General features: G+C 70.4%; 94 protein-coding genes and 1 riboswitch (2 of these 95 only partly in view). Of the genes, 48 read left to right on the plus strand and 46 right to left on the minus strand.

All coding sequences use genetic code 11. The annotated features are described in order from the left end of the window. Positions 1 to 58 carry the 3' end of a hypothetical protein gene (locus ABZ664_RS09435; protein WP_362505541.1) on the plus strand. It extends 920 nt beyond the left edge of the window, so only the last 58 of its 978 coding nucleotides appear in the window; the start codon falls outside the window, past its left edge; it ends in the stop codon at positions 56 to 58. Between the two features lie 140 nt (positions 59 to 198). On the opposite strand, the gene ABZ664_RS09440 is transcribed toward ABZ664_RS09435, so the two are convergent. Both ABZ664_RS09440 and ABZ664_RS09445 read right to left on the minus strand, forming a co-directional pair. Next, positions 199 to 486, minus strand: coding sequence for a zf-TFIIB domain-containing protein (locus ABZ664_RS09440; protein WP_362505544.1), 288 nt, complete (start codon positions 484 to 486; stop codon positions 199 to 201). Positions 487 to 530: 44 nt separating this feature from the next. Continuing rightward, positions 531 to 1445, minus strand: coding sequence for an aminoglycoside phosphotransferase family protein (locus ABZ664_RS09445; RefSeq protein ID WP_362505547.1), 915 nt, complete (start codon positions 1443 to 1445; stop codon positions 531 to 533). 57 nt (positions 1446 to 1502) lie between these two features. Here ABZ664_RS09445 and ABZ664_RS09450 point away from each other — a divergent pair, with 57 nt between their 5' ends. The 3 genes from ABZ664_RS09450 (at position 1503) to ABZ664_RS09460 (ending at position 5072) form a co-directional block, all read left to right on the plus strand. After that, on the plus strand, positions 1503 to 2402 hold the full coding sequence (locus tag ABZ664_RS09450; protein ID WP_362505550.1) for a TIGR03619 family F420-dependent LLM class oxidoreductase: 900 nt from the start codon (positions 1503 to 1505) through the stop codon (positions 2400 to 2402). A 271-nt stretch (positions 2403 to 2673) separates the two neighbouring features. Further along, positions 2674 to 3417, plus strand: a complete 744-nt coding sequence (locus ABZ664_RS09455; RefSeq protein ID WP_362506315.1) for an HAD-IIA family hydrolase — start codon at positions 2674 to 2676, stop codon at positions 3415 to 3417. A gap of 167 nt (positions 3418 to 3584) precedes the next feature. Further along, the gene (locus ABZ664_RS09460) at positions 3585 to 5072 is read left to right on the plus strand and encodes a glycosyltransferase family 39 protein (RefSeq protein ID WP_362505553.1); all 1488 of its coding nucleotides are present in this window, start codon (positions 3585 to 3587) and stop codon (positions 5070 to 5072) included. A gap of 45 nt (positions 5073 to 5117) precedes the next feature. On the opposite strand, the gene ABZ664_RS09465 is transcribed toward ABZ664_RS09460, so the two are convergent. The 3 genes from ABZ664_RS09465 to ABZ664_RS09475 form a co-directional block, all read right to left on the minus strand. Then, positions 5118 to 5561 (minus strand): NUDIX hydrolase, encoded by a 444-nt coding sequence (locus ABZ664_RS09465; RefSeq protein ID WP_362505556.1) that lies wholly within the window; start codon positions 5559 to 5561, stop codon positions 5118 to 5120. A 204-nt stretch (positions 5562 to 5765) separates the two neighbouring features. Next, a complete protein-coding gene (gene arfB, locus ABZ664_RS09470; RefSeq protein WP_362505559.1) occupies positions 5766 to 6242 on the minus strand; it encodes an alternative ribosome rescue aminoacyl-tRNA hydrolase ArfB in 477 nt (158 codons plus the stop codon). 272 nt (positions 6243 to 6514) lie between these two features. Further along, positions 6515 to 7759: a mannosyltransferase family protein gene (locus tag ABZ664_RS09475; protein WP_362505562.1), complete on the minus strand. Its 1245-nt coding sequence runs from the start codon at positions 7757 to 7759 to the stop codon at positions 6515 to 6517. Between the two features lie 371 nt (positions 7760 to 8130). Here ABZ664_RS09475 and ABZ664_RS09480 point away from each other — a divergent pair, with 371 nt between their 5' ends. The 3 genes from ABZ664_RS09480 (at position 8131) to ABZ664_RS09490 (ending at position 11322) form a co-directional block, all read left to right on the plus strand. Next, complete coding sequence (locus tag ABZ664_RS09480; RefSeq protein WP_362505565.1) at positions 8131 to 8964, plus strand: hypothetical protein; 834 nt, start codon at positions 8131 to 8133, stop codon at positions 8962 to 8964. 218 nt (positions 8965 to 9182) lie between these two features. After that, positions 9183 to 10733 (plus strand): alkaline phosphatase D family protein, encoded by a 1551-nt coding sequence (locus ABZ664_RS09485; protein WP_362505568.1) that lies wholly within the window; start codon positions 9183 to 9185, stop codon positions 10731 to 10733. A gap of 151 nt (positions 10734 to 10884) precedes the next feature. Continuing rightward, positions 10885 to 11322, plus strand: coding sequence for a hypothetical protein (locus ABZ664_RS09490; RefSeq protein WP_362505570.1), 438 nt, complete (start codon positions 10885 to 10887; stop codon positions 11320 to 11322). Positions 11323 to 11498: 176 nt separating this feature from the next. Here ABZ664_RS09490 and ABZ664_RS09495 read toward each other — a convergent pair whose 3' ends face one another. Beyond that, a complete protein-coding gene (locus tag ABZ664_RS09495; RefSeq protein ID WP_362505573.1) occupies positions 11499 to 12920 on the minus strand; it encodes an FG-GAP repeat protein in 1422 nt (473 codons plus the stop codon). Positions 12921 to 13015: 95 nt separating this feature from the next. Here ABZ664_RS09495 and ABZ664_RS09500 point away from each other — a divergent pair, with 95 nt between their 5' ends. Continuing rightward, on the plus strand, positions 13016 to 14245 hold the full coding sequence (locus ABZ664_RS09500; RefSeq protein WP_362505576.1) for a cytochrome P450: 1230 nt from the start codon (positions 13016 to 13018) through the stop codon (positions 14243 to 14245). Between the two features lie 31 nt (positions 14246 to 14276). Here ABZ664_RS09500 and ABZ664_RS09505 read toward each other — a convergent pair whose 3' ends face one another. Then, positions 14277 to 15704, minus strand: a complete 1428-nt coding sequence (locus ABZ664_RS09505; RefSeq protein WP_362505579.1) for an MFS transporter — start codon at positions 15702 to 15704, stop codon at positions 14277 to 14279. 128 nt (positions 15705 to 15832) lie between these two features. On the opposite strand from ABZ664_RS09505, the gene ABZ664_RS09510 reads away from it, so the two are divergent. The 5 genes from ABZ664_RS09510 (at position 15833) to ABZ664_RS09530 (ending at position 21108) form a co-directional block, all read left to right on the plus strand. Then, entirely contained in the window at positions 15833 to 16783 is a 951-nt protein-coding gene (locus tag ABZ664_RS09510; protein WP_362505581.1) for an STM4015 family protein, read from the plus strand. Beyond that, positions 16780 to 17910, plus strand: a complete 1131-nt coding sequence (locus tag ABZ664_RS09515) for an STM4014 family protein (RefSeq protein ID WP_362505583.1) — start codon at positions 16780 to 16782, stop codon at positions 17908 to 17910. Before ABZ664_RS09510 ends, ABZ664_RS09515 begins: the two co-directional genes overlap by 4 nt. Before the next feature lies 1 nt (position 17911). Next, on the plus strand, positions 17912 to 18718 hold the full coding sequence (locus ABZ664_RS09520) for an STM4013/SEN3800 family hydrolase (RefSeq protein ID WP_362506318.1): 807 nt from the start codon (positions 17912 to 17914) through the stop codon (positions 18716 to 18718). Next, positions 18709 to 20118: an STM4012 family radical SAM protein gene (locus ABZ664_RS09525; RefSeq protein ID WP_362505586.1), complete on the plus strand. Its 1410-nt coding sequence runs from the start codon at positions 18709 to 18711 to the stop codon at positions 20116 to 20118. The genes ABZ664_RS09520 and ABZ664_RS09525 overlap by 10 nt, the downstream gene beginning before the upstream one ends. A gap of 126 nt (positions 20119 to 20244) precedes the next feature. Further along, positions 20245 to 21108: an STM4011 family radical SAM protein gene (locus ABZ664_RS09530; protein WP_362505588.1), complete on the plus strand. Its 864-nt coding sequence runs from the start codon at positions 20245 to 20247 to the stop codon at positions 21106 to 21108. Positions 21109 to 21228: 120 nt separating this feature from the next. Here ABZ664_RS09530 and ABZ664_RS09535 read toward each other — a convergent pair whose 3' ends face one another. After that, the gene (locus ABZ664_RS09535) at positions 21229 to 21858 is read right to left on the minus strand and encodes a TetR/AcrR family transcriptional regulator (RefSeq protein WP_362505591.1); all 630 of its coding nucleotides are present in this window, start codon (positions 21856 to 21858) and stop codon (positions 21229 to 21231) included. Between the two features lie 293 nt (positions 21859 to 22151). Between ABZ664_RS09535 and ABZ664_RS09540 the strand changes: the two genes are divergently transcribed. Next, positions 22152 to 22526, plus strand: coding sequence for a DoxX family protein (locus ABZ664_RS09540; protein ID WP_362505599.1), 375 nt, complete (start codon positions 22152 to 22154; stop codon positions 22524 to 22526). A gap of 185 nt (positions 22527 to 22711) precedes the next feature. Here ABZ664_RS09540 and ABZ664_RS09545 read toward each other — a convergent pair whose 3' ends face one another. From ABZ664_RS09545 to ABZ664_RS09565, 5 genes are all read right to left on the minus strand, one after another. Then, complete coding sequence (locus tag ABZ664_RS09545) at positions 22712 to 23365, minus strand: biliverdin-producing heme oxygenase (RefSeq protein ID WP_362505602.1); 654 nt, start codon at positions 23363 to 23365, stop codon at positions 22712 to 22714. A gap of 60 nt (positions 23366 to 23425) precedes the next feature. Further along, entirely contained in the window at positions 23426 to 24673 is a 1248-nt protein-coding gene (locus ABZ664_RS09550; protein WP_362505605.1) for an acyltransferase, read from the minus strand. Beyond that, positions 24666 to 25406 carry an alpha/beta hydrolase gene (locus ABZ664_RS09555; protein ID WP_362505608.1) on the minus strand — a complete coding sequence of 247 codons (741 nt, stop codon included), beginning with the start codon at positions 25404 to 25406 and terminating at the stop codon, positions 24666 to 24668. The genes ABZ664_RS09550 and ABZ664_RS09555 overlap by 8 nt, the downstream gene beginning before the upstream one ends. Before the next feature lie 123 nt (positions 25407 to 25529). After that, a complete protein-coding gene (locus ABZ664_RS09560) occupies positions 25530 to 26306 on the minus strand; it encodes a response regulator transcription factor (RefSeq protein ID WP_362505611.1) in 777 nt (258 codons plus the stop codon). Positions 26307 to 26343: 37 nt separating this feature from the next. Next, positions 26344 to 27666, minus strand: coding sequence for a histidine kinase (locus ABZ664_RS09565; RefSeq protein ID WP_362505614.1), 1323 nt, complete (start codon positions 27664 to 27666; stop codon positions 26344 to 26346). 514 nt (positions 27667 to 28180) lie between these two features. Here ABZ664_RS09565 and ABZ664_RS09570 point away from each other — a divergent pair. Then, positions 28181 to 28855 carry a cellulose binding domain-containing protein gene (locus ABZ664_RS09570; protein ID WP_362505617.1) on the plus strand — a complete coding sequence of 225 codons (675 nt, stop codon included), beginning with the start codon at positions 28181 to 28183 and terminating at the stop codon, positions 28853 to 28855. 164 nt (positions 28856 to 29019) lie between these two features. On the opposite strand, the gene ABZ664_RS09575 is transcribed toward ABZ664_RS09570, so the two are convergent. The 4 genes from ABZ664_RS09575 to ABZ664_RS09590 form a co-directional block, all read right to left on the minus strand. Next, positions 29020 to 31512 carry an ATP-binding cassette domain-containing protein gene (locus tag ABZ664_RS09575; RefSeq protein WP_362505620.1) on the minus strand — a complete coding sequence of 831 codons (2493 nt, stop codon included), beginning with the start codon at positions 31510 to 31512 and terminating at the stop codon, positions 29020 to 29022. A gap of 71 nt (positions 31513 to 31583) precedes the next feature. Then, positions 31584 to 32750 carry a substrate-binding domain-containing protein gene (locus tag ABZ664_RS09580; protein WP_362505623.1) on the minus strand — a complete coding sequence of 389 codons (1167 nt, stop codon included), beginning with the start codon at positions 32748 to 32750 and terminating at the stop codon, positions 31584 to 31586. A 53-nt stretch (positions 32751 to 32803) separates the two neighbouring features. After that, positions 32804 to 33850 carry an ABC transporter permease gene (locus ABZ664_RS09585; RefSeq protein ID WP_362505625.1) on the minus strand — a complete coding sequence of 349 codons (1047 nt, stop codon included), beginning with the start codon at positions 33848 to 33850 and terminating at the stop codon, positions 32804 to 32806. Between the two features lie 62 nt (positions 33851 to 33912). Next, a complete protein-coding gene (locus ABZ664_RS09590; RefSeq protein WP_362505628.1) occupies positions 33913 to 34668 on the minus strand; it encodes an SDR family oxidoreductase in 756 nt (251 codons plus the stop codon). A 70-nt stretch (positions 34669 to 34738) separates the two neighbouring features. Between ABZ664_RS09590 and ABZ664_RS09595 the strand changes: the two genes are divergently transcribed. The 9 genes from ABZ664_RS09595 to ABZ664_RS09635 all read left to right on the plus strand — a co-directional run bounded on the left by ABZ664_RS09595 (position 34739) and on the right by ABZ664_RS09635 (position 45849). Next, a complete protein-coding gene (locus ABZ664_RS09595) occupies positions 34739 to 35686 on the plus strand; it encodes a carbon-nitrogen hydrolase family protein (RefSeq protein WP_362505630.1) in 948 nt (315 codons plus the stop codon). A 29-nt stretch (positions 35687 to 35715) separates the two neighbouring features. Next, entirely contained in the window at positions 35716 to 36690 is a 975-nt protein-coding gene (locus ABZ664_RS09600; protein WP_362505633.1) for a cyclase family protein, read from the plus strand. Between the two features lie 57 nt (positions 36691 to 36747). Continuing rightward, the gene (locus ABZ664_RS09605; RefSeq protein WP_362505636.1) at positions 36748 to 38445 is read left to right on the plus strand and encodes a dihydroxy-acid dehydratase; all 1698 of its coding nucleotides are present in this window, start codon (positions 36748 to 36750) and stop codon (positions 38443 to 38445) included. 146 nt (positions 38446 to 38591) lie between these two features. Continuing rightward, positions 38592 to 39287 carry a GntR family transcriptional regulator gene (locus tag ABZ664_RS09610; protein WP_362505639.1) on the plus strand — a complete coding sequence of 232 codons (696 nt, stop codon included), beginning with the start codon at positions 38592 to 38594 and terminating at the stop codon, positions 39285 to 39287. A 330-nt stretch (positions 39288 to 39617) separates the two neighbouring features. Next, positions 39618 to 41987, plus strand: a complete 2370-nt coding sequence (gene lon / locus ABZ664_RS09615; RefSeq protein ID WP_362505642.1) for an endopeptidase La — start codon at positions 39618 to 39620, stop codon at positions 41985 to 41987. 136 nt (positions 41988 to 42123) lie between these two features. Beyond that, positions 42124 to 43266: a Fic family protein gene (locus tag ABZ664_RS09620; protein WP_362505645.1), complete on the plus strand. Its 1143-nt coding sequence runs from the start codon at positions 42124 to 42126 to the stop codon at positions 43264 to 43266. Between the two features lie 193 nt (positions 43267 to 43459). Further along, a complete protein-coding gene (locus ABZ664_RS09625; protein ID WP_362505648.1) occupies positions 43460 to 44422 on the plus strand; it encodes an ATP-binding cassette domain-containing protein in 963 nt (320 codons plus the stop codon). Further along, positions 44419 to 45075, plus strand: coding sequence for a methionine ABC transporter permease (locus ABZ664_RS09630; RefSeq protein ID WP_350943662.1), 657 nt, complete (start codon positions 44419 to 44421; stop codon positions 45073 to 45075). Before ABZ664_RS09625 ends, ABZ664_RS09630 begins: the two co-directional genes overlap by 4 nt. A gap of 168 nt (positions 45076 to 45243) precedes the next feature. Continuing rightward, positions 45244 to 45849, plus strand: a complete 606-nt coding sequence (locus ABZ664_RS09635) for a hypothetical protein (RefSeq protein ID WP_362505652.1) — start codon at positions 45244 to 45246, stop codon at positions 45847 to 45849. A gap of 120 nt (positions 45850 to 45969) precedes the next feature. Here ABZ664_RS09635 and ABZ664_RS09640 read toward each other — a convergent pair whose 3' ends face one another. Beyond that, positions 45970 to 46776, minus strand: coding sequence for an SGNH/GDSL hydrolase family protein (locus ABZ664_RS09640; RefSeq protein WP_362505655.1), 807 nt, complete (start codon positions 46774 to 46776; stop codon positions 45970 to 45972). Continuing rightward, positions 46773 to 47348, minus strand: coding sequence for a PadR family transcriptional regulator (locus ABZ664_RS09645; protein ID WP_362505658.1), 576 nt, complete (start codon positions 47346 to 47348; stop codon positions 46773 to 46775). Before ABZ664_RS09645 ends, ABZ664_RS09640 begins: the two co-directional genes overlap by 4 nt. Positions 47349 to 47709: 361 nt before the next feature. Between ABZ664_RS09645 and ABZ664_RS09650 the strand changes: the two genes are divergently transcribed. Both ABZ664_RS09650 and ABZ664_RS09655 read left to right on the plus strand, forming a co-directional pair. After that, the gene (locus tag ABZ664_RS09650; RefSeq protein ID WP_362505661.1) at positions 47710 to 49071 is read left to right on the plus strand and encodes a trypsin-like peptidase domain-containing protein; all 1362 of its coding nucleotides are present in this window, start codon (positions 47710 to 47712) and stop codon (positions 49069 to 49071) included. A gap of 371 nt (positions 49072 to 49442) precedes the next feature. Beyond that, complete coding sequence (locus tag ABZ664_RS09655; RefSeq protein WP_362505664.1) at positions 49443 to 50768, plus strand: serine hydrolase; 1326 nt, start codon at positions 49443 to 49445, stop codon at positions 50766 to 50768. Between the two features lie 260 nt (positions 50769 to 51028). Here the strand turns inward: ABZ664_RS09655 and menC are convergent, their stop codons facing one another. From menC to ABZ664_RS09695, 8 genes are all read right to left on the minus strand, one after another. Next, a complete protein-coding gene (menC, locus tag ABZ664_RS09660) occupies positions 51029 to 52129 on the minus strand; it encodes an o-succinylbenzoate synthase (protein WP_362505667.1) in 1101 nt (366 codons plus the stop codon). Between the two features lie 199 nt (positions 52130 to 52328). Further along, the gene (locus ABZ664_RS09665) at positions 52329 to 53108 is read right to left on the minus strand and encodes a GNAT family N-acetyltransferase (protein ID WP_362505670.1); all 780 of its coding nucleotides are present in this window, start codon (positions 53106 to 53108) and stop codon (positions 52329 to 52331) included. After that, entirely contained in the window at positions 53105 to 54319 is a 1215-nt protein-coding gene (locus ABZ664_RS09670; RefSeq protein ID WP_362505673.1) for a M20 family metallopeptidase, read from the minus strand. Before ABZ664_RS09670 ends, ABZ664_RS09665 begins: the two co-directional genes overlap by 4 nt. Next, positions 54316 to 54447: a hypothetical protein gene (locus ABZ664_RS09675; protein WP_362505676.1), complete on the minus strand. Its 132-nt coding sequence runs from the start codon at positions 54445 to 54447 to the stop codon at positions 54316 to 54318. Before ABZ664_RS09675 ends, ABZ664_RS09670 begins: the two co-directional genes overlap by 4 nt. A 162-nt stretch (positions 54448 to 54609) precedes the next feature. Further along, on the minus strand, positions 54610 to 56364 hold the full coding sequence (cydC, locus tag ABZ664_RS09680; protein ID WP_362505679.1) for a thiol reductant ABC exporter subunit CydC: 1755 nt from the start codon (positions 56362 to 56364) through the stop codon (positions 54610 to 54612). Then, positions 56361 to 58139 carry a thiol reductant ABC exporter subunit CydD gene (gene cydD, locus ABZ664_RS09685; RefSeq protein WP_362505682.1) on the minus strand — a complete coding sequence of 593 codons (1779 nt, stop codon included), beginning with the start codon at positions 58137 to 58139 and terminating at the stop codon, positions 56361 to 56363. The genes cydC and cydD overlap by 4 nt, the downstream gene beginning before the upstream one ends. Positions 58140 to 58155: 16 nt before the next feature. Next, on the minus strand, positions 58156 to 58926 hold the full coding sequence (locus ABZ664_RS09690; protein ID WP_362505685.1) for a cytochrome d ubiquinol oxidase subunit II: 771 nt from the start codon (positions 58924 to 58926) through the stop codon (positions 58156 to 58158). 11 nt (positions 58927 to 58937) lie between these two features. Next, a complete protein-coding gene (locus ABZ664_RS09695) occupies positions 58938 to 60122 on the minus strand; it encodes a cytochrome ubiquinol oxidase subunit I (protein WP_362505688.1) in 1185 nt (394 codons plus the stop codon). A gap of 166 nt (positions 60123 to 60288) precedes the next feature. Between ABZ664_RS09695 and ABZ664_RS09700 the strand changes: the two genes are divergently transcribed. Further along, positions 60289 to 60618: a helix-turn-helix transcriptional regulator gene (locus ABZ664_RS09700; protein ID WP_362505691.1), complete on the plus strand. Its 330-nt coding sequence runs from the start codon at positions 60289 to 60291 to the stop codon at positions 60616 to 60618. 18 nt (positions 60619 to 60636) lie between these two features. Here the strand turns inward: ABZ664_RS09700 and ABZ664_RS09705 are convergent, their stop codons facing one another. After that, positions 60637 to 61323 (minus strand): permease prefix domain 1-containing protein, encoded by a 687-nt coding sequence (locus ABZ664_RS09705; protein ID WP_362505694.1) that lies wholly within the window; start codon positions 61321 to 61323, stop codon positions 60637 to 60639. Positions 61324 to 61489: 166 nt separating this feature from the next. Between ABZ664_RS09705 and ABZ664_RS09710 the strand changes: the two genes are divergently transcribed. Next, positions 61490 to 62326 (plus strand): alpha/beta hydrolase, encoded by an 837-nt coding sequence (locus ABZ664_RS09710; protein WP_362505697.1) that lies wholly within the window; start codon positions 61490 to 61492, stop codon positions 62324 to 62326. Between the two features lie 81 nt (positions 62327 to 62407). Here the strand turns inward: ABZ664_RS09710 and ABZ664_RS09715 are convergent, their stop codons facing one another. Beyond that, positions 62408 to 63457 (minus strand): pentapeptide repeat-containing protein, encoded by a 1050-nt coding sequence (locus ABZ664_RS09715; protein WP_362505700.1) that lies wholly within the window; start codon positions 63455 to 63457, stop codon positions 62408 to 62410. 163 nt (positions 63458 to 63620) lie between these two features. Between ABZ664_RS09715 and ABZ664_RS09720 the strand changes: the two genes are divergently transcribed. Together ABZ664_RS09720 and trxA are read left to right on the plus strand one after the other, a co-directional pair. Further along, on the plus strand, positions 63621 to 66002 hold the full coding sequence (locus ABZ664_RS09720) for an ExeM/NucH family extracellular endonuclease (protein WP_362505703.1): 2382 nt from the start codon (positions 63621 to 63623) through the stop codon (positions 66000 to 66002). A 302-nt stretch (positions 66003 to 66304) separates the two neighbouring features. Beyond that, positions 66305 to 66676 carry a thioredoxin gene (trxA, locus tag ABZ664_RS09725; RefSeq protein ID WP_344748620.1) on the plus strand — a complete coding sequence of 124 codons (372 nt, stop codon included), beginning with the start codon at positions 66305 to 66307 and terminating at the stop codon, positions 66674 to 66676. A gap of 92 nt (positions 66677 to 66768) precedes the next feature. Here trxA and ABZ664_RS09730 read toward each other — a convergent pair whose 3' ends face one another. After that, positions 66769 to 68100, minus strand: coding sequence for a class II 3-deoxy-7-phosphoheptulonate synthase (locus ABZ664_RS09730; RefSeq protein ID WP_362505707.1), 1332 nt, complete (start codon positions 68098 to 68100; stop codon positions 66769 to 66771). Positions 68101 to 68165: 65 nt separating this feature from the next. Further along, positions 68166 to 69383, minus strand: coding sequence for an FAD-dependent oxidoreductase (locus tag ABZ664_RS09735; protein ID WP_362505710.1), 1218 nt, complete (start codon positions 69381 to 69383; stop codon positions 68166 to 68168). A gap of 219 nt (positions 69384 to 69602) precedes the next feature. Between ABZ664_RS09735 and ABZ664_RS09740 the strand changes: the two genes are divergently transcribed. After that, positions 69603 to 70010: a YkvA family protein gene (locus ABZ664_RS09740; protein WP_362505716.1), complete on the plus strand. Its 408-nt coding sequence runs from the start codon at positions 69603 to 69605 to the stop codon at positions 70008 to 70010. Positions 70011 to 70076: 66 nt separating this feature from the next. On the opposite strand, the gene ABZ664_RS09745 is transcribed toward ABZ664_RS09740, so the two are convergent. The 7 genes from ABZ664_RS09745 to ABZ664_RS09775 all read right to left on the minus strand — a co-directional run bounded on the left by ABZ664_RS09745 (position 70077) and on the right by ABZ664_RS09775 (position 78069). Further along, entirely contained in the window at positions 70077 to 71066 is a 990-nt protein-coding gene (locus tag ABZ664_RS09745) for a phosphotransferase (protein ID WP_362505719.1), read from the minus strand. 103 nt (positions 71067 to 71169) lie between these two features. Beyond that, on the minus strand, positions 71170 to 72177 hold the full coding sequence (locus ABZ664_RS09750; protein ID WP_362505722.1) for a LacI family DNA-binding transcriptional regulator: 1008 nt from the start codon (positions 72175 to 72177) through the stop codon (positions 71170 to 71172). A 34-nt stretch (positions 72178 to 72211) separates the two neighbouring features. Then, positions 72212 to 73597, minus strand: a complete 1386-nt coding sequence (locus ABZ664_RS09755; RefSeq protein ID WP_362506321.1) for a GH1 family beta-glucosidase — start codon at positions 73595 to 73597, stop codon at positions 72212 to 72214. A 35-nt stretch (positions 73598 to 73632) separates the two neighbouring features. Next, positions 73633 to 74439: a carbohydrate ABC transporter permease gene (locus ABZ664_RS09760; RefSeq protein ID WP_362505725.1), complete on the minus strand. Its 807-nt coding sequence runs from the start codon at positions 74437 to 74439 to the stop codon at positions 73633 to 73635. Between the two features lie 92 nt (positions 74440 to 74531). Then, entirely contained in the window at positions 74532 to 75509 is a 978-nt protein-coding gene (locus ABZ664_RS09765) for a sugar ABC transporter permease (RefSeq protein ID WP_362505728.1), read from the minus strand. Between the two features lie 83 nt (positions 75510 to 75592). After that, a complete protein-coding gene (locus ABZ664_RS09770) occupies positions 75593 to 76942 on the minus strand; it encodes an extracellular solute-binding protein (RefSeq protein ID WP_362505731.1) in 1350 nt (449 codons plus the stop codon). Between the two features lie 431 nt (positions 76943 to 77373). Further along, positions 77374 to 78069, minus strand: coding sequence for a CHAP domain-containing protein (locus ABZ664_RS09775; protein ID WP_362505733.1), 696 nt, complete (start codon positions 78067 to 78069; stop codon positions 77374 to 77376). An 18-nt stretch (positions 78070 to 78087) separates the two neighbouring features. Then, positions 78088 to 78226: riboswitch (cyclic di-AMP (ydaO/yuaA leader) on the minus strand. Between the two features lie 698 nt (positions 78227 to 78924). Here ABZ664_RS09775 and ABZ664_RS09780 point away from each other — a divergent pair. Together ABZ664_RS09780 and ABZ664_RS09785 are read left to right on the plus strand one after the other, a co-directional pair. Further along, a complete protein-coding gene (locus ABZ664_RS09780) occupies positions 78925 to 79965 on the plus strand; it encodes a hypothetical protein (RefSeq protein ID WP_362505736.1) in 1041 nt (346 codons plus the stop codon). Between the two features lie 91 nt (positions 79966 to 80056). Then, complete coding sequence (locus ABZ664_RS09785) at positions 80057 to 81265, plus strand: DUF6716 putative glycosyltransferase (RefSeq protein WP_362505739.1); 1209 nt, start codon at positions 80057 to 80059, stop codon at positions 81263 to 81265. 121 nt (positions 81266 to 81386) lie between these two features. Here ABZ664_RS09785 and ABZ664_RS09790 read toward each other — a convergent pair whose 3' ends face one another. From ABZ664_RS09790 to ABZ664_RS09805, 4 genes are all read right to left on the minus strand, one after another. Next, positions 81387 to 82676: a polysialyltransferase family glycosyltransferase gene (locus ABZ664_RS09790; RefSeq protein WP_362505742.1), complete on the minus strand. Its 1290-nt coding sequence runs from the start codon at positions 82674 to 82676 to the stop codon at positions 81387 to 81389. Continuing rightward, the gene (locus tag ABZ664_RS09795) at positions 82676 to 83602 is read right to left on the minus strand and encodes a glycosyltransferase family 2 protein (protein WP_362505745.1); all 927 of its coding nucleotides are present in this window, start codon (positions 83600 to 83602) and stop codon (positions 82676 to 82678) included. The genes ABZ664_RS09790 and ABZ664_RS09795 overlap by 1 nt, the downstream gene beginning before the upstream one ends. Before the next feature lie 224 nt (positions 83603 to 83826). After that, positions 83827 to 85884, minus strand: coding sequence for an N-acetylneuraminate synthase family protein (locus ABZ664_RS09800; RefSeq protein ID WP_362505748.1), 2058 nt, complete (start codon positions 85882 to 85884; stop codon positions 83827 to 83829). 170 nt (positions 85885 to 86054) lie between these two features. After that, a complete protein-coding gene (locus ABZ664_RS09805; protein WP_362505751.1) occupies positions 86055 to 87017 on the minus strand; it encodes an alpha/beta hydrolase family protein in 963 nt (320 codons plus the stop codon). A gap of 271 nt (positions 87018 to 87288) precedes the next feature. Here ABZ664_RS09805 and ABZ664_RS09810 point away from each other — a divergent pair, with 271 nt between their 5' ends. The 3 genes from ABZ664_RS09810 to ABZ664_RS09820 all read left to right on the plus strand — a co-directional run bounded on the left by ABZ664_RS09810 (position 87289) and on the right by ABZ664_RS09820 (position 89286). Further along, a complete protein-coding gene (locus tag ABZ664_RS09810; RefSeq protein ID WP_362505754.1) occupies positions 87289 to 87561 on the plus strand; it encodes a hypothetical protein in 273 nt (90 codons plus the stop codon). Positions 87562 to 87609: 48 nt separating this feature from the next. Further along, positions 87610 to 88326, plus strand: a complete 717-nt coding sequence (locus ABZ664_RS09815; protein WP_362505757.1) for an MgtC/SapB family protein — start codon at positions 87610 to 87612, stop codon at positions 88324 to 88326. 162 nt (positions 88327 to 88488) lie between these two features. Further along, a complete protein-coding gene (locus ABZ664_RS09820; RefSeq protein ID WP_362505760.1) occupies positions 88489 to 89286 on the plus strand; it encodes a metalloregulator ArsR/SmtB family transcription factor in 798 nt (265 codons plus the stop codon). Between the two features lie 138 nt (positions 89287 to 89424). On the opposite strand, the gene ABZ664_RS09825 is transcribed toward ABZ664_RS09820, so the two are convergent. Continuing rightward, positions 89425 to 90189 (minus strand): ABC transporter permease, encoded by a 765-nt coding sequence (locus tag ABZ664_RS09825; protein ID WP_362505762.1) that lies wholly within the window; start codon positions 90187 to 90189, stop codon positions 89425 to 89427. Then, complete coding sequence (locus ABZ664_RS09830; protein WP_362505764.1) at positions 90186 to 91181, minus strand: ABC transporter ATP-binding protein; 996 nt, start codon at positions 91179 to 91181, stop codon at positions 90186 to 90188. The genes ABZ664_RS09825 and ABZ664_RS09830 overlap by 4 nt, the downstream gene beginning before the upstream one ends. Positions 91182 to 91292: 111 nt before the next feature. Between ABZ664_RS09830 and ABZ664_RS09835 the strand changes: the two genes are divergently transcribed. From ABZ664_RS09835 to ABZ664_RS09845, 3 genes are all read left to right on the plus strand, one after another. Then, positions 91293 to 92402 (plus strand): histidine kinase, encoded by a 1110-nt coding sequence (locus tag ABZ664_RS09835; RefSeq protein WP_362505767.1) that lies wholly within the window; start codon positions 91293 to 91295, stop codon positions 92400 to 92402. Continuing rightward, the gene (locus ABZ664_RS09840) at positions 92399 to 93049 is read left to right on the plus strand and encodes a response regulator transcription factor (protein ID WP_362505770.1); all 651 of its coding nucleotides are present in this window, start codon (positions 92399 to 92401) and stop codon (positions 93047 to 93049) included. Before ABZ664_RS09835 ends, ABZ664_RS09840 begins: the two co-directional genes overlap by 4 nt. A 135-nt stretch (positions 93050 to 93184) precedes the next feature. Beyond that, positions 93185 to 95629 (plus strand): serine/threonine-protein kinase, encoded by a 2445-nt coding sequence (locus ABZ664_RS09845; protein ID WP_362505773.1) that lies wholly within the window; start codon positions 93185 to 93187, stop codon positions 95627 to 95629. A gap of 161 nt (positions 95630 to 95790) precedes the next feature. On the opposite strand, the gene ABZ664_RS09850 is transcribed toward ABZ664_RS09845, so the two are convergent. Both ABZ664_RS09850 and pulA read right to left on the minus strand, forming a co-directional pair. Beyond that, positions 95791 to 97515 carry a carbohydrate-binding module family 20 domain-containing protein gene (locus ABZ664_RS09850; protein WP_362505776.1) on the minus strand — a complete coding sequence of 575 codons (1725 nt, stop codon included), beginning with the start codon at positions 97513 to 97515 and terminating at the stop codon, positions 95791 to 95793. 129 nt (positions 97516 to 97644) lie between these two features. Beyond that, on the minus strand, positions 97645 to 103509 hold the full coding sequence (pulA, locus tag ABZ664_RS09855) for a pullulanase-type alpha-1,6-glucosidase (RefSeq protein WP_362505779.1): 5865 nt from the start codon (positions 103507 to 103509) through the stop codon (positions 97645 to 97647). A gap of 366 nt (positions 103510 to 103875) precedes the next feature. Here pulA and ABZ664_RS09860 point away from each other — a divergent pair, with 366 nt between their 5' ends. The 9 genes from ABZ664_RS09860 to ABZ664_RS09900 all read left to right on the plus strand — a co-directional run. Next, positions 103876 to 105168 (plus strand): extracellular solute-binding protein, encoded by a 1293-nt coding sequence (locus ABZ664_RS09860; RefSeq protein WP_362505782.1) that lies wholly within the window; start codon positions 103876 to 103878, stop codon positions 105166 to 105168. 24 nt (positions 105169 to 105192) lie between these two features. Beyond that, positions 105193 to 106179 carry a sugar ABC transporter permease gene (locus ABZ664_RS09865; RefSeq protein ID WP_362505785.1) on the plus strand — a complete coding sequence of 329 codons (987 nt, stop codon included), beginning with the start codon at positions 105193 to 105195 and terminating at the stop codon, positions 106177 to 106179. Continuing rightward, positions 106176 to 107051 carry a sugar ABC transporter permease gene (locus ABZ664_RS09870; RefSeq protein ID WP_362505788.1) on the plus strand — a complete coding sequence of 292 codons (876 nt, stop codon included), beginning with the start codon at positions 106176 to 106178 and terminating at the stop codon, positions 107049 to 107051. The genes ABZ664_RS09865 and ABZ664_RS09870 overlap by 4 nt, the downstream gene beginning before the upstream one ends. 50 nt (positions 107052 to 107101) lie before the next feature. Then, positions 107102 to 108718, plus strand: a complete 1617-nt coding sequence (locus ABZ664_RS09875; protein ID WP_362505791.1) for a glycoside hydrolase family 13 protein — start codon at positions 107102 to 107104, stop codon at positions 108716 to 108718. After that, on the plus strand, positions 108708 to 109760 hold the full coding sequence (locus ABZ664_RS09880; protein WP_362505794.1) for a LacI family DNA-binding transcriptional regulator: 1053 nt from the start codon (positions 108708 to 108710) through the stop codon (positions 109758 to 109760). Before ABZ664_RS09875 ends, ABZ664_RS09880 begins: the two co-directional genes overlap by 11 nt. 430 nt (positions 109761 to 110190) lie before the next feature. After that, positions 110191 to 110316, plus strand: a complete 126-nt coding sequence (locus ABZ664_RS09885) for a hypothetical protein (protein WP_362505797.1) — start codon at positions 110191 to 110193, stop codon at positions 110314 to 110316. Next, entirely contained in the window at positions 110313 to 111794 is a 1482-nt protein-coding gene (locus ABZ664_RS09890) for an NAD(P)/FAD-dependent oxidoreductase (protein ID WP_362505800.1), read from the plus strand. Before ABZ664_RS09885 ends, ABZ664_RS09890 begins: the two co-directional genes overlap by 4 nt. Continuing rightward, the gene (locus tag ABZ664_RS09895; protein WP_362505803.1) at positions 111791 to 112465 is read left to right on the plus strand and encodes a DUF6875 domain-containing protein; all 675 of its coding nucleotides are present in this window, start codon (positions 111791 to 111793) and stop codon (positions 112463 to 112465) included. The genes ABZ664_RS09890 and ABZ664_RS09895 overlap by 4 nt, the downstream gene beginning before the upstream one ends. Continuing rightward, positions 112465 to 115343, plus strand: the 5' portion of a protein-coding gene (locus tag ABZ664_RS09900) for an amino acid adenylation domain-containing protein (protein WP_362505805.1). Its footprint extends 1732 nt past the window's final position; 2879 of the gene's 4611 nt are visible here — the first part of the coding sequence; its start codon is at positions 112465 to 112467; its stop codon lies off the right edge, out of view. The genes ABZ664_RS09895 and ABZ664_RS09900 overlap by 1 nt, the downstream gene beginning before the upstream one ends.

Below are 115343 nucleotides of genomic sequence, written 5' to 3' on the forward strand. Positions count from 1 at the left end.
CGTGACCGGGGGCACCGTGAAGCCCAAGAAGGTCAAGCCGGGCGACTTCCCCGCCTGAGGTTTTCTCCTGCGCCGCCCTGACGCCTCTCCTCTTGGGCGGCCGAGGGCACGGGGGCGTACTTCTCTCGGGACGCGAGGGCGCCGAGGCCGTGAAAACCGCGACCTCATGACGAGGTCGCGGTGTCGCCTCAGCGGATATCAGGTCGAGAAGAGCATCCCGACCCAGCTGCGCTGGCGGTGGTGGCCGTAGTGGCCGTGACGCTGTGCACCCCAGGCGGGAGCGCCGTAGCCGGGAGCACCATGCATGGGAGGCGGCGGGGGCGGCGGCGGAGCTGCGTGGGACTGCGACCACTGGCTTTCCATGCGGGTCAGCGTCTCGAGCTCGCCGTAGTCCAGGAAGATTCCGCGACAGCTCTCACACTGGTCGATGTGGACGCCGTTGCGCTCATAGGTGCGCATGGCGCCCCGACACTTGGGGCACTGCATCTGGCTGGTCTCCTTGTTCTGGCGTGGTAACGAGTAACCACAACCTACTGCGGCACACTATTGCAGGCGCTTCGATGCCGGACAATCCTCAGGCAGGACTCGACGAGCACCTCCTCCACCTCGTCCAGCGGACGCCCCGCCCGCCCCGCGGCTGCCACCGCGGTGGCAGCGAGTTGCACGGTCATCGCCTGCGCCGGTGTCTCCAGCCGTTCCCACGGGTCGCCGTCCGGTCCGGCGGCGACCCCGCCCGCGGCGCGGTAGGCCCCGAGGAAGCGGTACCACACGTCGGGCTCCAGCAGTCCGGCCGCGAACCAGGCGGCGGGCCTGGACAGGTCCCATGCCTGGTCACCGATGCCGAGGTCGTCGATGTCGATGAGGATCCACTCGTCCGGCGCGCGGACCATCTGGCCCATGTGCCAGTCGCCGTGGGTCAGACCGGGAGCCGTCGTATCGGGGAGGTGCGCGCCGGGTGAGGGGAGAAAGGGCAGGCAGGTGAAGGCACGGCGCACCGCCAGTTCGGCGGCGGAGCGGTCGCCCAGGCGGGCGACGGTCGAGGCCACCCGCGCCGGTCCGCCCGCGGCCCGCAGCGGAGGCAGCGCCCGCGCCGGTACGGCGTGCAGCCGCGCCAGCAGCCGGGCGGCGGCCTCCCAGGGGGCCGCGTCCGGATCCGCGTGGTCCACCGGTGTACCGGCCGGCCAGACGGTGACCAGCCGGTCCCCGGCGGTCATGACCTCCTCGGTCACCGGTTGGAGGATGATCCCTCGCAGTGCCGGGTGCGCGGTGGCCCGCATCCGCTCCACCAGCGGTTCCCGCTCCGCGCCCGGCGCGTGCGCCTTGACCACGACGGAACCGGCCCGCACGATGATCACGTCCGGTCTGGTCGGCAGGACCGTGCCGGGCACACCGCCGTATCCGGCGGCGATCCCGAGTAGTTCGTCGATCGGATCCTCGCTGTCCACCCGGCAAGTGAACCACCGGTCAAAGGCTCCGCGCACCGGCGCAATAAAGTGCGAGGTATGAGGATTGGTTTCGCGGTGCCGGTCTCGGGGTCCTGGGCGACGCCGGACAACATGGCGCGGGTCGCCAAGGAGGCCGAAGGGCTCGGCTATCACGAGCTGTGGACCTTCCAGCGCCTTCTCTACCCGCGGGGTCACACCATGGGCCCGACCTATCGCAGCGTGCACGACCCGGTGGTCACGCTCGCCTACCTGGCGGGCCTGACGAGCCGCGTCCGGCTGGGGGTGGCGGTGCTCAACCTGCCGTTCGCCTCGCCCGCGCTGATGGCGAAGCAGTTGGCGAGCCTGCAGGCGGTCTCCGGTGGGCGACTGGACGCGGGGTTCGGCCTGGGGTGGCTGCCCGAGGAGTTCGCCGCCTCAGGAGGGGCGATGGAGCGGCGCGGTCGGCGCGCGGAGGAGTACGTCCCGCTGCTGCGGCGCCTGTGGACGGAGGAGACCGTGGAGCACAGGGGCGAGTTCTACGAGGTGCCCCCGGCGCACCAGGATCCGAAACCGCCCGTCGTGCCGCCGATCCTGCTGGGCGGTTCCGCGGAGGTGGCGCTGAGGCGTGCGGGGCGGCTGGCGGACGGCTGGATCAGTTCGAGCCGGGAGGACCTCGGCGGCATCGGGGAGAGGATCGCCGTCGTCAAGGAGGCGGCGCGTGCCGCAGGGCGCGATCCCGAGGCGCTGCGCTTCGTCACCCGGGGCGTCACCCGGGTCCGTCCCGCGGGAGCGTCCGGCCGCGAGCCGCTGACCGGCTCGTTCGAGGAGATCAGGCGGGACGTCGAGGAACTCGAGGCCAAGGGGGTCACCGAGGTCTTCCACGACCTCAACTTCGACCCGGAGATCGGATCGCCCGACGCCGACCCCGAGGTGTCGATGCGCAGGGCGCTGGAGGCGCTGGAGGCACTCGCGCCCTGAGCGGGAGTTCGGTCCCGCGTACGGGGAGCCGGGCGGCGAACGGAGCCGGTGGGCCGGGTGGCGGCCTCCCAGGGGCCGCGGCGGGCCGCGTGGCGGCCGGAGGTCTCGCGTGGCCGGTCTTTTCACCTTCGAGATGCCCGGATGTACGGGTCTGGTGACGCGGGATCGGCCCGGTCCTGTCATCCTTGGTTCCGATACGTACCCGGCGGGAACACGGGAACAGAGGAGAACGGTGGACGAGCGCAAGCAGATCGAGTGCTGGCTGTCGGACATGGACGGGGTCCTTGTCCACGAGGGACATCCGGTGCCCGGCGCCGACGAGTTCATCCGACGCCTGCGCGAGTCGGGCAAGCGGTTTCTCGTGCTGACCAACAACTCGATATACACCCCGCGCGACCTGGCCGTACGGCTGCGCGCGGCCGGTCTGGAGATCCCGCCGGAGTCGATCTGGACCTCCGCGCTGGCCACGGCGAAGTTCCTGGACGGCCAGCGCCCCGGCGGCTCGGCGTACGTGGTGGGGGAGGCGGGGCTGACCACCGCCCTGCACGAGGTCGGCTACGTCCTGACCGACATCGCCCCCGACTACGTGGTCCTCGGCGAGACCCGCACGTACAGCTTCACCCAGATCACCCGGGCGATCCGCCTCATCGAGGGTGGTGCCCGGTTCATCGCCACCAACCCCGACCCGGTCGGTCCCTCGAACGAGGGGTCGCTGCCCGCCTGCGGCGCGGTCGCCGCGATGATCACCAAGGCGACGGGGGTGGAGCCCTACTTCGTGGGCAAGCCCAACCCGATGATGATGCGCAGCGCGCTGCGGGCCATCGACGGCCACAGCGAGACCACCGCCATGATCGGCGATCGGATGGACACCGACATCGTCTCCGGCATGGAGGCGGGGCTGCACACGATCCTGGTGCTCAGCGGGGTCGTCAGCAAGGACCAGATCGATCGTTACCCGTTCCGTCCGTCCATGGTGGTCGACTCGGTCGCCGACCTGATCGACCTGATCGACTAGGGATCGACCGGGAGCCGCCGGGCCGACACGGCGGTGCCCACACCATCCGCAATACCGGAAATATCGGTATAAGGGTGATCGTCGTTAGGCTCGGCGCCCCCACTCACGGCCGGGTTCGGCCGTACCGTCGCGTTGATCGCCTTCATGGTGTGAAATAGCGCGATGTGATGGATGTTGCGGAGAAGGGCAGGGCCCGGTGTCGTCTGCCGGAGGCGATCCCCGCGGTGGCGGCGATGCTGATCGGGCTCTGGGGCATCACCACGCCCTCGTTCTGGCGCGACGAGTCGGTCAGCGCCCTGGCCGCCTCGATGCCCATCGACGACCTGTGGCACCTGCTCGGCAGCATCGACCGGGTGCACGCGCTCTACTATCTCCTGCTCCGGCCGTTCGCCGCGTTCTCGACCGGCGAGCTGGCCATGCGCCTGCCCTCGGCCATCGCCACGGCCGCCGCCGCGTACGGCATCGCGGTCCTGGGCAGGAGGCTCGCCACCCCGGGGGCCGGTCTTCTCGCGGGATCGCTCTACGCCGTGCTGCCGATGGTGAGCCGGTACGCCCAGGAGGCGCGCAGCTACGCGATCGTGACGGCGGTCGCCGTCCTGGCCACCTGGGTGCTCATCGAGGCGGCGAGGCGGTCGAGCCGCCGATGGTACGCGGCCTACGGGGCCTGCCTGGTGTTGCTCGGCTGGTTTCACGTCTACGCCCTCCTCCTGGTCGTCGCGCACGCGGTGACGGTGCTGTGGTGGCGCCAAGCGCCCCGGTCGGTGCCCGCCTCTCCGTCCTTGCCTGCGTCGGTGCCACCGTCCCGGCCCTCGCCCGCGTCGGTGTCGGCGTCCCGGTCCGGGATCGCACGGTTCGCCGGTGCGCTCGTCGTGGCCGCGGCCGGGATCGTCCCGCTCGCGCTCCTGGCGGCGGGCCAGCGCGAGGCTCAGCTGTCGTGGCTGAAGCCGTCGAAGCTCACCGACGTCGTCTGGTTCGGGGAGGAGGTGGCGGGCACCGGGTGGGTCGCGCTGCTCCTGGTCGCCCTCATGCTCATCGGCGCGTTCTCCGGTGGGCGGCTGACGGCGGTCGCGCTGCCCTGGGCGCTGCTGCCGTTCGTGTCCATGGCGATCTCGGTGGTCCACCCCGTCTTCCAGCCCAGATACGTGCTCTTCGCCGTCCCCGCGATGGCGCTGCTCGCCGGGGCCGGCCTGAACGCCATGCGGCCCCGGGCGCTGGGCTGGATCGGAGTACTCCTCGTCGCGGCGCTGACCGTCCCGGCGCACCTCACGATCCGCGAGCCGGACACGCGGCCCGACAACCTGCGTGACATGGCGGCCACGCTGCTGGCCAGGCAGCGTCCCGGCGACGCCGTACTCTACGTGACGAAGAACAGGCGCCTGTTCGTCGCCGTCTACGAGGACGCCTACCGCGGCCTGCGCGACCTCACCTACGCTCCCGGCCGGCGCGAGCCCAGGACCGCCGCGCAGTTCGCGGCCGCGCTGGAGGGGGTCGAGCGTGTCTGGCTGGTCAGCGGCGGCAGGAAGCACAAGGACAGGTCCTTCGTGGAGGACGACGAGCGCTATCTGGCCCTCATGGCCGACCGCGACTTCACCCTCACGTCCACCGACGACTTCGGGTATTCCTGGTTCGCCCTGTACGTCCGCGAACGGCGCTGACCACGCGAGCCCGGCAGAGGTGCGCGGGCTCTCGCGTGCGGAAGGTCAGGCGATCAGAGCGGGCAGGCGGGTGACGGTGCCGGTGAGGTAGGCGCCGAGCTCCGGGGGGACGAGGTTGATGGCGGAGATCTCGGCGGGGTCGAGCGGGAGCCGCACCACCTCGTACTCGCCGCGGGCGGGGTCGTCGAACTCCGGGCCGCAGCGCAGTGCGGGGTCCATGGAGACGAGGCGGCAGCCGTAGACGTGCTGGGTCTTGATCCCCCCGTCGCGAAGGCACTGCAGGGTCGTGAGCGGGGTGACAGCGGAGACCACGGCGCCCAGTTCCTCCATGACCTCGCGGTGCAGGGTGTGCTCCAGGGAGGCGTCCTCGGGCTCGACGTGGCCGCCGGGAACGGACCAGTACGGCTCCCTGCCGGGAACCGTGCGCCGGAACACCACCAGACGGTCCTCGTCGAGAAGTACGGCGCGGACGCTCGGCACGACGGACATGGAGCCATTCTGTCACCGCCCCGGTCGCGCGATCCGCATCCGAGCCCGGGGATCCGGGATTTCTTCACGGCCCGGGTGGCCGACCACCTCCTGAAACGGGAGGCCGGCCGATCCTGTGTTCCGCACCTGCCCCCGACCGGCCCGGGGTGATCGCTCACCGCGTCGGATCGGACATGGCCGCCTGCGGCGTGTGCGAAGAGCGGGTCAGTGGTGGTCCCTGCGCAGGCGCTTGAGGTCGGAGCGTTGCTTCTTGGCGGTGATCCGCCGTTCGATCGCGCCCCTGCTCGGCTTGGTCGGGCGGCGCTTCTTGGGCGGCGGGGCGATCGCCTCGCGCAGGATCTGGGCCAGGCGCATCTCGGCGGCCTCGCGGTTGCGCAGCTGGGAGCGGAACTCCGAGGCGGCGATGGTGATCACCCCGTTCACCAGGCGGGGAGCGAGGCGTTCGAGGGCGCGGGCCTTGAAGACGGGACCCAGCGCCTCGGTGGCGGCGAGGTCGAAGCTGAGCTCGACCCGGCTGTCGGTGGTGTTCACCCCCTGGCCTCCGGGGCCGGAGGAGCGGGAGAACCGCCAGCCGAGCTCGGCCTCGGGGACCGAGACCGAGCCGCTGATCTGGAGCGGACCGGGCATGGCGGTGACTTCCTTCTCACGGGGGTGTGCTTCCAGCGTACCGAGGGGTGACAAGCATGGAGCAAATAGTTTTATGCCCCGTTTCTCATCCGCCCTGGCCCTGGGAGCAGGCTGACGCCCCAGGCAAGGCAGCTACGCGAGGACGCTGAGGAGCTTACGCGTTGTGTGAAGCGCTCCGGGATCAGTGGAGACTCTGGTCTGCTGTCCGACAGTGGCGACCCCGAGCAGGACTCCTCCTGACCCTGACGGCACCCGCCGCCCCGCGCCCGCCCTGACGCCCGCCGGTGGACCGCCGGGCGCGGGCGTCAGGGCGGGCGCGGGCGGTGTCAGCCGATCCACGCGCCGGTGGTGAAGTTCCCGGTGTTGATCGCCATGACCGGGATCATGATGGCCATGCTCACCAGCCACACCCAGGGTCTTCGCACCCCCGCGACGCCGATGGCGATCCACAGGGGGAACCAGGTCAGCGACCCCCGGCCGATCGACATGTAGAACGACGACAGGGTGAGGAAGGACAGCACCTGGGGGAGGATGTACGCGAACTCCGGCCACTTGCGCCGCACCGCGAGGCAGACGGCCAGCACCAGCAGCACCGCGGCCGAGATGATCTCCTCGTAGTAGGACGTGGTGAGCGAGGCGACGTCGTCGGACATGCTCCAGGTGTTGGCGAGCGCCTCCCACGGCCAGACGGCGTGCCGGCCCCAGAACCGGTCCTGCACCGAGTTGTAGGCCAGCCAGTCGCCGGTGCGGGTCCACTGGTAGAAGCTGTACAGCACGAGCGGCACGCCGGGGAGCGCGAGCCAGGGCAGCAGGCGCCACCCGCCCGGGCGTTTGCGGCCGTTCTCCGCCACCAGAAACATGACGAGCAGTCCGAAGGCCAGGAACAGGCCGGAGATGCGCACCGTGGCGGCTCCGGTGGCGATCAGCGCGGAGTCCTCCCAGCGGCCGTTCCTGGCGAGCAGCCACGCCGAGACGGCCAGGGCGAGGAACAGCGCCTCCGAGTAGCCGGAGTACAGGAACACGGCGAACGGGCTGAGGAACAGCGCCGCCACCGCGTACCGGCCGCTGCCTGCCGCGTACGTCTCGGCGAGCCGCGACAGCGCCACCGCGAGCACCGCGCTGGCCACCAGCGAGATGATCATCGTGGCCAGCCGGCCGTCTTCGACGACCGGCCGCATCATCCTGACCAGTATCGCCATGCCGGGGAAGAACGCCGGCAGCTTCTCGGCGTCCTGCATGCCCGGGGGGCCGTCGTAGCCGAACTGGGCGATGGCGATGAAGTTCTCGGCGTCCCAGCGGGTGAACCGGTTGAGGAAGGGATCGGTGGTCCGGCCAGGGCCGGCCAGGTAGGCGTAGATCAGCACACCGACGTGCGACAGCGCCCAGAGGAGCAGGGCCAGCCGGTCGCCGGGGTCGGTCAGGAACCTGGGCACCCGCCGCCGCCCGACCACCTCACCGGTTGACTCGCCGGTCGTCTCGCTGGAAGTCTCGCCGGGACGTGCGCCGGGTTCCGCGTCGGCCGGTTCCGGCTCCGTGATCTCCACCGGCCCGGCGGGCGCGCGATCAGTCATGCGAGAATCCTTATATAGCCGCAAAATCCGGGCAACCGGTTGCCCACGGCATGATCCTTCCGTGCCGGCCCGTCCTCGCTCGTCTCCTGCGAAGACCACTCCCGCCCGGTGGCGGGACGCCCCGCTCCGCCATGAAACTTCCACGCGGTGCTAGCCGCCGTGCCCGCCGTGGAAGGGGGATGTCAGACCAGGCATCGGTGAGTCCGGCCAACCGTGGCCGGGTACCGGCGACACTTGCGGACAGTCAGACGGGGCCGGCCGGGTCGTCGCCGCGGTCTTGTGGCGTGGGGTTCGCTTCCGCCAGAGTTGCTCGGGGCGTATGTCATCAACACCCGTGAAAGCCAGGCATCCAACACAGAAGGCGAGGAAGTGTGGACACGATCGTCGGGGTGCACGGTATCGGCAAGTACCGGTACTACCGCGACGCGGGTAACTCGGTCAGCGGCGCGGCCGTCGCGATGCGCGACAAGTGGGACCGCTACCTGCACAAGGGCCTCACCGGCGGCAAGCCGCACGCCAAGGAGCGCTACGTCACCGAGATCGCCTACTACGCCCACCTGCTGGGCGAGAGCAAGGACGAGTCCGTACGCGCGGTGCGGACCATGGACGTCGGCGCCCAGGAGGTCTTCGTCGCCTGGGCCAGGCAGATCGACGCGGTGGGGGAGGGGCTGACCGGTGCTCTGTACCGGATGACCGGCTGGCTGCTGGACCGGCTGGAGGTCAACGCCGCCGAGTTCGCCAGGCTGTTCTGTCCCGAGGTCGCCGCCTACATGGCCGCCGGGGGCGAGGCCCGGGCGAAGGCCCGGGCGGCCGTGGCCGAGGTGATCAGGCGCAACCGCCCCAAGGTGGTGATCGCCCACTCGCTGGGCAGTGTGGTGACGTACGAGACACTCTGGGCCAACCCCGACTTGGAGGTCGATCTGCTCGTCACCCTCGGCAGCCCGCTCGGCATGCGCAACGTGATCTTCGAGCGCCTGGTGCCCGCCCCGGTCAACAACTGGGGCGAGCGCCCCCGCAAGGTCAAGCGGTGGGTCAACATCGCCGACAAGGACGACATCGCGGCGATCCCTCCGGCGCTGAGGACCTGCTTCACCGGGGTCGACCAGGAGGTCATCGTCAACCTCGACTGGATCGACTTCCACACCGTGGAGAAATACCTGGGCTGCGGCGCCCTCACCCCCCACCTCAAGCCCTACCTGCGCTGACCTCGCTCGCGTGGTTCGGTGCGGCTCTCGGTGCGGGCCGTCGCCGCCGACAATGCCGCGCGGCCACCGGCGGGAGGCCGATCCTTCGCCGCGATGTCGCCTTGAGGTCGGCCGTCGTTCAATCACGGTGGGTAAGGCGTCTGTCTGTGCGACGGCTGTTCATCTCGCCTTGATTCGCAGGTCACGGCGGGGAAAGCTGTAACGGCTGCACTGGTGGGGTGGAGCAGAAGCCGTCACGCAGAGTGTTCCTTTCCTTCGCCGCCGCGGGTGCGGGCGGCCTGTTGCTGACCGGGGCGGGGCTGGGCCCCTCCCGGACCCTCGCCCGTGATCCCTTCACCCTCGGCATCGCCTCCGGCGACCCGTCGAAGGACGGGATCGTGCTGTGGACCAGGCTCGCCCTCGACCCGCTCGGCCTGAACGGCCGGGGTGGCATGCCGGTGAGGGACGTGGACGTCGAATGGCAGCTCGCCACCGACGAGCGGTTCTCCAAGGTGGTCCGCGAGGGCACCGAGACCGCGCGCTGGAAGCAGGCGCACAGCGTCCACGTCGAGGTCGACGGCCTGGAGCCGGGGCGGGAGTATTTCTACCGCTTCCGCGCCGAGGGCCACCTGTCGCCGACCGGCCGCACCCGTACGGCACCGTCCGCCGTGTCCTCGTCGTCCCCGCTCACCTTCGCCGTCGCCGCCTGTGCCCACTACGAGCACGGCTTCTACACGGCGTACAGAAGACTGGCCGAGCAGGACCCCGAACTGGTCGTGCACCTGGGCGACTACATGTACGAGTACGCCCCTCGGGGATACACGGCGCTGGGCGGGAGTGTCCGGCAGCACACCTGGGGCAAGTGCGCCACGCTGGCCGACTACCGGATGCGCCACGCGCAGTACAAGAGCGATCCCGACCTGCAGGCGGCGCACGCGGTCGCGCCCTGGCTGGTCGCCTTCGACGACCACGAGATCGAGAACAACTGGGCAGGGGACGTCTCCAGCACCGGCGCCCCGGCCTTCGCCCGGCGCAGGGCGAACGCCTTCCAGGCGTACTACGAGAACATGCCGCTGCGCAGGACGAGCGTGCCGGGAGGCGCGTCGATGCGGGTCCACCGCCGGGTGGACTGGGGGCCGCTCGCCCGTTTCCACCTGCTCGACACCCGGCAGTTCCGCGACGACCAGGCGTGCGAGGACGGGCTCAGGTCCGGTTGCGACGAGCGGCTCGCGACCGGCCGCACCCTGCTCGGCGAGGACCAGCGGCGCTGGCTGCTGGACGGTCTCGCGAGTTCCGGCGCCCGCTGGAACCTGGTCGGCCAGCAGATCCTGATGGCCCAGCGCGACTCCAAGGTCGGGCCGGGAGTCGAGGTCAACATGGACTCCTGGGACGGCTACGCCGCCGAGCGCACCCGTCTGCTCACCGGTTTCCGCGACTCGGGCGCGTCAAACCCGGTCGTGCTGACCGGCGACGCGCACATGCACCACGCGGCGGACCTGAAGCTCGACTTCGACGACCCCGACTCTCCCCGCGTGGCGGTGGAACTCGTCACCTCCTCGATCGCGAGTGACGGCGACGGCTACCGCGACGAGGGCAGGATCGCCGGGACGATCGCGGAGAATCCGCATATCTCCTACCTTGACCAGCGGCGCGGCTACATCGTCTGTCGGGTCACCCCGGAGGAACTGCGGGCGGACTTCCGCACGCTCGACTACATCAGCAGGCGCGGCGCCCCCGCGAAGACCGGCGCACGGTTCACCGTGCCGTCAGGACAGTCGGCACTTACCTGAAACGTGAGAGGAATTCAGACTGATTTGTTGGATGATGCCGCTTATGAGTCCCCTCACCACGAGGCTCACCGCCGCGGCTCTCGCCGCAGCGGTGGGCGGCGCCCTCCTCTCTCCGTCCTCCGCCGCAGCCGCCGGATCAGCCTCCTCAGCCTTGTCCGCGTTACCCGCATTACCGGCCGCGTCCGCCGCCGCGGCGCCCTCCGCCTTCGGGTACGTGATCACCTTCCCCAAGCACGTCAAACGGGGCGGATCCCTCGTCTACTCCGTCAAGGTCCGCAACAGGAAGGCCAAGGGCCAGCACTACGTGGCGCTCGTCGGAGACTTCTCCAAACGCTTCCGCAAGATCCGGGTGGCCTCCAAACCGCGCAGCGTCAAATGCTCCGTCAAGGGCCGTAGCCTGTCGTGCTGGATCACCTCCCTGGACAAGGGCGACTCGACGACCGTGCGGATCCGCGCCTGGGCCGGCTCGCGCCGGGGCGTCGCCACCGCCACCTTCGGCGTGATCGCCACATCCAACGCGGACGCCGACATCCGCAAGCTCCGCAAGGAGATCGGCCGCAAGATCAAGGCCAGCACGCGCATCCGCTGAACCCGAGCCCTCTTTCCGGCGCCGGGCGCGGGGATCGGCCCCCGGCCCGGCGCAGAAGACGCGCGAAGACTCCGTTCGACCTCACGATCGGTCTCGGCCGTCAGGCCGACCGGCCAGGCACCCGGGTAGGTGACGGTCTCGTCGACGACCGGTGCAGCCCGCACTCTCGCAGGCCCCTACCGCGGGGAGGACGGGCTCGCGAAGGTGTAGCCGAACAGGGTGTCCTTGGGAGCGCCGACAAGAGGTTTCGCCGTCGACGGGCGGATGCCCGGGTAGGAGCCCTTGCGCACGCTTCCGCGCAGCAGGGTGAGCCTGCCGCTGCCCGGGGCCGCGACGACGAGGCGGCGGCCGGCGACCGTGGCCAGGGCCGCGCCGAAGTCGCCGCCCGCACCGGTGACCAGCAGGTTGTGGTTCCTGGTGAGGCCGCCTGAACGGGTTCCCGCGAGCACGTGGACGGCGTTCTCACCCGGCGCCCCGATCACCAGCTCGTCGTCGCCGTCGCCGTTGAGGTCCCCGGCGGCGAGGGCGGCGCCGAAGCGGTCGAAGTAGCGCGGCTCGCCCTTCAGGGAGCGCTGCGACCAGGTCTCGGAGACCGCCGTCCGCAGTCCTGAGCGGGAGCCGTAGACGACGTGCACGGTGCCGTCGCCGTAGTCCATCGCCCGCTGGTTCTCGCTCAGTCCCTCGCCGGGCACCCCGATCGCCAGGTCGTCGCGTCCGTCGGCGTCGAAGTCACCGGTGGCGAGGGCGCTGCCGAAGAAGTCCCAGGCCTCGGCGAGGCCGCTGATCCAGGGGCTGTCCTGGGTGAGTATGGTCGCCTTTCGGCGCCGGACGTCGAGGACGGTGACCGAGCCCTGGCCGTTCTTCAGCACCGTGTCCGCGGGTGCGCCCACGGCGATCTCGGCCCGGCCGTCGCCGTCGAAGTCACCGGTGGCGAGCGCCGCGCCGAACTGGTCGGTCTCCCGCTCGCGCTGCCCCACCCAGCCGGTCTCCTGCGTGATCATGTACGGTTTGCGGCCCTTGAGGCCGTACACCCCGACCGCGCCACCGCCCAGCCCGGGGGCGCCGATCGCCAGTTCGTCGTCGCCGTCGCCGTCCAGGTCCCCCGCCGCGAGCGCGGCACCGAACCGGCCGGGATCACCTTCGCGGCCTAGGTCCCCGGCGTCGATCGTCCTGCCGGGCCGCAGGCCGTCAGGCGAGCCGTGGAACAGTTGCACGACACCGTGACCGTCCTCTCCCGGCCGGGAGCGGTTCTTCTCGGAGACGCCCACGGCGAGGTCGGCGCAGCCGTCGCCGTCGAGGTCACCGGTCGCGAGCGCCGAGCCGAACGAGTCCCCGGTCTCGCTCTCGCCGGGCACCCCGGGCGTGTCCTGGGTGAGTTCCACGGGGTCGCGCAGGTCGTACAGGACGGTGACCGATCCCGCGCGGGCGTGGTGGCCGGAGCGGGTGTAGGGCGCGGCGACCGCGAGATCGGCCCGCCCGTCGCCGTCGAAGTCGGAGGGTACGCCGGAGCAGGCGGCGGCCGAGGCGTGGGCGGGGACAGGGGAGGCGGAGACCAGCAGGGAGGTGAGGACTGCGGAGGTGAGGAGCGCGGCTCTCATACCCGAGATGGTTTCCGGTGATTCGGACACGCGGCCCACCGGGACATGAAATTCACGTGGCCGGTACGCGTAAAGAACATGCCAGGATTGACGCCATGGAAATCGACCTGGCCGACCTGGGATTCTGGCGGCGGCCGCTCAAGGAGCGGCATGAGGCGTTCGCGCGGCTTCGGGATCTCGACAAGCCGGTGTTCTTCGAGGAGAAGCGGGTCCCGCTGCTCCGCTCGGGCAAGGGTTTCTACGCACTGGTCCGCCACGCCGACGTGGTGGAGGCGAGCCGCAACGCCAAGGTGTTCTCCAGCGAGCCCGGAGTGACCAGCCCCGAGCCGCCCGGATGGGTCAAGCACGTGTTCGGCGAGTCCATGGTCAACATGGACGACCCCCGGCACGCCAGGCTCCGTCGCATCGTCTCCCGCGCGTTCAGTCCGAAGATGCTGGCAGGCCTGCAGGGTGACATCGACGCCGCGTGCGCGCGCATCGTCGACGACGTGGCGGCCTCCGGGCCTGGTGACTTCGTCGGCCAGGTGGCCGCCAAGCTTCCCATCCACGTCATCTGCGACATGATGGGCGTCCCCGACGACGTGCGGGCCAAGGTCCACCAGCACGTCGACATCTCCACCGCCTACTCCGGCGTGCGGCCCAGCCTGGCGCACACCGTCAGGATGGCCGCCCAGAACACGCTCGCGCTGCTCGCCCTGCAGCGGCTGGTGATCAACCTGGGCAAGGAACGCGCCCAGGCGCCGCGCGGCGACCTCGTCTCGGCGCTCGTCACCGCGAACGTCGACGGCGAGAGGCTGACCGACCGCGAGCTGGGATCGTTCTTCACGCTGCTGCTCGTGGCGGGCAACGAGACGGCCCGCAACACCATGGCGCACGGCATCAAACTGCTGACCGACAACCCCGAGCAGCGGCGCCTGCTGGCGGACGACTTCGACGCCCACATCGGCGGCGCGATCGAGGAGATGGTCCGTTACGTCTCACCCATCATGCAGTTCCGCCGCACCGTCACCGAGGACTACGACCTGCGCGGCCTGCACCTGAAGGCGGGTGACAAGGTCGTGCTCTTCTACGGCTCGGCGAACCGCGACGAGACGGTCTTCCCCGACGCCGACCGATTCGACATCACCCGTGACACCAAGCCCCACGTGGGCTTCGGCGGTCCGGGGCCGCACTTCTGCCTGGGCGCGAACCTCGCCAGGCAGGAGATCAGGGCGATGTTCCGCGAGCTGTTCACCCGGCTGCCGGAGATCCGCTCGGTCGGCGAGCCCGAGCTGCTGGTGTCCAACTTCGACAACAGCGTCCGCAGCCAGGCGTTCACCTTCTGAGGTCGTCCTGAGCCCCTTCTGAGGCCCGCGTTCACTTACCGGGCTGGGGGGCCGTCACCGGGCAGCCCAGCTTCGGCTCGGCCTGGACGAGGACGTTCTCCCTGATGGTGAGGAAGGTGATCAGCGCCGCGAACCCCATCATCGCCGCGCTCACCAGCATCGTCGTGTGGAATCCCGCGGTGAAGGTCACCGGGGAGGCGAAGGCGTCGCCGGTCAGCCCGGCGAGCGGGGGGATCGCGGCGACCGCGAGCAGCCCGCCGGTCCTGGCGACGGCGTTGTTCACCCCGCTCGCCACCCCCGCGTGGCGTTCGGCGGCGGTGGCGAGCACCGTCGCGGTGAGCGGCGCGACCGCCGCCGACAGGCCGAGCCCGAACAGGGTCGCGGGAAGCAGCACGTCCACCACGTACGACGAGCCGGGGCCGATCCGTGACATCAGCAGCAGGGCGCCGGCGCAGACCAGGATGCCGGCCGTCATCGGCAGCCGGGGCCCCAGGCGCCTGGCCAGCTCACCCGCCCGCGCCGACAGCAGCAGCATCAGGATCGTCACCGGGATCATCGAGGTCCCGGCCACCAGCGGGGAGAAGCCCGCAGAGACCTGCAACTGGACGACGAGGAGGAAGAACACCACGCCCATCGCGGCGTACATGATGAAGGTGACGACGTTGACCGCGCTGAACACCCTTGAGGAGAAGACCTCGACCGGTACGAGCGCCTCGGGTGAGCGCCTGATCTCCAGCCAGACGAACGCCGCGCCCAGCAGCACGCCCACCGTGATCGGGACGATCGCGAGGTCGATCAGGCCGTAGGTGATCCCGGCGAGCGCGAGCGCCGCGAGCGCCGCGCCCAGGACGTCGAACCTTCCGGTAGCAGAGGGGTTCCTGCTCTCGGGGACGTGTCGTAGGGCGACCGCCACGACGAGGACCGCGAGCGGCAGGTTGATCAGGAACACCCAGCGCCACCCGGCCGTCTCCACCAGCCAGCCGCCCAGCAGCGGGCCGATGGCCGCGGCCACCCCGCCCAGGCCCGACCACGCCCCGATCGCCCTGGGCCGGTCGTCGCGGTCGAAGGACGCCTGGATGATGGCGAGGGATCCCGGGGTGAGCAGCGCCCCGCCTGCGCCCTGCAGGGCACGGGCGGCGATCAGCGTCTCCACGTTGGGCGCCAGGCCGCACAGGGCGGAGGCGAGGGCGAACCAGACGACGCCGACCAGAAAGACCTTGCGCCTGCCGTACCGGTCGCCGAGCGATCCGCCCAGCAGGATCAGGCCCGCCAGCGTGAGGGTGTAGGCGTTGACCGTCCACTGCAGGCCCGCCATGTCGGCGCCGAGGGCGGCGCCGAGGGCGGGCAGGGCCACGTTGACGACCGTGCCGTCCAGCATGGCCATGCCGGAGCCGAGCACGGTGGTCAGGAGGACCCAGCGACCCGTCGCGGAGGTGAAGCGAATGTGACCGTTGTCCATGCCGCTCATCATCGCCGACCTCTCGCACCTGTCCGACCGCGTCCGCGACCCCGGGAGCGAGGTCCGAAGTGTCGCGCGCCTCTGATAGGACGGTCCTTGTCACAGCCGAGCCTGACGGGGAGCCTCCGATGGACTACAGCGAGTTCAACGACGACGTCGACGGTCTTTACCGAGGAGACTACGCGGGCCTGCCCATCGTGGGTCTGCGCCCCCCGGGCGCGCCCATGCCCGGTGCGGGGGAGGCCGCGTGGCGTGTCTCGGTCCGCGTCTACGACGCCAAGGAGACCTTCGAGGAGCACTTCACGCGCTTCATCGAGACCGTCGACACCACCGGGGTGAGGGCGCTCATCATCGGCGGCTGGGCCGACGCCTACGAAAAGGACGCCTCGGAGCCCATCCGGCTGCTGGCGGAGAACGCGGAGCGTTTCCCCGCCCTGCGCTCGCTCTTCTTCGCCGCGATGCCGCAGGAGGAGTGCGAGATCTCCTGGATCCAGCAGAGCGACGTCACCCCGCTGCTGGAGTCCTTCCCGCTGCTGGAGCGGCTGGAGGTCCGGGGCGGGACGGGGCTGGAGCTGCGGCCGGTCAGGCACGAGCACCTCAAGATACTGCGCTTCGAGGCGGGCGGGCTGCCCGCCTCCGTGGTCAGGACGGTCGGCATGAGCGAGTTCCCCGCGCTCGAATACCTGGAGCTCTGGCTTGGCACGAGCGACTACGGTGGCGAGACCACCGGGGCCGACCTGGAGAACATCCTGTCCGGTGAGCGGCTGCCCGCCCTCAGGCACCTGGGGCTGCAGGACAGCGAGATCCAGGACGAGGTCGCGGCTCTCGTCGCCTCCGCCCCCGTCGTGGCCCGGCTGGAGTCGCTCTCCCTGTCGATGGGGGTGCTCACCGACGAGGGCGCCGAGGCCCTGCTCTCCGGGGTCTCCCTCACCCATCTCAAGCGCCTGGACCTGCACCACCACTACCTCACCGACGCCATGGTCGAGCGCCTCACCGCGACGTTCTCCGGCATCCTGCTCGACGTGTCCGACCAGCGGGAGCCCGACGACGAGTGGCGCTACGTCGCGGTCGCCGAGTGAGGGCGCTCGCCGTCGTCGGCACGCCGGGCGACCGGCGGGTGACCATGTTCGCCGACGCCTGCGTCCGGCAGGGGCTGGACGAGCCCGTCGTCGTGCCGTGGACGTCCGTGCTGCGCGGCGAGGAGATCCGGATCGCGCCGGAGACGCTCGTGAGGATCGACTCGCCGGGGGAGGACGCCGAGGCGGACGCGCTGCTGCGCGGCCCCGGCGAGCCGTCCAGGGTCGATGGAGGCGCCCGCTGGTACGCCGGGTTCGTCGCCGGGATCACCGGGGTCCTTCGGGCGGTGACCGCGACGCCGGGGGCCGTGCTGCTCGCCGACGTCGAGGACGTCTCGGTGATGTTCGACAAGCGGCGCTGCCACGCCAGGCTGTCGGCGGCCGGGGTGCCGGTGCCTCCGGCACTCGCCGGGCCGGTCGGCGGCTACGCCGAGTTGCGCGAGCGGATGGGCGAGGCCCGCTGGGGCCGGGTGTTCGTCAAACCGGCCCACGGCTCGTCGGCCTCCGGCGTCGTCGCCCTGCACGCGTCGGGGCGCCGGGTGAGGGCGGTGACCTCGGCGGAGACGGTCTCCGGCGGGCTGCGCAACTCCCTGCGAGTCAGGTGTTACGAGGACGAGACCGAGGTCGCGGCGATCGTCGACCTGCTGGCCACCGACGGCCTGCACGTCGAGCGCTGGTTTCCCAAGGCGAGCCTCGAAGGGCGCGCGATCGACCTGAGGGTGGTCGTCGTGGACGGCACGCCCACCCACGCGGTCGTCCGCGCGAGCCGCAGCCCGATGACGAACCTCCACCTCGGTGGCGTACGAGGTGATCTGGGTGCCGTCGAGGCCGCTCTCGGCCCCCGGGGATGGGAGTCGGCCCTGGAGGTCTGCGCGCGGACGGCGGCCCGCTTCCCCGGGAGCCTCGCCGTCGGGGTCGATCTGATGATCGGGGTCGACTGGCGGGAGTTCGCGGTGGCCGAGGTGAACGCGTTCGGAGACCTGCTTCCCGGGTTGGAAGGGCTGCCGGGTGGCGGAGCCGAGGGGCTCGACACCTACGGCGCCCAGGTCCGCGCGATCCTCGCCAGGCACGCCCCGATCGGGAGAGCGAGGGTCCCGGTGCGGAACGGGGGGAGAGGGCCCCGTGCGTGACATGAACGAGATCGTGGGCAGCCACGACCTGCTGCTGGTCACGCTCGACACCCTCCGCTACGACGTGGCGGAGGAGTCGATGGCGGCCGGGCGGCTGCCCAACCTGGCGCGGGCGCTCCCCGGCGGGCGCTGGGAGCGCCGGCACAGCCCCGGCAGCTTCACCTACGCCGCGCACGCCGCGATCCTCGCCGGCTTCCTGCCGACCCCCGCCGTGCCGGGACCGCACCCGCGCCCGTTCGCCGCCGCGTTCCCCGGCAGCGAGACCACGGCCCCCGGCACCTGGGTGTTCGACGCCCCCGACCTGCCCTCGGGGCTGGCGAGGGCGGGTTACCACACGGTCTGCGTCGGGGGAGTCGGGTTCTTCAACAAGCTGACCCCGCTCGGGTCCGCGCTGCCGGGGATGTTCGCCGAGAGCCACTGGGAGCCGGGGTTCGGGGTCACCGCGCCCACCTCGTTCGAGGCGCAGATCGACCGCGCGGAGCGGGCGGTGGCGGGAGCCGACCGGCCGGTCTTCCTGTTCGTCAACGTCTCGGCGCTGCACCAGCCCAACTGGTTCCACCTGCCGGGGGGCACTCGCGAGCACGGCGACAGCCGCGAAAGCCACGCCGCCGCCCTCGAATACGTCGACCGGCACATCGGCAGGCTGTTCGCGCTGATGAGCGAGCGGCGGCCGGGGTTCGCGATCGTCTGTTCCGATCACGGCACCGCTTACGGTGAAGACGGATATATCGGGCACAGGATCGGCCACGAGGTCGTCTGGACCGTGCCCTACGGGGAGTTCACGATGGAGCGGGGGCGATGGCGGTGACTCCGGATTCCGGCCGGGTGCCGAAGACGGCGGGCGGCGGACGGGCTGTGCTCCCCGTGCTTTCCTCGTCGTCCCCGCCCACCGACGCGGGGCCTTACCAGGGCTACGTCTACGCGTACCCGCACAAGACGGCCTACCGGCCGCTGGACCCGCGGCCGTCGCTGGCGGAGGTGTGGGCGGGTGAGCCCACCGGGCGCCTCTTCCTCTACCTGCACATCCCGTTCTGCGAGATGCGTTGCGGATTCTGCAACCTGTTCACCAGGACCGGCGCCCCCGAGGAGCTTGTCGCCGCCTACCTCGACGCGCTGGAACGCCAGGCCGGCGCCGTACGGGACGCGCTGGACGATCCCCGCTTCACGGCGGCCGCCGTCGGCGGCGGCACGCCGACCTACCTGAGCGCCGCCGAGCTCACCCGGATGTTCGACCTCACCGAGCGGATCACGGGCGCCGACCTGCGGGCCGTCCCGATGTCGGTGGAGACCTCCCCGGCGACCGCGACGGCCGAGCGGCTCGCCGTCCTCGCCGAGCGGGGTGCGACCCGCGTCTCGATCGGCGTGCAGAGCTTCGTCGACGCCGAGGTGCGCGCGGCGGTGCGGCCGCAGCGGCGGCGGGAGGTCGAGACGGCGCTCGGCCGGATCCGCGAGGCCGGGTTCGAGACGCTCAACATCGACCTGATCTACGGCATCGACGGGCAGACGGAGGAGTCCTGGCGTTACTCGCTGGACGCCGCGCTCGCCTGGAAACCGGAGGAGATCTACCTCTACCCCCTGTACGTCCGCCCGCTCACCGGCCTCGGGCGCCGCGTCCGCGACTGGGACGACCACCGCCTCACCCTCTACCGCCAGGGCCGCGACCACCTGCTCGCCGCAGGGTACGAGCAGGTCTCGATGCGGATGTTCCGGCTGCCGGGGCGATCCAGCCCGGCCGAATACACCTGCCAGAGCGACGGCATGGTCGGCCTCGGCTGCGGCGCCCGCTCCTACACCTCCGGCCTGCACTACTCCTACGAGTACGCGGTCGGCGCCGGGCAGGTGCGCGCGATCATCGACGACTACGTGCGTCTCGCCCCGGAGGAGTTCGCGGTCGCCAACGTGGGATTCCGGCTGGACGACGACGATCGCCGCCGCCGCCACCTCATCCAGTCGCTGCTCCAGGCCGAGGGTCTCGATCCCGCCGTCTACCGAGACCGCTTCGGCGCCGGGGTCGAAGCCCATTTCGGCGAGGAGTTGGAGCGTCTGGCGGAGCGGGGCCTGCTGGAACGCGACGCCCCGTCGCCCGGGGGTGCCGGGCCCGGATGGCTCCGGCTCACCGCGGAGGGTCTGGCCCACTCCGACGCGATCGGCCCCGCCCTGTTCTCCGGCAGGGTCCGCGCGCTGATGGCCCGATACGAGAATCGGTGATGACCGATGAGGACACAGGCGGACGAATCGAGCGCGCCGCACGAAGAAGGCGCAGGGGAGACACGCGCCGGCGGCCGAGGTCGCGATCATCTGACGGTCCTTGACCAGGACCGCGACCGTCCGGCGATGCCCGGCCGGGAGCACGGTGAGTTGACGATCCTCTACCGGGGGCCGCTGGCGAGCTGCGACTACGACTGCCCCTACTGCCCGTTCGCCAAGCGGCGTGACGGCTCCGGGCAACTGAGCCGGGACCGGGCGGCGCTGGAGCGCTTCACCGCCTGGGTGGCCGGGCGAGACCATCCGGTCTCGGTGCTGTTCACCCCCTGGGGCGAGGGCCTTGTCCGCTCCTGGTACCGCCGGGCGATGGTCGAGCTGAGCCACCTACCCCACGTACGAAGGGTCGCCATTCAGACCAATTTCAGCTGCCGGTCAGGCTGGCTGGCCGAGGCCGACCTGGACACGCTCGCCCTCTGGGTGACCTACCACCCCGGACAGGTCACGTACGAGCGTTTCCTCGGCCGCTGCCGTGACCTCCTCAAGCACGGGGTCCGCTTCAGCGTCGGCGTCGTCGGCCTGCCCGAGCACCTGGGCCAGGCTCGCCGCCTCCGGGCCGACCTGCCGACGGAGGTGTACGTCTGGGTGAACGCCGCAGAGGGCACCGTCTACACCGACGACGAGGCGGACGCCTGGACGGAGATCGACCCGCTGTTCCACCACAGCAGGACCCCGCACCGGAGTGCGGGCCTGCCCTGCCGTACGGGAGACAGCGTGATCTCCGTCGACGGCGACGGCACCGTGCGGCGCTGCCACTTCGTCCCGGCCGTGCTCGGCAACCTCTACGACGGCACGTTCGCCCCGAGGGCCGCGGCGTGTCCGGTGGCGGTGTGCGACTGCCACATCGGCTACGTGCACCTGGAGACGACCGGCCTGTACGACGTCTTCGCCGGGGGAGTCCTTGAGCGCATCCCCGCCCTCCTGCCGCCGGGCTGATCGGAGGGCCCGGCCGTCTCCGGGAAGCTCGGATACCGTTCCGGAGAGCCCGGAGAGCCCGGAGAGCCCGGAGAGCCCGGAGAGCCCGGAGAGCCCGGAGAGCCCGGAGAGCCCGGGGACTCAGATACCGTCCTCGGGCTCGGGGGCAGGGGCGCTCGGGCAACCGAGACCGCGCAGCACGAAACCCGAGACGATCCTCTCGGCCTCCTCGGGCGTCACCTCACCGCTGAGCAGCGGTACCCGCTCGGCGCCGATGACGGCGAGGATGATCCGGGCGGCGGCGGCCACGTCGGGGGCCTGGAAGTCACCCGATGCCACGCCGCTCTCGATGATGCCCGTCAGGATGCGCTGCATCGGCTCGACGTGGTCGGCCAGGCGCTGGTAGGCGTCGGGGCCGAGCGCCGCGGACAGGTCGGCGGGGCCGGGGTGCGGGTGGGCGAGCAACCCGTCGAGCTGGAGCCTGACGAAGACCCGCAGGCGCTCGGCGGGTGAGGCCAGGTCGGGCAGCTCCCGCTCGTAGCTGTCGATGAAGTAGTGCGTCACCCGCTCGGTGAAGGCGAGCAGCAGCGCGGCCTTGTCCGGGAAGTAGTTGTACAGCACGGTGCGGGTGATCTCGGCCTCGCTCGCCACGTCGGTCATGGAGATGGCGTCGATGCCCTGGTCCCGCGAGAGACGCGAGACGGCCCGCAGGATGCGATCCTGGGTCTGGGCACGGTGCTCGCCGATGGTCGCGGCCGAAATCCGGGGCATGGCCCCATAGTCGCACAATGCCGTCCCCGGCTGTCAGGTCGTTGCGGGGTCGGGCGTTGCCCGGGTCCATGGCGAGACACGGGTCATCGAATACCTCCGAGGAGACCCCGCCTTCGGGCAGGGGCGGAATCGGAACCCCGTGGAGCAGGGCGGGAGTGGGCGAGAACGCGGGTCCGGCGTGGTAGGCGCGGCGGGCGTCGAGGGTTAGGCCGATCCCCGGTCGGGCGCCTCCGTCGCCCGCGCTACGGTGGCGGCGAACGAAGCCGTGCCTTTACCTGTTTTCGGAGTTCCTCATGAATATTGCCCTCTGGGCCGTGCAGATCCTGCTCGCCGGGATGTTCCTCATCGCGGGTCTCACCAAGGCCACCCAGCCGCGCGAGGAACTCATCCCCAAGCTGGGGGGATGGGTGGAGGACTTCTCCGCCGCTCAGATCAAGGGCATCGGCGTTCTTGAGGTGCTGGCCGGGATCGGGCTGGTCCTGCCCGCCGTCTCCGGCATCCTGCCCGTGCTGACCCCGCTCGCCGCCGCCGGCCTGGTGATCACGATGATCGGCGCCATCGTCGTGCACGTCAGGCGCAAGGAGTATTCGGCGCTTCCGATGAACGTGATCCTTCTCCTGCTGGCCGCCTTCGTGGCCTGGGGGCGTTTCGGGCCGTACGCCTTCTGAGTGCCGTGCGCCCTTCGGCGCTTTCTCCGGGACCGGAGGATTGACGCCGGATGGGTGAACGCTCCGGCGCGGGGACATCCGTACTCCAGGCAAGAGCAGGTATCGGCTGGTCATCGACCCGCGAAACGCTCCGGCACGGATACACCCGTGCCGGAGCGTTCACCCATGTCGTGGAGGGGCCGCCTTCAGGCGGCGACCTCGGCCCTGGCCACCCGGCCGAGCTCGCCCAGGACCTCGGTGTTGAGCAGGTAGGCGAGCTTGGTCTCGCGGATCAGGCGCTGCTTCTCCGCCTCGTCCAGGGGCAGCGCGTCCAGCCGGGCCCGATACTCGTTCTTGAACCGGGGCAGGCTGCCGATCTCGTCGAACAGGTAGAAGTCGACGCCGCCACCCGGCTGGTAGCCGTAGATCTTCTGCAGTTCCATCCGGATGAACTGTCCGCCGGACAGGTCGCCCATGTAGCGGGTGTAGTGGTGGGCGATGTAGCCGGCGGGCCAGGTGGCGACCTGGTTGATCCGGGCGACCAGGGTGAGGGTCGGCTTGGAGGGCTCGATCCTGGACCGCCAGCCGGATCCGTAGATCGTCTCCAGGTCGCGGACCAGGGCCTCCTCCCGGTAGAGCTCGGGGAGGACGAACGGTGCCGCGACGGGGTCCTCGGCGAGCGACCGCGAGGCGCCGTCCAGGGCGGCGTAGGCGAAGTAGTGCTGGGCGACCATCTCGCCGTACGCTTCGGGGCTGAGATGGCCCGCCATCAGGGCCTTGAGGTAGCTCTCGTCCTCGGCGGACTCGTGGTCACCCCAGGTGGCGTTCCTGAGGACTTCGGAGAAGGGCGAATCGCTCATGATCACTCCGCGACGAGGGACATTTTCATGACACAGTGTCACAAAAATCGCGCCACGTCGTCAAGCCGATGACGACACCCTGTCATTAAATCGCCCCCGAGTTGATCCCGGAAGACAGGCGAGCGCGAGAACGGCCGCGAACACCGGTATCCAGGCCAGCCGATGCAGCAACCAGGCAGGCTCGTCGGGTGTGGCCAGCAGGCCGGGTACGTCGCCGAAACGCAGGGCGGCGACGGCGATCGCGCTCACCGCGCTCTGATGCCACAGGAAGAGCGTCATCGCCGACAGGTTCGCCAACGCGGCCACCGCCCACAACCGGGGACGCCGCATCAACCGGGCCAGCGGCGCGCGTACGAGCAGCGCCACCCCCACCTGGGCGAGCCCGAAGCAGACCACGGCCAGGCTGGGCGGGCTGAGGTTGGAGGCCGCGTCCCCGGTCACGCCCACCATGCTCGCCGGATACCCGAACGCGCCGACCAGCAGCGCGGCCCCGGCCAAGCCGCCGACCAGCAGCGCCGCGGCCACCCGCCGCGAGGCGAGCAGCCCGCCCGCCCAGGCGATCCCCAGCGCGTACGGCACCAGCCACCCGGCCGTCAGGTTCACCCATCCCGTCCAGGCCGGGGCGCCGAACCGGAACCTGCACAGGTCCACCCCGAGCACGACCGCGAACGCCACGACGGCGACGACGACCGGATGCGCGCGCAGGAGAAGGGGGGTGGCCGCGGTCAGCACGGTGAAGACGACGAGGAACCACAGCGGCCCGATCGCCGGAAGCACCATCACCCTGATCGTTCCCGCCGAGGACCCGCGCAGCGCCATCCCCACCGCGATCCCCGCCCAGACCAGGACCAGCGGCACCACCGGCCCCAGCAGTCTCCCCATCCTGGCGCGCACCCAGGCTCCCGCCGGGTGAGCGCCGCTCCCCGCTCCCCGACGCGCGCCGCGCGCCGCCACGGGACCCGCAGCGTGCGACGGGGAGTCCGGTCCGCGGGTCTTCATCTCATGGGTCTTTGACCCATGAGGCGTCGGGCCGCGTGCCGCCACCGAGCGGAGGCCGCGTGTCGCCGCGTAGCCGCCGACGAGGAAGAACACCGCCAGCGTCTGCAGCACCCAGGACATCGGCGTGAACTCCGGCAGGTGGGCGAGCGGGCTGGACAGGTGAACGGCCCCCGCCGCGCCCCGATCCCACGCCGTCACCAGCCAGTGCCCCAGCACCACGCCCACGATCGCGAGTGCCCGCAGCGCGTCCACCCCACGATCCCTGCCCTCGGGGGTGGCCGCCTCGATCCGGGCCACGAGGCTAGCCACGGGACACCTCGCCGACACGGCCGAGCGCGATCAGGGTCAGGTTGCGCAGGGACTCGCTGCCCGGCCGGAGATATTCGCTGTGATCTGCGGAACCGGTACCGAACAGGCGGGCACCGAAGGCCGGGCCGGCGGGGTCGGGGCCGAATCCGAGCGGCCCGATCCTGAGCTTGGGCGCCTCACGTATCCAGTCGCGGGTGCCGCTGCCCGCCCACAACCGGGTGCCGTCCAGCTCGGCGGCCGACGAGACGCCCAGCCCAGGGCTGCCGAACACGGCCGTGTCCGCGACCCCGGAACCGGGCACGGCCCCGGCGCACACCACCGAGCCGTAGCTGTGACACAGCAGGCTGACCCGTTTCCCCCCGAGCGTCTCGGTGACGTACCGTCGCAACTCCACCGCGCCCCGCTCCGCGGCCTCGCCGGTCACCGCGCGCAGGCTGAGCATCGCCGGGCTGTCGTAGCCGAGCCAGGCGACCACCGCGAGCCGCGCTCCCGGATCCAGCGCCCGCGCCTCGGCCAGCAACGCCCGCGCGCCGCCCCCCGGCGTGCTGTACGGCCTCGCCCTGCCACCGTCGAAGGTGGCGGCCGTGGTGTCGGTGCCGGGAACGATGACCGCGACGCGCTCGGCCGTGCCGAGGTCGCCGTAGACCCGCACCACCCGGTCGCCCACGGGCGGCGGAACCGTCACGTAGGCGAACGCCGCGGCGACGACCACGGCGAGCGTACGGCGGAACATGCGAGCCTCCTGTCAGGTCTGAAGAACCGGACAGAACGCTAGGAATCACGATCCGTAACCCGCGTCACCCCGAGGCGGTCACCTTCCCGGTCCCCCTCGGGAAGGAGAGGGCCGATCCCGGGGTCACTCGCCGGGGCGGACCAGGCCCGTCTCGTAGGCGTGGACGATCGCCTGGGCGCGGTCGCGCAGGTTCAGCTTCGCGAGGATCCGGCCCACGTGGGTCTTGACCGTCTGTTCCGAGAGCATGAGCTCCTCGGCGATCTCCTGGTTGGACCTGCCTCGCGCGATGAGCGCGAGCACCTCCGTCTCCCGCTCGGTGATGTCGTCCAGGCGTCCGCGCGGGCGGCTCGGGCCGACGCGGGCGAACTCCGCGATCAGCCGCCGGGTCACCGAGGGCGCCAGCAGCGCCTCCCCGGCCGCCACCACCCGGACCGCCTCGGCGAGTTGTTGCGCGGAGGCGTCCTTGAGCAGGAAGCCACTCGCCCCCGCGCGCAGCGCCTCGTACACGTAGTCGTCGAGGTCGAACGTGGTCAGGATCAGCACCTTCGGCATGGAAGGACGCGTGCCGGGATCGTCGGGCGGGCCGGGGAAGGCGTGGGAGTCCGACCGTACGGAGGAATGCGTGGGTACGGCGGGGCCGGAGCTCGCCCGTGAGGAAGGGGCGGGAGGAGAAGAGACGCCGGGGGTGAGGATGTGGCGGGTGGCGGTCAGGCCGTCCATCACCGGCATCCGCACGTCCATCAGCACCACGTCGGGCCGTAACTCGGCCACCCGAGCCACGGCCTCGGCGCCGTTGGCGGCCTCGCCGACGACCTCGATGTCGGGCTGCGAGCTCAGGAACACCGTGAAACCGGTCCGTACCATGCCCTGATCGTCGGCGATGAGCACCCGGATCGTCATCACATCTCCTTGAGCGGGGAGCCTTTGAGGGAAGGGTTCATACATCCTCGGTGATCGGCAGTATGGCGGTGACCGCGAAGCCCGTCCCGGTCGGACCGGCCCAGAGTTTCCCGCCGAGCATGGACACCCGTTCGCGCATCCCGATCAAGCCGTGTCCCATGTGGTTGTCGGTTCCCTGCTTCTTGGGGGAGCGGTATCCGGTGTTGTTCGTCACGTGGATGTGCAGCTCGGAACGGTATCGGGTGATGCGCAGCGAGACGGCGGAGCCGGGGGCGTGCCGCATGGCGTTGCTGAGAGACTCCTGGGCGATCCGGTAGGCGGACAGGCTCACCGCCGTGGGCAGCCCGCTCAGGTCACCGCCCAGTTTGAGCGTCACGCCGAGCCCGGCGGAGCGCGCGGTGTCGACGAGTTCCTCCAGACGGCCGAGACCCGGCTGCGGCGCGGTGTCGGCGTACTCGTCCTCCTCCCGCAGGACGCCGAGCACACGGCGCATCTCGGTCATCGCCGCGAGGGACAGCGCCCGGATCTCCTTCAGTCCCTCCTCCAGGCGCCGCGCGTCCCCGGCCGCCTGCATCGGGACGGCCTCGGCCTGGATGGCGATCACCGACATGTGGTGGGCGACGACGTCGTGGAGCTCTCTGGCGATCCTGGCCCGTTCCTCAAGGGCGGCCTGGGCCGCGAGGGCGCGCTCGCTGCGTCGTTCCTCCCTGGCCAGCAGTCCGGCGGCCAGCCGCCGGGCGCGCACGTTGTGGCCGAACAGGACGGTCACCGTGACCATGCCGGTGATGACGGTCACCGAGTCGGGATGGATCATCCAGGAGCCCAGGATCGAGGCGATCCACACACCGATGGTGATGTGCCGCTCGCAGCGGGCCGCGACCGCGTAGACCACGAGCGTGTACATGAACGTGGTGGAGGCGGTGTAGGGGATGCCGATGAGGAGTTGCCGCGAGACGACCGTTCCCAGCGGGATGAGAAGGAAGGCCGACCGCCAGGCCGCCAGCGGCCACCGGTCGCGCAGCGCGAGCGGCAGGGAGAAGGCGAGGGCCGCGAACACGATCCCCTGGGGATCGAGGGGAGAGCGCGTCGCGACCACCCGGCCCTGGAGGTCGGACAGGGCCAGATTGAACAACAGGAAGGCGAGCAGCAGGTCACCCAGCAGGACCAGGTCGACCCTGCGGAACGGCAGCAGTCCCAGCACTCCCGGCATCCGGGGAGCGAGGCGGCGTGACCGAGGGCGGGCCGGGTCGGACACCCCGGTCACCAGTGCCTCGGTGAGCGGGCGGACCAGCGGCACGGCGATCTCCCGTACCCGCCACGTATGTCGCGAGAGGAACCGCCGGGCGGAGCTGGAGATCACCGGAACAGCCTAGGCAGGGGCGGACCCACTCCGCGTCCCACCGTGGGGTGAGACCTTGGCATCACCCGCAGGAGCCACTTGGCCACCATGGGGCGAGGCTCCGGCATCACCCGCAGGAACCACCCGGGGTCTTTAGGAAGAGCGGTCCACCCGGAGCGGTGGCCGGGCCTTGGTACCTCCCGTGTCCTCACCGTGATCCGAGGGCCTTCTCCGGCTCTCCATCGGCACCCGTCGTCGCTGAACGTTTCATCGGCCGGCCTCGTTCATCAGGGGCATCCGGTCGTGGTGGTCGCGCTGCGTTGACCATTCCCATCCTGGGTGTGATTTTTCTTGAAAAGGCTGATCGCTACGGGGAGGTAGGTCGATGCGAGTAAGAACATGGTTGGCCGGTTGGGTCACCGGAGGAATGATGGCCGCGGCTCTCGTCCTCCTGGCGGCAGGGAGCGCCACGGCCGCGCCGTCACCGGTGCCGTCGCCCGCTCCGTCCGGTGCTCCCCCGTGCCATACGGGCCCGGTGACCCCGGCGCCCTCCAGCAGCCCGCCGACCGCGCCGGGAACGCCGACGGTCCTGAACGTCATGCTCAACTCGGTACGCCTGAGCTGGGCCGCTTCCACCGACCCGCAGGGCATCGCCTGCTACTACGTGTACGAGGACAGGAACGGCACGGCCGTCCGGGTGGCCACCTTCCAGTCCGCGGCGACCGAGGGGACGGTCTACCTTCCGTTTCCCCCACGTGGCGTCGAGTCGGTGACATACCACCTGTACGTCGTGGCCGTCGACCCCCTGAACGAGGTGAGCCCTCCGTCGGGAACGGTGGCCGTCAAGATCTACAACGACCTCCCCATCCCACCCACGCCGACGCCGACCGGCAGCTGCGAGGTGGAGTACACCTCCTGGCCGTGGAGCACCGGAATGAGCACGAACATCAAGGTCTCCAACACCGGCTCCACCCCCCTCACCGACTGGCGGCTCACCTTCACCTTCGCCGACCCGGGTCAGCGGGTGACCTCGGGCTGGTCGGCCACCTGGTCGCAGACCGGAACCGCGGTGACGGCCAAGGGCCTGGCCTGGAACAAGGACCTGTCTCCCGGGCAGTCCCGGGTCATCGGCTTCCAGGGCACCCATGGCGGAGCCAACCCCACCCCGGCGGCCTTGTCGATCAACGGGATCGTGTGCGCTCAGTCCTAAGGGAGGGACCGACCCGATGACACGCCCCCTCTGAACGGTCAAGGTGTGCCCGACAGCGTGACCGGAGGCCAAAGAGGGCCCCGATGGTCCCGGTGGCAGCCGGTCGCGATGTCGGGCACCCGTGATCCGGGCTGCCCGCCGGGAGGCGCGTGGCCGTCCGCCTGTCACGTTCGCGCGGTGCGGACCTGTGAGTAGACGGCCGTCGCGCCCAGTGCCATGAGGCCCAGCATCCAGTACTGCCACGACTGCGACAGACCGAGGAACACCGTGGTGTTCTGGATGAGCTGCAGGAGCACGACTCCGAACAGGACGCCGACGAAGCTGCCCCTGCCCCCGAAGATCGAGGCCCCGCCGAGGACGACCGCGGTGATGGCGGCCATCGTGTAGCTGATGCCCGCAGTCGGGTCGCCGACGCCGATCTGTGCCATCAGCAGCAGGGCGCCGAGCACCGTGAAGAGCGCGCTGGCGAGATAGACGACCAGGTGAACACGTGCCACCGGGATGCCCCGGTTCCGTGCCGCGTGTTCGGACGAGCCGGCACCCCGCAACCTGAGCCCCATCATGGAGCGCCTGGACATCACTTCCAGCAGGACGAGGAGAGCGGCACCGACGATCACAGCCCAGGGAATCGGGCCGATGCGCGCGCTGAGCGCCTCGGTGACGGAGGTGGCGATGGAGCCTCCAGGCGAGTCCCGCATGAACAGGGAGAATCCCTGGAGCGCGGTGTAGGTGACCAGGGTGGCGACCACCGGTGTCACCCTGGCGAATCTGACCATCGCCCCATTGGCCAGACCCACACCGGTCGCCATGAGGATCATCAGCAGGAAGCCCAGGATCCACCAGCCGGCCCCGTACCCGTCGAGGATGTAGAACGACGCGATGACCACGAGGGCTCCGCTCAGGGGTCCGACGGAAAGGTCGATCCCCCCGGTGAGGATGACGATGAGCTGGCCGGCGGCGAGGAAGAGTACCGGTGCCAGCAGTCCCAGCATGCTCGCGATGTTGAACTCGGACAGGAAGCGGTCGCTACGGGTCGCGCTCACCGCGGCGAGCAGCACGATCGCGATCGCGAGGAACGCGCTGGGTGCCTGCTCGCTGGAGAGCAGACGCCGCACTCCGCCGAACAGGCCCGTGCCTCGTGTCCGTACCGAGGAATCCGCCGTCCGCGCCGAGGTCGCGGCCGTCAGGGACGCCTCGGTGAGGGAGTGGTCGGAGATCTCGTCGCCGGTCAGCTCGCGGACGACCTGCCCCTGGGAGAAGACCAGTACCCGGTCACACAACCCGGCCAGTTCGACGTTGTCCGAGCTGAGCACCACGACGGGTGTTCCCGACTCGGCGGTGGAGCGGAGCCGGTGGTAGATGTCGGAGCGGACACCGACGTCGATGCCCTGGGTGGGCTCGTCGCAGAGCAGCACCTTGGGTGCGGAGAGCAGCGCCCGGCCGAGTACGACCTTCTGCTGGTTTCCTCCCGACAGGTGCTCCACGGCAGACTCGGGCGAGGCCACCTTGATGCCGAGTCGGCTGATCTCCTCGGCCACGATCGAGTTCTCCGCCGAGCCTCGCACCACACCGGCGACCGCCGTCTGACCCGTGGCGGCGACGCCCAGGTTCTCCTTGACCGACAGTACGGTCGCGACGCCCTCGACGTGCCGTTCCTGAGGCATGAGCACGACGCCGGCACGCCGGGCACGACGTGGGCTGCCGAGATCGACGGGACGACCGGAGACGATGACGTCGCCGCCGGTCACCGGGTCGGCGCCGCCGAGTGACCGGATGAAGTCGCGCTGTCCGTTGCCCTCCACGCCGGCGAGGCCGAGAACCTCGTTGCGGGCCAGCGTGGTGGTGATCCCCCGGAGCCGGTCCGAGCGCAGGTCCCTGACCTCCATCACGACGTCGCCGACGGATGAGGGGCGCGGTGGGAACAGCGCCTCGATCTCGCGTCCCGCGATGCGGGTGATGACCTCCTGCTCGGATACCTCGGAGGAGAGGAAGGTTCCGCGCACCTGTCCGTCGCGCAGTACCGTCAGCCGGTCGGACAGGGCCATCACATCGGGCAGCCGATGGCTGATGTAGATCACCGTCATGCCGCGGGCCGCGGCGAGCCTGACCTGCTCGAAGAGTCTCTCGATCTCGGCCGCCATGAAGGGCTCGGTCGGTTCGTCGAGAATCAGGACGCTGGGCTCGCAGGCGAAGGCACCGCAGATCTCGACCGCCTGCTTCTCGGCCAGGGTCAACCGCCCGGCCGCGACGGCCGGGTCGATGTCCATCCCCATGACGAGCAGCTGTTCCCGAGCCCAGTCCTGAGCGTTGCCGAATGACGGCCGCAGCCGTTTCGGCACGCTCAGCAGGAGGTTCTCGGTGACCGTGAGGTCGGGGAGAAGCGCCGGATGCTGGAAGGCGATGGCCAGGCCCTGTTCCCGGGCGGCGATCGGGGACTGCTGCCGCATCGGCGAGCCCGCGATCTCGACGGTGCCGGCGTCGGGTGCCAGTGCGCCGGAGGCCACGGCCATGAGCGTGGACTTCCCGGCGCCGTTACCTCCGACCAGGGCGTGCACCTCGCCCGGATGGGCCTGGAACTCGACGCCGTCGAGCGCGACGACGCCGGGGAAGCGTTTGGTCACCCCGCGGAGAACCAGTCCAGCGTTCGAATCGGCCATGCGAAGGATCACTCCTCACTCAGGCTCAATGTGTTCCGCCGAGCACGCACCCGGCGGAACACAACGAGTGATCAGTTGTAGGCCTGCTTGAGCTGCTCCGGCGAAAGCTCGGAGGACAGGATCGCGCTGGCGGGAAGATCGGGGTCGCACTTGGGGGGCTTCGTCGTGTCGAGGGTGTTCTCGAAGATCGGGATGTTGATGATCTCGGGCTCGTCGTTCTTGATGCCCTGGTGCGCGGCGACGGCCTTGCGCAGTGCGAGGCGGATGATCCAGGTACGCGAGGACACGGTCACGGTCTGGAAGGTCGGCTGCTTGGCGGAGTTCTCCTTCCAGGCGCAGGCGAAGCCGTTGAGGTCGTTGGCGGTCCACAACGGCAGGGGCCGACCGGCCTGGAGGAAGGCGCGGATGCCACCCAGCGACGCGTCACCGGAGTCGGTGATCACACCGTCGATGGCCGGGTACTTGGTGAGCAGTCCGGACACGACCTTCTGCAGCTGGGCCGGGTTCCAGTTCGTGTCGATCGGCTTGCCGGGCTCGTTCAGCAGCTTGACGCTCGCGCAGGCGGTGTTCTCCTTGAGCTCCTTCTCGATGCCGACCATCTCGGTGATGCTCTGGGTGTTGCCCGGAGTACCGCCGAGGAAGACGACGTTGCCGCCCTTGCTCCCGAGGTTCTCGCACATCCAGCGCGTCCACGTCACGCCGTCGTTGACCGTGTTGTGGCCGACGAACGTGGTGTAGTCCTGGCCCGGCTTGCCTCCCGGGTTCGCCGTCCACGGCACCACCTGCACGCCCGCCTTGTAGGCCTCGCGCAGTGTCGGCAGCAGCGCCTCGCCCGCGTCGGGGAAGACGACCAGGGCCTCGACCCCCTGGGCGACCAGGGCCTTGATGTCGCTGATCGCCTTCTGCGGGTTGTTCTGACCGTCGGCGTACGGCAGCACGGTGATGTTGGGACACTTGCTCGCCTCGTCCTCGAACTCGGCGCGGGCCGTCTTCCTGAAGGCGTTGTCGCCGGTACCGTCGGCGAGCGCGACCTTCACCGGTTTGGTGCCGCAGAAGTCCGTCATGGGGCGGAGCTGGGAGACGTCTCCGGTCCGGGCCATGTCGCTGTAGACGTCCTGCACACCGCCGGCGGCCTTCGTTTCACCCGGGCCGCCGGCGCAGCCCGCCGCGCCGAGGAGCGCGAGTGCCAGAACGGCGGCCGATTGGCGGGCCCGGAATCGAGGTTTGCTGGGAGGCATTGCGATCTCCTGTCGGGGGTGACACTTCTTGGGGAGGGGAGGAAGCTCGCCGTTCACGGTGATGACGGCACGGATCGGGTAGCGGGGGAACGGGTTCTCAGCCGCGTGCGGACGGCGCCCCAGGGCACTCCGCGGGCCACCACGCTCAGTGCGAGCACGCCTGCCTGGACGAGCAGCTGGGTGGCGGTGGAGGCGCCGGCGGCGAGGACCACCTGGTCCAGCTGGGTGAGGAACAGCGCGGCGACGGCGGTGGCGGCCAGGCTGGTGATGCCGCCGGACAGCAGGCTTCCGCCCAGGACGACGGCCGCGATCGTGGGGAGCAGGTAGGTGTTCCCGAGCAGGATGTCCGGGGTCCGCAGGTAACCCGCGAGCAGGACGCCGGCCAGCGAGTAGCAGATACCCGCCGCCACGTAGGCACCCGCTTCGTAGGAGCCGGTGGGCAGACCGAGCAGCCGCGCCGCAGGCCGCCCGGCGCCGACCGCGATGAAGCGACGGCCGAGCACCGTGTGCCGGACACCCCAGTGCGCGAAGGTGACCACCACGATGGCGACCAGCAGCAGATTGGGGACGCCCCACACGGATCCGACGGCGAAGGCGCTCAGGCCGGGGGCGGCAGAGGCGGGGAACCCCTTGGAGACCTGCAGGACGACACCGATGAGGATGGAGTTCACCGCGAGGGAGGCGACGAACGCGGCGATGGACAGCCGCACCACGGCGATACCGATGATCAGACCGCTCACCGCGCCCGCCGCGACCCCCATCGCGACCGCCGCCCAGACCGGCACACTCGTGACCGTCGGCAGTTTGGTCGCCAGGACCGCGGCCAGCGCCATCACCCCCGGCACCGACAGATCGATGCCGCCCTGGGAGACGACGAGGGTCTGGCCGAGCGCGGCGATCGCCATCACGGCGGCGAACGGGAGCATCGACAGGACGGCGGAGCCGGACAGGCTGCCGGGGGAGATCAGCGGGCTGGCGGCGAAGAGCAGCAGCGTGATCAGCCAGATCGAGGAGAACCGGCCTGTCAGGAGGCGGCGCGGGTCGATCGGTCCACCGGGAGCGGTGCGCCTCGTCGGCGGCAAGGTCGTATGCCGAGACATTTCCGGTTCCCTTCCTGGAAACTGCGTGAGCCGGGGATGGAGGAGGAGGTACGCCGGTGCTTTCAGACGGCGGTGTAGCCGCCGTCTACCGCCACGTCCGCCCCGGTCATGAAGCTGGCGGCGGGGCTCAGCAGGAAAAGGACCACTTTGGCCACCTCCTGCGGTTCCGCGAGACGCGCGATCGGGTGGCCTTCGATGAGGTGCCGCCGAGCCGATTCGGGATCGGGCTGGGAGCCGAGGTAGGTCTCCAACTGCTCGGTGACCACGGACCCGGGGCTGACCACGTTGCACCGGATCCCGGCGGCGGCGTAGTCGACGGCGATCTGGCGGGACAGCTGCGACACCGCACCCTTGGAGGCGCAGTACGCGGCCTGGTTGGCCAGGCCGACCGTCCCCGAGATCGAGGAGAGGTTGACGATGGAGCCCGGTGACCCCTGGGCGAGCATCGCGCTCACCACGTGCTTGTTCAGCAGGAAGGTGCCGGTCGCGTTGATCGTGATGACCCGCTCCCATTCGGCGAGTGTGGTGTCGACCAGCGGTTTCGCCACGATGGTGGCGGCGCAGTTCACCAGACCGTCGATCCGGCCCCACCGGTCGAGAGCGATCCGCACGGTCCCGGCGACGGCCTCCTCGTCGGTGACGTCCAGCCCGTGTGCCACCGCGTCCGCGCCGTTCGAGCGGAGTTCGGCGGCGAGCCGCTCCGCGAGCTCGGCCCGTTGATCCGTCAGTAGGACGGACATACCGGCTGCCGCGCATTCGCGGGCCGTCGCGGCGCCGATCCCGCCCACGGCACCGGCGAGGATAACTACTTTTGGCATGACTCATTACCTCTCAGGTGCGATGTCCGAATCGGTCGAGTCACCATTGCATGCAGCACTTTGCATGTCAATGGTGAATGCTGCGCTTGACGTGCAGCATGCTGCATGCAACTCTGAGCCGTGTTCACTCCCTCATGGACATCAGAGGTGCACATTGCCCGGTTTGGATACGGGATCCGGCATCCCGATCGGTGTGGCTCAGATGAGCGTCGACCGAACGGATGTGGCGGCGAACGTCGATCGAGTCGTTGAGATCCTGCGGGCAGGCGCCGCGGCCGGGCACCGGCTGGTGGTCTTCCCCGAATGCGTGCTCACCGGTTACCTGTTCGACTCCCGCGCCGACACCTACGCCGCCGCGCTCAACGTCGCGGATCCGCGGATCGGCCGCGTGGTGGACGCCTGCCGGGAGAGCTCCATCCACGCGGTGGTCGGTCTCCTGGAGGAGACGGACGGGGAGGTCCACAACTCGGCCCTGGTGATCGGGCCCTCCGGGATCATCGGCCGGTACCGTAAACAGCACCTGCCCTACCTCGGTGCGGACCGTTTCGTCGAACAGGGCGGCGGCACCGCGCCCAGGGTGGTCGACACCCCCTTCGGCAGGGTCGGTGTGATGATCTGCTTCGACCTGAGGTTCCCCGAGTCCGCCCGCGAGCTCGCGCTCCAGGGCGCCGACGTCATCGCGATGCCCACCAACTGGCCCGCGGGGTCGGACATCCTCGCCGACCACGTGACACGGGTGCGCGCGCTGGAGAACCTCACCTATCTCGCGGTGGCCGACCGCCCCGACTCCGAGGCGGGCACCCCCTTCATCGGCAGGAGCCAGATCATCGCGCCCTCAGGAGCGGTGCTGGTGGACGCCGGGCAGGAGGAGGGGTTGTTCGGAGCGGAGATCGACGTGCGGAAGGCCCGGACGAAGAGACTGATCATCGAACCCGGCCGGTTCGAACTCCCGGTGTTCTCCGGACGCCGCCCCGAGATGTACGGCGAGATCACCCGCTCGGTGCCCTCGGGCCGGTAAGCGGATCGAACAGGAAGGCGGACATCACCATGTGCGGGCCCGCACTCATCAGTGAGGCGACCAGAGACAGGATCGCGGCGTACTGCGCCAAGTTCCGAGAGGTCACCCGTAGCCCATTCGGTCCCGACGACGAGATCGGCATGCTGAACCTGCTCACCCCCGAGGCCTCGCGCGAGGTGCTGCGACGGGCGGACGGCGGCAGTGCCATCGACCTGTCGGTGGACTACTTCGTCGGAATGCCCTCGTGGACGAAGGCGGGCGACCCCGGCTTCCAGCAGTGGATGACGCACACCCCGGCCGGCACGATCCTGGACGACATCACCGGAATGGGGCGCGAGCAGAACGAACTGGTCTCCTACTCCGGCGACGCCATCTCGATGTACACGCACTGCGGAACCCACATCGACACGTTGAACCACTTCGGGTACAACGGCCAGATCTGGAACGGCTTCTCCGCGCAGGACCACATCAGCTCCCGGCACTGGACCAAGTGCGGTGCGGACAAGATCCCTCCCATCATCGCCCGCGGCGTGCTTTTCGACATCGCCGCGCTGCACGGTGTCGACATGCTTCCCGACAACCACGGGATCGGTGAGGAAGACCTCCGCCAGGCGTTGCGGCGTCAGAACGTCGAGTTCCGGCCCGGTGACGTGGCGCTGGTGCGCACGGGCCGGATGCGTGCCTGGCCGAAGATCGACGCCTACATCGACAACAGTCCTGGCCTGAACCTGGAAGGGGCCCGGTTCCTCGCCCGGCTCGGCGCCTCGGTCATCGGCGGCGACACCCTCGCCCTGGAGCAGATGCCGGCCGCGGACGAGGAGAACTGGCAGGTCGTCCACACCTATCTCATGGGAGAAGCGGGCGTCCCCATCATGGAGGTGGTCGACTGCGAGCAGCTCTCGGCGGACGGGCTCCATGAATTCGCCTTCGTCGCCGCCTCCCTGAAGCTCCGTGGCGCGACCGGTGCTCCCACGCGTCCGCTCGCCATGCCTCTCCGGCACTGACGCCCCCTCTTCCTTCCTCTTCCCCCGATCGGTTTGACCCCCGGAGGTCCACCCGCCATGAATACGACGCCCCCGACCGAATCGGTCATCGACCGGGCTCGCACGTCATACGGTGATGACGGTTTCAGCAAGTACCTCCGGCGTGCCTTCCTGGCCTCCAGCGGGTACGACGACGTGGCGCTGGACCGGCCGATCGTCGGGATCGCGGTGACGAAGTCCGACTACAACACCTGCCACCGCGACATGCCCGCCCTGCTGGCGGCGGTCAGGCGTGGAGTCCTGGAGGCCGGCGGCCTTCCCATGGAGTTCCCCACCATCTCGCTCGGGGAGATCCTGACCTCCCCGACGACGATGTTGTTCCGCAACCTGCTCGCGATGGACACCGAGGAGATGATCCGCGCGCTTCCGATGGACGCCGCGGTCCTGCTCGGCGGATGTGACAAGACCGTGCCGGCCCAGCTGATGGCCGCGGCCTCCTCGGACAAGCCGGTACTTCTCGAGGTCGTCGGGCCGATGATGACAGGCAGCTGGCAGGGCGAGCGGCTCGGGGCCTGTACCGACTGCCGGCGTTTCTGGGGCAGGCACCGCGGCGGCGAACTCGACGAGGCGGAGATCACCGGTGTTCGCAACGAACTGGTGTCGACCGCGGGAACATGCGCGGTCATGGGAACCGCCTCCACCATGGCCTGTCTCACCGAGACCCTCGGCATGATGCTGCCGGGGGGCGCGACGCCGCCCGCCGCCACCGGCGCCCGCCTCCGACACGGTGTCGAGACCGGCCGCCGTGCCGTGGAACTCGGCCGGTCGGGAGGTCCGCTGCCGAGGGAGATCATGACCCCCGCGGCGTTCCGCAACGCCATCCGCGTGCTCTCGGCGCTGAGCGGATCGACGAACGCGCTGATCCACCTGACCGCCGTGGCACGAAGGGCCGGGGTGCCGCTCGACCTCAGGGACTTCGACGCGATCGGCGCCGAGGTGCCGCTCCTGGTCGACTGCAAGCCCGCAGGATCGGGATACCTGGAGGACTTCCACCGTTCAGGAGGGCTGTCGGCGCTGCTGAAGGTCATGGAGCCCATGCTCGAACCGGAGACCGTCGGGGTCTCGGGGAGCACCCTGGGATCGCTGATCGAGCAGACCCCCGCCCGGCAGGACTGGCAGACCACGATCCGCCCGCTGAAGGACCCCCTGGGAGCGGCGGGGAGTCTGGCGGTGCTGTACGGCACGCTGGCCCCGGGCGGCGCGGTCATCAAGACCGCCGCCGCGAGCCCTCACCTGATGGACCACACCGGACCCGCGCTGGTCGTCGACTCGGCGGAGGACGCGGCCCGGATCCTGGACGACCCGGATCTGGACGTCACGCCGGATCACGTGCTGGTGCTGCGCAACGCGGGACCCGTCGCCGCGGGCATGCCGGAGGCCGGTGCCCTGCCCATCCCCGCCAAGCTGGCCCGCGCCGGGATCCGGGACATGGTCAGGGTCTCCGACGCGCGGATGAGCGGCACCTCCTACGGCACCGTGGTGCTGCACTGCACTCCGGAGAGCGCGGCCGGGGGACCGATCGCGCTCGTCCGTGACGGCGATCTCATCAGGCTGGACGTCGCGGCCCGGCGACTCGACCTGCTCGTGGACGAGGACGAACTGGAGCGGCGCCGCGCGGACTTCGTCCCGCCTGAACTGCCGGCACGCGGCTGGCGGCGACTGTACGCGCAGACGGTACTCCCGGCCACCGAGGGAGCCGATCTATCATTTCTCTGAAACGGCCGCCATGCCACACGCCGCATGTCGCTCTCTCGATGCGTTTCTGATTCAGCAGGGGCATCATTGAGCGTCACGTCAGACGCTGTAGATCAAAACACCAGGAGCCATGCCGGATGGAACAGATTTCGACGGATAAGACAACGTTGACGACTCAGACGTTCGAAGTCATCCGCCGGGCCATCCTGACAGGCGAGTTGGCACCTGGCACGTTGCACTCCGTGGTGGGGATCGCCGCCCAGTTGGGGGTGTCCAGGACACCGGTCCGGGAGGCTCTCCTCCAACTCGCCACCCATGGGGTCGTCAGTTTCGAACGCAGCCGCGGTGTCAGGATCCTCCAGATGACGACGCGTGACATCGAGGAGATCTACTCGATCCGTTTCCTGCTCGAGGTCCCCTCGGTCTATCGTGCCGCGACCATGATGAACGACGACCAGATCGCATCGGTCTCGGAGGCGCTGGAGAAGATGGGCAAGGCGGTCGAGATCGGGGACGAGCGCCTCTTCCAGGAGGAGGATGTGAAGTTCCATCAGCTGATCCTGGAAGGAGCGGGCAACGAGCGGGTGACCCAGAGCGTCGCGACGACACGCGCCCAGATGTCCGCCCGAGGCCTGTCCACGACCCGGACCAGGACGCTCACCGACATCTGGCGAGTTCACGAGCGCATTCTGGAGCGCATTCAGGCCCGTGACAACCAGGGGGCCGCACAGGCCATGCACGATCATCTACTGGAGACCACGCGCCTGCTGCTGACCCAGTCGACCGGGGATCCGCTCACGGGTGCCGGCTTCGAACCTCCCGTCCTCCCCGTCGTCTCGCCCCAGAACTCCTCGAACCCCTGACGGCTCCGCGCGCGGGCACCGGACGTGCCCCACGTCGGCCTCGTGCTCGATGACGGTGAGACGGCTCCGCGCGAGCGCCGGACGTCTCGCCGCCGGGCGCTCTTCACCAGGGGCGCCCGGCGGCGTATCGGCCGTCCTCCGGCCCTGAGGCGCGTTCTTCCCTGCCCCTCTGCCGACGCGGTCCGGTGTACGCGCACTCCTGAAGCGGTCGAGTTGTCCGAGCAGCCATGATTACACAATTACGATCGCTCACAGCGAACAGGCTCAACGCCGGGAACATTATCGGACTCCCATTAATTGAGTGTGTATAACTCAACCCTTGGAGTTCACATGAGTGAGAGCTTGATCCTCCCGGTCCTGCCGCTCGACGACGAGGTCGTGCTGCCGGGCATGGTGGTCCCGCTTGACCTGTCGGAGACCGAGGTCCGGGCCGCGATCGACGCGGCGCAGGCTCTCGCTGACAACAAGCCCGAGGTCCTTCTCGTTCCCCGGATCGACGGCAGATACGGCTCGGTGGGCGTGAGGGCGATCGTCGAGCAGGTGGGCAGGCTCCCCGGAGGCGAGCCGGCTGCCGTGGTGCGCGGTGTCGACCGGGTGCGCGTGGGCGCCGGCACGACCGGCCCCGGCGCGGCCCTGTGGGTGCAGGCCACCCGCATTCCCGCCGTCGCGGCGGGCGAGCGCGCCCACGAGCTCGCCAAGGAGTACAAGGCGCTGGCCACCACGATCCTGCAGAAGCGGGGCGCCTGGCAGGTCGTCGACGCGGTCAACCAGATGGACGACCCCTCGATCCTCGCCGACAACTCGGGTTACGCCCCCTGGCTGAGCGTCCCGCGCAAGGCCGAGATCCTCCAGACCGCAGACCCGGCCGACCGGCTCGAGAAGCTGGTCGAGTGGTCGCGCGAGCACCTGGCAGAGCTCGACGTGGCCGAGACGATCCGCAAGGACGTCCAGGAGGGCATGGAGAAGCAGCAGCGCGAGTTCCTGCTTCGCCAGCAGCTCGCCGCGGTCCGCAAGGAGCTCGCCGAGCTGAACGGTGACACCTCCGCCTCGGAAGAGGAGGACTACCGCTCCCGTGTCGAGGCCGCCGACCTGCCCGAGAAGGTGCGCGAGGCCGCGCTCAAGGAGGTCGACAAGCTGGAGCGGACCTCCGACCAGTCTCCCGAGACCGGCTGGATCCGCACCTGGCTCGACACCGTCCTCGACATCCCCTGGAACGAGCGGACCGAGGACTCCTACGACATCGCCGCGGCCCGCGCCGTCCTCGACGCCGACCACACCGGCCTCGACGACGTCAAGGACCGCATCATCGAATACCTGGCCGTCCGCGGGCGCAGGGCGGAGAAGGGCCTCGGCGTGGTCGGCGGGCGCCGCAGCGGCGCCGTGCTCGCGCTGGCCGGTCCTCCCGGGGTCGGCAAGACCTCCCTCGGCGAGTCCGTGGCCCGCGCGATGGGCAGGAAGTTCGTCCGGGTCGCCCTCGGCGGCGTGCGCGACGAGGCCGAGATCCGCGGTCACCGGCGCACCTACGTGGGGGCACAGTCCGGCCGGATCGTCCGGGCCGTCCGCGAGGCCGGTTCGATGAACCCGGTCGTGCTGCTCGACGAGGTCGACAAGGTCGGCTCCGACTACCGGGGCGACCCCACGGCCGCGCTTCTGGAGGTGCTCGACCCGGCGCAGAACCACACCTTCCGCGACCACTACCTGGAGGTGGAGCTCGATCTCAGCGACGTGCTCTTCCTGGCGACCGCGAACGTGCTGGAGGCGATCCCCGGCCCGCTGCTGGACCGCATGGAGATCGTGACGCTCGACGGCTACACCGAGGACGAGAAGGTCGCCATCGCCCGCGACCACCTGCTTCCGCGCCAGCTCGACAAGGCCGGTCTCACCGCGGAAGACGTCACCGTCGGCGAGGACGCGCTGCGCAGGCTCGCCGGTGAGTACACCAGGGAGGCCGGGGTCCGCTCCCTGGAGCGCTCGATCGCCAGGATCCTGCGCAAGGTGACGGCGAACGTCGCGCTCGGCGAGAGCGAGCTGCCCGTGACGGTGGAGGATCTGGTCCCCTACCTGGGCCGCCCGCGCAACGTGCCGGAGTCCTCGCTTCCGGAGTCCAGCCAGCGTACGGCGGTGCCCGGCGTGGCCACCGGCCTCGCGGTCACCGGGGCGGGAGGCGACGTCCTCTACGTGGAGGCGTCCCTGGCCGACCCCGAGACCGGCGACACCGGCCTGACCCTCACCGGTCAGCTCGGCGACGTCATGAAGGAGTCGGCTCGGATCGCGCTCTCCTACCTGCGCTCGCGGGGCGCGGAGCTGGAGCTGCCCGTCGGTTCCCTCAAGGACCGCTCGGTGCACGTCCACTTCCCGGCCGGAGCCGTTCCCAAGGACGGCCCGTCCGCGGGCGTCACCCTGATCACGGCCCTCGCCTCGCTGCTGTCGGGCCGTCAGGTCCGCGCCGATGTGGCGATGACCGGCGAGGTCTCCCTCACCGGCCGGGTGCTCCCGATCGGCGGGGTGAAGCAGAAGCTGCTCGCCGCCCACCGGGCGGGCATCACGACCGTGCTGATCCCGGCGCGCAACGAGCCCGACCTGGACGACGTCCCGCAGGCCGTCCGCGACGAGCTCACCGTGCACGCGGTGAGCGACGTGCGCGAGGTCCTGGAGATCGCGCTCACCCCGGCCAAGGTGGCCGAGCGCGCCGCCGCCTGACCCGCGCTCCCCGTGTCGGCCCGCCCTCTACGACGAGAGGGCGGGCCGTCCGCGTTGTTCCCGGATGAAACAGGCTTAACGAACATAAATGAACGAATCATAAAGTCGATTGACCAAATGATCTGGTCATGATGGCATGGGCTCCATGCTGTACGGAACACCTTCACTGGAGGCCGTCGATGAAGCGGTGCTCGGCGAGATCGAGGAGATGCGCCGCGACCTGAAATACCGTCTCGCGGAGAGCCACCGCTGGGACGGCCAGCTCCGGCGCCAGCTCCAGGCACGGGCCATCCAGGGATCCAACTCGATCGAGGGTTACCGGGCCAGCGTCGAGGACATCGAGTCGATCATGGCCGGTGAGGAGCCGCTGGAGACCTCCGGTGCGGTCGCCAGGGAGATCTCCGGCTACCAGCAGGCGCTCACCTACATCCAGATGCTCTCCCGCGCCCCGGTGTTCGCGTTCGACGCCGGCCTGCTCCACGCGCTCAACTTCATGATGATCGGCCATCACCATGACAAGACCCCGGGCACGGTGCGGCCCGGTGTCATCTACGTCCGCAACTCCGCCACCGGAGAGGTCGTCTACGAGGGTCCGGACGCCGAGCGGGTGCCGGAGCTCATGACCGAGCTGGTCGTCTGGCTCAACGAGGGCGACCTGGAGGCGCCGAGCTACGTGCGGGCGGCGATGGCCCACTTCAACCTGGTGAGCATCCACCCCTGGCGCGACGGCAACGGCCGCATGTCGCGGGCGCTCCAGACACTCGTGCTCGGCAGGGACCGGATCACGACCCCCGAGTTCTCCTCCATCGAGGAATGGCTGGGAGGCGCCGAGAACACCGTCGACTACTACCGAACGCTGGCCGCGGTGGTCAGGCGCACCTGGAGTCCGCACAAGGACACGCTGCACTGGGTGCGCTTCTGTCTGCGCGCCCACCACCTCCAGGCCCAGCAGGTCCGGCGGAGACTCTCGGAGGCGGGGGAGGTGTGGATGCTCCTGGAGGAGCGGGTCGACGCCGACGGGCTCAACCCCCGCACGGTCTCGGCGCTGTACGAGGTGTTCGTCAACCGGCGACTGCGCCGGAGCAGATACCAGCTGGACGAGACGCTCAGTCAGGGGCAGGCGGTCAGGGACCTGCGTGACCTGGCGGCGAAGGGCTGGCTGACGCCGTACGGGGAGACCAAGGGCCGCTTCTACGCGCCCGGGGAGAGGATGCGGGTGATCAAGGAGGACTTCGCCCAGCGGATCACCCTCCTGCGGGATCCGTACCGGCATGACTAGCTCGCGATCGGGCACGGCCGTCCATCGGGACGATCCCGCGGAATCGGTATCGGCGTGACCGGCCCCGGCTGGACCTCGGCGCGACCGGGTACGGTCATGGGTGGTGTCCCATATGCGGATATTTCTGACAAGTGATTGGTTTCACATAACATGTCGGGAATTAGGGTAAAAGCAGACGCGTTGGGAACCGGTTGTGATCGATGTGTCGGGCCTGCGGAAGGTCTATCAGGATCGGGGCCGAGAGGTGGTCGCCGTCGACGGGGTGGATCTCCACGTCCGCGAGGGTGAGATATTCGGCGTGCTCGGGCAGAGCGGCGCCGGTAAGAGCACCCTGCTGCGCTGCGTGAACCTCCTGGAGCGACCCACCTCCGGCACCGTCTCCGTGGCGGGGCAGGAGCTGACCGGCCTGAAGGAGGGTGACCTGCGCAGGGCCCGGCAGCGGATCGGGATGATCCACCAGCACTTCGCCCTGCTCTCCTCCCGCACGGTCGCCGGGAACGTCGCCTTCCCGCTGGAGGTGATGGGGGTGGCCAAAGCCGAGCGTGCCAGGCGTACGGCCGAGCTGCTGGAACTGGTCGGGCTGGCAGACAAGGCGGGGGCGCACCCCGCGCAGCTGTCGGGCGGGCAGAAGCAGCGGGTCGGCATCGCCCGCGCGCTGGCGGGAAGCCCTCCGGTCCTGCTGTCGGACGAGGCCACCTCGGCGCTCGACCCGGGCACCACGCAGTCGATCCTCGCCCTGCTCAAGCGCCTCAACCGCGAGCTCGGCCTGACGATCCTGCTGATCACCCACGAGATGCACGTCGTGAAGTCGATCTGCGACTCGGTCGCCATCATGCGGGACGGCGTGGTCGAGGAGTCGGGGACCATCCCCGAGCTGATCTCCAGGCCCGGCTCCAGGCTCGCCGCCGAGTTGTTCCCCCTTCCCGAGCCGGAGCCTGGTCAGGTCACGATCACCTTCACCGGGCAGGCCGGTGAGCCGGTGGTCTCGCAGGTGGTCCGCAAGTTCGACGTCGACGTCAACATCCTCGGCGGGGCGCTGGAGGAGGTGGCGGGCCTCTCGACGGGACGGCTGCGCCTGCTCGTCACCGGTGACGAGCGCGCCGCCGCGCTCACCTACCTGGCCGGACGCGGCCTGCTCGTCGAGGAGGCCCGATGACCTGGGAAGAGATGCTCCCGCTGCTGCTGGAGTCGACCGGCCAGACCGTCCAGATGGTCCTGTGGTCGACCCTGTTCACGGTGATCCTCGGTCTCCCGCTCGGGGTGGCGCTGGTCGCCACCGACCGAGGCGGGCTGTTCCCCTCGCCCGCGCTCAACCGGGTGCTCGGGCTGATCGTGAACATCGGCCGCTCGCTGCCCTTCATCGTGCTGATGATCGCGATTCTCCCGCTGACCAGGCTCATCGTCGGCACGACCATCGGCACCATCGCCTCGGTGGTCCCGCTGACCCTCGGCGCGGCACCGTTCTTCGCCCGGCTGGTGGAGACCGCGCTGCGCGAGGTCGGCAGGGACAGGGTGCAGGCGGCCCAGGCCATGGGGGCGGGACGGGTGACCATCGTCGGCAAGGTCCTGTTGCCGGAGGCGATGCCCGGCCTGGTCGCGGGGCTCACGGTCACCGTGGTCGCGCTGATCTCGTACTCGGCGATGGCCGGGGCGATCGGCGGGGGAGGACTGGGGGACCTGGCCATCCGCTACGGCTACCAGCGCTTCGAGACCACGCTCATGATCGTCACCGTTGTCGTGCTGGTCGTCGTGGTGCAACTCGTGCAGACCCTGGGTGACACCGTCGCCCGCCGTCTCGCGCGTAACTGACCGGATTGTCGCACTGATCATTTACCCCTGTTTTATGATTTATCCGGCAAGTGATTTTATTTGATCATTGGTGTGGCCTCGCCTTTTAAGTGAAGTGAAAGTTACGGGCAATCGGCGCATCGTACAACGTGGGTGTCAAAATCCTCACTCCCGAGAGGAACCCTCGAAATGCGATTCGCCAGCCGAATCCTCCTGGGCGCCGGTGCCGCCGCCCTGCTCGCCACGGCTACTCCGGCGATGGCCAGCGCCGCGACCGTGACCCCCGTCCAGACCGTCGCCACGACCACCGCCGCGGACCCCTTCTACGCCGACAGCTGGGGGCCGTACTACTCCGGTGACGAGAAGGCGAAGGCCGAAGGCAAGGTCACCGTGGAGAAGAAGTCAGAGAAGAAGTGGTACTGGAAGAAGTACTCCAAGATCGTCAAGAAGTGCACCTGGTACAAGGGTGAGAAGAAGTGCAAGTGGGTGAAGCAGTGGTTCAAGAAGCGCGCGTGGAAGTGGGAGGACACATACCACTACACCGTCGACAGTAAGCTCACCAACCACAAGTGGTGGGGCAAGCCCAGGCACTTCTGCGCTTGGGAGACCTTCAAGGTCGTGGGCTTCGACGGCTCGACCACTTTCAAGAGCTTCAAGAACTGCTCCAAGCGGCCCGGCTTCCACTCCTTCTCCGGTAAGGACGCCGAGCACATCTACGTCAAGGTGGGGCGGGGCAACCACGGCCACTTCAACGGCTACCAGAGTGGCTGGGAGAACATCTACAGCCACGCCTGATCCATACGGCCGGGTCCCGCGTAGGGCCTGACCGTCCACCGGGCCGCGATCTCGTCCGCGAGATCGCGGCCCGGTCGCGTGCGGGCACCTCTCACCGAACCCGCGGGTCGAACTCGTCGATCAGCCGATGCCCGATCCGCCGGGCATCGGCTGATCGTTCCTTGCCGGTGGAGTGAGAAGGGGGCGCTTGGCCGTGCGGCCGTCACCCGAGGAGCGGCCACGCAGGCGGCGGCCGATCCACGGCCTGGCGAAGGTGACCAGCCAGCGCAGCTCCGTCGCCGCGGTCCGCCAGACGGCGGGGGCGGGCAGCGCGGGGAGCGGAGACCTCCAGGTGGGGTCGCTGCCCGGCAGGCTCAGGGCGTGCGCCATGGCGGCGGCGAGCCTGGCGTGCCCCACGGAACTGATGTGCAGGCGGTCCTCGTGCCACATCCGGGCATCCGTGACGAACGCGAGCGGGTACATGTCGATCACGGTGACGCCGTGGCGGGCGGCGGCCTCGCGGATGCGCTCGTTGATGTCGAGCACCCTGGGCAGGAGCGGGCGGGCGAGCGGCGCGACCCTGGTGATGTCGGGGAAGGTCGCGGTGACCACGTGCGCCCCGATGGCGGTCAGGCCCGCGAACATGTCCTCCAGGGCGCCGGCGACCTCGGCGGCCCGGTATCCGGGGCGGATGACGTCGTTCATGCCGGCCACGACCGTGGCCAGGTCGGGGCGCAGTTCCAGAGCGACCGGCAGTTGCTCGTCGCGGACCCGGGCGGCCTGGCGGCCGCGTACGGCGAGGTTGGCGTAGAGCAGGTCCGGGTTGGCGTCGGCCAGGTGCTCGGCGAGCCGGTCGGCCCAGCCGCGGTACCCGCTCACGTCGTCGCCGTCGCCGAGCCCCTCGGTCTGGCTGTCGCCGAGCGCGACATAGCGGTGGTAGGTCTTCACGCCGGCTTTCCTTCGTTGTGTACGGCACGTTCACCCAGCGTCCGGGCCGTCTGCAGGCACCAGTCGCGCATCTCCCGCTCCAGCCGAAGCCCGCCCAGGCAGGTGAGGTACGGGCCGACGCGCTCCCCCAGGCGTAGGAACGACTCCTCGTCCATGTCGCCGCGCAGGCGCACCAGCATCTTGCCGAACAGCGTGAGCTTGGCCGCCGCCTCCTCCGCGCGTTCGTGGAGCTGGGCGATCAGGATCTCGGGGGCGAGCAGGTCGGACGCGTGGACCTTCACGGCCAGGTCGTCGCGGATGAGCAGGGGCTTGGCCGGGATCGCGGCGAAGGCGGCGAGCTCGCCCACCCCGGCCTCGGTCACGGTGAACACACGCTTGTTGGGACGTCCTTGCTGAACGACCTCGCGGCCCGTCACCAGAGCGTCGGACTCCAGCTTGGCCAGCTCGGCGTAGAGCTGCTGGGGGGCGGCGTACCAGAAGTTGGAGACCCCCACATCGAAGATCTTGGTCAGTTGGTAACCGCTGTACTCGCCGTCCAGCAGCGCGGCCAGCACCGCGTGTCGCAGGGCCACCGGCTAGCCGCAGTAGTCATGATGATTAATAGTCATATTTATGAGTATGTGGCATGGGTGAGTCCGGGACAAGAGGGCGGAGCGAAAGATCGGCGGCGTCCTCACGGACGATCGCCACATTCCCCGGCCGGAGGGGCGGGTGATCATCGGCACCCCCGCCCGCGCGCTGATTCCGGAAAAGATCTTCATGGTGGTCTCCGCGCCGCGGGGCGCCCGCTGAGCACGGCGGATAAAGCCGTTGTCAGAGGATCCCGCTCGACGCGATCAGGCTCTTAAGCTGGTCTTACGTGCGGTCGGGCATTGTTTTCCCTAACCGGTGAGCACCGGCCTCCGCCCCGTCGAACCGGGGAGGATGTAGGACTTGGGGGAAGACATGGACCCGAACAGGAATGAGCAGCAGGGCACACCGGCCGAGGCGACCCCCGGGAACGACGGCTGGACCCAGTTCGGCAAGGTGCCGCCGCGCGTCGGCGCCTACCGCGCCGACGCCGACACCGGACCGCAGCCGACGCTGATCCACCCGGTGCCGGAACAGCTCGCCGCCGAGACACCAGTAGGAGCCGGGGGGTACGGGGGATCGGGGGCGCTCCCCCCGCAGCGAGGCAGGCTCAGCGTCGGGCAGAAAGTAGGCGCCGGTCTCGCTCTGGCGGCCATGGCCGTCGGAGGTGGGGTCGCGGGGGCCTTCGCCGCGACGAGTCTCAACGGCGGCACCGTCGCCCAGGTCTCGTCGGCCGGCCCGGTGGTGAGCCAGGTCGGCAACGTGACCACGGTCGCCGACATCGCCCAGGCCGTCCAGCCCTCCGTGGTGTCGATCGAGATCAGGACCGCCGCCGGCGGGGGCGAGGGGTCCGGGGTGGTGCTGTCGGAGGACGGACTGATCCTGACCAACAACCACGTGGTGGAGGCCGGGGGCCAGGGGGGTCCGGGCAGCCAGGTGACCGTCAAGTTCAGCGACGGGAAGTCCGCCACCGCGAAGATCGTCGGTACCGACCCGGCCACCGACCTCGCGGTCATCAAGGCGGAGGGGGTCTCCGGCCTGACCAAGGCCTCGCTCGGCGACAGCGACCGGCTGAAGGTGGGTGACTCCGTCCTCGCGATCGGCAGCCCGCTCGGCCTGTCCGGCTCGGTCACCGCCGGGATCGTCAGCGCGCTGAACCGTACCCTGACCGTCGGCGGTGACCAGGGCCGGCAGCAGCTCCCGCCCGGCTGGGGCAGGCAGCAGCAGGGCGGCAGTGCGGGCACCACCATCGGTGGCGCCATCCAGACCGACGCGGCGATCAACCCCGGCAACTCGGGAGGCGCTCTGGTCAACGCGGCCGGCCAGGTGGTGGGCATCAACACCGCCATCGCCACCAACGGCGGGGAGGGCAGCATCGGCGTCGGCTTCGCCATCCCCATCACCACCGCCAACCAGGTCGCCCAGCAGCTCATCGAGAGCGGCAAGGTCTCCCACGCCTTCCTGGGCGTGAGCATGACCGACGCCACCGGGGACGCGGGCGGAGCCCTGGTCGGCCAGGTCACCGAGGGAAGCCCCGCGGCCAAGGCGGGCATCCAGCAGGGCGATCTGATCACCAAGATCAACGACACGGCGGTGGACGAGGCCGCCACCGTGGTCGGAGCCGTCCGCGGCTTCAAGCCCGGCCAGCAGGTGAGCATCACCTACGCCCGCGACGGGCAGCCCCACACCGTCACGGTGACCCTCGCGGAGAAGACCGGCGAGTAAGGTTCCCCGACGGATGTGCCGCCGGAGGCCACCACGGCTCCGGCGGCACATCCGTCTTCGTCGTTCACGGCACATCCGGTCGCCGTGGTCCGCCGCGCGGGTCCCGCTGGTTTCGAGACCTCGGTGGACGCGCCCCCTCGGCGGGGCCGGAGAGCGGGCGCTCCCGCGAGGCGGTTGGAGGACGACACAACGGATCGGGTCCGGTTCGTCGTGAAGGCCGAAGAAGCGGCGCCCGGGTGGGCTTAACCTTCGGACATGCCTCGCCTTTCCCCGCGAGTGGAACGTACAAGTAAGCGCTGGTGTGCCACCCGGGTGTTCATCCTCGACGGCCGTCCGTCCCACCGGGTGGACCACGAAGAAAGGATCGTCGAATGGCTGGAGCAGTGGATCCCGGTCGCTGGCACGCCCGTCTCGCCGAGCTGATCACCGAGTACGAGGTGCCCGGCGCTGGCCTGGCCTTCCTGCACGAGGGGGAGGTGCACGAGTTCGCTGCGGGCGTGCTCAACGTGGAGACCGGGGTGGAGACGACCACCGACTCGCTCTTCCAGATCGGCTCGGTCACCAAGGTCTGGACCGCCACCCAGATCATGCTCCTCGTCGAGCGGGGCGCGCTCACGCTCGACGCCCCGGTCGCCGAGGTCCTGCCGGAGTTCCGGGTCGCCGACCCCGAGGTGACCAAGACCGTCACCATCCGGCACCTGCTCTCGCACACCTCCGGCATCGACGGGGACCTCTTCCTCGACACCGGCCGCGGCGACGACTGCGTCGAGAAGTACGTCGAGGCCTGTGCGAACCTCGCGCAGAACCACCCCCTGGGCGCCACCCAGTCATACTGCAACTCGGGTTTCATCATCGCCGGGCGCGTCATCGAACGTCTCACCGGCAAGGGATGGGACGCCGCGCTGCGCGAGCAGATCATCGAGCCGCTCGGCCTGAGCCACACCTGGACCCTGCCGGAGGACGTGCTGCGCTTCCGCGGCGCGATGGGCCACATCGACGGCGCGCCCGCCCCCGTCTGGGGCCTGATGCGCTCCTGCGGCCCGGCGGGGTTGATCTGCGCGCGTCCCGCCGACGTCGTGGCCTTCGCCCGCGCGCACCTGGGCACCGGCCTGCTCGCCGACCCGCGGGCGATGTGGGAGCCGCAGGTGGACATCCCCAACCCGTACACCCTGGGGAGGCAGTGGGGGCTGGGCTGGATCCTGGACGAGTGGCAGGGGCACCGGATCATCTCCCACGGCGGCAACACCATCGGCCAGGCGGCCATGCTCTGGGCCGTACCCGACAGCGAGACCGTGGTGTGCGCGCTGGCGAACGGCGGCCACACCGCCGCGTTCCATCACGCCCTCGCCACCGAGCTCTTCGGCCAACTGCTCGGCCTGGCCGTGCCGCCCGTGCTGGGACCGCCGGCCGCGCCGTTCGAGACCGACGTCGAGCGGTACGCCGGCGTGTACGAGCGGGCGGGCAGCCGGATGACGCTCACGATCCGCGGCGGCAGGCTCTCGCTGCACATCGAGGCCACCGGAGCCCTCGCCGGGCTGAAGCAGCCAATGGAGTTCGATCTCGTCGCGGTGGACGACGTCACCTTCGTCGGCCGCCCCGAAGGAGAGCCGCAGTGGCTGTCGGCGGTGTTCTACGAACTCCCCGACGGCTCGCCGTACATCCACCTGGGTGTGCGTGCCACACCCAAGATCGCCTGAGGAGCCGGAGTTCTGGACCGCGGCCCTCGTGATGCAGCTCGTCGACGAGGAACTGGTCGAGCTGGACCGGTGATACGCGAGAGCACCGGGCTCGCGGCCCCGGACTTCCCGGTCCCCGCCGGGACGCCGCAGGCCGTGGACCTCACGCCGTACCCCGGCAGATGCCGGGGGCCGACGCTCACCTACGAGGTGGGGGAGCCGGCCGCGGCGCGGGCCACGCGACCGGCTCCACCCGGGTTCTCGCCGAGGTGGGGAACGCTTCAGACGGTGATCCATTCGGTGGAGACGGTGACCTCGTCCAGGATCGCGGGGACGGGGTCGACACCGATGCCGGGCCCTGTGGGGACCTCCAGATGCCCTTCGTTCAGCTCGAAGGGGGCGGTGATGTCGGTGGCGTAGTAGCGGCGAGAGGCGGAGGTGTCGCCGGGCAGCGTGAAGCCGGGCATCGCGGCGAGGGCGAGGTTGGCCGCGCGACCGATCCCGGTCTCCAGCATGCCGCCGCACCACAGGGCGACGCCGTGGGCGCGGGCGAGGTCGTGGATGCGCCGCGCCTCGAGGTAGCCGCCGACGCGGCCGGGCTTGACGTTGATGATCGAGCAGGCGCCCAGGGTGATGGCGGCGGCTGCGTGTTCGGCCGACTCGATGGACTCGTCCAGGCAGATGGGGGTGGTGATCTTCGTGGCGAGGCGGGCGTGCTGGACCATGTCGTCGTTCGCGAGGGGCTGCTCGATGAGCAGCAGGCCGAAGTCGTCGAGCCTGGCCAGGTGGGGGGCGTCGGTGAGGGTGTAGGCGGCGTTGGCGTCGACCTGCAGGAGAAGATCGTCGCCGAAGCGTTCGCGGACGGCGCGGACGGGGGCGAGGTCCCAGCCGGGTTCGATCTTCAGTTTGATCCGGGCGTAACCCTCGTCGAGGTAACCGGTGACGGCGTCGAGGAGCCGGGGGACGGAGTCCATGATGCCGACCGACACTCCGCAGGGCACGCGGTCGGCTTCCGCGCCGAGGAAGGAGGCGAAGGACTCGCCGGAGGTGCGGAGCCGGGCGTCCAGGACGGCGGTCTCCAGGGCGGCCTTGGCCATGCGGTGGCCCTTGAAAGGGCGCAGGGCGCGGTTCACGCCGTGGGCGTCGACGTGGGCGGGCAGGGCGGGAATGAGGAAACGACGCAGGACGTCGGCGGCGCCGTCGACGTATTCGGGGGAGTAGAGGGGGTCGGACATGGCCACGCACTCGCCCCAGCCCTCTGCGTCGGGGGTGACGACGCGCAGGAGCAGGACGTCGCGTTCGGTCTCGGTGCCGAACGAGGTGCGGAAGGGGGCGACCAGCGGCATCCTGATCCGCCGCAGCTCGATTCCAGTGATCTTCATGACGGTGTGCGGCCTCCGCCGCGTCTCCCTCCTCTAGCGCCGCCGGTCAGGCGACCCGTTCCACGATGTCGCGCGGCTCGCGCCGCGTCCTTCTCCGAGCGCCCCACCGGACGTTCCCTGAGCGTCCGCCGCGAGCCTCGCAGATCGGGGCATTCAGCGGGTCCGCTCCACGGGGTGGCGGCCCTCGCGGTTAACCCGGTCACCCGGCCCGCTCCACGAGGTAGTCACCCTCGGCGGTGAACCCGGTCACCCGGGCGCCCTCTTCCATCAGTGAGCCAAGCACGTCGCGCACGGCGTGGCGCCATGACTTGGCCGCGCCGGGATCGGTGCGGCGCAGCGCCTCGATGTCGGCCGGTATCGCGACCAGCAGCATCCGGGCGTCGGTCCTTCCCGGGACCGGGCGGCCGTCGCGTTCGGCCAGGGCGGTCACCGCGTCCGGCGGGACCTTCGGCCGGTGCGGCTCGCCCCGTACGGCGGCGAGCACCCGCGGCTCGGTCAGCCGCCAGACGGTGAGCACCCGGTCGGACTCGTCGCCCGCGTTGATCGCGTCCTCCATCACGCCGTAGAAGGACGGCAGGTACTCCTCGGGACGGGCACCGAGCTTGACCAGGTTGAAGTGGGCGTTGCGGCGCACCAGCGGATCGTAGGTCCAGGTGATGCGATCCAGGCCCCGGTCGAGCGCCCAGCGGCGCTGGTGCGATTTGAGCGCGAATCCGATCCCGCGCCCGACGGCGGCGCCGGTGACGTGCGAGTGCAGCACCTGCCCGGCCGGGGCCGCGAAGAAGCCGACCGAGGCGCCTACCAGCCGATCGCCCTGGTAGGCGCCGGTGACGTAGTTGCCCGCGTGTGACAGCGCCCGCATGAGTTCGACGGTGATGGGCTCCCCGCCGGGATCGGGGTGCCAGATGCCGTCGAACAGCCGGAAGACCTCCTCCATCTCCTCGATGGAGCGCAGCTCGCGCAGTATCACGCCGTTCATCCGAGCGTCGCCCGGAGCAGGCCGGTCAGCAGCGCCGTACGACCGGGCATCTCGGCCACGACCACGTGCTCACCGTCGGCGTGGGCGCCGCCGCCCACCGCGCCCAGCCCGTCGAGGGTGGGACAGCCGGCTCCGGCGGTGTAGTTGCCGTCGGAGGCTCCGCCCACTCCGACACCGATGAGCGGGGCTAGCCCGAGGCCGGCGGCGATCCGCTGGGCGACGGCGAACAATCCGGCCGACGAGGCCTCCTCCAGGGGAGGGCGGTTCGGGCCACCTGTCACCTCCAGCCGGGTCCCGGCGAGCCGGGGGGACAGCGCCCTCATCAGCTCGTCCACCCGCTCCTGCGCGGCGAGAGTGGGCACCCGCACGTCCACCGACAGGCGGGCCAGCGCGGGCACGGTGTTGACCGTGGTCCCCGCCGACAGCACCGTGGGCGTGACGGTGATCCGGCCCAGGCCGCCGGGCCCGCCGTGCGGCGTCTCCGGTGCCGCGGAGCCCGGCCGCGGATCTGGGAGCAGGGGCAGCCCGCGCGTCGCGGCGGGCGACGTCTCCGCCGTCGTCACGACAGGGGGAGCACTGTTCACCCGATCGGCGATCCCGGTGACGGCGAGGATCTGATGGGCCAGCTCGATCCCCGCGTTCACCCCCTTCTCCGGCTCCAGGCCGGCGTGCGCGGCCGTTCCGCGCACCACGAGCTCGTAGACCGACGTTCCCTTGCGTGCCGTCTTGAGCGCTCCGCCGTCGGCGCTCGCCTCCAGCACGAACGCGGCCGCGAGGCCGCGTGCCGACTCCTCGATCAGCGCGCGTGAGGACGGTGAACCGACCTCCTCGTCGCCGGTGACCAGCACGCACACCCCGTCCGGCGAGGGCAGCGCGGCGAGCGCGTGAAACGCCTGCACCAGCCCGGCCTTCATGTCGAACACCCCGGGGCCCCGGGCGATCCCGCCGCTCACCGACCAGGGGCGCTCGGCGAGCGTCCCGAGCGGCCAGACCGTGTCGTGGTGGCCGACCAGCAGGACCCGAGGCGTGCCGAAGGTCCACCGCAGGTGGGTGACCCCGCCGATCACGATCGTCTCGGCGCGCGCGCCGAGCCTCCTGAACCCCTGGTCGGCGACCACCCGGGCGCTACGGGCCACCGCCTCGTGGTCGGCGGAGAACGACTCGCACGCGACGAGCTCCTCCAGGTCCTCGAGCATGACGTCCAGGTTCATCGCGCCCGTCCCAGCTCGGCGCGGAACAGCCGGTCCACGGTGTACTCGGCCAGGAAGGCGGTCAGGAAGTCGACGCAGACGACGCCGCCGGTCGCGGCGACGGCGCGGTGGTGGAGCTCAACGGACACGTGCCGGCCCTCCGATGCTTGGTTACCGCGACGGTACGACAGGTTGAGGGAGATGTAATTCGGCTGGTTTTCCTAAGAGTGGTGAATTGTTCATCCAATCGGTCAAGATCACTTGTTTCGCTCCGGTTGGAGAGGGGGGACGGGCGGCGGGGGAGCGAGATGTCACCGGCCGGCGGTGAGCGCCTCCGAGCGCCACAGGTCGCGGTAGTAGCCGGGAGAGGAGACCAGCTCCCGGTGGGTGCCCCGCTGCGTCACCGACCCGTTCTCCAGTACGACGATCTCGTCCACCCGCTCCAGCCCGCGCAGCCGGTGCGTGACGAGCAGCGTCGTGTGGCCGTGGGTGGCGTCCAGGAGGTCGGCCATGAGCGCGTCCGCCGTCGTCTCGTCCAGGGCCTCGGCGGGCTCGTCGAGCAGCAGCACCGGCGGGTCGTGCAACAGCGCCCGCGCCAGCGCCAGCCGCTGCAACTGGCCACCGGACACCGTACGCCCGTCCTCCCCGAGCGTCGCGTCCCAGCCGGTGCGCTCCACCCACCGGTCCAGGCGTGCCCGCCGCACCGCCTCGGCCAGCTCCTCCTCACCGGCCTCCGGGCCCGCGAGCCGCAGGTTGTCCCTCAGCGAGGTCTGGAACACGTACGGATCCTGCGTCAGCCCGGTCATCACCCGCCGCACGTCGTCGGACGCGAGCTCCCGGACGTCCACCCCGCCGACCCTGATCGTCCCCGACTCGGGCTCTACCAGGCGCATCAGGGCCGACAGCAGGGTGCTCTTGCCGGCACCGCTGGGGCCGACCAGGGCGACGCGCCTACCGGGGGTGAGGGTGAGGCTGACGCCGTCCAGGGCGGGGGCGAGACCGGCGTCGTGCCGGACCACCAGGTTCTCGATCTCGACGGTCGGCGGCCCGCCGGGGACAGGGACCGGGACGGACGGCTCGGTCACCGCCGGTGGGGTCGCGCCCACCTCCCGCAGGCGGCGCAGGGCGGCGAGCACCCCGGTCAGCCGCTCCCCGGCCGCGGCCATCGGCAGCACCGGCTCGAAGGACACCAGCGAGACCAGCGCGAGAACCGCGGTGGTCACCGCACCCGCCCCCGAGCTCCCCGCCAGCAGGACGACCGCCGTCACGGTCAGTCCCTGGGTGAGCATGCCCAGGGCCGAGGCCACCGCGTTCGCCCGTGCCTGCCTGCGCTCCAGCGCCGCCAGCCGGGCGTCGGTCTCGGCGGCGGCGGCGAGTGCCCGCTCGTCCGCCCCGTAGGCGGCGAGGTCGGCGGCCCCGTGCACCAGATCGGCGACCCGGGCGGCCAGGTCGGCCCGTGCCGGGGCGATCCGCGCCGACCAGCGCCGCGCGGCGGCGGCCGTGCCCGCGGGGATCAGCACCCCGGCCACCAGCAGCCCGGCGAGGAGCGCGAATGCCGCCACCGGGAGCAGGAACAGTCCGATCACCACCGCGGCCACGCCGGTGACCAGCGCCGCCAGCGCCGGGAGCAGGCAGCGTACGAGCAGGTCCTGTACCGCGTCGGTGTCGTCGACCATGCGGCTGAGCAGGTCGGCCCCCCGCTGCCTCGGCGATCCTCCGGGGATGAGCGCCCGGTAGAGCCGCTCCCTGGTCGTCGCCTGGGCCCGCAGCGCCACGTCGTGACCGGCCAGACGCTCTCCGTAGCGGAAGACGCCCTTGGTCGTCGCGAACGCCCTGACCCCGACGATCGCCACGCTCAGCGCCGCGAGCGGGGGCTGCTCGGCGGCCCTGGTGATGAGCCACGCGGCGGAGCCGATCAGCCCGAGCCCGGCCAGTTCGGCCGCCGCCCCCGCGGCCGCGGCGAGGGCGAGCCGCCCGCCGGACCGGTCGGCAGGTCGTCCGTCCGCCTGGCCCACCGTTCGCTCCCCGTCCATCCGGCCCGTCGGGATCTGGCTGACGTCGGTCACGAGGAGACCTCCTCTCGTGTTCCCGCCGGAGGTCTCTCCCCGGCCACCACGCGTCCGTCGGCGATCCGGATCACCCGGTCGGCCAGGTCGATCATCGCGGGCCGATGGGCGACGATCACGGCGGTGCGGCCCTCGGCGAGGTCGCGGGTCGCGTTCACGACCGCGCCCTCGCTGCGGCCGTCGAGCCGCGCGGTCGGCTCGTCCAGCAGGAGCAGGTCGGCCTCCGGGCGGCAGAACGCGCGGGCGAGCGCGACCCGCTGCCGCTGCCCGGCCGACAGGTTCGTCCCGCGCTCGCCGAGCACCGTGTCGTAGCCCTCGGGCAGTGCCAGGATGAACTCCTCCGCCTGCGCGGCCCGCGCCGCGGCCCTGACCTCGTCGATCGTCGCGCCGGGGGCACCGAGCCTGATGTTGTCGGCGACCGAGGTGGCGAAGAGGTGCGGGCGCTGGGGGACGAACGCCAGGCGCGCCCGCCAGGAGTCGTGGTCGCCGATCTCGGCGCCGTCGACGAGCACCCGGCCCTCGGTGGGGGTGACGAAGCCGAGCAGCAGGTGGAGCAGGGTGCTCTTGCCCGCGCCGCTCTCGCCGACCAGGGCCACCCGTTCGCCGGGGGCGATCACCAGCGACACGTCCCGCAGCGCGGCCTCCTCACGGTCCGGGTAGCGCACCGTGACATGCTCCAGCCGGATCTCCGGCGCGCTCCCCGCTCCGGACTCCGCTTCCGGCAGGGATTCCTCCGCCGTACGGGTTCCCGCCCGCCCGTCGCGCGCGGGCCCCATTGTCGAGACCGCCGAGACCGCCGAGACCGCCGAGGCTCCCGCGGCCCCCGTCGCCCTTGGGGCTTCCGCCTCGCCGTCCAGGACGGCGAACGCCTCGTCGGCGGCGGCGACGCCCTCCATCGCCGCGTGGAACCTGCCGCCCATGTTGCGCAGCGGCAGGTACGCCTCCGGCGCCAGGAGCAGGACCAGCAGCGCGGTCGACAGGTCCAGGGAGCCGGAAAGCAGCCGCAGGCCCACCGGGACGGCGACCAGGGCGAGCGACAGGGACGCGGCCAGCTCAAGGACGAGCGAGGACAGGAACGCCACCCGCAGCGTGCGCATCGTCGCGGCCCGGTGGGCGTCGGCCACCCGCCGGATCACCTCGGCCTGGTAGCGGGCCCTGCCGAAGGCCCGCAGGGTGGGAAGGCCCCTGACCACGTCCAGGAAGTGCCCGCCGAGGCGGGACAGGGCCTTCCACTGGCGCTCCGTCACGGCCTTGGTGTGCATGCCGACCAGTGCCCCGAAGATCGGGATGAGCGGCAGCGTGACCAGTACGATCACCGCGCTGGCCAGGTCGGCGGTGAACAGCCGGACGAGCACCGCGATCGGCACGACGCCCGCGACCGCCACCGCCGGCAGGTAGCCCGACAGGTAGGGGTCGAGGGCGTCCAGGCCCCGGCCGGTCAGGGTCACCAGCTCGCCCGAGCGCTGCGAGGCGGGCCTGACGGGGCCCAGATCCCGCAGCCGCGCCAGCAGGCGGTGCCGCAGGGCGGACTTCACCCCGGTGGTCATGCGCCCGGCGGCGATCCCCTGCCCCAGGGTGAGCAGCGCCCGGACGCCGACGACGAGCGCCAGCAGGATCAGGGCCGGGGTCGCGAACCGCCCGGACAGCACCCCGGCGAGCAGCTCCGCCTGGACGAGGACGAGCAGCCCGGTCAGGACGGCGGCGGCCAGGCACACGGCCAGGTGGCGGCGGACGGCCCGCTCGCCCAGTGCCAGCCGTACAAGATCCTTGTGCATGCCAACCCTAGAGAGCTCAGAAGAACGAAGGAACCCGATCGGAGGCGGCGCGCCCGGGACCGAACGTCCGCCATACCCATACTTGCGCACCCACCATGACCGGCGCGAAGGGCAGAATCATGACACTCAGCACATTCAGCGTCTCGGCGGGCGCCGTACGGTCGAGCAGCCAGGGGGCGAGTACGGCGAGCAGCACCGCGACGGGCGCCGCGGCGGCGCACGCGGAGAGCAGGAGCGCCCGTCCGGTGCGGCGCGCGCCGGTCACCTGTCCGGGCAGCCGCCACGAGGCGAACGTCCAGCCGTGGAAGGCGAGCAGCGCGGCGACCGCCAGCCCGCCGACCAGCCCCGGCAGGCTGATCGGGGACCCCGCCAGGCCGCCGGCCACCGCGACCAGGGCCATGCCCCAGCTCAGTGCCAGGCCGTACGAGCCGATGACGATCGCCCAGTCCCAGGTCGTCCGCCACGCGCTCCCGTCGGCGCGGCGGCGGAACCAGAGTCCGGCGTCGCGCACGATCCACGACACCAGCAGGGAGACCACCAGCGGGTAGAGGCCGAACAGCACATCTCCCTCGATCGAGGGGAAGACGCCGAACAGGACGCCCGCCACGGCCACCAGCCACACCTCGTTGGCGAGGACGAACGGCGCCATGGCGGCGACGATCTTGTCTCGGTCCCTCCTCGTCCTGCCGAGTACGGGTAACAGCATGCCCAGGCCGATGTCGAAGCCCTCCAGGGCGAAGTAGCCGATCAGCAGGAGGGCGAACACGCCGAGCCAGAGGATGTCCACGGTCTGTCTCCCTAGTGGCTGAGCGCGTGTGCGCGCTCGGTGGGGTCGGCCGGTGCGTCCGCGCCGAGGGTGGTGGCGGCGGGTCCGCGCCGTACGGTGCGGGCGATCAGCACGTAGTCGATCACCGCGAGCAGGGCGAGCACGCCGCCGAAGGCGATGAGCGAGACGGTGACCATCTGGGAGGTGAGGCCGGGGGACATGGCGTCGGCGACGGTCAGCCTCCCGTTGATCATCCAGGGCTGCCTGCCGGACTCCCTCGCCAGCCAGCCCAGGATCGCCGCCACGAACGGCAGCGGGGTGATCGCGATCAGCAGGGGGTGTGCCCAGCGCCAGCGCGGCAGCCAGTACACGGTCGGCGCCAGCACCAACATGATGAGGAACTGGAGCAGCTGGCCGATCGCGATCATGAAGCCGAGCGCCCACGCGGACAGGCCCCCGCCGTTGAACTTGTCCGGCTGGAACAGGGAGATCGGGCCGAACTGGGCGTAGCCGAAGCCGACCGTGATCAGCGAGCCGACGAGCGAGGTGATCACTCCCGTGCGGAGCGAGCTCGTGAAGAACTCCCGCTCGGCGGTGCGCCGGAACAACTGGTACGCGCTCGCCCCCATCAGCACGAAACCGCCGGCCCACAGACCGGCGCCGAGTACGTGCGGCAGCGCCATGGTCAGCATCGGGTTGGTGAGCAGCGCGCCGAAGTCGGTCAGGACGAGGTGACCGTCCCCTTCCACGGCTCCGGCGGGGTTCTGCAGGAACGAGTTGGCCACCATGATCCAGAAGGCGGACGCGTAGGCGGTCAGCGTCACCACCCAGATGCACGCCACGTGGAGCCATTTCGGTAGCCGGTGCCAGCCGAAGATCCACAGTCCGAGGAAGGTGGACTCCAGAAAGAACGCGCCGAGCGTCTCGATCGCGAGCGGCGCGCCGAAGACGTCCCCGGCGTAGTGCGAGAGGCCGCTCCAGTTCATGCCGAACTGGAACTCCATCACCAGCCCGGTGAGGATGCCGAGCGCGTAGTTGATCACGTAGATCTGGCCCCAGAAGCGGGTCGCCCTTTCGTGGACCGGCTTGCCGGTGATGGCGTAGCGGGTGTGCATGATCGCGATCAGGGGGGCCAGGCCCAGGGTCAGCACGACGAACAGGAAGTGGAGGCTTCCTGTCACGGCGAACTGCGTCCGGGCCAGGTCGAGCACGTCCACGGACTCACCTCCATTGTTGTGTCTGTCTACCTATAGGCATGCTACATGTAGAACGTCTACATGTAGCATGCCTATACGAGAGGTAGGCTGACGACGTGAGCCAGCGAAGTGAACGAACCGCCGGGTGTGGTGAGACGGGATCCGTCCGGCGGGCGGAGGTGACCGGATGAACACCGACGCGCTCCGCGGTCACATGGACGCCCTGCTGCTCTCCGTGCTCGAGCACGAGCCGCTGCACGGCTACGCGATCATCGAGGCGCTTCAGGCGCGCAGCGGCGGCGCGCTGAACGTGCCGACGGGCACGGTCTACCCGGCGCTGCGGCGGCTGGAGCAGGCCGGATACCTGGCCAGCGAGTGGGCCACGGTGGGCGGGCGCAGGAGGCGCACCTACCGGCTCACCTCCTCGGGGCGCACGGCCCTCGCCGGCGAGCGCTCCGCCTGGCGGGAGTTCGCCGGGGTGATCGGCAGCGTCCTGGAACCGCGCACCACCCGCTGACGCCCTCCTGAGCCGCCCTCAGGCGGTCACGGGGACGGGCCCGCGCCGGGTGATGCTCAGGCAGCGGGAGGCGCAGTACAGCTGTGCGAGCCAGAACACGTAGCTCATCAGCGACGCGACGATCCCCGGCGGATAGTCGCCGAACCCGGCCGGGCCGCGTGAGCCGAACATCAACGCCCCGCACAGCACGAGCATGACCGGCAGCATGGCCCAGACGAACACGGCCAGGGCCCGGGTGACGAGCCGGGGCCGCCTGATCCTGCGCAGCCCTCTGCCCAGCGAGAACAACGCGACCCCGCCGATCACGCCGGTGAGCATCTGGAGCAGGTCCACGCTACGGGCGACCGGGACGAACCAGTCCGGCATGGCCTCGTACGCCGGGGCGGCGGGAAAGATCTTCCAGATCACGCTCCACATGACCGTGGTGAGCGGCACGGTGACGAACAGCAGGGCGGCGAGCCTCCGGCCCGCCGAGTTGGACAGCTCCTCCTGGTAGCCGGGCGCGATCTCGCGGATCGCCCCGAACTCCTCGACCGCGGCCCGCTCGGCCTCCTCACGCCTCAGGCCCTCGCTCTCCAGTGCCTCGGCGGTGTCGAGCAGGCTGTCGCGCGCCTCGGCGATCATGTCGAGCTTCGGTCTCCGAGGACCCCTGAGAGCGCGGCTGAGCCCGGTCACGTAGTCCTCGATGACCCCGGTGCCTGCCATGTGCTCTCCAGTCGCCCGATTTCCATCCAGGGTACGCGTCTCCCATCCTGGTCTTCCGTTCGGAACCCGCGCATCGGGGAGGCCCCTGAGAAGACCCCGAGCCGGCCCAGATCCACCTGCGAATACGCTCGAACCCAGCGGCACCGGTGGGAGGGAGGGGCCCGTCGTGAGGACCAAGGATCTTGAGGTGCGCGAGGGCACGCTGGCGGGTGGCCTGCCGTACTACGCCTTCGGCGATGGCACGCCGCTCGTCGTACTGCGCTGGTTCACCCCCGCCCACACCAACCCGACCGGACTGGTGCGCGGCCTGGAACTGCGGGTGCTGGCCCCGCTGGCACGCCACTTCCGGCTGTACGCCGTCGGCCGCGCCCCCGGCATGGCCCAGGGAACCACCATGGCCGACATCGCCGCCCGCCACGCCGATGCCCTGCACGCGCGGTTCGGCGGGCCCGTCGACGTGATGGGCCTGTCGTCGGGAGGCTCGGTGGCGCTGCAGCTGGCGGCCGACCGTCCGGACGCGGTCCGCGCGCTGGTCGTGGCGGGGGCGGCCTGCAGGCTCACGCCGCGCGTCAGGCGGCTCCAGCGCCGTTACACCGAGGCGGTCGCCGCCGGGCGGCGCGGCCTGCAGCACCAGGCGGTCACGACCGTCGCCTCGCCCGCGGGGCAGGCCCTCGCCGGGGTACTGCTGTGGCTGCTGGATCCGCTGGCACGCCCCGACGACCCTCGCGACATGCTCGCCTTCGCCCACGCCGAGGAGAGGTTCGACCTGACCGGCCGTCTCGCCGACATCGCCGCCCCCACCCTGGTCATCGGCGGCGAGAGAGATCTGGACTACCCGGTCGAGCTCTTCAGGCGGACCGCCGAGGGGGTCTGCGACGGTCGCCTGATCACCTATCCGGGCCTCGGCCACCTGGGAGCCTTCCGCAGCGGGCGGTTCGCGGAAGACGTCACGGCCTTCCTGACGGGAACCGGCCCGGGTGAGAGCACCCGCACGACCTCCTGACCGCCACGGCTCCCCGCCCTTTCCCGCCCCCGGCTCGCACGGCCGGACCCCCGATGGGCCGTCCGGCCGCACGAAAAGCTCTCACCCGTGGTCGGGGGAGCGCCACAGGGACCACCAGCGCGTCCCGCGCGGGACGACGGCGAGCGCGCAGCCGCTCATCCTGAGTCCTTCCGGGTGGCGGATGCCGGTGAAGAGGCAGGTGCTGAGATCCAGGTCGGCGAGTTCCAGCTCCTCGGCGTCCACCTCGTGCAGCGAGGTCACCCTGGCGCCGTCCCGGCCCCTTACCGTGGCGGGGCCGCGCAGGGTCGCCCCCTCCAGGTCGGCCTCGGCGTCGTCGAGCCGGACGTTCAACCGCCCGCCCACCTCCAGGCGCCGCAGGTCCACCGAGCACCCGCCCGTGGTCACGTCGAGTCCCTTGCCCGCCCACGCCCCGGCGAGGGTGAGGTGGCGGCCGACCGAGATCGGGGCCAGGTAGCCGCCCGCAGAGAAACGCGCGCCGTCGAACCCGGCCAGCCCGCCGAAGCTCGTCTTGCGGAAGGACACCGTACGGCGGAACCTGCACCCTCGCAGGGTCGCGTCGCCCGCGAAGCCGGTGCCGTCGAAGGTGACGAAGCCATGGAAGTCGGCGCACTCGAAGGACGCGGTCCGGTCGAAGAGGGCGGCACCGAACAGGGCGTCACCGTCGATGGAGACCCGGTCGAAGGCCGCGTGCCCGGTGACGGCGACACCGTGCAGGGACAACCCCCGGTCGAACCTCGCCTCTCTGAAGGAGGCGTTGCGTGCGAAACGGGCGTTGAAGAACGAGGCGAGACGCCGGAAGTGCGCGTGGTCGAAGGAGACGTCCCCGCCGAACGTGATGTCGCCGAACCGTACGCTCTCGGGAAAGGTCGCCCAGTCGAACCGGGCCCTGCCCAGGCGCCCTCGGGTGGCGGTGAGGATCCGCTCCAGCAGGTCCCTGCCGACGACGGTGGCCCGCAGGTCGACGGCGGAACCGGGGGAGAGGCCGCGGACAACCTCGTCGAGCTCGGCGGTGTCCAGATGTGCCAGGCATCGCCCGTACGGTTGCCGCGCGGATCCGGCGCACTCGGGGGAGGCGGCGCAGGTGACCCAACCCACGTCCAGAGTTCTCATAATTCCAGTGATACCCGCGAACGCCGGGACAAGCGACTTCTAGGTCAAGGAAAGCCATATCTGACCGGGTCGGATAGACATGAAGTGTCAATATTCGTGATTTCACTATCTATCCACTTATATGTGAGTGATAAGCAATGCATGGAGCCTTACGCTCCGGTTCATGCGTGCTTCAACCCGGGCGTTCGCCGCCCTCGTGGCCGCCTGCCTCGCCACCGGCGGCGTCGCGGCCCTCGCCTCATCCCCGGCCCTGGCGGAACCGGGCACCGTTGTCATCAGCCAGGTCTACGGCGGTGGCGGCAACGCCGGAGCACCGCTCGCCAACGACTACGTCGAGCTGTTCAACCGCAGCGCCGCGCCCGTCGCCCTGGACGGCTGGTCCGTCCAGTACGCGAGCGCCACCGGTACGGGAAACTTCGGCGCCAACCCGGTCGTCCCCCTGGCGGGCACCCTCGCGCCCGGCCAGTACCACCTGGTCCAGCTGGCCGGAGGCGCCAACGGCTCCCCGCTGCCCGCCGCGGACACCACAGGAACGATCAACCTGAGCGGCTCCGCGGGCAAGGTGGCCCTGGTCCGCTCGGCCACGGGCCTGGCGTGCAACGGCGGCTCCGCTCCCTGCTCGCCGGAGCAGACGACACTCATCGCCGACCTGATCGGGTACGGCGGCGCCAACTACTTCGAGGGCACCGCCGCCCCCGCCCTCGCGGTCGCCCTGGCGGGCCTGCGCAAGGACCACGGCTGCGCCGACACCGACGTCAACGGTGACGACGTGGAGACAGGAGACCCGGCGCCGCGCAACCGGGCGACCACCCCCGCGCCCTGCGGCGACGTCGAGCCGACCCCCACCCCCACGCCGACCCCGACGGTGGAGCCCACGCCGACCCCCACCCCGACTCCCACGCCGCCGGGGGAGCCGTGCGAGATTCCGGTCACCCACCAGATCGCCCAGGTGCAGGGGAGCGGTGACGTCAGCCCGCTGGCCGGCCAGACCGTCCGCGTCGAGGGCGTCGTGACCGCCGATCTCCAGAAGAGCACGCAGCTCAGCGGCTTCTTCCTGCAGGACCCGACCCCCGACTCCGACCCGGCCACCTCCGAGGGGCTGTTCGCCTTCGCCCGCGACTCCTTCAAGGACGTCAAGGTCGGCGACCGCGTCCTGGTCACCGGCAGGGTCATAGAGTTCAACGGCTGGACCGAGCTGTCGCCGGTCACCGCGGTGGACGTCTGCGGAAAGGGCACCATCACCCCTGTCAGGCAGAAGCTGCCGCTCGCCGAGGGCGCCACCTTCGAGCCCGTCGAGAGCATGCTCGTCACCTTCCCCGAGCTGCTCACCGTCAACGACCACTACAACCTGGGCCGCTACGGCGAGGTCACCGTCGCCTCCGGGGGGCGCGTGTTCCAGCCGACCGACAGGGCGGGGGTGGACGCCGCCAAGAACGCGCGGCGCACCCTGCTGCTGGACGACGGCTCCACGGTGGAGAACCCGCCGACGATCCCCTACACCGACCCGCGCACCGTCCGCCTTGGTGACACCGCGCTCGGCGTCACCGGCGTGATGGGGTACGGCTTCGGCAAGTACCGCCTCCAGCCGACGAAGCAGGTCAACTTCCTGCGGACCAACCCGCGCCTGCCCGCACCGTTCCCGGTCGTCGGCAACGTCAAGGTGGCCAGCCTCAACACGCTCAACTGGTTCACCACCCTCGGCTCGCGCGGTGCGAGCAACGCCCCCGAGCAGCAGCGCCAGCTGACCAAGCTGGTCGCCGCGCTGAAGGGCATGAACGCCGACGTCGTCGGCCTCATGGAGGTCCAGAACAACGGCCAGACCGCGGTGCAGGCCCTGGTCGACGCGCTCAACGCCGAGGTCGGCGCGGGCACCTACGCGGCGATCACCCACCCCTACCCCGGCACCGACGTGATCCATGTGACCGCCATCTACAAGCCGGGCAAGGTCGAGCCGGTGGGGGCCGCGCGCTCCTCCACCGACCCGGTCTTCCGCAGGCCCCCGCTGATCCAGACCTTCCGCAGGGTCCAGGGCGGCCAGTCCTTCACCGTGCTGGTCAACCACTTCAAGTCCAAGGGCTGCGACGCGCAGGCCGTGGGCCCCGACGCCGACCAGGGTGACGGGCAGAGCTGCTACAACGGCGAGCGCATCCGCCAGGCGCAGGCGACGCTGGGCCTGATCAACAGCCTGAACCTGACCAACCCGCTCGTCCTCGGTGACCTCAACGCCTACGGCGAGGAGGACCCGATCGACACCCTGGAGGCGGCGGGTCTGACCAGCGTGACCAAGAGGTTCGTCCCGGCGCCGCTGCGCTACAGCTACCTCTTCGACGGACTGGTCGGCGAGCTGGACCACGCCCTGGTCGGCAAGGACCTGCTCAAGCGCGTGACCAGCGCGACGATCTGGCACATCAACGCCGACGAGAGCCGGATCCTCGACTACAACACCGAGTTCAACCCGCCGAGCCTCTACCAGCCCGACGCGTTCCGCTCCTCCGACCACGACCCCGTGATCATCGGACTGACGCTGACCGGTGGAAAGCGCTGATCACGACCACGAGACATTGACGCGAGACCTCCGCGGGGCGGCCCCGCGGAGGTCTCGCCGTATGGCCGGGCCCGGATCGTCCCGGCCGGCGAGGGGCGTGGGGGCGGCCCTCGCCCTCGCCCTCGCCCTCGTCCTCGGCTTCCGGTTCCGGTTCCGGTGGACAGGAGACGCCCGATGCGATGCGCGACGCCGGACGGCGAGCCGTGTGAGGAGCATGCCCGGCGGGATGGCGGGATGGAATGCGCGGGGAGGGGAAGTGGTTATGCCAGCCATACAGACGTGAACGACAGAAGGAGCCACCGGTGGCCACCATCGAGGTAACCGAGAAGAACTTCAACGACATCGCCGACGAGGGGATCGTCCTGCTGGACTTCTGGGCGGCCTGGTGCGGACCGTGCCGCACCTTCGGGCCGATTTTCGAGAAGTCGTCGGCGAAGCACACCGACATCAAGTTCGGCAAGATCGACACTGAGGCCGAGCAGGCGCTCGCGCAGGGGTTCGAGATCACCTCGATTCCGACGATCATGGCCATTCGTGATGGCATCGTCGTCTTCGCCCAGCCGGGCGCGCTGCCCGAGCCCGCCCTTGAGGACCTCATCGGCCAGGTTCGCGCGCTCGACATGGACGCGATCCGCGCCGAGCTCGCCAACGAGCTGGGCGCGCAGAAGGGCTGATGCCCGGCTCCCGATCACGTGAAAAGCCCCGCGCCACCGGAGGAAGACCGATGGAGCGGGGCTTTCACGTGATCGAGAGTCGGTCGGTGAGATCAGACCGAACGGTAGAGCTCGGCCACCCTGAAGGCGAGGTCAAGTGACTGGCCGCGGTTGAGGCGCGGGTCGCAGGCCGTCTCGTAGCGCCTGGCGAGGTCGTTCTCGACGATCTCGGCGCCGCCGCCCACGCACTCGGTGACGTCGTCGCCGGTGAACTCGATGTGGACGCCGCCCGGGTGGGTGCCGAGCGCGCGGTGCACCTCGAAGAAGCCCGCCACCTCGTTCAGGACGTCGTCCAGACGGCGGGTCTTGTGGCCGCTGGGCGCCTCGAAGGTGTTGCCGTGCATGGGGTCGCAGATCCACGCCACCTGGGCGCCGCTCGCGGTCACCTTCTCCACCAGCTCGGGGAGGTGCTCGCGGATCTTCGACGCGCCCATCCGGGTGATGAAGGTGAGCCGTCCGGCCTCGTTGTCGGGGTTGAGCTTCTCGATCAGCGCGAGGGCGTCCTCGGAGCTGGTCGTCGGGCCGAGCTTGACGCCGATCGGGTTGCGGATGCTGGCGAAGAACTCCAGGTGGGCGCCGTCGAGCTGGCGGGTGCGCTCGCCGATCCAGACCATGTGCGCCGAGACGTCGTACGGCCGGCCGGTCCGCGAGTCGATCCGGGTGAGCGCCTGATCGTAGTCGAGGATCAGCGCCTCGTGCGAGGAGTAGAACTCGACGGTGTGGAACTCCTCGGGCTCCGCCCCGCAGGCGCGCATGAAGGCGAGCGCCTGGTCGATCTCACGGGCGAGCTGCTCGTAGCGCTTGCCGGCCGGGGACTCGATCACGAAGTCCTGGTTCCAGGCGTGCACCTGGCGCAGGTCGGCGTAACCGCCCTTGGTGAAGGCGCGGACCAGGTTGAGCGTCACCGCCGAGGAGTGGTACGCCCGCAGCAGCCGCCAGGGGTCGGGAACGCGGGACTCGGGGGTGAACTCGAAGCCGTTGACCATGTCGCCCCGGTAGGCGGGCAGCTCGACACCGTCACGGATCTCGGTGTTCTTCGAGCGCGGCTTGGCGAACTGCCCGGCCATCCGGCCGATCTTCACCACGGGGACCTTCGCCGCGTAGGTCAGCACGATGGCCATCTGGAGCAGTGTCTTGAGCTTGTTGCGCACGTCGTCGGCGGTGGCGCCGCCGAAGGTCTCGGCGCAGTCTCCGCCCTGGAGGACGAAGGCCTCTCCCCGCGCCACCGCCGCGAGGTCGGCCTTGAGGTTGTCGCACTCGCCCGCGAAGACGAGGGGCGGGAGGCCCTTCAGCTCGGTGACGACCTTCTCCAGCTCGCCACGGTCGGGCCACTCGGGCTGCTGCGCCGCGGGCAGCCGCCGCCAGGATTCGAGGTTGATGCTCACGACATACCAGGCTATTGCAACCGGGTGTTAGAACAGACCCGATCGTCCACCCAGTGAGAAGGACTTTATACCTGGTGAGATTCCGTGGGGCTGGAAACATGCTCCTGAAGGACGCCGAACCCGACAAAACGCCTGGCCAGGAAGCCGATGAGCGGAAGGCGGGAGATGTCGCGCGGTAGCCGCACCGGCCGGCCGCGCCCGCTCAGCGTCGGGCGGATCAGCCGGCTCTGGACGACGCGCTGGGCGAACTGAGTGATCATGGTGGGCGGGGTGCGCCGCCGCTGGACCCTGGCGAGCAGGGATTCGGGGATCTCGGCCCCGGAGGCGAGCGGCCCGGCCAGCAGGTTGGCGGCGGCGACTGCGTCCTGTACGGCGAGGTTGATGCCGACGCCGAAGATCGGCGACATGGCGTGCGCGGCGTCGCCGATGACCAGCAGGCCGGGGCGGTGCCAGCGGCGCAGCCGGTTGAGCGCGACCGAGAGCACGCTGACCTCCCCGAAGTCCCGCAGCCGCCCGACCCGGTCGTCGAGGAAGGGCAGGAGTCTGGCGACCGGCCCGCGCAGCGCCTCGATCCCCTCCGAGCGCAGGGTTTCGAAGCCGCCCTTTTCGATCAGGTAGGCGAGCTGCCAGTAGGTCTCACGGTTGATCGACACCATCATGTGGCCGTTGGAGAGCCGCAGGAACGTCTTGTCGGGATCGGAGGGCTCGCGCGGCAGCCGGAACCAGACCACGTCCATGGGGGCGCTGTGCTCAACGGGAACGAGCCCGGCGGCCCGGCGTACGTCGGAGTGGCGGCCGTCGGCGGCCACGGTGAGGGTCGCGCGCAGTTCGTGCTCGCCCGAGGGGTCTCGGTAGCGGACCCCGCGCACCGCGTCGCCCTCGCGGATCACCCCGTACACCTCGGCCTCCATGACGAGGCGGAAGTTCGGGTAGCGCCCGGCGGCGGTGGTGAGCAGGTCGAGGAACTCCCACTGCGGGACAAAGGCGATGTATTGATATTTGCCTTTGAGTCGCCTCAGATTGGCGATTGGCACCGTGGCGTCGTCGGTGTGGATCTCCATCCCGTACGCCTTGCGGTGCGGCAGCCGGTGGAACTGCTCGGCCAGCCCCAGCTCGTCGAGGATCTGGAGGGTCGAGGGGTGGATGGTGTCGCCCCTGAAGTCCCGCAGGAAGTCCTCGTGTTTCTCCAGGAGCGTCACCTCGACGCCTGCCCTCGCCAGCAGCAGCGCCAGCATCGCCCCCGCCGGGCCGCCCCCGGCGATCACGCATGTGTTTCTCCGCATAATTCATCACCTAGTGAAATTCTGACACAGGACCCGGGGGAAGGAAAGCAGGTTGGGGGGCGATAGTGGTGATCAAAGCTTTTCGCCTCGGACCGTCTTCCCGAGGGCGCGTATCCTGACCTCCGGTCTGGCCATGCCCGTTCCGCTGCCACGGAACCGTCGATGTGAAGGGCGTTCGCGGGCGGTGAGAACCGGTGAGAACGAGGAAGGCGAGGGAAGGTGGCCGAGGTCTGGAAGGTGGCTGCGGCGATCGCGGGGGGCCTGCTGATGCTCTGGCTCACCCTCGCCGTCTTCCTGGTGATCGCGCGCCCCAGAGGCGGCGCCCTGGGCGAGGCGTTGCGCCTGCTGCCCGATCTGCTCCGCCTGGTCACCAGGCTCGCGCGCGACGACGGCCTGCCTCGCGGGGTGCGGGTCCGGCTGTGGCTGCTGCTGGGCTACCTGGCACTGCCCATCGACCTGATCCCCGACTTCATCCCGGTGCTCGGCTACGCCGACGACGCGATCGTCGTCGCCTTCGTCCTGCGGTCGGTCGTCAGACGTGCGGGTCCCGACGCGCTGGCAGGACACTGGCCCGGTACGCCCGAAGGGCTCGCCGTCGTTCGGCGCCTCGTCGGAGAGCCGGGATAGTCGCGAGTCGCGCCTCCCGCACCGGTGGACGGCGACGAGCGGCTCAGGTCATCTGAGCGACGCGGGTCACGGCGCCGCCGAGAGCTTGTCGAGGGCTTCGAGCACGTCGGCGGCGCAGCGGTCCCGCAGAGGGGCGTACTCCTTCTCCGGATACTGGCGGGGGCCGTTCTCGATCAGGATCATCAGCGCCAGATAGAGGCGGTAGAGGACCATCCGGGTACGGGCGGGGCCGGTGAACTCCACGACGCCGCCCGCGTCGCGGTATCCGGCGACGATCGGATCGGACTCCTCCAGCTCGCCGAAGATCGTCGGGGCGACGAAGTCGGCGAGCGGGTCACCCCAGAAGGCCCGCTCGTGGTCGATGATCGCCTGGATGCGCGGTGTCTCGTCGCGGGTCAGGAAGACGTTGCCCGACCCCAGGTCGAAGTGGACGAGGCAGGGGGTCACGACCTCCTCCAACGCGCTCGCGCCTGCCTCGATCGCCGCCGCGATCTCGGACACCGGCCTCGGCAGCGGGGTGGCGTAGCGGCCCGCGTCGGCCAGGATCGCATCGGTCATCACCAGGAACGCCTCCCGCCACGTGCCGCCGGTCAGACCCGCGTACGGGTAGCCGTAGACGTCGCCGGTGATCGCGTGCAGCCTGGCCAGGTGGCCGCCGAGCTCCCTGCGCAGGGCCCGCCGGTCGGCCTTCGCCGGTTTCGCCTGGCTCCACGGCACCCCGTCGAGGGCGGACAGGACCAGGTAGTCGCCGCCCAGCACCGGATCGTCGAACCCGGCGCGCAGCAGCTCGGGGACCGGAATTCCCGCCTGAGCGGCCAGACCGTAGACCGTGGCCTCGGTACGCAACAGGTTGCGCTCGTAGCGCAGCTGCTCCAGCTCTGGTGGCGGTGACAGTTTCAGTACCACCTCCCGCCCGTCCAGCAGGGTGAGCCGCCACACGGCGTTGGCGAAGCCGCCGGTGAGCTCGGTGGCGGAGGAGAGGCCGCCCCCCAGGGCCCGCCGCGCCAGCGCGTCGAGCTGGGCGAGCGTGAGCGGGCGTTTCGTTCTGCTGTCCATGTCCTACCTCGTCCTGCCTCGGCGCGGCTGGGGAACGGTGGTGCGGCCTGGACGTGGCGCGCCGGGCAGGGGAGGAAGGTGGGCGCCGGCCTTTGAGGGCAGGTCAGGCGGAGTCGCGCTCGATCAGGTGGGTGTCCAGTATGACCACCGGCTGCTCCAACTGCTCGCCGTTGATGCGGGCGACGAGCAGATGGGCCATCTGCCGGCCCATCGACTCGGTGGGCTGGTGCACGGTGGTCAAAGCGGGCGAGGAGTGCGCCCCCGCGGGGGAGTCGTCGAAGCCGATCACCGCCACGTCATCGGGAATCGACTTTCCCGCCTCGCGCAGCACACGCATCGCGCCCAGCGCCATCGGATCGGAGGCGGTGAAGACGGCGTCGAGGTCCTGGTGTTCGGCGAGGAGCCTGTGCATCGCGGCCATGCCGCTCTCCTCGCTGAAGTCGCCGTACGTCACCATCTCGCTCACGCCGGTCGCGATCAGCGCGTCGCGGTAGCCCGCGAGCCGGTCGACGCCCACCCCCATGTCCTGGGTGCCCGCGATGGTGGCGATCCGGCGGCGGCCCTTGCTCAGCAGGTATTTGACCGCCTGCCTGGCCCCGGCCCGGTTGTCGACGTCGACGTAGCTGTAGGGGGTGAGGCCGACCGGCCGACCGCCGATGACGGTCGGCACGCCCATCGCCTCCAGCCGCCCCGGCAGCGGGTCGGCGCCGTGCAGAGAGATCAGCAGCACCCCGTCGACGTGCTGCCCGGTCAGATAGTGCTCCAGCCGCTCGTGCTCCTGCGCCGACTGCGCCATCGCGAGGATCAGTTGCAGGCCGGTCTCCGACAGGGCCGAGCCGATGCCGCGGATGGTCCCGGCGAAGTACGGCTCGTCGAAGACCCTCAGTTCCGACTCCGAGACGACCAGTGCCACGGTGTCGGTGCGCCGGGTGACCAGCGCGCGGGCCGCCCGGTTGGGCACGTAGCCCAACTCCTGGATCGCCCGCAGCACGGCGTCGCGAGCCCTCTCGCTCACTTTCGGCGAGCCGTTGATGACCCGCGACACCGTGCCCCGGCCGACACCTGCCAGGGCCGCGACCGCCTCAAGCGTCGGACGACGGTCGCCGTTCATGTGATTGTGCCCCCAGTGATGAATTTCCGGGCCCCTATTCTGCCGGACCGCTCAGGCCTCCACGCCTGATGGTCCCGGCATACCAGAGAGCGCTCTCTTTGGGAACTCTAATCTGGGTCTCATAATCGACGTGTACCAGCCCGAACCGCTTGCCGTACCCCCACGCCCACTCGAAGTTGTCCATCAGCGACCAGGCGAAGTAGCCCTCCAGCGGGATCCCGGCCTCGATGGCGGCGTGGCAGGTGCGCAGGTGGGCGTCGAAGTAGTCGACCCGGTCGCGGTCGTGGACGACCCCGTCGGGGCCCACGACGTCGTCGAAGGCCGCGCCGTTCTCGGAGATGATCAGGGGGACGCGCGGGTACTCGGTGGTCAGCCGGTGCAGGATCTCCAGCAGCCCCGACTGGTCGATCTCCCAGCCCATGGCCGTCACGGGCCGCCCGCCCTCGACGAACGACACGTGCTCGCTACCGACCCAGGGCGACCCGCTGTCGGTGGGCGCCGCCGCGGCCGACGCGGCGCCGCCGGGGGTTCCCGAGACGGTGAAGCGGCTGTAGTAGTTGATCAGCAGCTTGTCCAGCGGCGTTGAGATGATCTCCATGTCCCCGTCGTGGACGAGCCCTTCGGGCCGGCCGAGGTCCTCCAGGACGTCGTCGGGGTACTCGCCCTTGAGCAGGGCGTCCAGGAAGAAACGGTTCTGCAGCCCGTCGATGCGGCGGGCGGCGTCCTGGTCGGCCTCCGAGGAGGTCTGGGGCGAGATCGCGTACAGGTTGACGCAGCCGCCGATCATGCTCTCGGGCCGCTGGGCACGGATCGCCTGCGCGGCCAGGCCGTGCGCGAGCAGGAGGTGGTGGGCGGCGTACACGGCCTTTTCCGGCTCACGCCGGCCGGGGGCGTGCTCTCCCGAGGCGTACCCGAGGTACGCCGAGCACCAGGGCTCGTTGACCGTGCTCCAGTTGCGGACCCGGTCGCTCAGCGCGTCGTGCACGGCCACCGCGTAGTCGGCGAAGCGCTTCGACGTGTCCCGTGCGGGCCAGCCGCCCGCGTCTTCCAGGGGCTGGGGCAGGTCCCAGTGGTAGAGCGTCACCCACGGGTCGACGCCCCGGGAGAGGAGTTCGTCGACCAGGCGGCTGTAGAAGTCGATGCCCGCGGGGTTGACGGCCCCGCGCCCCTCGGGCTGGATCCGGGGCCAGGAGACGGAGAACCGATACGCGCTGAGGCCGAGTTCGGCCATCATCCGCACGTCGTCCCGGTAGCGGTTGTAATGGTCGATGGCGATGTCGGCGTGCTCGCCGTTCACCACCTTTCCCGGCTGCTTGACGAAGGTGTCCCAGATGGAGCGGCCTCGGCCGCCCTCCGAGACAGCGCCCTCGATCTGGTAGGCGGAGGTGGCCGCACCCCAGACGAAGTTCGTCGGAAACATTAGATCCGGGCTCTTGATCCGCGTCTCTTGCGTGGTCACGCCTTGACCGCACCTTCCATGAGTCCGCCGACGATCTGGCGGCCGAACGCGATGAAAACGATGAACAGCGGCAGGACCGATGCCGCGGTGCCGGTGAACAGCATCACGTAGTCGGTTCCGTGGGCCTGGTTGAGCGCCGCGATCGAGGTCTGGACCACCGGGTTGTCCGGGTTCAGCACGATCAACGGCCACATGAACTCGTTCCAGGTCTGCATGAAGACCAGGAGCGTGAGCACCGCCATACCCGGCCGGAGCGCCGGGAGGATGACGTTGAGATAGATGCGCATGGTGGAGGCGCCGTCGACACGGGCCGCCTCGACCAGTTCGTCCGGCACCGCCTGGGTGGCGTACTGGGTCATCATGAAGACCCCGAAGCCGTTGACCAGGAAGGGCAGGATCACCGCCTTCAGCTGACCGGTCCAGCCGAGCGTGACCATGAGCTCGTACAGCGGCACGACGCCCATCTGCTGGAGCGGGACCATCATCGTCACCAGGATCAGGCCCAGCAGGATCTTGCTGCCCTTGAAGCGCAGTTTCGCGAAGGCGAAGCCGGCGAGGGTGGAGATCAGCACGACCGAGACCGTCACGGTGACCGAGACGATGGCCGAGTTGATCAGGCCGGTCATGAAGTAGGCGTCCTCGGTGGACAGCAGTCGCGCGATGTTCTCACCGAGGTGGCCGCCGGGGAACAGCGGCGGGGGTACGTCGATGGCCTCCTCGTTGGTCCGGGTGGCCATGATGAACATGTAGTAGATGGGGAACGCCGACAGCACGAGGGCGAAGGCCAGGACGACCTTCGTCATCGGGCCCGCGTCCCAGATGCGGTTTCGCGCGGCCGACTGGCCCGAGGGGCGTCGGGAGTGCTGCGCGGGGGGCCGCCGGAGCTGGGTGGCCGTCACTTGGAACCCCCGATACGGCGGGTGAAGGAGTAGTTGATGAGTGTCCCGATGAGGATCAGTGCGAACAGCAGCCACGAGGCCGCGGCGGCGTAGCCGAAGTCGAAGTCGCGGAACGCCTCCTTGACGATGAACATCGCCACGGTCTGGTACTGGCCGGTGGCGCCGCCGCTCATCGTCGGGTTGCCGTCGAACATGACCGGCTCGGTGAACAGCGTCAGGCCGCCGATGGTGGAGATGAAGACGACGAAGATGATCGTCGGACGGAGCATCGGGATGGTGATCTGCCAGAACTGCCGCCTGGGCGTGGCACCGTCGATGGCGGCGGCCTCGTAGAGGTCCTTGGGGATGGTCTGCATGGCGGCGAGCAGGATGATCGAGTTGTAGCCGGTCCAGCGCCAGTCGATCATCGTGGAGATCGCGATCCACGCGGACCACTTCTCGTTCTGCCAGTTGATCGCGTCGACCCCGAAGAAGCTCAGGAACCAGTTGATCATGCCGTAGTCGCGCCCGTAGAGCTGGGTGAAGACGACGGCGACGGCGACGACGGAGGTGATCAGCGGCAGCAGTACGCCGAGGCGGAAGAAGAGCCGTCCTCGGATGCGCTTGTTGAGCGCGTTGGCCAGCAGGAGGGCCAGGACGAGCTGCGGGATCGTCGACATGACGAACATGCCGAGGGTGTTGATCACCGCGTTCCAGAAGGCCTCGTCGGTGATCAGCTCGATGTAGTTGTCGAGGCCGACGAGGGTCTTGTCTCCGGCGAGCTCCCAGTCGTGCAGGGAGACCCAGAGGGTGTAGCCGAGGGGGAAGACGCCGAAGATCGCGAAAAGCAGGAAGTACGGGGATACGAGGAAGTAGGGGGTCGCCCGGAGGTCGAAGCGGGACCACCCACCGCCCTGCTTCGGTCCGCGGCGCCCGCCGGACCGGCGAGGGCTGGGCCGTGGCGGCGCGGCCGGGGAGTCGACGTGCAGTGTCATCGGTCAGAGCCTTTCAGCGGGGGCAGGCGACCGGCCCGGCTGCGGGATCGCCGCAGCCGGGCCGATGCGGGTCGGTACGGGGATCAGCCCGCTGCCTTGACGCCGGCCTCAAGGAACTTGGTCCAGGCCTGGTCGTAGGGGACCGAGCCCTGGTCCATGCCCTCAAGCACCTTCTCCACCGCGGTCTTGACCTGGGCGTGCTTCTCGCCGAGGAACACGGGCAGCAGGTCCTTGACCGAGGCGCCGAAGATCTGACCGGTCGGCGCGTCGTTGAAGAACGGGTTCTTCAGGTCGGCGACCGCCGGGTCCTGCTGGGCGGGGATGGAGCTCGGGAAGGCCGCGGCCTCCTGGAAGGCCATGACGTGGCCCTCCTTGCCGGTGAGGTAGTTCAGGACCTCGGCGGCCTCCTTGGGGTGCTTGCTCTGCTTGGGAATCGCGAGGTAGGAGCCACCCCAGTTGCCCGCGCCGCCGGGCACGGACGCGACGTCCCACTTGCCCTTGTTGTCGTCACCGGCCGCACCGGAGACCACGCCGAGCATCCAGGCCGGGCAGCCCATGGTCGCGAAGGCGCCCTTCTTGATCGCGGCGTTCCACGGCGGGGTGAACGAGGCCAGCTTGGCGGTCAGGCCCGCCTCGCTGAAGTCCTTCACCGTGTCGAAGGAGGTCTTGATGGCCGGGTTGCTCTCGATGATGAGCTGGTTGCTCTTGTCGAAGTAGGCGACGTTGCCGTTCTTCGGCGCCTCCTGCGACAGGATCACGTTGTAGAGCGTGTTCGGGCCGTCGAGGAACTTGGGGTCGGTCTTGCCGGGGTTGGCGGCCTTGAACTTCTCGCCGATCGCCTTGAAGGCGTTCCAGTCCGGCCAGAGCTTGCCGACCTCCTCGCGGTCGGTGGGCAGGCCCGCCTTCTCGAACAGGTCCTTGCGGTAGCACATGGTCATGCCACCGATGTCGGTGCCCAGCGCGAAGAGCTTGTTGTCGGCGTTGATGCCGTTGTCCCACTTCGCTGCGGGGAAGTCGGCCTTACGGCTGTCCAGCCCGTACTCGGCAAGGTCGGTGAAGAACTGCGGGCGGGCCTTCATGAGACCCATCGCGCCCTCGTCCAGGGCGATGATGTCGGCCGCGCCACTGTTGGCCTGCAGGCGCTGGAGCAGCTGCGGAAGATAGACGTCCTCGAAACGGTCGGTCAGGTTCTGGTACTTGACCTGGATGTTCGGGTTCGCCGCGTTCCACGTCTCCACGGCCTTGTCGTAGCCGAAGTTCTCACCGCCGCCGAAGGTGTGCACGGTGATGGTTACCGGCTCGGCCGGGGCGGAGGAACCGCCCTCCGCGGCGGGTGCCGCCGGCTCGCTGGAGCTGCATGACGTGATGGCCAGGGCGGTGGCCGCCATGACCGCGACGGCGGCGAGCTTGCCGTGTCGCTTGTTGTTCAACATTCCGGACCCCTCTCAGGTGGTCGCCCGAATTTCATTGGGAGGCGACATCGCGGACCGGTCCCCGACAAACGCGGTCGTCGCGACGAGATCGTTCCTCAATGTGCTTTTGGGAGCGCTCCCACGAAGAGTGGACGATAGGCAACCAGGACGTCAATATGCCGAAACTCAACCGTTACATCCGGTCGCTTTAGGTGGGACTTTTGGTATGAAAAATGTACATACCTCCCACAAGGGTGATTGGGAGCGCTCCCACCTCACGGGCATACCAGTTGGGGCATTTCGTGGTCGCGCGGGGCTCGCGGGAAGAGCGGAGGGGGCAAGATGGAACGCCGTCAGGGGCACCGCTCGTTCGAGCGGTGCCCCTGGAAGCGTGAGGGCCGCACGCGTTCACCGGCGAGGGGGCCGGGCGGCGGCCAGGGGTCGGCTGGGAGTCAGTCCGAGTAGACCGGGTAGCCGTAACCGACGATCTGGGAGACGGGCCTGACACGCTCCTCGACGACACCGTTGCCGGTGTTACCCTCGATCGTGGTGATCGTGCCGTTCCCGTTGTCCTTCTTCACGAAACCGACGTGGTCGATGCCCTCGATGCTCTTGCCGCCGGCCCAGTCGAAGTAGACGACGGCGCCGGGGGTGGGGGTGGTGCCCCAGTGTCCGTTGTTCTTGAACCACTTGGCGTGGGTGACGGTGTAGGCGTCCCAGCCCATCGTGGGGCGGATGCCGGCCGTCTCGCCGACCCAGGAGACGAACATCGCGCACCAGGGGGCGTTGGCGTACTCGTACACGCTCTTGCCGCCGTCGCGGGCCATGGTCTCCATGGCGCGGGGGCTCGACATGTACCAGGAGTGGAACTTGGTTCCGCCGCCCCGGGAGTTCTCGCGGACGCCGATCTGCTTGGAGGCGATGTCAAGGACCTGGGCGGCCGAGACCTTGGGGAGGCCTTCGGCCACGACCTGCAGGGGGGTCTTCGCGGCACTGGTGCCCTGCGCGCGGGTGTCGGCGGGCGGTGCGTTCACGACACTGTGACTGTCGGCCAGGGCCGCGCCGGTGGTGCCGGTCGCCAGAACGGCGCAGGCGCCCAGGATGGCGCAGGCGGCGCGGGGGGTGGAGGTGAGGCGATGCTTGGTCATGTGGGGGTTCGGCTCCTTGCTTCGCTTCCATACCGCCTACCGGGTTAGCTGACGGGTTCGGGCTGGGAAGTGCCCTACGACGCATGAGTGCGTTGATTCACCCCAGGAACGTGGTTCCCCGGTTCCGCAGACTTCGCGGATTCGGCGGCCGTGCTCACCGATGGCGGAGGGTTCCGCCGGGTGGAGCACGGTCGGGCAATGTGACGGCAATGCACAGACCTGTATAGACCTAGACAATTGCCATGAACAGGACGAACGTACGACAACAGGGCAGACGATTACAAGTAGGACACATTGCTCTGACTTGGTAATACGTCCCAAATGAGGGGGTACAGCAGGGGGCCGCCGGGCGGGGGAAAGGAAGTCGATCATGTCCCTCCGACGTCGGGCGCGTCTTCCCGCGGGGATGGGGAGGGTGTCCGGGATCCCCCGTGTTCACGGCGATTCGGGCTTACCGGGCCCGCCCGCGAAGCGTCGGCCGGGGCGTGCTATCGCGCGAGGAGGAAGGCCTCCATCGAAGATCTTGTGCTCGCCATATTTTCGAACAAATATTCGATAGTAAAAAGTATGCGGACGGTAGGGGTTCTCCCATGAAAGGGCCGGAGAGCGCACGCGGGATCCGTCGGCTCGCGACCATGCCCGGAGGTCCTCCCAACCTCCAGAGGGCTGCGGTTCGAGTTCGGGGCCGACGCCTCCCCGCCCGACGACCTGGTCGACGGACATCCGGTCGTATCCGACCTCGGACGGCGGCCACGGAAAGGCGGAGGCCGGAAAGATCATCTGCAGTCGCGCGTGGTCGGCTGTTCATCCGCAGTTCCCTGCTCCTTAAGGCCACCGGGTTAGGTTGTGCCAGTCGTGAACGGGTCATCGCCCGGCGTGGAGGACGGTCGAGACCACGCGCGGGAGCAGGATTCGGCCATCGCCTGGGTGGAATCCCCGCTGCAGATGCTCTGCGCGGTGGAGGCCCACCACGCCGGGCTGCTCGGCGTACGCAGCCATCTCGTCCCCCGGGCGAAACTCCGCCCGCTGGCCGTGACAGGCCGCGAACTCGGCCGCCTCACCCTGCCGAGAGGGCTTGAGCTCACCCCGGCACGCCCGGACATGCCCCGGCCTCGCCGGGGTGAGACCTGGGCGGTGGGTGACGCCTTCTCCGGCAAGGTCCAGTTCCGCTGGCTCACCGCGTCCCCCGGCCGGATCGTGATCGTCGACGACGGGCTCGCCACCATCAGGCTCCTGGAACTGCTCACCGGCAGAGCGGGAACGCCCCTGCTGAGGGCGAGGGGGAAGGCGGGAGGGCTCAGGACCGTCCTCGCCACGGCGGCCGGGCTCAGGCTGCGCGCCGCCGCCCGTGCGGGGCGGTTGTCGATCTTCACCGCGCTGCCGGTGCCCTCCGACCTGGCGAAGGCCGTACGTGCCAGGGGAGTCGAGCTGGTCACCCACGACTTCGCCTGGCTGCGATCCCAGCCGCTGCGAAGGCCCCGTCCCGCCGAGCGCACCGTCGTCCTCGGCACCTCGCTGGTCCGCAACGGCCTGATCCACCGCGAACGCTACTTCGGCTGGCTGGCCGGGCTCGGATCGGCCGAGCCGGTGGCCTACTTCCCGCACCGCCGCGAGGACCCCGGCGACCTGGCCCGGGTCGGGGAACAGCCGGGAATCACCGTCTACGACGGCGGGATCCCCGCCGAGATGACCCTGCGCGGCCTGGCCGCCGAGCAGCGGGTGCTGAGCCTGCCGTCCACCGCGGTCACCTCCCTGCGGGTCCTGCTCTCGGCCCGGGGAGTCGCCGTGGAGACGGTGGACGTTCCCGACGAGTGGTGGACGGCCGAGGCGGCGCCGTCACTGCGCTCCCACCTGTCGAGGTTCGCCCATCACGACACGGGCGTCACCGGGTCATGACCCGACGGCCGAGGCCGGGCGGGCTCGCCGCTCGCGCTACGCACACCGTGCCCGCACACGAAACCGGGGGATTCCCCGTCGGAGGTTCTCTTTGAAGGTCCTGGCCGTGGCCGACTCCGACTCCTACCTGAAGTGGGCGGCCTGCCTGCTGCGGGACCTGCCCGCGGGCTGTGAGTCGGAACTGGCGGTCGTCCGCACCCCCATCACTCCGTCGCCGGCGCAGATCCACGCCGCCGTGGCCGGTTCGGCGGCAGACCCGCCGGTGCTGTCGGCCCGCGCGCTGCGCCGGGCCGCCGAGCGATTCAGGCCCGACGTGGTGCTCGTCGCCTGTACGGGACCCGTGGTGGACGTGCTGACCGCAGACGTGCTGACCGGGCTGCGGTTCCGGCCGGTGTTCGTCTCGGGGCTGCCGGGCATCTCCGTCCCCGCCACCGAGAAGGCGTGGCTGTTTCGCAGTGGATGCGACCTGTTAGTGCTGCACAGCGGCCGGGAGATCGAGGAGTTCTCCGAGATCGGCGTCAGGCTGGGCGGGGGCGGCCAGATCGGGCTGGCCAGGTTGCCGTTCCTGCGCGGTGACGCGGAGATCGCCGCCACCGGGCCGCGCGACCGGGTGGTGTTCGCCACCCAGGCCAAGGTGCCCAAACGCAGGGAGGAGCGCGAACGCGTCCTGCTCGCCCTGGCCGAGCTGGCCGGAAGGCGGCCCGACCTGGACGTCGTCGTCAAGCTCCGGGCCCTGGACACCGAGCGTCAGACCCACAACGAGCGCTACCACTACCAGCGCCTGTGGCAGTCGCTCGCCGAGGAGGGCCGGGTGCGTGCCGGGGCCGTGCGCTTCGCGGTGGGACCCATGCACGAGCACCTGGCCCACGCGGCCGGCTTCGTCACCGTCAGTTCGACCGCCGCGCTGGAGGCGATCGCCCAGAAGGTACCGCTCCTGGTGCTGTCGGACTTCGGGGTCGGCGCCGAGATGATCAACCTGGTCTTCGAGGACAGCGGCCTGCTCGGCACCCTCGACGACCTCTCCGCCGGGCGCTTCCTGCACCCGGACGACGCCTGGTGCAAGGTCAACTACTTCCACCCCGGTGGCGAGAGCGACTGGGTGTCGCGGATGGTCTCCCTGGTCGGAAGGGCCCGCTCCGGGCGCCTCGTCCCGGCGAAGTCCCTGCTCGAAGGTCCCGAGTACGCCGCCGCCCGCCGCCGCGCCCGCATGCGCGTGGAGGTGCCGCCGAACATGCTGCGCGTCGGCTACCGCGCCAAGCGCCGGATGCGCCGCTATCTCAAGGGGTTCGGCCGGATCTAGAGCGCCGGTCGAACAAGGACCGGGTGATGTCCGGCCATCGGGTAAAACCACAGGTCGCAACGGATCGGCCTGGCCGCATCCGATGTCGATCAACGCTCTGCGCGGTTACCCGACCGGCTCTCTAGGGGAGCGCCTTCGACAGGCGGTCGCGGAGCCTGCCCAGCGGGCTCCGCTCCCTGGGGGCGGCGGCAGGGGGAGCGGTGATCAGATCCAGGGAGCCGAGGCGCCGGCGTTTGAAGTAGCGGGCGGGGCCGTGCGCCTCCAGGTAGGCGGCGGCGCTCTCGCGCAGCCCCGGATACACCTCGGCCCGCATGCAGTAGCCGACCGCGCTCACCAGGGCGGGAAGATCCACCGGCGGCGGTTCCTCCAGCGAGCCGTCCGCCGACAGGCGCGGCAGCAGGGCGTCGGCGATGGTGGCCGGGATCCGGTTGCTGTTCTCGTACGGGGTGAGACGATCCAGGACCGATTCGACGCCCGACGTCGCCACCGGGAGCCCGAAGTACCGGCTCGCGGTGATCAGGGCGGTGGAGAAGCAGCCGACCACGAGCTCGGGCCTCAGCGCGGCGAAGCACGACTCGGCGGGTACGGTCTCCGCCACCACGTCGAGCTCGACGCCCAGCTCGGCGGCCGTCTCGCGCAGTCGCTGGGCGTGCCTGCGCCCGGCGGCCGGGTGGGGCTTGAACAGCACGCTGCGAAACCCCCGGGCGACGAGGCCGCCCAGCATGTCGGCGTGCAGTCGCGCCTCCTCCTCGGGGGTGAGGATGCCGAGGGCGGACAGGTACTGCCCGAGAATCATCGCCCGCCCCGAACGCGCGTCCCCGGCCTCCCCGCCGACCTTCCCGATCACGTCGAGGAAGGCCCGGCCGGGAAGGGACTCGGCGGGAACCCCGTACTCCGACAGCAGCAACGGCGTGAGGCCGGGTACCAGGTCGAGGTGGAGCAGGCGCGTGATCCGCCCGGAGATCTCCAACGGCAGCGGGTCGCGGGTCGGGCCGTAGCTCATCAGGCCGTCGGAGTAGACCGTGATCGGACAGTCCCTGACCAGCCCTCCCAGGGTCCTGGCCGGGGGGACCGCGACGGACTCCAGGATCAGCTCGGCGGGACCGTCATCCAGGGACAGACGCGAGGCGACCATGCGGCTCAGCATCGGCACCTCGATGACGCGAGCCCTCCAGTCCGAGGGGTGCAGCGGGGCGATGATCTCGTTCCACGAGTGGAGTTCGTCGAAGTGCGGGCGCAGCGCGGCAAAACCGGCCGCCTCGTCCAGGGGCGGGGTGATCTCCGGGATGGCCGCGTTGTTGGACACCAGCAGGATCCGGCGCCCTTCGCGGGGACCGAAGCGGCCGTCGTCGATCGCCGTCGCCAGTGTCATCGCGCCGAACAGGGTCGAGGCGTAGAACAGCTGCGTCATCAGCCCTCCAGGAGTCTGCGCAGGACCTGGTCACGTTCTGGATCCAGGCGGATCTCGGCGAGCAGATCCGAGGGGAGGCGCCTCAGGGCCGCGGCGCCACGCTCCTCGAAGCGGGCGCGCAGCTCGGGGGAGAACCGCTCGCCCGTCTCCAGGTGGTGGGCGAGAAGCGCGAGGAACATCCGCGCCGCCTTGGGGGTGAACTCCTCCTCCAGGCCCGCGAAGACCAGGTCGAAGGCGTCGAAGAAGTGCAGCTGCCTCGCGTCGCCGATCTGGGTCAGCGAGCCCGCCACCATCCGCCGGTAGAACAGCCCGGCCAGCGACACCACCGCGAAAGAAGCCGCCTCACGGTGCAGCCGCCAGATCCACGGCCTGTCCTCGGCGGTGTGCAGGTGCCCTGGGAAGGTCAGCAGCTCGCCGAGGTCGCGGCGGTAGATCCCCGCCCACGCGTACGGGTAGTCGACCATGGTCTTCGACCCGGCGGGCAGGATGTGGTCGCGCGGCTTCACCACCACCTCCCGGGTGGCGAGCGGCGCCCGGTGGACCGTCCGTTTCCTGCCCTCCACCTGGACGTGGTCGACCCGGACGAAGTCGCAGCCGAGCCGCTCGATCGCCCCGACCAGGCTCTCCAGGTATCCGGGCGCGAGCCAGTCGTCGCCGTCCATGAAGGTCAGATAGCGGCCGGAGGCCAGCGAGACCCCGAGGTTGCGTGCGTCGGCCAGCCCGGCCGGCGCCTCGTTGCGCAGCACGACCAGCCCCGGCAGGTCGTCGCGGAAGTCCTCGATGATCTGCCCGGTCGCGTCCGCGGAGCCGTCGTCCACCACGATGAACTCGAAGTCCCTGCGCGCGTTCCTGGTCAGCGAGGTCAGCGCGTCACCGATGTAGCCCTCCGCGTCCCGCACCGGAACCACCACCGACAACTTGATCAACTTAACCCTCCCATCCCCACCTCAACCACCCCAACAACCCCCTCACTCCCTCCCAACGGACCCCCCTCACCTCCCCCCTGACGGGACTACCCGTGAGGCCGCGCCGGCGACTGGACCGAGGAGAGGGAGGTCGCGAGGAACGAGCGATCTTCCTCGACGAGGGAAGGAGTCGGGTAAGAGCGGCCTCACCGCGACGCGTTAGCGTCGCCATGTAGCAGCGCCATTTACACCTTGACTCGCCGCAGCCGCGACTTGGGAGCCTCCTCGCCGGGGAAGACGCGCTTGACGCCGTCGCCCAGGGCGGTCTCGATGATCCGGATGTCGCGGACCAGGTGCTCCAGCCCGGCCGGTTCCAGGGAGGCGGCGTGGTCGGAGCCCCACATGGTGCGGTCGAGCGTGATGTGCCGTTCCACGGTCACCGCGCCCAGGGTCACCGCCGCGAGCGAGATCTGCAGGCCGCGCTCGTGGCCCGAGTAGCCGACCGGCACGCCGTACCGCTCCTGGAGGGTGATGATCGTGCGGAGGTTGGCCTCCTCGGGAGGCAGGGGGTAGGTGGAGGTGGCGTGCATCAGGACCAGCTTGGAGGTGCCGATGATCTCCACCGCCCGGTCGATCTCCTCCAGCGTGGACATGCCGGTGGACAGGATGATCGGCTTGCCGGTCGCGGCGAGCGCGCGGAGCAGTTCCAGGTCGGTCACGCTCGCCGAGGCGACCTTGTGGGTGACCACGTTCATGGACTCCAGGAACTCCACCGACGGCACGTCCCACGGCGAGGCGAACCAGTGCAGCCCGCGCTCCTGGCAGTACTTGGCGATCTGGGTGTACTCGTCCAGGCCGAACTCGGTCCTGATCTTGTACTCCATGTAGGTCATCTCGCCCCAGGGCGTCTGCCGGATCTGGTCGCGCTGCTCAAGCGGCACGCAGATCTCCGGCGTGCGCTTCTGGAACTTGACCGCCTGGCAGCCCGCCTCGGCCGCCACGTCGATGAGCCTGCGCGCGATGTCCAGGTCGCCGTTGTGGTTGATGCCGATCTCGCCGATCACGTAGACCGGCTGCCCGGTGCCGACCAGCGCGTCGCCGATCTGGACGGGCCTGGCGGTCGGGGCGAGCCGCAGCTCGGCGCGCGGCGCGGGGGCGACGGCGACCTCGTCCACCGGGCGGGCCGCGAGGACGCGGTCACACAGCTCCCGTACGGCCCCGGCGCCTCCTGGCCTGGTCAGCACGGTCCTGGCGGCGGCGCGGACCTTGGGGTGGGCGTCGGGGACCGTGACGGGCCAGCCGACGTCGCTCATCGGGCCCAGGTCGTTGACGTCGTTGCCGACGTACGCGACGCGGGCCGGGTCGATCCCCTCGATGGCGAGCCAGTCGCGCAGCACGGTCCGCTTGTCGGTGAGGCCCTGCAGCACGGGCACGCCCAGCTTGCGGGCACGGGCCGCGACCACCGGGTTGTGCTCGGTGGACATGATCATCAGCTTGACGCCCGAGCGGCGCAGCAGCGAGATGCCCATGCCGTCGGAGCGGCTCACCGTGACCATCTCGCGGCCGTCCTGGTCGACGTAGGCGCGGTCGTCGGTGTGCACGCCGTCGAAGTCGGTGATCACCGCGTCCACGTCGATCGGCTCGGGCTCGTCGACGAAGGGGGCGAGCGCCCGTACGATCTCCAGGTCCTCGGGGGTGTCGATCTCGATGGCGTGGCGCGAGGGCACCTGCTGCACGGCGACGGAACCGAAGAAGCGGTGGCCGTGTTCGCGCAGGCCCTCGGTGCGCATCACGTAGAACGCGCCGGTCTCGCGGAAGTGCGGCTCGCGATCCTGGCGGCGGGGGCGGTAGGACGGGTCGTGGTTCACACCCGCGCCGGCGGCGTCCCAGAGGAACTCGTGGGTCTCCAGCCCGGAGAACACCACGTCGGCGCTGCCGTCCAGGACCTTGGCGATCGCGCCGTCCAGGTCGGCGGGGTCGATGAACGCGCTGGTGCACTGCACCAGGATGACCACGTCGGGGACGTCGGGGACGTGGTCGAGCGCGTGGAGCACAGCGGACTCGCTGGAGGCGGTCGAGCCGCTCAGTTCTCCCGGCCTGTCGATCACGGTCGCGCCCGCGGCGCGGGCGACTTCGGCGATTCCCTCGTGATCGGTGCTGACCACGACCTCGTCGACCAACTCGGCGCGCACGCAGGCTCGTACCGCACGGGCGACCAGGGGAGTGCCGCCTACCGCGGCCAGGTTCTTCAGGGGGACCCCCACCGAACCTCCACGGGCGGGGACAACGGCCAGGACTCGCAAGGTGGCTCCTCATGACATACGGCGAACGCCCCTGAGCTGGGGTGTCATAGGAACCTAGCCACGGGGATGGACCGGAAAGGGGTGTCTGAGCTGAACGTCCAAAGTCGCCAGTCTTAACTTTCCGCGCCGCCGGGAGACCCAGCCGGGAGCGGAGGCCGCCGCGTGGATTCTCAGGCCGCCGCGCCGATGGAGCTCATGAGCATGGGAAGCGAGCGTTCGAGGCCGCGGCGCCAGTAGGGCCAGGAGTGGGTACCGGGGCCGTAGAAGTCGACCGCCACATCGACGCCGTTCGCCTTGGCCCGCTCGACGAAGGTCACGGCCTGGAGGAACAGGGAGGCCTCGCCCTCGTCGCGCGCCTCGGAGACGTCGTCCAGCGGGCCAGGGGCGCCGTCGCCACTGGAGACGAAGAGCCGTACCCCGCGCAGCGCGCCGGTGAGGTCGGCCGGGTTGTGGGCGGCCCACTCCGGATCCCGAGGGGGACCCCAGAGCTTCACGGATTTCTCGTCGTACTGCCCGAGCAGCCAGTCGACGCCGCCGTTGCCGTCGCGGGTGTGCAGCACCCCGGAGAAGGAGGCCGCGGCCTGGAACATGCCGGGGTGGCGGGCCGCGTACGACATCGCCCCGAACCCGCCCATGGACAGCCCCGCCACCGCCCGCCGGTCTCCGGCGCCGTAGTCGCGCTCCAGGATGGTCCGTACCTCGGTGAGGTGGAAGGTCTCCCAGCCGGGGCCCTCGCGCCAGTCGGAGTAGAAGCCGACGGTGCCTCCCTCGGGGACGACCACGAGTGCGCGGTAGCCGGAGGTGAGCTCCGCGGCGCCGCCCTTGGTGATCCAGGTGTCGTAGCCGGACTGGCAGCAGCCGTTCAGCAGATACAGCACCGGCCACGGACCCGAGCCCGGCGCCCACCCCTCGGGCAGCAGGACCCTCACCCTGCCCTCGCGGCCGAGCGCGGCGGAGGTGACGGTGAGCTCGTGGTCGCGCTCGCCCACCTTCTTCACCGCGACGGCGGAGGCTCGGGTGTCCTCTTTGCCGTACGTGCCTGTCGAGGACGGTGGCAGCAGTGCGAGCAGCACCGCCCCGACCGCGACGGCGGCCAGCAGGAGCACTCCCAGACGTACAGCGGTGCGGTTCACGCCGCCAATCCTGCCGCCTCCCGCTGATCGCGTGAAGCCTACTTGCCGTACCGGGCCCGAAGCGGTGTCCTCTCGCGGAGGCGCTGGAGCTCATGGTCGATGTGGCTCGGCTGATCCGGATCATCCGTTCGTATCGATTCCGGCGACGCGTGGGGCTTCGCGAGCCGGTGGTCCGAGAGCCGGTCGGAGGGGCAAAGTCCTGGTCAAACGGCGTTACGGCTCGTGTGAGGCAGGGGATTGGCGGGATATGTCGTGATTTGTGGAGGCTGCCATGGCGAGGACAACCACCACCGCTTCGAACGGCAGGGCGCGTGGCAGGGCGAAGGGGGAGCAGTTGCCGCCGCACATCACCGTGCCGGTGATCGGGACGTTGACCCTGCCGCCGCCGGACCGGCTGGTCTTCTACGGGGTGCTGGGCGCTCTGGGGGCGCTGGGGGTCATCGAATGGCCCGTCGCGCTCGTCGTGGGGTTCGGCCACTACCTGTCGGAACAGCGGCGGTTCCCGATGTTGCGGCAGGCGGGGGAGGCCGCGGAGGCGGCGTAGCCGGGAACGCGGACGCCCCCGCCGGGACACGAGACCGGGGTGACGGTGATGGCGCCTCTCGGCGAACTCGCGGGACAGGGCTGGGCACAGGTGGGAATGTTGCTCCTCGCCTTCGTGCTCTCGGCCCTGATCGGCCTTGAGCGGGAGGCCCGCCAGAAGAGCGCGGGCCTGCGTACTCACACCCTGGTCGGCTTCGCAGCCGCTCTGATCATGCTGGTGTCGAAGTACGGCTTCTCTGATGTTCTGGGGGATAACGTCACGGTCGATCCGTCCCGGGTGGCCGCCCAGATCGTGTCCGGTATCGGCTTCATCGGCGCGGGCCTGATATTCGTCCGCGGTGACGCGGTCCGGGGCCTCACCACCGCCGCGGCGGTCTGGCTCACCGCCGGGGTGGGGATGGCGGCGGGGGCCGGGCTGTGGCTGCTGGCGGTCATCGTGACCGCCGGATACCTGGTGACGGTGTTGGTCCTCACGCCGCTGGCCGACCGGCTTCCCGGGTCCAAGTACGCACCCTCGCGGTTCCGGCTGACCTACCTCGGCGGCCGGGGCGTGCTGCGGTCGGCACTGGCCGAATGCACGAACCGGGGGTTCGGTGTGGACGAACTCTCGGTCGACCGGCGCAGCGAGGGCCAGAGCCCGGCCGTCGTCTCGCTCTGGCTCACCGTGCACGGCGTCGGGTCGACAACGGAGCTGACCACGGCGCTCTCCGAGATCGACGGGGTGCTCGCCGTGGTGAGCCGGGACACCGACGCGGCGGCGTCCTGAACCGCGGTCGTGCGCCTTCGGGGTCCCCGGTGTGGTCGCGACCGCCGCGCTCGTCGCCCTACGGGAGATCGTGAAGGCGCAAGGGTCCGCATTGACAGGCAACTAAAAGGTTGCCTATATTCCGACATGCATCCGAATGGTTGCCTAACTCTGTGAGACAGCATGGACGCGGTATTCAAAGCACTCGCCGACGCCAGTCGCCGGAGGCTGCTCGACAGTCTCAACCGGCACAACGGCCAGACCCTGCGCGAGCTGTGCGCGGGGCTGGACATGACCCGGCAGGCCGTGACCAAGCACCTGTCCGTCCTGGAGGCGGCCCACCTGGTGGAGACGGTCAGACGCGGCAGGGAGAAGCTCCACTACCTCAACGCCGCGCCCATCAACGAGATCGCCGACCGGTGGATCGGCCGCTACGACCGCGAGCGGGCGCGTGCGCTCGCCGACCTGAAACGAGCCCTGGAGGGTACGGACGTGTCCGAGACCAGCTTCGTCTACATCAGTTACATCAGGACCACGCCGGAGCGGCTGTGGGAGGCCCTGACCAGCACGGCCTTCATCACCCGCTACTTCGGTGGTGGGGGCCCGCGCTCCGACTGGACGCCGGGCGCCCCGGTCGAGTGGAAGGTCACCGCGGACGGCGAGTACAACGACTGGGGCCAGCGGGTGCTCGAGGCCGACCCCGGCAAGCGCCTGTCGTACACCTGGCACAACTACGAGCAGGAGGTGGCCGACATGTTCGGATGGAGCGACGAGAAGCTCGCCGAGCTCAGGAAGGAGCCGATCTCGAAGATCACCTTCGAGATCGAACCCGCCGGTGGGGCCACGGTCAAGCTGATCGTGACCCATGAGGGACTCGTCGCGGGCAGCGAGATGATCAAGGGCGTCAGCGAGGGCTGGCCCGAGATCCTGTCGAACCTGAAGACCTTGCTGGAATCGGGCGAGACGCTGCCGCTCGGCTAAGGGCCGGAGCGGCCTCCGCGGATGTCCGGTGGCCTGCCCCGATTTGCCGGGAAGGCCGCGAGCCTGACGGGGGCCGGCTCGCGGACCGTCCCATCGGGCCGTGCCCGAGTGCCGGTCCCCCGTGGGACGTACGGCGGGTTACTCCCAGCGAAAGAACACGGCCGCGACACCGCTGCCGAGCACGATGGCGGCGGCGAGGCCGATCAGGTTGGAGGCCTCGATGGGCGCGCCGATCCAGGCGGCAGACAGGGCCTGGCTCCCGGCGCCGAACGGTAGCCACTGCCCGATCGTCGCGATCACCTCCGGGAGGTTGCCGCGCCCGCCGAACATGCCGCCGGTGGCGCCCAGCACGAAGAAGACGACCAGGCCGATCGCGACGGAGGAGTTCGGGGTGGGCGAGAGCGCTGCGACGGTCAGACCCAGGGCGTACATGGCGGCCACCGTCAACGCCAGCACACCGAGCGCCGCGCCGACGCGCACCGGGGGGTGGGCGCCGAACGCCAGCAGGGCGAGGATCCAGGCGGCCGCGATACCGAGGGCCATCTGCAGGACGCCGGCGGCCGCCTGGGCGACGAGGACCAGCGCGGGCGAGGCGGGCGTCACCCCCAGGCGTCGCAGGATGCCGCTGCGACGGTAGTAGGCCAGGAAGCTCGGCATGTTGACGATGCCGGTCGTGGCCACGACCATCGTGAACACCAGCGGCAGCACGTAGACGTCGAACGCCGTGCGACCGTGCGCGATCGTCTCCCGGCCGGCGGACGAGGCGTTCATCACCAGGATGAGCATGGGCAGGCCGATCGGCACGATCAGCCCGGCGGTGTCGCGGGCGACCATCTTGAGCTCGCAGATCAGCAGTGCCGCCCAGGCCCGCGGGCCCGGGCGGTGGACGGTGATGTCCGTCATCGGACCGTCTCCTCCCTCGTGTCGAGCACGGTGTCGAGCACGGTGTCGAGCTTGGTGTCGAGCACGGTGTTGTCGAGCCGGTGTCCGGTCAGCGCGAGGAAGGCGTCGTCGAGGCCGGCCTGCTCGCTGCGCGTCTCGGCCGCCGCGACGCCCGCGTGCACGAGCGCGACGCTGACGGCCTGGAGCAGCTCACCGCGGCCCTCGACGACGACGCGGTCGCCTTCGGCATGTACCCGGTCGACCCCGTCGAGTCCTTCGAGCAGCCCGCTCGGCACAGGGGTGATCGCGCGGAAGGTGACCCGCTGGACGAACCCGGCCCTTCGCACGAGCCCCGAGGGCGAGTCGAGGGCGACGACCCGGCCCTCGTCGAGCAGCGCGACCCGGTCGCACAGTCGTTCGACCTCCTCCATGGTGTGGCTGACGAGCAGGACGGTCACGCCGGACTCGCGCAACCGCTCAAGGGTCGACCACATCTGACGGCGCGCCTCGGGGTCGAGGCCGGTGGTGAGCTCGTCGAGGATCACCACCCGGGGCCGTCCGACGAGGGCGAGCGCGATCGACAGTCGCTGCTGCTGGCCGCCGGAGAGTTTCTCGAAGCGGGTGCGCCGGGAGGTGGTCAGGCCGACCGACTCGATCAGGTCGTCGGACGGTAGCGGATCGCGGTAGAAGGTCCCGTACAGGTGGACCAGCTCGGTGACCGTGAGCGCGGAGTGCAGGACGGCCTCCTGCAGCTGGACCCCGAGGACCTGGCGCAGCCGGGCCCGGTCTCGCCGGGTGTCCAGGCCGAGCACGCGGACGGTGCCGCGGTCGGGTCGTCTGAGCCCGGCGATCAGCTCGACGGTGGTCGTCTTACCGGCTCCGTTGCGTCCCAGGATGCCGAAGATCTCGCCGGTGGCGACAGAAAGGCTGACCTCCTCGACGGCGACCTTGGAGCGGTAGCGCTTGTGCAGGCCGTTCGCTTCGACGGCGGGAGATGACGTTGTCGCATGCATGCCGTCGACGTTAGGAAGGGCGAGCCGTCGGCGCCTGTGCCGATGGTCAGTATCGGTACCCATGACTTTCGGCACCTCAGCGGGGACGCGAGCGCAAGTAGGGTGAATGGCATGCGGCGAATCGAGCCGGACGTGTGGGCGGGGCTGGCGGCACTGCTGGTGTGCCTCGCGGTGGGCACCCCGATATTGCTCGGCGTGGCCGAGACGCAGGTGCCCCGGCCGGTGTGGGGCGCGCTCTTCGTGGCGTTGCTGGTCACCGCGCTGATCGCCGCCCTCTGGGAGGAATGCCGGCCGAGGCAGGCGTGGGTCTGTTACGGCGCGGCCGTCGTGCTGGGATGGCTCACGATCCTGACGGCGCCCGGCGCCGGGTGGCTGCCGATCCTGCTGGTCTTCACCGCCGCCCTGAGCGCGTACGTCGCGCCGCCGTGGGTGGGCCCGGTGGTGATCGTGCTCAACGTCGTCGTGATCGCCGTGACCGTGGGCCTCACCGGTTCCACCTTCGCCGAGATCGCCCTCAGCGCGCTGCTGTACCTGCTGATCCAGATCGCGACGCTGCTGAGCGTGCTGGTGACCATCAGGGAGCAGCGGATGCGCCGCGAGCTGGGCGAGGCGCATCTGGATCTGCGGGCGGCGAGTGTGATTCTGGCCGACACCGCACGCGCTCACGAACGCCTGCGCATCGCCAGGGAGCTGCACGACCTGATGGGGCACCAGCTCACCGCGCTCACCCTGGAGCTGGAGGTCGCCCGGCACCGCGAAGGGCCGGGCGCGCGCGTGCACATCGAGCGTGCCGACCGGGTGGCGCGGGACCTGCTTCGCGACGTGCGCGCGACCGTCGGACAGCTGCGCACCGACGCGCCCGATCTGCGTGAGGCCCTCGCCGCCGTGGTACGCGACATTCCCGGCCTCGACATCGGCGTGTGGATCGACGACGACGTGTGCCCCACCGAGGAGGTGACCCTGGCGCTCATCCGTGTCGTCCAGGAGATCGTCACCAACACCATCCGGCACGCGGACGCGACCTCGTTGCGCATCCGGATCGAGAGCACACCGGAGCGGGACGTGAGGTTCACCTCCGTCGACGACGGGCGCGGCAGCCCCGAGTTGCGGCCGGGCAACGGGCTGCGCGGCCTGAGCGAGCGGATCGAGGCGATCGGCGGAGACGTGCGGCTCGACGGCAGCGACGGTTTCCGTGTCACCGCCACGGTGCCCGCGCGATGATCAGGGTGATCGTGGTCGACGACCAGACCCTGGTTCGGCAGGGCATCCGTAGCCTGCTCGGCCTGACCGACGACATCGAGGTGGTGGGGGAGGCCGACGACGGCATGGCCGCGCTGGCGGCGATCGAGGAGCACGCCCCCGACGTCGTCCTGCTCGACCTGCGCATGCCCCGCCACGACGGCATCTGGGTGCTCAGGGCGTTGCGGGAGCGTGCGGACGGCTCACCGCCGGTGCTCGTGCTGACCACGTTCGACAACGACACCCTGGTACTGGACGCGATGCGGGCGGGGGCGTGCGGCTACCTGCTGAAGGACGTGACGCTCGAACGGCTGACCCGGGCCATCCGCGTCCTGGCCGACGGAGGGACGCTGATCTCGCCGTCGATCACCGACCGGCTGCTGCGCGCGGTGCACCGCCGCCGACCGGCGGATGACGACGACCTGCCCGCGATCCAGCGGCTCACCGAACGAGAGGTGGAGGTGCTGCGGCTCGTCGCGGAGGGCTACAGCAACCGCGAGATCGCCCAGGCTCTCTTCCTGGCCGAGGGCACGGTGAAGAACCACGTCTCGACCATGCTGCTCAAACTCGGGGCGCGCGACCGGACCAACGCGGTGCTGCGCGCCCTGCACGCCAACCTTCTCGACTGATAGCCGGCAGGCATTTGGTCAAATTTGCTGATACTGGCATGCTCTTTTCCGGGACCAGACTGCCCGGAACCCGGCGCGTGCGGCAGGGCGTGGCCGCCGGACCACTCGGGCGGGCTCGCGGCGGGGAGGAGCACGATGGCCGGTACGGAGCTCAGATCCGGCGACCCCACCGCCTTCGGGCCGTACGTGATCGAGGCGAGGCTCGGCGAGGGCGGACAGGGAACGGTCTACCTCGGCCGTGATCCGGCCGGCGAGCGTGTCGCGGTCAAGGTGCTGCACCCCAGGTTCGCCGCCGACCAGGTCGCGAGGACGCGCTTCGAGCGGGAGATCGCCGTCGCCCGGCAGATCGCCGAGTTCTGCACCGCCCGAGTGCTCGACGCGGGGGAGAGCGGCGACCACCTCTACGTGGTGAGCGAGTTCATCGACGGGCCTTCGCTGCAGCAGGCCGTCGAGAGGGAGGGGCCGCGCGACGGCGCCGCCCTGCAGCGCATCGCGATCAGCACGGCCACCGCGCTCGTCGCCATCCACCAGGCGGGGATCGCGCACCGCGACTTCAAACCGGCCAACGTGCTCCTCGGCTTCGACGGCCCGCGCGTGATCGACTTCGGCATCTCCAAGGAACTCGACGCCGGGCTCGCCCAGACCAGCGGTGCCGTCGGGACCCCGACGTACATGTCGCCCGAGCAGATCCACGGCCAGCCCGCCGCCGCCCCCTCGGACGTGTTCAGCTGGGCCGTGACGATGGTGTTCGCGGCCACCGGCAGCCCCGCGTTCGGCCGGGACACCATCCCTGCGGTGCTTCACCGCATCCTCACCACCGAGCCCGACCTGTCGGGGGTGCCCGAGGGGTTGCGCCCGTTGCTGCGCGCCTGCCTGGCCAAGGAGCCCGCCGATCGGCCGGTCGCCTCCGACCTGCTGTTCCGGCTGATCCGCCAGCCTTCGGCCGGCGCCGCCATGCCGCCCTCGGAATCGCCGCAGACCGGTCAATCGGCTCGGGTCCAGTCCTCGTCGTCCCAGTGGCCGTCGCAGACCGAGCAGCCCACGCCCTCTTCGCAGCCAGAGTCTTCTCAGCCACAGTCTTCACAGCCGCCGTCTCCGCAGTCACCGCTCCATGACCGGTCGCCTTCGTCGCAACCGCAACCGCAACCGTCATCCGGGTGGGAGGCCGATCACCAGCGGTCGCCGTCCCAGCCGTCGTCGCCGTTCGAGCCGGGCGCGGTACCTCCGCGGCCGCCGTCCGCCGGGTGGTCACCGACGGGTTCGAGCACCGAGCCTGGACAGTGGCACCAGGAGGGCCACGGGGTCTCCACCTCTCCCGGTGGCCCGTGGGAAGGGGCCGTCGGCACGGCCGCGCCGGGCGGGTCAGGACGATCGCGTCCGTGGCGGATCGGGGCCGCCGTCGCCGTCTGCGCCGTCGCGGTCTCCGCGGGAGTCTTCGTGCTCCCGCCACTGCTGGCCGGGACCGGGGAGGAGGGCGCGGACCCCACTCCCGTCGCGATGACCGGCTCCCCGTCGGTCACCGGCGGTTCCCCCTCACCCGGCGAGTCCACTCAGCCCAGCGCCTCACCGTCTCCCAGCGCTTCACCCTCTCCCAGTGGATCGCCGTCCCCCGCCGCCACCCCCACCTCGGTCACCGGGAACTGGAAGAGCGCACCGGTCGGCGGCCCGCTGCGCGGCCATCGCGACGACCTGCAGTCGGTGGCGATCGCCCAGGTCGGCGGCAGGTCCGTGATCGTCTCCGGTGCCAACGACCGCACCGTCCGCCTGTGGGATCTCGCGACCCGCAAGCCGCTGGCCACCCTCACCGGGCACACCAACTGGGTGCGCTCCGTCGCGGTCACCGAGCTGGACGGCAGGACGATCGCGGTGTCGGGCGGCGACGACGGCACCGTACGCCGCTGGGACCTCGCCACCCGCAAGCCGGTCGGCAAGCCCTTCGACGCCGCCGTGCCCGTCTTCTCCCTCGCCCTCGCCACCCTCGACGGCGAGCCCGTCGTGGTGACCGGAGGCCGCGACGGAAGCCTGCGCGTGTGGGACCTGAGGACGGGCGCCGCGATCGGCAAGGCCCGTCGCGCCTCCGAGGGCGCCGTGTTCGGCCTCGCCACGGCCACCCTCGACGGCGAGCCCGTCGTGTTCACCGGCGGCGGCGACGGCACGGTGCGCCGCTGGCCGCTTCGTTCGGGGTCCGGCGAGACGATCCTCACCCAGCGGGCCCAGGTCACCGCCGTCACCACGGCCGAGCTGGACGGCAGGCTCGTGGTGTTGTCCGCCGGCGGCGCGCAGGACATCCACATCGACGACGCCGCCGGCGCCGGTGAGGCACGCCCGCCCATCCGGAGCCACAGCGGGTGGATCTACTCCCTCGCGGTCGGCCGGGTGGGGTCGCTCACCGTCGTCGTCTCCGGCAGCAACGACTCCACCGCGCAGGTCCACGACCTCGACACCGGGAAGCGGGCGGGACGGCCGTTCAAGGCCCACGACCACAACGTGTTCGCCGCCGCGGTGGCCGAGCTCGACGGGCGCCCCGTCGCGGTCACCGGGGGCGGCGACGACACCGTCCGCGTCTGGCGCCTGGGCTGACCGGTCTCCAGGTCACCGGGGAGAATGTGCCGGACGTGGACGGGTTGTTCGAGTACGGCCTCGCGCCATCTCGACGGGTTCGCCGTTTTGGTGGAGCGGGCGCGCCCGTAGTTCCGGCGCTGAGCCGGCACCGGCCGGGGCCGGTGCCGGGGGGAGAGAGGTCAGCGCCAGGAGTCGGTGCGGGTGGCGGTGCCGCCGGAGGAGGTGGTGAAGGAGCGGTCGGGGTCGCTCTCCCAGGTCACCGAGCCGTCGGGGTTCTTCTTGACGTACTTGTACTGGACCGTCGTGCCGGGCGGCAGGTTCACCGTGGCTCTCCAGACCGGGTACGCGGCAGACGACAGGGCGACGGCGTTCGCCGGGTTCCAGGAGCCCAACGCGGCGACGTTGCCGACGACGAAGACGTTCTGGCCCCAGTTCGTGGTCACGGTCGCGTTGAACGAGGTGGCGACCTGGCCGGGGGTGACCGTCGGCGTCGGGCTGGGGCCGGGGCCCGAGGCGCCGGTGTGGATCGCGACCGCGCCCCTCGCGGGGACGGTGACCGAGGCCGTGCCGTTGGATCCGACGGTGACCGAGCCGCCTCCGGCGACGTTGGCGTAGGTCCCGGCGGGCAGGCCGGTGGAGAAGGCGCGGGTGACGCTCCCGCCCTCGTTGTTGATCGCGACCCAGCCCTTCGCGCCCCGGCTGAAGGCGATCACGTTGTTGCCGTTGTCGTACCAGTTGCCGACCGTGGTGCCCTGGACGGCGCGGTTGAAGCCGACCATGCCGTTCATCTGGCGGTGGAAGCAGGTCCACCGGCCGTTGCCGCAGTCGGCGTCGACGGCGAAGCCGCCGCCCGCCGAGGGCGGGCCGGCCTCGCCGTCGCTCCAGGTGAACCCGGAGTAGACCCTCGGCGTGCCGTACGGCCAGGCGAGCATGAAGACGTTGGCCAGCCGGTAGGCGTCGCCGTACTTGTAGTTCATGGTCGAGCCGTTGCGTTCGGTGTCGTGGTTGTCGATGAAGACCACGGCCTTGTCGCCGGGCACCGACAGGCCCCAGCTCTGCCCGAAGGACTGCAGGTTCTTGATCTGGCCGCCGCCGAACTGCTCCTTGAGCTTGCGCCCGTACACGAACTCGTGCACGTCGCCGATCCCGGTGTACTGGCTCGGGCTGATCGCCTCGCCGTCGCCCTGGATGACCTCCTGGTGGATGTACGGCGAGCCGGTCAGCTTGCCCTTGATCGCGGCCAGGTCGCCGGGGTTGATGTGCTTGGCGGCGTCGACGCGGAAGCCGTCCACGCCGAGGGAGGTGAGCCTGTTGAGGTAGCCGGCGATCTGGTTGCGGACGTACTCGGAGCCGGTGTTGAGGTCGGCCAGGCCGACCAGTTCGCAGTTCTGCACCCGCCAGCCGTCGCTGACGTAGTCGGAGCCGTTGATCGTGCAGGTGGGGGAGTGGAAGTCGGCGGCGGAGTAGAGGCCGGGGTAGTTGTACTTGCCGAAGGTGTAGCCGCCGTAGCTGGCGCTGCCCTGGCCGGTCATGTGGTTGATGACGGCGTCGGTGTGGACCTTGACGCCCGCCGCGTGGCAGGCGTTGATCATGTTCTTGAACGCGTTCTCGTCGCCGAACTTGCTGGTGAGGGTGTAGCGGGCGGGCTGGTAGATGTCCCACCAGACCGACCCGCCCTTGGACATCGAGTCGTTCGGCGGGGAGACCTGCACGGCGGCGTACCCGGCGGGGCCGAGGACGTCGGTGCACTCCCTGGCGACGGAGTTCCAGTTCCAGTTCCACAGCTTGACGATCGGACCGGGGGTGGGCGGCGCCGCCTGGGCGGGGAGCGCGCCGGGCACCAGCACGGCGGCGCTCACCAGGGCGCTCAACGCCGTGGCGAGGACGACTCTGTAGGGTTTCACGGGTGGGGCCTCCAGGATCGATGGACGGGTTCCCTGGCCGGGCCGGGTGCTGCAACACCCGGCCCGGCGGCTTTTACGGGCTCTGCGGGGCTGTGCGCGAACTCCCCGAGGGGAGTTCTGTGCTGTTTGTCAGGATTGGACGAAGACGGCGACCGTGCGAGCGGGGACCGTGAGCGTGCCCGTGGCGGTGTCGAACGTCGACTGCTTCACGACGGCGTCGTCGCCGGCCGTCTGGACGGGATGGAGCGTCACCTGGGTGCCCTTCAGCGCGGCGACGGTCTGCGGCCGGGCCTCGGGGGTCGCGTTGAAGACGACGGTGACCGACTTCCAGCGCGGGTCGATCCCCGTGGCGTCCAGGTGCATGGTCACGACACCCGGGGTCTCCGAGGTGCCGCCGGTCGGGAAGGTGAGGCGCCTTTGCACCTCGGCCAGGGTGGCGAGGCCGAAGACCGGCGAGGAGGAGCGGATCCTCAGCAGCTCGCCGTAGCGGGCGCGGGCGGCGCCGATCGCCGCGCAGTCCGGCTTCAGCGCCGGGTCGCCCAGCAGCGGCCTGGCGTACTGCCACTTGTCCTCGTTGTCGGGCTTCGGGGGAAGCCCGGCGCCGAAACCGTTGCCCGCCGAGCAGTCCCACAGCAGCCGGTTGAACCAGTCGCCGGAGTCGTAGGAGTTACGGTCGAGTGACTTGGAACGGAGCCGCTCGCTGCCCGCGTGCATGAACGAGGTGCCCTGCCCGAGGACGGCCGTGGCCAGGGAGAGCGACTGCATGCGCACCCGGTCGGCCATCGCGGTCGCCGGTGGCAGCTTGTACGCCAGCGCGTCGAACAACGTCTCGTTGTCGTGGGCGTCGACATAGGTGACGACCTCGCCCGGTGAGGCGGTGTACCCGGCGGGGGAGCCGTTGTAGCTCACCTCCGAGCCCTTGACCCGCCTGCCGTCGGTGGCGGTGAATGTGTAGTCGCGGAGGTTGCCGGCGAGCCCGACCTTGATCAGATCCTGGTAGTTCAGCAGCCGGGCCCGCCGCTGCGCCTCGTCGCCGTTGGCCGGTGAGTCGTTGGGCGCCCCGGCCAGCCCCGAGCCGAAGCCCTGCACGCGGGGGTCGGCGTCGAACGGGCCGCCGCCGCGCACCGCGTCGCGCAGCCGGTCGTTGAAGGTGCCGATGCCGGTGCCGGCCATGTTCGCCTGGGTGGCCTGTTCGAAACGGGCGTCGTCGGCGACCTCGCCGAAGTTCCAGCCCTCCCCGTACAGGATGATCGACTTTCCGTCGACGCCGTCGCGGGCGACGGTGAGCCTGTCCAGCGCCGCGCGGACCGCTACCAGGTTCGCCTTGGGGTGGTGGCCCATCAGGTCGAACCTGAAGCCGTCCACCTTGTACTCGCGGGCCCAGGTGACGACGGAGTCGACGACGAGCCTGCCCATCATGGCGTGCTCGGGCGCGGTGTTGGCGCAGCAGGTGGAGGTGGCCACCGTGCCGTCGTCGAGCAGCCGGTGGTAGTAGCCCGGCACGATGCGGTCGAGCACCGAGGAGGTGTCCTGGCCCGAGGCGTGGGTGTGGTTGTAGACCACGTCCATCACCACCCGCAGCCCGGCCCTGTTCAGCCCGCCGACCATGCCGCGGAACTCCCTGATCCGCGGCGACCCGTCCGGTTCGGAGGCGTAGGAGCCCTCGGGCACGGTGTAGTGCAGCGGGTCGTAACCCCAGTTGAACGAGTCCTTCGCCGCTGTTCCGGCGACGCAGGCCTGCTGCTCCTCGGAGTCGGGGGGCATCGAGGCCAGGTCGCAGGCCGGTTCCGTCCGGTCGGCCTTCCTGTCGGGGACGGTCGCCATGTCGAAGACGGGCAGTAGGTGCACGTGGGTGAGCCCGTCCTCGGCCAGCCCGCGCAGCTCCCTCATCCCCGCCGAGTCGCCGGTGAACGCGGCGTACGTGCCGCGCCTCGCCGCGGGGACGGTCGTGTCGGAGGCGGAGAAGTCGCGCACGTGCAGCTCGTAGATCGACGCTTTCTCCTGGGGGACGGCCCTGGGCTTGGCCAGGGAGGTCCAGCCGTCGGGTCGCAGGGCGCCGTCGGACAGGTCGGCGAGCTGGCTGCGGCCCGAGCCCGCCGACAGCGACAGGCTGTAGGGGTCGGTCACCTCGTTGACGACGACCTTCCCCGCCGTGCCCTCGCCGGGTGCGTAGACCGTCACCAGGAAGGTGTAGTAGCGGTCCTTCCAGTCCCGCTCTCCCCGCACCGACCAGACGCCGGTGCCGTCGTCGCGGCGCATGGGGTGGACGGTGCGTTTGCCGCCCGAGGAGTCGCGGTAGAGCGCGAGCTCGACCTTGACCGCGGTGGGGGCCCAGACCGACAGGCCGGGCCTGCCGCCGCTCCACGAGGGGCCGAGGCCGGCGGTCGCCGCCTTGGCGTACAGGTCGTCGAGCACACCGGGCAGCTGCACGCCGGTGGCGGCGAGCAGGGCGCCGGAGGCGTCGCGCTCGACGGCCACGACCTGGCCGCGGGTGGCCTCCCTCACCAGGTCGGCGTCGCGCGGGTCGACGGTGAACGCGGCGTGCCCCGCCAGGTGCGGCCACTTCGCCTTCTGCGCCTCGGTCAGCGCACCGGGCGCGAGGCGAATCAGCCTGACCTCACCGGTGAGGTCGCCACCCGAGTAGGCGATGCCGCCCTTGGCGGAGAAGGCGAGGGAGTAGCGGCCGGCGGTGGAGGGGTCGATCTTCCAGGCGACGGTGGCGCGGTCGATCCAGTGCGCCGACGACTTCGACAGGTCGGCGTCGGCGCCGCGCGCCGAGGGCTGGGGCAGCAGGTGGCCCTCGGTGGCGGCGACCCGCCACACCTCGTGGCCGGTCGCCGTCAGGTCCAGCGACTGGTTGTCGGGCAGGTCCTTGTTGTCACCCTTGTGGACGATGTAGTTCACGGTCTTGGCCCCCTCGGTCAAAGGGACGCGGAAGTGAACGCCGAACCCGTCCTCGCCCGCGGGCAGCAGCGGCGCGCCCCACTCGGTGGGAGTCGCCACGTCACCCCACAGGTGAAGTCCCCAGCCGTCGTAGTTCCCGTCGGGCCGGTGGTAATGCAGGATCGCGACGTTCTCGGCCGCGGCCCGGCTCTGGTGGACCTTCGCCACGCCCGAGGCGACGTAGGCGTCGGGCCGCAGGGCGGGGGTGAACGACTGGTCGGGCCCGGGGTCCTTGGTGTCGCCCCTGTGCACGATGAAGTTCGCCGGGGTGGAGGCGTCCTTCAGCGGTACCTTCCAGAACGCGCCGTAGGAGTCCGTGCCGTCGGGCGGGCGCGGCGCGGCCCAGTCGGTGGGCACCCCGTCGGCGAGCCCGTCGCCCCACAGGTGCAGCCCCCAGCCCTCGTAGTCGCCGTCGGGGCGGTTGTAGTGGACGGTCGCGTACCCCTGGGCCGCCGCGCGGGACGGGTACGTCTCCGGTTTCCCCTTCGCCAGCCAGACCTCGCCGTTCCTGGCGGGGTTCACGATCCGGTCGCCGCCGTCCTTCTCGTCGCCCCTGTGGGCGATGATCCCGACGCTGGTGGCACCCGGCTTGAGCCTGATCCAGGCGAAGCGGCCGTAGGCGTCCTCGCCGGTCAGCGGGAGCGGGGTCGCCCACTCCGTCGGGTTCTCCACGTCACCCCAGACGTGCAGGCCCCAGCCGTCGTAGTCGCCGGCGTTCTCCCGCTGGTAGTGCACGACGAGCCAGTCGCGTTTCACCGCGCCCGGCTCCTCGGGGGCGGGTTCGGCGCCGACGGTCGCCGCCGCGCTCGCCGAGGCGAACCGGCCCGCGGAGTCCTTCACCACGGCCTTGTACGAGATCGGTGTGCCCGCCGCGATGCCGCGCAGGTCGTGGAAGACCCGGAACGCACGGCCCGAGGGGGTGGTGTTCGGCGCGTCGTCGGTGCCGATCGCCCGCCAGGGGCCCTCGCCCACTTGGGCGGCGAAGGTGACCTGGTCGAAGCCGGTGCCGGGCACGATCGCGACGACCGGGATCCGGCCGTCCTGTGCGGTGCCCCTGATCTCCGCCCCCGGCAGGGCGACCGAGACGGCGGGGGCCGAGGCCGGGGCGGCGAGCTTGGCGGGCGCCTTGTAGACCACCGCCGACAGGGCGGGGACGCTGAGCGCCAGCTTCGTGTCCGCGCCGGTGGTGAGCGTGGCGGCACCCTCGCCGTACACCCTGGTGAAGGCCGCGCCCGCCGAGAAGGTGGGCGCGCTCACGGTCGCGGGCCGCTCATCGTTGTTGACCGCCACCAGATACTCGACCTGCCGCGCGGCGTCGATCCTGGAGAAGGCGTAGACGCCGCCGGAGACGAGCCGCTCGATCTGGGCGCCGTCGGCGAGGGCCGGGTGGGCGTCGCGCAGCGAGGCCAGGGCGGAGATCCCCCGGTAGAGCGGGTGGGAGGGGACGAAGTTGTCCCTGGCGTGGGTGGAGTCGGTGCCGATCAGGTCGTCGCTCAGGTAGCTCTCCGTCCTGGAGGCGAACATGGACGCGCGGGCGTCCTGGTCGCCGCCCTTGCCGGTGAAACCCTGCTCGTCGCCGTAGTAGACAACGGGCTGGCCGCGGGTGAGATACATCAGCTCGTGGGCGAGCAGCGACCTGCGCAGCAGCTCGGAGTCGGGGGCGCCGGGGTTGTCCTGGGAGACGAAGCGGCCGATGCGGCCCATGTCGTGGTTGCCGAGGAAGGTCGGCAGCGACGAGGCGTTACCGTCGGCGTCGGTGTGGTAGTCGTCTTCGGCGTACAGCCGTGCCAGCCTGGACGCGTCCGCCGTGCCGCCGCTGAAGGAGCGGGCGGCCTCCTGGAACGGGAAGTCCAGGGTGGCGTTCATGCCGCCCCGGGTGGAGTAGCGGCTGGTGAAGGAGGGCTCGCCCGAGTAGACCTCGCCGAACATGAAGAACCGCTTGTTGCCCCGCTGGGCCGCGTAGCCGCGCAGAGCGGGGGAGAACCTCTCCCAGAACTCCATGTTCACGTGCTTGGCGGTGTCGATGCGGAAGCCGTCGAGGCCGGTGTCGCGCACCCACGTCCTGTAGATGTCGATCATCCCTTTGACGACCTCCGGGCGCTCGGTCCACAGGTCGTCGAGGCCGAAGAAGTCGCCGTACTCGTCGTTCTCGCCGCCGCTGAAGGTGGAGTCGCCCCGGTTGTGGTACATCGTCGGGTCGTTCAGCCAGGCCGGGGTCTTGACGTTCTTCGGCGCGACCGGCGTGTACGGGAACGATCCGGTGTCCACCTTGGGGAAGGTGTCCTTGCCCGCGTGATCGCGGTCGTCGAACGGTGTGCCGCGGGTGTCGACGTAGGGGTAGGCGCCCTTGGCGCGATACGAGTAGGTCTTCTCCGCGTAGTCGACCACGTCGGCCGTGTGGTTGGTGATGATGTCGAAGAAGACCTTCATCCCGCGCCGGTGTGCCTCGCGCACCAGCTCCTTCATCTGGGAGTTGGTCCCGAGGTGCGGGTCGATCCTGGTGAAGTCGGTGATCCAGTAGCCGTGGTAGCCGGCCGAGACGTCGGCGCCGGAGCCCTGCACGGGACGGTTCACGAACGCCGGGGTGATCCAGATCGCGGTGCTGCCCAGGTTCTTGACGTAGTCGAGCCTGCCGAGCAGGCCCTTGAGGTCGCCGCCCTGGTAGAAGCCCTTGTGCGTGGGGTCGAAGCCGGTGGTGAGCCGGTCGCCGGACAGACCGCCCCGGTCGTTGCGGGTGTCGCCGTTGGCGAACCGGTCGGTCATCGCGAAGTAGAAGCGCTCGCGGCTCAGGTCGGTGCGGAGCGCGTCGCGGGCGAGGTCCCTGTCGGAGGGCTCGGCGGTGCGGCTGAGCGCGGACACCACGGGATCGCCGGAGGGCACCGTGGACGGCGCTGCGGAGACCGGTGCGGTGCGGGGCGCGGACGCGGGGGAGGTGGACGCGGCGGCGGAGGGCGGGGTGGCGACGAGAGGGGTGGCGATCAGGGCTGCCGCGAGCGCGGCGCCCGTCAGAAGGGTCGTTCTCGCGCGCCGTGGGGGGAGCGGCCAGACCACGGGGGGCCTCCACGGGAGTTGTTTCGAGGGTATTGCCCGGAAGTTACTCACTAGTGGTGATCTGTGCAATCCCTTGCGGCAAATTTCTGAATCCCGGCAATTCGCGGACGTCCGGAAGAGGTTTGGTCGAGGGGCCAAAACGCATGAAAAGGGATTTATTGCCCTTAAGTGGTTGATATAGCCACTTGCAATCCCGTTGGAGGATGGTCCGACTCCTTGGAATTGGGGTGGCTTTGTAACGACTTTGCAGCCTCTTGCAGAAACTTCTTCCAATGGGATTCACGTAGGCGTAACGTCCGGCGTACTCCAGACCCGGCCGGACGGCTCTTCGGTCCCGGCCGCCCCCTTGAACACGAGGAGAAGAACATGCGGCGAGCCTTCTCGGCCGCGACGATCGTCGCGGCCCTCGCCCTGGCGGTCTCCGCCTGCGGTGGCGGTGACGCCGGCACGGCGGCCCCCGCCCAGTCCGCGGCGGCGGATCCGTCGAAGATCACCGGTGAGATCACCTGGTGGGACACCGTCAGGCCCGACAGCGAGGGCCCGACGTTCCAGGCGCTCATCCAGGACTTCCAGGCGAAATACCCGGGCATCAAGGTCAAGTACGTCAACGTCCCCTCGGACCAGGCGCAGAACCAGTTCCAGACCGCGGCGCAGGCGGGTGCGGGGGCACCGGACGTGATCCGCTCCGAGGTCGCCTGGACCTCCCAGTTCGCCTCACTCGGCTACCTGCAGCCGCTGGAGGGCACCCGCGCGGTGGAGAACGAGGCGGACTTCCTGCCGGGACCGCTGAGCAGCACCAAGTACGACGGCAAGACGTACGCCGTCCCGCAGGTCACCGACACCCTCGCGCTCATCTACAACAAGCGGCTGCTGAAGGAGGCGGGGCACGAGGAGGCCCCCACCACGGTCGAGGAGCTCAAGCAGACCGCGCTCGACGTCAAGAAGAAGACCGGCGCCAGCGGCCTCGCGCTCAACGTCGACTCCTACTTCCTGCTGCCCTTCATGTACGGCGAGGGCGGTGACCTCCTCGACGTGCAGAACAAGAAGATCACCGTCAACTCCCCGGAGAACGCGAAGGCGATGGCGACCGTCTCCGACCTGATCACCTCCGGTGCCGCGCCCAAGCCCGCGATCCAGGACAGCTACGCCAACGCCATGACCGCCCTCAAGGACGGCAAGGCCGCGATGATCTACAACGGCCCGTGGGCGCTGTCGGAGATCTACCAGGGCAAGGAGTTCAAGGACAAGGAGAACCTGGGCATCGCGCCCGTCCCCGCGGGCTCGGTCAAGGCCGGGGCCCCCACCGGCGGCTGGAACCTGGCCATCTACGCCGGCTCCAAGAACCTGGACGCCTCTTATGAGTTCGTCCGCTTCATGAGCACCCCCGAGGCCCAGGCCAAGGTCGCCAAGGAGATCAGCCTCCTGCCGACCCGCGCCTCCGCGTACGACAACCCCGACGTGCAGGCCAACAAGGACGTCTCCGTCTTCAAGCCCATCATGGAGACCGCGACCGCGCGACCGTGGATCCCCGAGGGCGGCCAGCTCTTCCAGCCGCTCCTTGAGGGCTACCAGTCGCTGGTGGGCGGCACGGCGACCCCCGAGGACATGCTCAAGAAGGTCGACGACCAGTACCGAGGCATCTTCAAGGACTGGAGCTGATCCGTGGCGCTCTCGACTGGGCGTGTGAACAACACGGCCAGGGGCCGGGCCGCGGGTGCCGACGGCACCCGCGGCCGGGGCCGCCCCCCGGGGGCCCTCCGGCTGGCGCTGGGCAGGCACTGGTACGCCTGGGCCATGGTCGCCCCGGTGATCCTGGTCACCGCCCTGCTGGTCGGCTGGCCGCTCGCCAGGGGCGTCTACCTGTCGCTGACCGACGCCACCGAGGCCAACATCGGCCGGACGATCGGCGTCAACGTCATCCCCTCGACCTACGAGTTCGTCTGGTTCGACAACTACGTCGCGATCCTGACCAGCGGGCTGTTCTGGGAGAAGCTGACCTGGACGGTCGTGTGGACCGTCACCTGCGTGGGATTCCACTACGGGCTCGGACTCGGCCTCGCCCTGCTGCTCAACCGCAAGATCAGGTTCCGCTCGGCCTACCGGCTGCTGCTCATCCTGCCGTGGGCGATCCCGGGTTTCGTCTCGGCGTTCATCTGGCGCTACCTCTACAACAGCGACTTCGGTGTGATCAACGCGATGCTGCGGGCCGCGGGCCTGGGAGGGGTCGGCTGGCTCGACGACCCGACCACCGCGAAGATCGCGGTCATCGCGGTCAACGTCTGGATGGGCGTGCCGTTCATGATGGTCGCCGTGCTGGGCGGGCTCCAGTCGATCCCCGGTGAGCTGTACGAGGCGGCCGAGGTGGACGGCGCCACGCCGTGGCAGCGCTTCCGCTTCATTACGATTCCCAGCCTGCGTACCGTGTCGAGCACGGTTGTCCTTCTGGGCACGATCTGGACGTTCAACATGTTCCCGGTGATCTATCTGATCAGCGGGGGAGGGCCGGGAAGCTCCACCGAGATCCTGGTCACCTACGCCTTCCGTGAGGCCTTCACCGGCGTCCGCAACTACTCCAACTCCGCGGCATGGGGAGTGATCATCCTTCTGCTCCTCGTCGTGCTGGCCGTGGTCTACCGGCGCTCGCTGCGCAAGCAAGGGGAGGTCTGGTGAGCACCGTCACCACCGGGGCCGGGAGCGGGCGCGTCAGGGGACGCGGGGAACGCGGTGTGGGCAAGTCGATCCTGCTGCACGCCACCCTGCTCGCCGCGGTCGCCGTCTCGCTGTTTCCGATCGTCTGGCTCTTCCTCACCTCGCTCAAGCCGCGCGACGGCTGGCTCTCCAGCGAACTGGAGATCTTCAACCAGCCCTCGCTGGACAACTACGTCCGGGTGCTGACCGAGACGCAGTTCCCGACCTGGCTGCTCAACTCGGTGATCGTCGCCGGCCTCACCACGGTCATCGGCGTCTTCCTCGCCTCCACGACCGGGTACGCGGTCAGCCGCTTCCGCTTCCCCGGCTACCGCGGGGTGATGTGGATGCTGCTCGTCATCCAGATGTTCCCGGTGGCGATCCTGATCGTCCCCCTCTACAACCTGATGGCGGGCCTCGGGCTGCTCAACCAGATCCCCGGACTCGTCATCGCCTACATGACGGTGGCGGTGCCGTTCTGCGCGTGGATGATGAAGAGCTACTTCGACTCCATCCCGCGTGAGATCGACCAGGCCGGGCTGGTCGACGGGCTCACCCCGTTCGGCACGTTCTGGCGGGTCGTCCTGCCCCTGGCCAGGCCGAGCCTCGCGGTCACCGCGTTCTACTCGTTCATGACCGCTTGGGGCGAGGTGGCCTACGCCACCGTGTTCATGTCGCAGGAGGAGAAGCGCACGCTCGCCATCGGGCTCCAGCAGTTCGTCGGCCAGCACTGGTCGGACTGGGGCCTGCTCACGGCCGCGGCGGTGCTGATCGCGGTCCCGGCCGCGGTCGTCTTCCTGCTCGTCCAGCGGCATCTGGTCACCGGGCTTACCGCCGGTGCCACGAAGTCGTAACACCACCGTGCTACTACATCCTGGTACGTCATCTGATCGGGGGATTTAATATGACCGAGCTTGTCCAGGCGGGCCTCACTGCCGGGGCCGTCACCCGATGGTGGCGCGACGCGGTGATCTACCAGGTCTACGTGCGCAGCTTCGCCGACGGCAACGGCGACGGTGTGGGAGACCTGCTCGGCGTGCGCGGCAGGCTCCCGTACCTGGCCGACCTCGGGGTCGACGCGATCTGGCTCACCCCGTTCTTCACCTCGCCGATGGCCGACTTCGGCTACGACGTGGCCGACTACCGGGATGTGGACCCCATCTTCGGGTCGCTCGCCGACGCCGGGGCGCTGATCGAGGACGCGCACCGGCACGGCCTGCGGGTCATCGTGGACGTGGTGCCCAACCACACCTCCGACCGGCACGCGTGGTTCCTGGAGGCCCTCGCGGCGCCCCCCGGAGACCCCGCACGCGAGCGCTACATCTTCCGCCGGGGCAGGGGCGCCGGCGGTGAGCTGCCGCCCAACGACTGGGAGTCGATCTTCGGCGGCCCCGCGTGGACCCGGCTGCCCGACGGCGAGTGGTACCTCCACCTGTTCGCCCCGCAGCAGCCCGACCTGAACTGGGAGAACCCCGAGGTCCACGCGGAGTTCGAGTCGATCCTGCGGTTCTGGCTCGACATGGGCGTGGACGGCTTCCGTGTCGACGTCGCCCACGGCATGGTCAAGGCCGACGGCCTGCCCGACGTCGGTCACGCCGACCAGGTCGGGATGATCGGCACCGAGGTGGTGCCGTTCTTCGACCAGGACGGCGTGCACGAGATCCATCGCGCCTGGCGCAAACTGCTCGACTCCTACCCGGGGGAGCGGATCGGCGTCGCCGAGGCGTGGGCGCCGTCCTCGCAGCGGCTGGCCAACTACGTCCGCCCCGACGAGATGCACCAGGCGTTCAACTTCCACTTCCTCGTCACCCCCTGGGAGGCCGCCCCGTTCCGCGCGGTCATCCAGGAGTCGCTCACGACGGCGGGAATGGTCGGGGCGCCCTCCACCTGGGTGCTTTCCAACCACGACGTCAAACGCCATCTCACCAGGTACGGCGGCGGCGAGATCGGCCTGCGCCGATCCCGCGCCGCCGCCCTGCTGACGCTCTCCCTGCCCGGCTCGGCCTACGTCTACCAGGGCGAGGAACTCGGGCTGCCCGAGGTACTCGACCTACCGGAGGAGTTCCAGCGCGACCCGCAGCGCCTGCGCAACCCCGACCACGGGCGCGACGGCTGCCGGGTGCCGCTCCCGTGGGCCGACGACGAGCCGCACTTCGGCTTCAGCCTGCCCGGAGCCGAGGCGACGTGGCTGCCCATGCCGCCCTCCTGGGGGCCGCTCAGCGTCGCCTCCCAGCTCGACGACCCGCTCTCCACGCTGAACCTCTACCGGGATGCGCTGAGGATCAGACGCGAGCGCCGCTCCTTCGACGACGCCCCGCTGACCTGGCTCGACTCCCCGGAGGGCACCCTCGCCTTCGCCAGGGGCGAAGGCTTCGCCTGCACGCTCAATCTCACCGGCGAGTCCGTGGAACTGTCCGCCCCCGGGCGGATCCTGCTGGCCAGCGCGGATACGGCCGTCGTGGACGGCGTGGTGCGGCTCGCCCCCGACTCCGCCGTCTGGTGGGAACCCGATGTCGAGTAGCACCGGGCAGCTCGGCACCGGCGGCACCGCGAGGCTGACCGACATCGCCGCGCAGGCCGGGGTGAGCGAGGCCACCGTCAGCCGGGTGCTCAACGGCAAGCCGGGCGTGTCGGCCCTCACCAGGCAGGCGGTGCTGACGGCTCTGGACCTGATGGGGTACGAGCGCCCGCAGCGGCTGCGCCAGCGCAGCAACGGGCTGATCGGCCTGGTCACCCCCGAGCTGGACAACCCGATCTTCCCCGCCTTCGCCCAGGCATTCGAGAAGACGCTCACCCAGCACGGCTACACCCCGGTGCTCTGCACCCAGCTGCCCGGCGGGGCGGTCGAGGACGAGTTCACCGAGGTTCTCGTGGAGCGCGGGGTGAGCGGCATCATCTTCGTCTCCGGGCTGCACGCCGACATCACCGCGCGCTCGGACCGCTACACCCAGCTGATCGGGCAGGGCGTGCCGATCGTCCTGCTCAACGGGCACGCCGCCGACGTGCCCGCCCCGTTCATCTCCCCGGACGACCGGGCCGCGGCCCGGCTGGCCGTGCAGCATCTGGCCGACCTCGGGCACGAGCGCATCGGCCTGGCCGTCGGCCCCGGCCGGTTCGTGCCGGTGATCAGGAAGATCGAGGGGTACCGGCAGGCGATGGCGCAGTTGCTGGGGGTGACGGAGGTCGACGAGTGGATCTCGCATTCGTTGTTCTCGGTGGAGGGTGGGCAGGCGGCCGCGGCGCAGTTGCTGGCGCGGGGGTGTACGGGGATCGTGTGCGCCTCCGACCTGATGGCGTTGGGTGCGATCAGGGCCTGCCGGGATCGGGGGTTGTCGGTGCCGGGGGAGGTGTCGGTGGTGGGGTTCGACGACTCGCCGTTGATCGCGTTCACCGACCCGCCGCTCACCACCGTGCGCCAGCCCGTGCAGCCGATGGTCACCGCCGCCGTGCACACGCTCCTGGAGGCCGTCGCGGGCGCGCCCGGCCAGCACTCCGAGCTGATCTTCCAGCCGGAACTCATCGTGCGGGGCTCGACGGGATCGGGTCCCAAGATCGTTCGCTGAATACGTTCGCCTGCTGACATTTCCTGATAACCCGCTTGACATTTCGCGGTAACCCATTTCCGCCATTGTCACGGGCTTCCCCGGTGCGCCCGTCGATCTCTATACTCCGAGATCTTCACATCGCGAAGGCCGCCGTAGTCGCCGGTCCTTCGGAACACCGCGAAGGCCGCCACAGCCGCCGGTCCTTCCGGGCACGGAGAAGGCCGCCGCAGTCGCCGGTCCTCCGGAAACGCCGCGAAGGCCGTCACAGCCGCCGGTCCTTCCCGGTATCGAGAAGACCGCCGCAGTCGCCGGCTCTCTCGAACATCGCGAAGGCCGCCACAGCCGCCGGTTGTTTCGCTCGGCATGTGCTCGGCCCGGGCCATCCGCGGCCCGGGCCCTCACTCTCGTTCGATCCGTAGATCTCGCGCGCCCGCCTCAGGAGGCCGGTTTGAGTGTGCACGGTACCGCCCAGATCGCCATGACCACCGATTCCTCTCTGCCCACCCCCTTCCCGATCCGCGACCGCGTGGGCATGCGCTCCCACCGCGGAGCGAGGGCGGAGGGGACGTTGTGAGGGAGGTCTCCCACTCACGCCCGCCCGGCGGCCCGAGCCGCCACGAGACCCACAGCGCCTCCGGGCCTCCGGACCTCCACAGCGCTCCCGGCGCCCTTGCCGACCGGGCCGGCGCGGCCGGTCACGGAGACCGGGGCGCGCGGGCCGCGATCGTCGGGGCGGGCCCGGCGGGATCGCTGCTCGCAATCCTCCTCGCCCGCCGCGGCCACCCGGTCGACGTCTACGACCTGCGCCCCGACCCGCGCGACGGCAAAGGCGACGGCGAGGGACGCTCGATCAACCTGGGCCTGTCGGCCCGTGGCATCCGTGCCCTGCGGCACGTCGGTCTCTGGAACACTCTCGGGGACAGGCTCGTACCGATGCGGGGACGCATGATCCACCGTCCGGGCAGGCCCGCGGCCTTCCAGGCGTACGGCACCGACCCGGGGGAGATCCTGTACTCGATCCGCAGGGACGAGTTGACCACGCTTCTCGTCGAGAGTGCCGCCGCGCACGAGGGGGTCAGGCATTTCTTCGGCGTCCGCTGCGCGGGAGTCGACCGCGGGAGCGGGGATCTCACCCTCGCCGACGCGATCACCGGGGAGACGCGCGACGCCCGCGCGGACTTCGTGGTCGGCGCGGACGGAGCGTTCTCCGCAGTACGCGCCTCCATGCAGCGAGGGCTCGCCGCCGACTACCGCCAGGAGTTCCTCGAATGGGGGTACAAGGAACTCACGATCCCCGCGGCCCCCGGAGGAGGGTCGCGCGTCCCGCTGCACGCGCTGCACGTCTGGCCCGGTGAGAACGCCCTGATCGTCGCCCACCCCAACGTGGACGGCTCGCTCACCGCGACGCTCTTCCTGCCGCACTCCGGTACCCCGGGCTTCGCCGAACTCGCCGGGGAGCGGGACGTCACCCGCTTCTTCCTGCGGATGTTCCCCGGCGTGGCAGACCTCGTCCCCGACCTGGCCGAGCAGTACGCCGCCAACCCGGTGGGGAACCTGGTGACCATTCGCACCTCGCGTTGGCGGCACGCCGACCGGGTGGTCCTGGCAGGCGACGCCGCCCACGCGGTCTATCCGTTCTACGGCCAGGGCATGAACTCGGCACTGGAGGACTGCCTGGTGCTCGACGGCTGTCTCGCCCGGCACTCCGGCGACCGCGCGGCCGCGTTCGACGAGTACCAGCGGCTGCGCAAACCGCACACCGACATCCTGGCCGACCTGTCCGAGCGGAACTTCGCCGATCTGCGTGACGGCACCCGGTCGCCTCTGCGGCTGGCCCGCAGGCAGGCCGACCTCGCGCTGAACCGCGCCTTCCCCACCCTGTGGCGACCGCTCTACACCATGGTCTCGCACACCGACATGCCCTACGGCGAGGCGTTGCGCCGAGCACACCGGCAGGACCGCGTGCTGCGCTGGTCGGGCGCCGCGCTGGCCGCGGGAGCCGCCCTGGCGGCCGTACGGATCGGCTCCTCGTCGCGGAGGACGACCCCGTGATCACGCATCCCGAAGATCCTTCGCTCCGCCTGATCGAGGTCTCGGACCTCGACGCCACCTCACCGCCGCGCGAGGTCCTCACGCACAAGGACGAGTTGCGGGCCGTCGTGGAGTGGGCCGAGACCTACCTGTGCCGCCCGCACCCCGACCTCGGCCGCAACGGCCCGGTCTGCCCGTACGCCCAGGGGTCGCTGAGCAGAGGCAGGTTCTATCTGGCGATGCCCGAGGCGGGCCCCCGCGCCGTCGAGACCGTCAAGGACGTCGTCGCCGCGGTGGAGCCCTACCGGGCCTGGTTCACCACGCTCGCGCCGCTGGACGGGCCCGAGGCCGTGTTCACCACGATCCTGCTGCTCCTTCCCTGCCTCGGCGACCGCCTGGAGTTCATCGACGGCGCGCAGAACGAGCTGAAGAACGCATTCGTCGACGAAGGTCTGATGATCGGCGAGTTCCACGACGGGCCGCCCGACAAGCCGGGGTTGTGGAACCCGCTGCTGCGCCCTCTCGCCGGTCCCGTGCCGCTGCTCGCGATCCGCCACATGGTCGCCACGGACCTTCCCTTCCTGTGGGGGGACCCGGCCCACCGCCGCGCGTACCTGACCCGGTTCGACGGTAAGGTGCCCGCCCACCTGAGGGAGATCGTCATGGAGACCATCATGGAAGGGGTGGAGTGATGCCGATCGCGCGCCGTGACTCCGCGGCGCCCATCCCGCTCACCCCCGCCCAGGCGCGCCTGTGGTTCCTCGACCGGGCCGGGCCCGGCGGGGCGTCCTACGTCTGCTGGACCTTCCAGCGTCTCACCGGGCCGCTCGACACGGACGCGCTGCGCGCGGCCTTCACCGCCGTCGTGAACCGCCACGAGGCGCTGCGCCTGGTCATCGTCGAGGGCCCCGCCCAGGTGGTACGGGAGAGCGGGCCGGAACTGCGGGTGGTGGACGCGCCCGACGAGGAGCGGGCGCGCGACCTCGTCAGGGATGTGCTCTCGCGCAGGTTCGTCCTCGACGGCGCCCCGCTGCACAGGGCCGTGCTGATCAGGCTCACGGACGAGGAACACATCCTGAGCTGGTGCCTGCACCACATCATGTGCGACGCGCCCTCGCTCGGGATCCTGGAGGAGGACCTCTGGGCCCATTACCGGATGCTGGTCGACGGTGGGGAGCCGCCGGAGTCGGCGCCCACCCAGTTCCCCGACTACGCCGCCTGGCTCGCCGGGCAGGGGGCCGAGGGGCGTGAGGCGGGCCTGGAACACTGGCGCGAGTACCTGTCCGGCGCACCCGCCGTCACCACCCTCCCGCAGGACCGGCCACGGCCCCGCGAACCCGTACTGGGCGGGGCCCGCCGCTCCCTGCGGCTGCCCGCCGACCTGGTCTCCGACCTGTACGCCCTCGTCAGGGCACGGCGCTGCACCCTGTTCGTCATCGCGATGTCGGCGATGACCGCCACCTTGGCCAGGCACTCCGACGAGGAGGACGTGGTCGTCGGTACCGCCCTGGTCGACCGGCACCTGATCGAGCTGGAGGGCTCGGTCGGCTGCTACATCAACCTCATCCCCGTACGGACGGACCTGCGGGCCGACCCCACCCTGGCCGAACTCCTGCGCGCCGTACGCGGCTCGGTCATCAGGGGGCTCGGCCACCGGGCGACGCCGTTCGAGGAGATCGCCGAGCTGGCCGGGGCACCCCGGGACCTGCGCAGGAATCCCGTCTTCCAGACGCTGCTCGTCATGGGAGAGGGAGGACGGTCCGTCGAGCGGGCGGCGAACATCGCCGTGGAGACATGGGAACTCGATGAGTCGTCCCCCGGCGCCCGTTTCGACCTCACCCTCGTCGTGAGTGTGGGCGAGAGAGGGATCGAGCTGCACGCCGACTACTCCGCCGACCTCTACGACGAGGACACCGTCGACCGGTTCCTGCGTCACGTCGTCGTCTTCCTCTCCGCCTTCACCGCCACGCCCGACCTGCGGGTCTGGCAGATCCCGCTCCATGAGGAGATCCACACCGGCACGCCGGACGCCTCCGCGTCGGTCTCCGGCGCTGTCTCCGGGACCGTTTCGCCCGGGGGCCTCTCCCGGGGCGAGGACCCCTCGGCAGGGGACGTGCCCGGCGGCCCCGAGTCCTGCGATCCCGGTACCGCCCGGGACTTCACGGCGGTCCACGACCTCGTCGCCCGGTGGGCGGCCGAGACCCCCGACGCCCCCGCGCTGGTCTCGGAGGCGGGGACGATCGGCTACGGCGAACTGGAACGCCGCTCGGCGCGGCTGGCGGCACGATTGCGGAGGGCCGGGGCGGGACGCGAGTCCGTCGTCGGCATCGTCCTGCCGAACGGCGGGGACGCCGTCGTCGCCCTGCTCGCCGCGCTGAAGGCGGGCGCCGCCTACCTGCCGCTCAACCCGGCCGACCCGCCGGACAGGATCGCCGGGATACTCCAGGAGGCCGCAGCGGTCGCCGCGGTCACCTCCGGCGGGCACCGGGACGCGCTGGTCGGCTACCCGGGGACGGTTCTCATCGCCGAGGACGGCGTCGGGGGCGCCGGGGAGCGCGAGGCCGCGCGGGGTTCCCGGCGTCTCGCCGGTGACCCCGGTGACCCCGGTGACCCCGGTGACCTCGATGACACGGACGGCTCGGATGACACGGGCGGTCTCGATGAGACGCCGCCCGCGGAACCGGAGGACCTCGCGTACGTGATCTACACATCGGGGTCCACGGGACGCCCCAAGGGGGTGATGGTGACCCACGGGACCCTCGCCCGGCTGACCGAGTCGTTCCGCGTCGTCCACGGCTTCGGGCCCGGCGGGCGGGTGCTGATGCTGCCGCCGCTGACCTTCGACGCCTCGGTGGGGGACGTGTTCCCCGCCCTGTGCTCGGGGGCCGCCGTCGTGCTGCATCCCGACCCCGCCCTGCTGGACGGGCCGGAGCTGGTGCGCTTCTGCGCGCGGCACGGCGTGACCGCGGTCGACACGGCGGCCTCCCTGTGGCGCGGGTGGGCGGCCGCGCTGGCACCCGGCGCGGTGCCCGACGACTGGCCGGTCACCACGATGATGGTCGGCGGGGAGCGGGTACCGCTCTGGGCGGTCCGCGCCTGGGCCGCCGCCACCGGCGGCCGGGTCGAGCTGTTCAACCACTACGGCCCGACCGAGGCGACCGTGTGCGCCACGGTGCACCGCACCCGCGACGGCGCCGAGGCGGCCGGGCGGGACCATCTGCCGATCGGGCGCCCCCTGCCGCACGTCCGCGCCTACGTCCTCGACCGCAGGGGCGGCCTCGCGCCCACCGGCACGCCGGGTGAGCTTCATCTGGGCGGTGACTGCCTGGCCCGGGGCTACGTCGCCCAGCCGGAGGAGACCGCGGCACGGTTCGTCCACGACCCTCACGCCGGGCGCGAGGGGGCTCGCATGTACCGGACAGGGGACCTGGCCAGATACCTGCCCGACGGGACGCTGGAGTTCCTCGGGCGAGTCGACCGGCAACTGAAGGTCAACGGCTACCGCATCGAACCTGCCGAGATCGAGTCCGCCGTCGTGGCGCACCCGGCGGTGCGGGACGCGGCCGTGGT

It is taken from the genome of Streptosporangium sp. NPDC006930 (assembly GCF_040635605.1).
Classification (GTDB): domain Bacteria; phylum Actinomycetota; class Actinomycetes; order Streptosporangiales; family Streptosporangiaceae; genus Streptosporangium.

Excerpts from the sequence above, each read along its gene's own strand:
- ABZ664_RS09440 (WP_362505544.1), bottom strand. The coding sequence starts at position 486 with ATGCAGTGCCCCAAGTGTCGGGGCGCCATGCGCACCTATGAGCGCAAC.
- ABZ664_RS09450 (WP_362505550.1), top strand. The coding sequence starts at position 1,503 with ATGAGGATTGGTTTCGCGGTGCCGGTCTCGGGGTCCTGGGCGACGCCG.
- ABZ664_RS09455 (WP_362506315.1), top strand. The coding sequence starts at position 2,674 with ATGGACGGGGTCCTTGTCCACGAGGGACATCCGGTGCCCGGCGCCGAC.
- ABZ664_RS09460 (WP_362505553.1), top strand. The coding sequence starts at position 3,585 with ATGGATGTTGCGGAGAAGGGCAGGGCCCGGTGTCGTCTGCCGGAGGCG.
- ABZ664_RS09465 (WP_362505556.1), bottom strand. The coding sequence starts at position 5,561 with ATGTCCGTCGTGCCGAGCGTCCGCGCCGTACTTCTCGACGAGGACCGT.
- ABZ664_RS09475 (WP_362505562.1), bottom strand. The coding sequence starts at position 7,759 with ATGACTGATCGCGCGCCCGCCGGGCCGGTGGAGATCACGGAGCCGGAA.
- ABZ664_RS09495 (WP_362505573.1), bottom strand. The coding sequence starts at position 12,920 with ATGAGAGCCGCGCTCCTCACCTCCGCAGTCCTCACCTCCCTGCTGGTC.
- ABZ664_RS09500 (WP_362505576.1), top strand. The coding sequence starts at position 13,016 with ATGGAAATCGACCTGGCCGACCTGGGATTCTGGCGGCGGCCGCTCAAG.
- ABZ664_RS09505 (WP_362505579.1), bottom strand. The coding sequence starts at position 15,704 with ATGGACAACGGTCACATTCGCTTCACCTCCGCGACGGGTCGCTGGGTC.
- ABZ664_RS09510 (WP_362505581.1), top strand. The coding sequence starts at position 15,833 with ATGGACTACAGCGAGTTCAACGACGACGTCGACGGTCTTTACCGAGGA.
- ABZ664_RS09520 (WP_362506318.1), top strand. The coding sequence starts at position 17,912 with ATGAACGAGATCGTGGGCAGCCACGACCTGCTGCTGGTCACGCTCGAC.
- ABZ664_RS09525 (WP_362505586.1), top strand. The coding sequence starts at position 18,709 with ATGGCGGTGACTCCGGATTCCGGCCGGGTGCCGAAGACGGCGGGCGGC.
- ABZ664_RS09530 (WP_362505588.1), top strand. The coding sequence starts at position 20,245 with ATGCCCGGCCGGGAGCACGGTGAGTTGACGATCCTCTACCGGGGGCCG.
- ABZ664_RS09535 (WP_362505591.1), bottom strand. The coding sequence starts at position 21,858 with ATGCCCCGGATTTCGGCCGCGACCATCGGCGAGCACCGTGCCCAGACC.
- ABZ664_RS09540 (WP_362505599.1), top strand. The coding sequence starts at position 22,152 with ATGAATATTGCCCTCTGGGCCGTGCAGATCCTGCTCGCCGGGATGTTC.
- ABZ664_RS09545 (WP_362505602.1), bottom strand. The coding sequence starts at position 23,365 with ATGAGCGATTCGCCCTTCTCCGAAGTCCTCAGGAACGCCACCTGGGGT.
- ABZ664_RS09555 (WP_362505608.1), bottom strand. The coding sequence starts at position 25,406 with ATGTTCCGCCGTACGCTCGCCGTGGTCGTCGCCGCGGCGTTCGCCTAC.
- ABZ664_RS09560 (WP_362505611.1), bottom strand. The coding sequence starts at position 26,306 with ATGACGATCCGGGTGCTCATCGCCGACGATCAGGGCATGGTACGGACC.
- ABZ664_RS09575 (WP_362505620.1), bottom strand. The coding sequence starts at position 31,512 with ATGGCCGATTCGAACGCTGGACTGGTTCTCCGCGGGGTGACCAAACGC.
- ABZ664_RS09580 (WP_362505623.1), bottom strand. The coding sequence starts at position 32,750 with ATGCCTCCCAGCAAACCTCGATTCCGGGCCCGCCAATCGGCCGCCGTT.
- ABZ664_RS09585 (WP_362505625.1), bottom strand. The coding sequence starts at position 33,850 with ATGTCTCGGCATACGACCTTGCCGCCGACGAGGCGCACCGCTCCCGGT.
- ABZ664_RS09590 (WP_362505628.1), bottom strand. The coding sequence starts at position 34,668 with ATGCCAAAAGTAGTTATCCTCGCCGGTGCCGTGGGCGGGATCGGCGCC.
- ABZ664_RS09595 (WP_362505630.1), top strand. The coding sequence starts at position 34,739 with ATGGTGAATGCTGCGCTTGACGTGCAGCATGCTGCATGCAACTCTGAG.
- ABZ664_RS09600 (WP_362505633.1), top strand. The coding sequence starts at position 35,716 with ATGTGCGGGCCCGCACTCATCAGTGAGGCGACCAGAGACAGGATCGCG.
- ABZ664_RS09605 (WP_362505636.1), top strand. The coding sequence starts at position 36,748 with ATGAATACGACGCCCCCGACCGAATCGGTCATCGACCGGGCTCGCACG.
- lon (WP_362505642.1), top strand. The coding sequence starts at position 39,618 with ATGAGTGAGAGCTTGATCCTCCCGGTCCTGCCGCTCGACGACGAGGTC.
- ABZ664_RS09620 (WP_362505645.1), top strand. The coding sequence starts at position 42,124 with ATGGGCTCCATGCTGTACGGAACACCTTCACTGGAGGCCGTCGATGAA.
- ABZ664_RS09630 (WP_350943662.1), top strand. The coding sequence starts at position 44,419 with ATGACCTGGGAAGAGATGCTCCCGCTGCTGCTGGAGTCGACCGGCCAG.
- ABZ664_RS09635 (WP_362505652.1), top strand. The coding sequence starts at position 45,244 with ATGCGATTCGCCAGCCGAATCCTCCTGGGCGCCGGTGCCGCCGCCCTG.
- ABZ664_RS09655 (WP_362505664.1), top strand. The coding sequence starts at position 49,443 with ATGGCTGGAGCAGTGGATCCCGGTCGCTGGCACGCCCGTCTCGCCGAG.
- menC (WP_362505667.1), bottom strand. The coding sequence starts at position 52,129 with ATGAAGATCACTGGAATCGAGCTGCGGCGGATCAGGATGCCGCTGGTC.
- ABZ664_RS09665 (WP_362505670.1), bottom strand. The coding sequence starts at position 53,108 with ATGAACGGCGTGATACTGCGCGAGCTGCGCTCCATCGAGGAGATGGAG.
- ABZ664_RS09670 (WP_362505673.1), bottom strand. The coding sequence starts at position 54,319 with ATGAACCTGGACGTCATGCTCGAGGACCTGGAGGAGCTCGTCGCGTGC.
- cydD (WP_362505682.1), bottom strand. The coding sequence starts at position 58,139 with ATGCACAAGGATCTTGTACGGCTGGCACTGGGCGAGCGGGCCGTCCGC.
- ABZ664_RS09700 (WP_362505691.1), top strand. The coding sequence starts at position 60,289 with ATGAACACCGACGCGCTCCGCGGTCACATGGACGCCCTGCTGCTCTCC.
- ABZ664_RS09705 (WP_362505694.1), bottom strand. The coding sequence starts at position 61,323 with ATGGCAGGCACCGGGGTCATCGAGGACTACGTGACCGGGCTCAGCCGC.
- ABZ664_RS09715 (WP_362505700.1), bottom strand. The coding sequence starts at position 63,457 with ATGAGAACTCTGGACGTGGGTTGGGTCACCTGCGCCGCCTCCCCCGAG.
- ABZ664_RS09720 (WP_362505703.1), top strand. The coding sequence starts at position 63,621 with ATGCGTGCTTCAACCCGGGCGTTCGCCGCCCTCGTGGCCGCCTGCCTC.
- ABZ664_RS09735 (WP_362505710.1), bottom strand. The coding sequence starts at position 69,383 with ATGCGGAGAAACACATGCGTGATCGCCGGGGGCGGCCCGGCGGGGGCG.
- ABZ664_RS09745 (WP_362505719.1), bottom strand. The coding sequence starts at position 71,066 with ATGGACAGCAGAACGAAACGCCCGCTCACGCTCGCCCAGCTCGACGCG.
- ABZ664_RS09750 (WP_362505722.1), bottom strand. The coding sequence starts at position 72,177 with ATGAACGGCGACCGTCGTCCGACGCTTGAGGCGGTCGCGGCCCTGGCA.
- ABZ664_RS09755 (WP_362506321.1), bottom strand. The coding sequence starts at position 73,597 with ATGTTTCCGACGAACTTCGTCTGGGGTGCGGCCACCTCCGCCTACCAG.
- ABZ664_RS09760 (WP_362505725.1), bottom strand. The coding sequence starts at position 74,439 with ATGACGAAGGTCGTCCTGGCCTTCGCCCTCGTGCTGTCGGCGTTCCCC.
- ABZ664_RS09765 (WP_362505728.1), bottom strand. The coding sequence starts at position 75,509 with ATGACACTGCACGTCGACTCCCCGGCCGCGCCGCCACGGCCCAGCCCT.
- ABZ664_RS09770 (WP_362505731.1), bottom strand. The coding sequence starts at position 76,942 with ATGTTGAACAACAAGCGACACGGCAAGCTCGCCGCCGTCGCGGTCATG.
- ABZ664_RS09775 (WP_362505733.1), bottom strand. The coding sequence starts at position 78,069 with ATGACCAAGCATCGCCTCACCTCCACCCCCCGCGCCGCCTGCGCCATC.
- ABZ664_RS09790 (WP_362505742.1), bottom strand. The coding sequence starts at position 82,676 with ATGACGCAGCTGTTCTACGCCTCGACCCTGTTCGGCGCGATGACACTG.
- ABZ664_RS09810 (WP_362505754.1), top strand. The coding sequence starts at position 87,289 with ATGGCGAGGACAACCACCACCGCTTCGAACGGCAGGGCGCGTGGCAGG.
- ABZ664_RS09815 (WP_362505757.1), top strand. The coding sequence starts at position 87,610 with ATGGCGCCTCTCGGCGAACTCGCGGGACAGGGCTGGGCACAGGTGGGA.
- ABZ664_RS09820 (WP_362505760.1), top strand. The coding sequence starts at position 88,489 with ATGGACGCGGTATTCAAAGCACTCGCCGACGCCAGTCGCCGGAGGCTG.
- ABZ664_RS09825 (WP_362505762.1), bottom strand. The coding sequence starts at position 90,189 with ATGACGGACATCACCGTCCACCGCCCGGGCCCGCGGGCCTGGGCGGCA.
- ABZ664_RS09830 (WP_362505764.1), bottom strand. The coding sequence starts at position 91,181 with ATGCATGCGACAACGTCATCTCCCGCCGTCGAAGCGAACGGCCTGCAC.
- ABZ664_RS09835 (WP_362505767.1), top strand. The coding sequence starts at position 91,293 with ATGCGGCGAATCGAGCCGGACGTGTGGGCGGGGCTGGCGGCACTGCTG.
- ABZ664_RS09840 (WP_362505770.1), top strand. The coding sequence starts at position 92,399 with ATGATCAGGGTGATCGTGGTCGACGACCAGACCCTGGTTCGGCAGGGC.
- ABZ664_RS09845 (WP_362505773.1), top strand. The coding sequence starts at position 93,185 with ATGGCCGGTACGGAGCTCAGATCCGGCGACCCCACCGCCTTCGGGCCG.
- ABZ664_RS09860 (WP_362505782.1), top strand. The coding sequence starts at position 103,876 with ATGCGGCGAGCCTTCTCGGCCGCGACGATCGTCGCGGCCCTCGCCCTG.
- ABZ664_RS09875 (WP_362505791.1), top strand. The coding sequence starts at position 107,102 with ATGACCGAGCTTGTCCAGGCGGGCCTCACTGCCGGGGCCGTCACCCGA.
- ABZ664_RS09880 (WP_362505794.1), top strand. The coding sequence starts at position 108,708 with ATGTCGAGTAGCACCGGGCAGCTCGGCACCGGCGGCACCGCGAGGCTG.